The organism is Vibrio sp. 2033, assembly GCF_033339735.1.
This window is the reverse complement of sequence record NZ_JAWOVC010000007.1, coordinates 108,172-223,514: the sequence shown is the minus strand read 5'-3', so window position 1 is coordinate 223,514 and position 115,343 is coordinate 108,172. Positions and strand designations below refer to the sequence as shown.

Below are 115,343 nucleotides of genomic sequence, written 5' to 3'. Positions count from 1 at the left end.
GGTTGCGGATTTCATCAGTGGTTAGCTCTTGCTTCTTACAGCGAATCACACCACCTTCTTCAAGTACGGATTTTAGCTCAGCTTCGTCCATCATGCTGATACCTTGAGGTGTGTCACCGCTTTTCACCCACTCGGTTAGCGTAGTTTCAATCGCCACTTCTGGAATAGCAGGAACAACAGGTAAACTACCCATGGTTTTACGAAGCAATGCTAATACATCTTCTGCTTTTTTATAGCTGCTTGCATCAACAAGGATAAAACCTTCTTTTGGCATGATGAGCACGTGAGTGTGGCTGCTGCGGCTGAATGCGCGCGGCAGTAAATCCATTACGATGTCATCTTTCAGGTTGTCTTTCTCTTTCTTCTTCAGAGGACGACCTTCTTGCGCTTCCATTGCTTCTACTTTTGCATTCAATGATTCTTTGATCACAGAGGCAGGTAGCATTTTCTCTTCTTTCTTGGCGCAAATCAGAATGCGGTTTTCTGACACGTGAGTCATCATATCGCCATGTCTACCCATTGCACTGACCCAGCCAAATTTCTGTTTGTCTTGACTGCCACACGGGGTGAATCGGAATTCAGACAGCTGAGTTTCTAGTTGTTCGGCGTTAAAAGTAACCTCGCGGTTAACGCGGTATACCAGACAGTTTTTAAACCACATAAATCTTCTCTAGGCTTGATGACAAGGGACTAATCATAGGGAATTTTTGTGCTGATGTCTTAATAGAAATGAAAAATATCCGAATGAACCTCAAAAGAAAGTTATATGAAAATTTGTTTTCAAAGGTCACAAAAGTGTCATAATTGGTAGTGATAATGCTTATGCATAGAGAGGCGCTTTGTCTCTTAAATTCATTAGCTCAACGAACATAAGGTTACTCAATTATGTCTAGAAGGATTCTGGTTGTTGAAGACGAAGCTCCTATTCGCGAAATGCTGTGCTTCGTACTTGAGCAGAAAGGTTACCAAGCGGTAGAAGCGGAAGATTATGATACTGCAGTAACCAAACTGGCTGAACCCTTCCCTGATTTAGTTTTACTGGATTGGATGTTACCAGGCGGTAGTGGCATTAACTTCATCAAACATATGAAGCGAGAGGAATTAACGCGCAACATTCCAGTTGTGATGCTTACCGCTCGTGGTGAAGAAGAAGATAAAGTGCGCGGTTTAGAAGTCGGTGCGGATGACTACATTACTAAGCCATTCTCTCCTAAAGAGTTGGTTGCACGCCTAAAAGCGGTGATTCGTCGCGTTACCCCTACTGCACTAGAAGATGTAATTGATGTACAGGGATTGAAGCTTGACCCTGTATCGCACCGTGTTACGGCTAATGATGCGCCATTAGACATGGGTCCAACAGAATTTAAGATGCTTCATTTTTTCATGACGCATCAAGAACGCGTATACAGCCGTGAGCAGCTATTAAACAATGTTTGGGGCACTAACGTGTATGTCGAAGACCGTACGGTCGATGTTCACATTCGCCGCCTGCGTAAAGCATTGGAAGCTGCAGGGCATGATAAGCTGATCCAAACTGTTCGTGGTGCTGGATACCGCTTCTCGACGAAGGCATAAATTAACACGCAGCTTATCGGTACCATTTCTGGAGTTATGAGTGGTTGAAAGATTAACGTGGAAAAAGCTGGCTTGGGAGCTGGCTTTTTTTTACACCCCATGGGTGATAGTAGGTTGGATATTCGGTTATATGCCGTGGTTGCTTTTGGCTGCTACGGCATTGCAGCTTGTGTGGCATTTGCATAACCAAGTACGTTTATCTTCTTGGTTATGGGATGAAAAACGTCTCACGCCACCGTCAGGTAGCGGTAACTGGGAATCTTTGTTCAATGGGTTGTATCGCTTACAACAGCGCCAACGCCGCAAACGAAAAGAACTTACTAATCTTATTCGTCGATTCCGAAATGGTGCAGAATCGCTACCCGATGCGGTAGTGGTATTCCGTGCTGAAGGAAATATTGTTTGGTGCAACAAGCTGGCTCAGCACTTACTGGGCTTCCATTGGCCAGAAGATTCAGGTCAACCTATCTCCAATCTCATTCGTACACCTGATTTTATCAAGTACCTCAACAAGAAAGACTTCTCAGAGCCATTAGAAATGCGTTCACCACTCAACGCCGAACGCATGCTGGAATTGCGTATCGTACCGTATACCGAGGGTGAGCACTTGATGGTAGTGCGTGATGTGAGCCAATTAAAACAACTTGAGGGAATGCGTCGCAACTTCTTTGCCAACGTATCTCATGAACTGCGTACACCAATGACGGTGCTACAAGGTTATTTGGAGATGACTGAAGACCCTGATATGGTCGTGGGTCCAATGTGGAGCAAAGCTCATGGTGTCATGACGGAGCAGCTTAACCGCATGAACAGTTTGGTGAACCAACTACTGACACTATCTAAAATTGAAGCGGCACCTATGCATGAGCTTGAGGAAGTCGTGAATGTGCCCGCGATGCTTGAAGTGTTAGAAAAAGAGGCGGTTAGCCTTAGTGGGGACAACCAACATAAATTGAAATTTGATGTTGATGCTAGCCTACGCGTGCTGGGCGATGATGACCAGTTACGTAGTGCTATCTCTAACCTCGTTTATAATGCCGTCAAATACACACCGCCTGGTGCGAACATTAATGTTCGTTGGTTCCAGACCTCTCAAGGCGCATGCTTAGAGGTGGAAGATAGTGGTGATGGTATTGAACCTCAGCACCTCCATCGACTTACTGAGCGTTTTTATCGAGTGGATAAAGCAAGATCACGTGATACTGGAGGAAGTGGTTTAGGGCTAGCCATTGTAAAACACGCGCTGAGTCACCATGACTCTCATTTAGAAATTCACAGTGAAGTAGGTGTGGGCAGTAAGTTTTCTTTCGTATTGCCTGAGCGTTTGGTGGTGAAATAATGGCTTTACGATTGGCAAAAACATTCAGTTTATTCGCGCTTGTTTGTTCTTTTATGGCTGCCGCTCAAGATAAACCATTGCCGAGTTATCATAAAACGACGGGGATTGTCGGGAACTTGCTCTCTGTTGGCTCCGATACACTTGCGGGTATGACAACGCTTTGGGTTGAAGAGTTTAAATCCATTTACCCGAATATTAATGCGCAAGTCCAAGCGTCTGGCTCTTCTACTGCCCCTCCAGCATTGACCGAACAAACAGCTCAGTTTGGTCCCATGAGTCGCCCTATGCGTTTAAGAGAGATTGAAGCGTTTGAACGTGAACATGGCTACAAGCCAACGGCGCTTAGGGTAGCCATCGATGCAATCGGTATTTTTGTTCATCAAGATAATCCAATTCAAGGTCTTAACTTTAGTCAATTAGATGCTTTGTTTTCCGCCACGCTACGCTGTGGCGAAAGTCAATTTGTAACAAACTGGCAGCAACTCGGTCTTGAATCACAGTGGGCAAAGCGAAACGTACAGTTGTTTGGTCGTAACTCCGTTTCTGGAACTTATGGTTACTTCAAAAGTAATGCCTTGTGTGGCGGCGATTTCAAGACTCGAGTTAACGAGCAGCCAGGCTCCGCGTCAGTTGTGCAAGCTGTAGCGTCAACCATCAGTGGAATTGGTTATTCCGGTGTTGGTTATCGAGTGGCAGGCGTGCGCTTAGTCCCTGTGGCTAAAATGGGAAATGACTACGTGACTCCAACGCGAGAACATATTGTTAGTGGTAAGTACCCACTATCACGTTACTTATATGTTTACGTGAATAAGCACCCTGATTACCCATTAACACCAATTGAAGCTGAGTTTATTCGCTTTATCTTTTCTGCTCAGGGACAAGCGTTGGTTGAGAAAGATGGTTATGTGCCCATTACGGCAGACTTTGCAGAAGAAGAGTTAAAAAAAGTCGGCCTGTAAGCCGACTTTTTATTTAGGTATGGGCAGTACGAGATCAGAAAGTGAGTGTCCACTTCGCGCTGTCCCAACGTTCTTGTTCTTCCTGTAAATCCGCGTGAAGTAATTTATTGTTTTCTAGCCATGCTTCATCTGTGCATGTGAGAATCCATTCGCCATTTTTGATAGATAAGGTGATATCAGGCAATGGATCTTCATTACGCTGCCCATTTAATACGATAGAAAGTCGTAATATTTTGATGAGGCTTATAACGTCACTCTGTTTATAGAGGTTGAAATCTGGTAGTTCTTGCAATTTGAGCGCTTTACGCTGGAAGCGAGCTAATGTTGCAAGCACTAATTGCTGCTCACGGTTGAAACCTTGTAGGGTGGAGTGCAACAGAATATAAAAAGAGTGGCGATGGAAACTACGCAAGTTGATACTTAATCCGACTTCATGAAGCAACGCTGCCCATTCTAGTAAGTCAAATAACTCACTCTTTTTCTTAATGCCTAGTTCAGAGCGTACCTGACATAACATCTCACGTGCATGCCCCTTAACACGAGCGGCATGCTCTAAGTCGACTCGGTGCTTGTTGGCTAAATTTTCTGTGGTGCGCATGCGAATATCGGAGCGTGCGAAACGTTCTTCCATTTCGTACAACAGGCCTTCGCGTAGAGCACCATCGGAGAAAAACATTTGCTCAATGCGAAGCGCTTTGAAAATCGCGGACAAAATCGCTACGCCTGCTGCGAATACGGGTTTACGTTCTTCTGTTAGACCCGTCAGCTCAATATCTTCAATTGAATCAAATTTACACAGAGTTTCGATAAGTGTATCCAGTCGACTCGCTGTGATCAGGCCATCTTCAAAACCTAATCCTACTAGCACTTCTTGAATCGCTTTGATGGTTCCTGATGAGCCGAGAGCAATATCCCAGCCCTTTTTACGATATGTTGAAGCGATGGACTCGAGTTTTTGTTCGGCAGCTAACATCGCCTTGCTGAAGTTTTTTCCTGACAGTTTGCCGTTTTTAAAGTATTGCTCTGTAAAACTGACGCATCCCATCTGTTTACTGTTGAGAAGCTCAGGCTCAAATTCTTGTCCAATAATCATCTCGGTACTGCCGCCTCCGATATCGATGACTAGTTTGGAGTTGGATTCTACTTGAGTGTGCGCGACGCCTAAGTAAATCAGGCGGGCTTCTTCTTCTCCAGGGATAATTTCTATTGGGAAAGGCATCACTTCTTTCGCACGCTCGATGAAAAGGTGGGCATTTTTAGCGCGTCTTAGTGTGTGTGTGGCGGCGATACGTACATTTGACTCATCAAGCCCTTGCAGCCTCTCAGCGAACATGGCTAAGCATTCTAGCGCACGCTCCATTGCGGCGTGACTTAAGTTCAATTCACTGTCGAGTCCTGATGCTAAGCGAACACGTTGTTTATGACGACTAACCAGTTGTAGGTCACTGCCGACAACTTTGGCCACCACCATATGGAAACTGTTTGAGCCGAGGTCTATCGCGGCAATGTAGCGAGTATCTTGTTCAAGTATTTGAGGCATCTGAATTTTGTTTTCTAGTTTGCTTTTCTATATTTTTAAGATAGTCATAGATAGCGATTTGAGAGCGAACTTTTTTGCGATTACCTCGTGGTACGTAAGCGTTACTCATTTCTTTATCTATCAAACGAGCCTTTACTGTATCGGTAAAATGGATATTCGTTATATCAATAATTCTCTGTTTCAAACGTGGATCACGGACTGGTACTGCTACCTCGATACGGTGATCAATATTTCTTGTCATCCAGTCTGCGGAGGAGATATAAACTTGCGGATCGCCATCATTGTGGGTGATCACCACGCGAGGGTGCTCAAGAAAGCGGTCAACAATACTGATGATGCGAATATTGTCGCTGATCCCCTCAATGCCCGGTACTAATGAGCACATACCTCGAATGATCATGTTTATTTTTACACCGGAAGTACTTGCTCCATAAAGCTTATTGACGATGCCTTTATCGACTAGGTTATTGACCTTGATCGTAAGAGCGGCTTTTTTCCCTAGCTTGGCATTCGCAATTTCATTATCAATTAAGCGGTAGATTTGGGTTCGAGAATTACGAGGAGATACCATAAGGTGATTGAACTTCACTGGTCGGTATGGATTCTCAATGTAACCGAAGACATTACGGACTTCATTAGTGATTTCTTGATCTGCCGTAAGCAGGGAGAAGTCGGTATAAATTCGTGCCGTCTTCTCATGGAAGTTGCCTGTGCCGATGTGTGCGTAGCGAATAATTTCTTCACCTTCGCGGCGGCTAATCATCAGTAGCTTTGAGTGAATCTTAAGACCAGGCGCACCAAAGATGACGTGCACACCCGCTTCGGTTAATACTTTTGACCATTCGATATTGGCTTCTTCATCAAAGCGAGCTTGCAGTTCGACGACCACAGTGACATTTTTGCCGTTGTGCACCGCATCAATTAAAGAGTTCATCAAGCGAGAATCTTTCGCGACGCGATAAATGTTAATCTTGATACTAAGTACTTTGGGATCGAAGGAGGCTTGGCGCACTAACTCACTAATATGGTCAAAAGTGTGGTAGGGATAATAGAGCAGAATATCTTTCGCTTTAATCGCGTCAAAGCTGTTGGCATAACCTTCGAAATCGGCACATTTCATTGGCGGGAGAGGTTTATTTTCAAGATATTCTCGTCCAACATTTGGAAAGCCGATGAAGTCTTTAAAGTTGTGATAGCGTCCGCCGGGGATAAGGTTATCGTAGTTAGAGATATTAAGTTTGTTACACAGAAACTCTAACATTTGAGGCGGCATATCGCGTTCGTAGACGAAGCGAACGGGCTTTGCTGTCAGTCGCTGATTGACACCCTCTGACATTTGTTCAAGCAAGCTGTACTCGATTTCATTGCGTAAATCGTATTCAGCGTCACGCGTCATTTTCATCGCATAGCCGCTAAGCTCATCATAATCAAAAAAGCCTTTGAACAGCTCGTCCAAACAGTGGCGGATAATATTATCAAGTAAGATGATGGTTTTTCGACGCTTTCCTTTCTGTTCTGGTACCATCACAAAGCGGGGAAGGTGATCGGTCGGAATTTCGATCAGAGCGTACTGGTAATGTTCTTCTTTACGCAGTTCTACGGCGATGTAAGCGTACTCGTCTTTGAGAAATTGCAGAACATCGATCTCGTCTTTCATTAGGAGGGGAGTGATATGCGGCATTACCTCTCTACGGAAGTATTTTGCGATCCACTTTTGTTGCGATTCATCCAGTTGTTGTTCGTTGACCAAGAAAATGCGACGTCGTGCCATTTCTCGAATCAATTCGCTGTAAAGCTCATCAAATTGTTCGTTAAGCTTTAGTGCTTTCGACTGCATTTTGGTTAACAGTCGTTTAGGGCTATCACTGCCACCGCGCTCTTGGCTGATTAGGATTCTGCGCTTCACGTCCGCAAAGCGTACTTTGTAAAATTCATCTAAATTGTTGGAAAAGATCCCAAGAAAGCGAATACGTTCGATCAAAGGGACGGTTTTATCGGCAGCTTCTTGTAATACTCGTTCGTTGAAAGACAACCAACTCAGTTCTTTTTCTATATATAGTTTTTCTGCGCTCATAACCTTACCTAGCCAAAAGTGAAGTATTACGTACTCATCTTGGAAAAATGGATGAGTGAGAACATTATGAGATTTTCATTACAGATTTATTTCATACCACGCATTGCATAAGAGTTGTATTCTTTTCAGGTGTTTAATGTGATCTGTAATATAATTGTCATCTTAACGACATATTCTAGTACTAAGTCAAAAAAGGTAGAGATTTAAATGGCACAAGCCGAGTTTTCATTGCAGGAAAAAGATAAGAAACGACTGATAAAAGATCGTTTAGTTCGACTTGCAGTGACATCCGGTGGTGTCGGCGTACTCGCGGCGCTTATTTTGATCTTTGTCTACCTCGCCATGGTGATCATTCCGCTTTTTTCTGATGCGGAGATCAAAACCAACCAAGCCATTCGAGCCACTCATATTGAAACACCACTTGCGATTTCAGTGGATGATTACGCTCAGCTCGCGTTCGTTCTAACCCAAAGTGGTGAGATTCAATATTTGTCGATGGACGATCCTACGAAACCTGCGGTGTATAAACAGCAAATCGTCCAGAAACCCGTCGCTTTCTCTCAATCTGCTCCTGGGCTAGGTTGGTATGGATTTGTTGATGGGCAGGGTAAAGCGAACCTTTTCAAGCCAGAATTTAATGCCACATTGAGAGAAAATACACGTCCTCCGGAAGTGATTGAGCTAGACACCAGCATGGATCTGACACTAAGTACGCCTCAAGATCCTGTGACTCAGTTTGTATTTGCAGCTTCGACGCCCTTACCAACGGTTGTTTGGCAGACGCAAAGCGGTGAAGTGAAAGCTCGCTGGCAAGTGGCTTCGTCTTTGGGTACGTCTCCTACAACGGTCGATTTTACGTTCTCTTCAGGCTTTAATACGCCTCAGCAAATGTTGTTGACACCTGACGGTGAAACGCTTTATTTGCGCGATGGCTCTGAGTTGATCGTGTTAAAGAAAACCGCACGTAAATTTGCTGTGCGAGAGGTGGTCGATCTCACTCAAGGTGATAAGAAGCATTCCGTTCGTACGATAGACTTATTGGCTGGTGCTTACTCGCTTTTGGTGACGCACAACGATGGTCGGGTGTCGCAATGGTTTGATACGCTGCAAGAAGAAAAACGCACGTTAACGCATATTCGTGATTTTAAATTGGCATCAGAGCTTAAGTATTTGTTGCCGGATTCTCATCGAAAAGGATTTTATAGCTTTTACACCAACGGCACGTTGCAAAGCCATTATACAACCAGTGAAAAACTGGTGTTGTTTAAGCGTGCGTACAATCAAGCGCCCGCAATCGCAGCAATGTCTAACAATGAACGCTACTTAATCACTTGGCAAAATAATGCGTTAAATGTTGCGGAAGTGGACAATGCCTATCCGGAAATTTCATTGTCTTCATTATGGCAAGAAGTGTGGTACGAAGGGTATCCTGAGCCTGAATTTGTGTGGCAATCGACTTCGGCGAGCGATAACTTTGAGGCTAAGTTCAGCCTAGTACCTATTGCGTTTGGAACGATAAAAGCGGCGATGTTTGCGATGCTGTTTTCAGTACCGCTCGCAGTGCTAGGTGCTATTTATACGGCTTACTTTATGTCGCCACGCATGCGTCGTGTCGTAAAACCGTCGATTGAGCTAATGGAAGCACTGCCGACGGTGATCATTGGTTTCCTCGCGGGATTGTGGTTCGCGCCTATTGTCGAAGATCACCTGATTACGATCGTCGTTATGCTGTTTGTTTTGCCCTTGAGCACCATGATTATGGGCGGGCTATGGGCATTAATACCGCAACCTTTGCGGAATCGTCTGCCTAATGGTTGGCATGCTTTAGTGCTCATGCCTGTCATATTGGTACTGATTGGGCTTGGAGTGTGGATTTCGCCTACGATTGAGCAGACGTTCTTTGGTGGCGATATGCGCTTATTCTTAACCGAGCATGGTATTGGTTACGATCAACGCAATGCATTGGTGGTGGGGTTAGCGATGGGGTTTGCTGTTATCCCGACGATTTTTACCATTGCCGAAGATGCCATTTTCTCTGTACCGAAGCATTTATCGGATGGCTCTTTGGCATTAGGGGCCACGCCTTGGCAAACTTTAATCTATGTTGTCTTGCTTACTGCAAGCCCAGGTATTTTTTCTGCCATTATGATGGGCCTGGGACGCGCTGTTGGCGAAACCATGATTGTGTTAATGGCAACGGGCAATACGCCATTAATGGATTGGAATATTTTGGAAGGATTGCGCAGCCTGTCGGCGACCATCGCCGTTGAGTTGCCAGAGTCGGAAGTTGGAAGTTCGCATTATCGCCTGCTGTTCCTAGCTGCATTGATTTTATTTGTGTTTACGTTTGCAGTAAACGCGCTTGCGGAGTGGGTTCGTCAGAGACTGAGAGATAAGTACCGTGCGTTGTAATAATGGTTTGAATAAAGAGCGAGTAATAACGTGTTAAATTGGATTCGTTCTGGCGCACCGTGGATATGGCTAACAGGCGGTGCAGTCAGCATCAGTTTGTTGTCGGTATTAGGGTTGTTACTCCTTATCGGCTGGAAAGGCCTGACTTACTTTTGGCCAGCGCCTTTGTATCAGTGGAATGTTGCAGCGCTGACTCCTGTACAAGGCGAAGTGCTACATGAAAATACTATTCTGATTGGTCAAGTGTATGAGCGCAGCTTTGTACCGAAGAGTTATTTGCCTGAAAGCGCAGCACAACAGTTAGAAGACGATGAAGATTTTGCCACGCGACTCAGTATCAAAATCGCTAACCGAGAGTTGTATCCCGCCGATTTTATCTCCGTATTGCAAATGCAGTTGGATGAGCCCACGATGCCAAAAGAGTGGGCGGTGATAGAGCGCAGTAGCGGTGGTTATTTCTTTGGTAAGCTGGTGGCGTTTCAAGATGGTGATAATATATACACCAGTGATATTCAATCGGTACTAAATAAAAAGCTTGATGATGCAGAAACTCTGCGCCATGAGATTGATTCTTTGGTGGTCGATCAGCTTAAAGAGCTTGGTTGGAAGCTAGAGCAGTTGCGATTAGAAAAGCGCAAGCATGAATTGAATGACACGCTGACAGAAAGCTTCTTAAACGAAAACCAGACGAAAAAAGAGCAGATAGAAAAAGCGCTTGCGACGTTAGATTTGCAACTTGATGGTTTACGACTTCAGCTCTCTGACTATGCCTTGATTGTCGAGGATATGACGGGGTCACAAGTATCGATTCCGCTCGAAGACATTTTGGACTACTGGTATCCAAACCAAATGTCACTGCCTGATAAAGTCATGCATTGGGGAAAACAGGTTTGGAAGTTTTTATCTGAAGATCCAAGAGAGTCTAACTCCGAAGGAGGCGTGTTCCCTGCGATATTTGGTACGGTTTTCTTAGTACTCATTATGTCGATCATTGTGATGCCACTTGGGGTGATCGCCGCTATCTATCTACATGAATATGCTAAGAATAACGCTCTAACCAGAGTTATTCGTATTGCGGTTATAAACCTAGCGGGTGTTCCATCGATTGTTTATGGCGTGTTTGGTTTAGGTTTCTTCGTTTATACGATTGGTGCCTCTATCGACAACGTATTCTATGCGGAGAAGCTACCGGCACCAACCTTTGGTACGCCGGGTTTGTTATGGTCAGCACTAACTCTTGCCGTGCTGACGCTTCCAGTTGTGATTGTGACGACAGAAGAAGGTTTAACTCGAATTCCGAGCTCCGTACGACATGGCTCTCTGGCACTTGGTGCAACTCAGTTCGAAACGCTATGGCGCGTGGTTTTGCCTATGGCGACGCCAGCTATTATCACAGGTTTGATCCTTGCGATTGCGCGTGCAGCTGGCGAAGTAGCGCCACTGATGCTGGTGGGGGTCGTGAAATTGGCATCCAGTTTACCGGTTGACGGACAATTCCCTTATGTGCATTTGGATAGAAAGTTCATGCATTTAGGTTTTCACATTTACGATGTTGGCTTTCAGACCTCCAACATCGAAGCGGCGCGACCATTAGTTTATGCCACCTCTTTCTTACTCGTGACAGTGATTGTCGGGCTAAACTTAACAGCAATCAGTATTCGCAATAATTTACGAGAAAAATACAGAACGTTAGGACAAGATTAAGTATGTTTAATTTTGATAGTACATTAGGTTATGAGCCACCATTGGATGTTCATAATTTAACGGATGAACAAACAGCCATCTCAATCGAGAACCTTAATCTGTTCTATGGTCAAACTCAGGCGCTGCATGATATTTCGATGCGAATTCCCAAAGGGCGAGTCACCGCTTTTATCGGTCCTTCAGGGTGTGGAAAGTCGACGTTATTACGTTGCATCAATCGCATGAACGACTTAGTGGAAGGGTGTCGAGTCACAGGTAAAGTGCGTCTCCATGGCAAGAATGTTTATCATCCTAATGTCGATGTTGCGACACTTCGACGCCGAGTGGGGATGGTGTTTCAAAGACCTAATCCATTTCCTAAGTCTATTTATGAAAACGTAGTTTATGGCTTACGCTTACAAGGTGTAAAAAACAGCCGCAGTTTAGATGACGCAGTGGAGCGATCCTTGCGCTCGGCGGCGTTGTGGGATGAGGTAAAAGACCGCTTGCATGAGAACGCATTTGGCTTATCTGGGGGGCAGCAACAGCGCTTGGTCATTGCGCGCGCGGTGGCGATTGAGCCGGAAGTCCTGTTATTGGACGAGCCAACATCAGCGTTGGATCCAATCTCAACTTTAACTATTGAAGAGCTTATCAATGAGCTGAAGACTCAATATACTGTCGTTATCGTTACCCATAACATGCAACAAGCGGCGAGAGTGAGCGATCATACTGCATTCATTCATATGGGTAAGTTAATTGAATACTCTGACGCGGACTCGATCTTCACTTCGCCAATGAAGAAACAGACCGAAGATTACATTACGGGTCGCTACGGTTAAGTCGCGACTCTATACGGAATAAGGAACATCATGCACTTTGGACGTCATATTTCAGGACAATTTAACGTAGAGCTAGAATCGATTCGTACTCATGTATTAACCATGGGGGGCTTGGTAGAACAGCAGCTTTCGTATGCTATTCAAGCCTTGCATAAAGAAGACATCGAACTGGCGCGTAAGGTTGTGCGTGACGATCATAAAGTGAATGCGATGGAAGTCTCGATCGATGACGCTTGTACACGCATTATTGCTAAGCGTCAGCCAACGGCAAAAGACTTGCGCTTAATTATGGCTATCATCAAAACGATCACTGATTTAGAACGTATCGGTGACGTGGCGACACGCATTGCTTACGTTGCCATTGAAAGCCCATCATCAAAAGAACGACAATTCCAAGTGTCGTTAGAGCCTCTCTGCCGTCAGGCAATTAATATGCTGCATCAGGTTTTAGACGCGTTTGCCCGTATGGATGTAGAAGCGGCAGCAGAGGTGCACAAACAAGATGACAAACTAGACGCCGAGTATGAAGCGGTGATTCGTCAGTTGATGACTTACATGATGGAAGATCCAAAAAATATCCCTAATATTCTGCAAGTGATGTGGTCGGCACGCGCGATTGAACGCGTGGGGGACCGCTGCCAGAACATCTGTGAATACATTATTTACTTTGTGAAAGGGAAAGATGTACGCCACCTAGGTGATCAAAGTATTGATGACGTACTGAAGTAACTGACTTCAACAAATAGACCAGCTTTTAGGCTGGCCTATTTATTAGAGAGAAGGAAAGCACGTTAATACTTATCAGGAACGAAGGTCTGATCATCAATGGGCGCTCTGACGTAACCTTCTTTATTGAGTTCAGGTAATTCGATGGGTGAGTACTCAAGTGCTTTGTAATCAATCTGGCTTAGTAAATGACTGATACAGTTCAAGCGCGCTTTCTTTTTGTCATCAGAAGGGATGACCCACCAAGGGCAGTTTTTCGTGTCTGTATAGGCAAACATCTTATCTTTTGCTTCCGAATACTCCGCCCAGCGATGACGTGACTCCAAATCCATTGGGCTGAATTTCCAACGTTTGATCGGCGTATTAATTCGACCTAGAAAACGTTTTTCCTGCTCTTCGTCTGAAACCGAAAACCAATACTTAATCAGAATAATCCCAGAGCGTTGCAACATTCTTTCGAATTCAGGACAAGAGCGTAAAAACTCTTCGTATTCATCAGGCGTACAGAACCCCATGACTTTTTCGACACCCGCTCGGTTATACCAACTTCGGTCAAATAAAACGATTTCACCAGCAGATGGTAAATGAGCGACGTAACGTTGGAAGTACCATTGCGTTTTTTCTTTTTCTGTCGGTGCAGGCAGAGCGACCACGCGACAAACACGCGGGTTTAGCTTTTCTGTAATTCGCTTTATCACTCCGCCTTTGCCCGCAGCATCACGTCCTTCAAACAAAACCACTACCTTTAACCCTTTGTGTTTGACCCACTCTTGAAGTTTTACGAGCTCAACTTGAAGGTTTTTGAGCTCCTTTTCGTATTCCTTTTTCTTCAATTTAGACATACACCTTTCCTCACTCCTTGATAAACAATATGTTAGCACTCAAAAGCTATGCGCGTGAGGTTACGGTGGTCTATTTGAGAGCTGCTACGACATCGGTAATGGCTTGTGTACTTGTGATGGGGATTAAAAAATCATCGACATCGGATGCGCCCATTTTGCTTTGTTCAGCAACAAAGGTCATTTGGCTAGGGCGTGTGGTTTTGCCTGACAGATGGATTTCAGGAACTTGAGTGTCTTCTACTAACGCACGTACGTTACTCGCATTAACGCCAGCACCCGCCATGATTGCTATGCGTCCTTGGGCTTGCTTAACCAAAGCTTTAAGCACATCGATCCCTTGTGGTGCTGAAGGCGCAAGACCGGAGGTTAAAATACGTTCGCAACCTAAGCTGATCACTTCTTCCAAAGCTTTTTCAGCGTCACGACATTGGTCAAAGGAACGATGGAAGGTCACGCCTAAGCCAAGCGCTTGAGCAAATTCACACAGCGCAGCCGCGTAAGGCATATGAATATCACCGTCTTGAGTGAGCACGCCGAACACGACACCGCTCAAGCCTGATTGGTGAGCTGCTTCAATATCCCAACGCATCATTTCGATCTCTTCTTCATTGTAGAAGAAGTCACCTTGGCGTGGACGGATCATGGCATAAACTGGAACACTCGAAAGCTTAGCCGCTTGCTGCATAAAACCATAACTGGGTGTTAGTCCGCCTAAAGCCAAAGAGGAGCAAAGTTCAATCCGAGTGGCGCCGCCAGCAATGGCGTAGTGCAGAGATTCAATATTATCAATACAGACTTCTAGGTGAGTAACCACGTTCATTCATCCTGCTAACGTTACAAATAAGTGTTGTGGCTAAGATATTAACAGGGCCAGTAAGCAGAATCTGTATGGAGGAGATGATAAATAGAGGTAAAGTTTACGCTAAAGCGTTACCTCATTTTGGCGGTTTATCTGAAGGAAAAAGAAAGCCCAGAGCAGAGGCTCTGGGCTTTGATAGGACTTTACTTAGACTGATTGGCGTTTGCGGTTTTCCGCATTAGCTTATTGCTTTATATACATCCAACCATCACACCCGTTGAGCTAGGGTGAAGGTCTATTATTTTTTGCCTAGGTCAGCTGCGTGCTCAGATAGGAACGCTGCAACACCTTTTGGAGATGCGTCCATACCTGCTTTACCTTCTTCCCATTGTGCAGGACATACTTCGCCGTGCTTCTGGTGGAAGTTAAGAGCGTCAACCATGCGTAGCATTTCGTCGATGTTACGGCCTAGTGGTAGGTCGTTAACTACTTGGTGACGTACAACGCCTTCTTCGTCGATTAGGAAAGAACCACGGAAAGCAACGCCTGCTTCTGGGTGCTCAACGTCGTAAGCTTTACAGATTTCGTGCTTAACGTCAGCAACTAGTGGGTACTTAACTTGACCGATACCGCCATCTTCGATAGCAGTGTTACGCCATGCGTTGTGAGAGAACTGAGAATCGATAGAAACACCGATTACTTCAACACCTTTAGCTTGGAAGTCAGCTAGACGGTTGTCGAATGCGATTAGCTCAGATGGGCAAACGAAAGTGAAATCTAGTGGGTAGAAGAATACTACTGCTTTCTTACCTTTAGTGAACTCTGCAAAGTTGAAGTTTTCAACGATTTCACCGTTACCTAGAACAGCTGCTGCAGTAAAATCAGGGGCTTGACGACCTACTAGTACCATTTTTTTGCTCCTAAAAAGTATGATTAGCTCCAAACCGAATTCAGTTGTGTCGGTTTGGTTCGTGTTTGTACGAGACAAACTATAGTACAGATTGTAGTATTGAAAAAAGCGAAATAAATAGATTGAGTTAATCGAAAAAAACGATAATAACAAAACTCTTAACTCGATCACTGGAACGGCGGTAGATACAAATACAGTTATGAATAAATGGCCCAGTTTGAAGCAGTTACACTATTTAGTCACACTGCATGAAACAAGACATTTTAGTGACGCTGCAGAGCGTTGTTTTGTCAGTCAGTCGACTTTAAGTAAGGGTATTCAAAACTTAGAGGAATTGATTGGTTGTCCCTTATATGAAAAGAAAGATAAGAAAAGTCCACTGGTTTTTACCCAAACAGGAGAAATGGTAGTAAAGCAGGGGCGAGAGCTGTTAGCAAAAGGGCAAGATTTGGTCGAGCTTGGACGTATGTGCCAAGGCGACGATATGCAAGGCCAGCTAAAAGTAGGATGTATACCAACAATTGCTCCGTTTTTACTGTGTGATTTGGTACAAGAGGTGAACTACCGTTTTCCACAACTGAATCTTTTATTAAGAGAAGACACGACGACAAACTTACTTCAAGCGCTCAGACATGGTGAGCTGGATGTGCTTATTTTAGCGTTACCAGTCGAAATTGATGGGATGGAAAGCCGAGTAGTGGGTAAGGATCCGTTTCGAATGGTTATAAGCGCTAATCAAGCCCAATCGGTCCCTGTGCCGATTCGTTACGCGGATTTACCTGACGAATCCGTCTTTCTACTAGAGAAAGAACATTGCTTAACGGAACATGCGGTATCAGCGTGTAAATTAACAGACAAAGAAAAAATCAATCCGTTTACGGCAACCAGCCTCCATACACTGGTGCAAATGGTTGCGAATGGTTTGGGAACAACGTTCATTCCTCAAATGGCTATCGACCATGGCTTGCTGCATAACCAGAATTTAGTCGTGATCGATCCTCCTGGTAAACAAGCTTATCGCGAAATCGGCTTAGTTTGGCGTCCGAGCTCGTCAAGAACGAAAACATTTAATCAACTTGCAGAAGTCGTTTCAGAGCTGCTTTAGCTATTAGTATTAGCCCTTACTTCTCCATTATTTATCTAAAAGCGCACTGGAAACAGTGCGCTTTCTAGTATTTTATTCTGTTGGTAAACTTTGACTTGTAAAATTTTACAGCTCTTCTTTGATGAAGCTTTCATAAAATAGTGAAATTTCACAATGTTAATTTTACACAAAGCCCTGCATACCTTGTTTGACCCCTGTTTAAATACATCTCTTCAGCCCTTGTGAATACAAGGTGTTTGTTTACCAGTCTATATTCATACGCTTGTTTGAAATGATAAAACGACTTTAAATTTAATGTAATTTTATTACGTAATAACTTACAAAATAAGGCGCTTGATAGATGGTTTTTACCTTGCGGAATAAAACTTTGAATTTTCTGTTTTATTTATATTGGGGGTTTCACTAAACCCCTTGTTGATATAGCTTATTTAAAGGCCGATACGACTTATGTCTAGATTGAAAATACACGTAGCATTACGCAATCTATCGACATGGCTATACGAGTTGAACACAAAGTTAAAGGATGTAATTTGTTGTTCATAACTTACAAATGTAGCTTTACGCTGACTGCCCAAGATTGATAAAGCACGTTAAGGATGAATGATTATGCTTGCTCAGACAGAACAAAAAACACAACAACTAAAGCAAACCCAAGGCATGCTTGAGGTGAATGGAGTCGTTGCTCCAGAACATCAAGCAATTTTCCCTGTTGAAGCCCAAACCTTTTTATCTCTACTGTGTGAAAAATTTGCCGGACGTGTTGAACAGTTGCTGGAAGCAAGAGAAGAGAAGCAAGCACGTATTGATGCTGGTGAGCTACCAGATTTTCTACCAGAGACACAAGACATCCGTGAAGGAAGTTGGAAGATCCTAGGAATCCCACAAGATCTGCAAGATCGCCGTGTGGAGATTACCGGACCAACTGACCGCAAGATGGTGATTAACGCACTGAATGCGAATGTAAAAGTGTTCATGGCAGACTTCGAAGATTCAATGTCTCCTGCATGGAGTAAAGTGCTAGATGGTCAAATTAACTTGCGCGATGCTGTTAATGGCACCATCAGTTACACCAATCCTGGCAATGGCAAACATTATCAGCTGGAAGATGACCCAGCGGTGTTGATCTGCCGTGTTCGCGGCCTTCATTTAAAAGAAAAACACGTTACGTGGCACGGTCAGATCATTCCAGGTGCGCTATTCGATTTCGCTCTGTATTTCTATAACAACTACAAAGCGTTACTTCAAAAAGGCAGCGGCCCTTATTTCTACCTTCCAAAACTGCAATCGCATCACGAAGCGAAGTGGTGGAGCGAAGTGTTCCATTTCACGGAAGACTATTTCGGTTTGGATACAGGCACCATCAAAGCGACTGTGCTGATTGAAACCTTACCAGCGGTATTCGAAATGGACGAGATTCTGTTCTCGCTTAAAGAACACATCGTTGGTTTGAACTGTGGTCGCTGGGATTACATCTTTAGCTATATCAAAACATTGAAAAAACACTCAGACCGAGTACTGCCAGATCGTCAAGTGGTAACGATGGACAAGCCATTCTTAAACGCTTACTCGCGATTATTGGTACGTACTTGCCATAAACGAGGTGCTTTCGCGATGGGAGGAATGGCCGCATTTATCCCAGCTAAAGACCCGAAAGAGAATCAAAAAGTATTAGACAAGATCCAGACTGACAAATCGTTAGAAGCTCACAACGGCCACGACGGTACTTGGGTGGCTCATCCAGGTTTGGCTGACACTGCTATGGAAGTCTTTAGTGCTGTGCTGGGTGAACGCACCAACCAGTTGGATGTGAGCCGTGCAGAGGATGAGCCTATTACAGCAGCTGAACTGCTTGAGCCTTGTGAAGGCGAGCGCACTGAAGGCGGAATGCGCCACAATATTCGCGTTGCGCTGCAATACATCGAAGCTTGGATTTCTGGCAATGGTTGTGTGCCGATTTACGGACTGATGGAAGACGCAGCAACGGCAGAAATCTCACGCGCCTCTATCTGGCAATGGATTCAACACGGCAAGTCGCTAGACAACGGATTAAAGGTCACTAAAGAGCTGTTCGAGCTCTATCTCAAAGAGGAGATTGAAGTCGTGAAGCAAGAAATTGGCGAGCAGCGCTACCATGCGGGTCGATTTGAAGAAGCAGCAGACTTAATGGCAAGGCTCACGACGAGCGATGAACTGACCAACTTTTTGACAGTTCCTGGTTATGACTACCTGGATTAATAAAGAATAACTGTAACACCAATAACGTGAAGGATTTTCAAGGCAGATAGGGAAGTACTGCCTGAGAACGGAAACTCAACGCACACGCATAAAGTGCAAATTATAAAGAGGGATAGACCAATGACTAACTTAACTCGCCGCCAACAAATTGAAGCTCTTGAAAAAGACTGGGCAACTAATCCACGCTGGAAAAATGTGAAGCGTACTTACACTGCCGAGGAAGTGGTGGAACTGCGTGGCTCTATGGTGCCTGCAAACACAATTGCACAACGTGGTGCAGACAAACTTTGGTCACTGGTCAACGGTAGTGCGAAAAAAGGTTACGTAAACTGTCTTGGTGCGCTAACGGGTGGTCAAGCGGTTCAACAAGCTAAAGCAGGTATTGAAGCGATTTACTTGTCAGGCTGGCAGGTAGCGGCGGATAACAACACCGCCTCGACGATGTATCCAGACCAATCTCTTTACCCAGTAGATTCTGTACCGTCAGTAGTAAAACGCATCAACAACTCATTCCGTCGTGCAGACCAAATTCAGTGGGCTGCTGGTAAGACGCCTGAAGATGAAGGTGGTATTGATTACTTCCTACCTATCGTAGCGGATGCTGAAGCGGGCTTTGGTGGTGTGCTTAACGCTTACGAACTAATGAAATCGATGATCGAAGCCGGTGCCGCGGGCGTTCACTTTGAAGACCAGTTAGCATCGGTGAAAAAGTGTGGTCATATGGGTGGTAAGGTATTAGTTCCTACGCAAGAAGCGGTACAAAAGCTCGTTGCAGCTCGTTTGGCTGCTGACGTAGCGGGTACAACAACATTAGTTATTGCTCGTACTGATGCGAATGCGGCGGATCTCATTACTTCAGATTGCGACCCATATGATAAAGACTTTATTGAAGGTGAGCGTACTCAAGAAGGTTTCTACCGCGTTCGCGCGGGTATCGACCAAGCGATTTCTCGCGGTCTGGCTTACGCACCATATGCAGACTTGATTTGGTGTGAAACGGCTACGCCATGTTTGGAAGAAGCACGTAAGTTTGCAGAAGCAATTCACGCTGAATACCCAGATCAATTGTTGGCGTACAACTGCTCGCCTTCATTCAACTGGGAGAAAAACCTAGATGCAGAAACCATTGCTAAGTTCCAACAAGAGCTTGCAGACATGGGCTACAAGTACCAATTCATCACGCTAGCAGGCATTCACAACATGTGGTTCAACATGTTTGAACTGGCACACGCTTACGCTCAAGGTGAAGGTATGCGTCATTATGTTGAGAAAGTTCAGCGTCCTGAATTCCAAGCGGCTGAAAAAGGTTATACGTTTGTTGCGCACCAACAAGAAGTAGGTACAGGTTACTTCGATAGAATGACCAATACTATCCAAGGTGGTAACTCTTCAGTGACAGCATTGACAGGTTCGACCGAAGAAGACCAATTCTAATTGGCAGAGAAACACTTCCTTAATCAGCGTCAGTAATGGCATTTTGAGCGGCAACCCTGCCGCTCTTTTTTCGTTTAACCGGTGTAAAAACGAAACTTACAACAAAGAGAATACGCTTGCGTACTATTCTTCCTGCTCGATTTCTTCAGGTTCCACTTCTTCTTGTAGTTCCAATAAGTTAATCGCAATCGTCACGAAGTCACTATCAGTAATAATGCCGACCAATCGACCTTTGGTGACAACAGGTAGACAGCCAACTTTATGCTTTTGCATATAGATAGCGCTCTCTTTGAGCCCCGCGATCGGCTCTGCCGTCATGATGTTGGTGTGCATCATTTCGTAGAGCGGTGTGTCTAAAGTAAAAGATTGTTCAGCCTCATCTGGGTGCAAGCTCGATTCTTGAGCAGCAAGAATGTCGCGTTGAGTCACCAAGCCTTGTAAGTGGTTATTGGCATCAACAACCGGAATGTGTCGAATATCAAGCGCATCCATCATGCTTTTTGCATCACGCAAGGTGTGCGTGCGCAGTAAGGTATGAGGATTACGAGTCATCATGTCTTCAACCTTGATCATAGAGACCTCCAGCGGCATTGTCCTTCTCTTAAATATAGAGAATATTTTTCTGTATATCTGGGAGCTAACTCGTTTTTCATCAATTAAATAGCACAATGCTGATGGGCTGCGTAATCTGTGTTTTATTGGTGTTTTTATTAATTTGAATAAGTCGGTTTGTGTGCGAGTCAATTGGCATTTTTAGTTGATATTGAATGTGTTCCCAAGGTAATCCAATGAATTGAATCGCACATTTTTATTCGCTGGATTTTCCAAGATTCTTCTCTCGAAGAAGATACGTCCAGGCTTACCAAATTGAAGACAGCGACCTAGATGAAACGAACAACGTGTAACAAACTTATTGCGCTGGCAGTGGCGGCATTCAGTGTGCCATCAACACAGGCGATTGTGTTAGGAGATGAACAAACCGATCCTGTTGACCGCGTTACTTTGCGAGCAAGTAATATGGCAGAGTTTCCGCTGTGTGGTGGAACGATGCTGACAGAGCAATGGGTACTGACTGCGGCGCACTGTGTGGTGATGGGACAAGGAACCAATGAAGCAACCTACTATGTGACCCCGCCGGGTGAGCTGTCGGTGAATGCGAATGTGTATGAACTTAATTCTGCAGGGCTTGATAACTTCTATCCGGTGTCTCACATTGTGGTTCATCCGGATTACACCCGGATTTCAAAAGCTGAGACCGACAGTAATGGCAACGTGAAACCTATCCAAACCGGTTTAGATTCAGACATCGCGTTGCTGTATCTCACGCGCCCAGTGGCAAACGCGAGCTTTGCTGACCTAGCGAGTAAAGTTGACATGGAGAGTATCGAAGCACGTTTGGTGGCGGATTGGAACGATAATTACCTGACCAATCAACGTGTCGAAAATGTGCAAGTGTTTGGATGGGGGGCTACTCAGCCGGATGCTTCTGAACCTTCTAATACGCTCAAAACCACCATTAGCACATTTTTACCCATCGACAAATGTTATGAGCGTTTAGAAATTGGCAGCAGTTTTCCGGGGATCATTGATTCAAGAGACAACCAAACCAAAATTTGTACGCTACCAACACAAAACCATGTATTGGAGCCAGATAGCCATACTCAATATGGCAACTCTGCATGTAAAGGTGACAGTGGTGGCCCGTTGGTCGATGTGGCGACCGGCAAACAAATTGGTATTGTTAGTGGCGGCCCCCTTATTCTACCAACGTGTGGCTCTTTGACGATCCCAAGTTTCTACACCAAGGTGAGCCACTATTACGACTGGGTACAGTCTTACATCACTGCCGATGCGCCACCAAGTCGTTACATCGTTGCGCCGAATTTTATCAAAAGTGCTAACAATGAAAGTGGTGACAATAAAGAGTGTCACGATGGCATTGCGACCAATAACTGTGATTTCAAAGGCTCAGATGATGAAGGTGGCAGTCTAGGGTTTTGGTTATTGGGTTTATTCGTGCCGTTATTCTTGTGGCGAAAGCGTGAGGTTTGATAGGGCGATTGGAATGCCAAACTAATAAGCAGCGGTATACGCTGCTTTGCTTTTTTCATGTTTTCTCTTTTGGGCTCAAATTAAAAATAGTGCCAAGTAATCGAGGCTTTTCACGTTTTATTACACTCTTCACCATGGCTTTTACTGCTATATTCTGGTGATTTGCTTGCTATTGCAGCATGTAAACATATACTAGTCTGCTGCGAAAAACTCGTCGCAATTTTATCGTCGCCTAGACGTGATTTGACCAATAGATAAGACAAGTAACATGCAAGTATCAGATTTCCATTTCGACCTTCCAGATGAACTCATCGCTCGCTACCCTCAACCAGAGCGTACCGCTAGCCGACTGCTGCAAATGGACGGCAATACCGGAGAGCTCATTGATGGCACATTTACTGATGTATTGGGCCAAGTTCAACCCGGTGACTTAGTGGTGTTTAATAATACTCGTGTTATTCCTGCTCGTCTTTTTGGCCGCAAGGAGTCGGGCGGTAAATTAGAAGTGCTAGTGGAGCGCATGTTGGATGAGAAAAGCATCCTCGCGCACGTTCGTTGCTCTAAATCACCAAAACCAGGTACAACCATTATTGTTGGCGAGAATGATGAATATTCAGCAGAAATGGTTGCACGCCATGATGCTTTATTTGAACTGAAATTTAGTTCTGATAAGACGGTACTAGAAATTCTGGAAGAAATCGGCCATATGCCGCTTCCTCCTTACATCGACCGTCCAGACGAAGATGCAGATAAAGAGCGTTACCAAACGGTATATAATCAAAAGCCAGGTGCGGTTGCGGCACCGACAGCGGGCCTTCACTTTGATGATGTTCTCTTGGAGAAAATCAAAGCGAAAGGTGCAGAGTTTGCTTACGTTACTTTGCACGTTGGGGCGGGTACATTCCAGCCAGTAAAAGTGGAAAATATCAACGATCACCACATGCATGCCGAGTACGTAGAAGTACCACAAGAAGTCGTCGAAGCAATTAAAGCGACGAAAGCGCGTGGCGGACGAATTATTGCTGTTGGTACCACATCTGTGCGTTCACTTGAAAGTGCAGCGCAAGACGCATTGCAAAAAGGGACTGAGCTGGCCCCATTCTTTGGCGATACAGAAATCTTTATTTTCCCTGGTTACGAATATCAGCTGGTGGATTGCTTGATCACAAACTTCCACTTGCCTGAATCAACACTGATCATGTTGGTGAGTGCATTTGCTGGATACGAGAACACCATGAATGCTTACAAACATGCGGTGGAAAACAAATACCGTTTCTTCTCGTATGGCGATTCAATGTTCATCAAGAAGAAAACAGCGTAGTTAAAAGTAGATTTACGAGTGCTAGCAGTAAGCTAGGAAATAAAGCATCCATTGCTTTGTCTCTCGCAAGGAAAAGCGACCGCTCCTTAAAGTAGGGTAGAGCCCTAAACACTCAGTCAGACTGTTTCTCTGACACCCGGAGGCATCGTGAAATTAAAATTCGATCTTAAGAAGAAAAACGGCAATGCACGTCGTGGTCAACTGACTTTCGAACGCGGCACTGTTCAAACTCCTGCGTTCATGCCAGTAGGTACTTACGGTACCGTTAAAGGTATGACACCAGAAGAAGTAAAAGGTACTGGTGCAGAAATTCTGCTAGGTAATACGTTCCACCTGTGGCTACGTCCTGGTCAAGAAGTGATGAAAATGCACGGTGACCTGCACGATTTTATGAACTGGCACGGTCCTATTCTTACTGATTCAGGCGGCTTCCAAGTATTCAGCCTTGGTAAGATGCGTACGATCACTGAAGAGGGTGTTCACTTTCGTAACCCAGTAAACGGTGACAAGATTTTCATGGACGCAGAAAAGTCGATGGAAATTCAAAAAGACCTGGGCTCTGACATCGTTATGATTTTTGACGAGTGTACGCCTTACCCAGCGACACACGATGAAGCGAAGAAATCGATGGAAATGTCATTACGCTGGGCACAGCGTTCACGTGACCATTTCGAGAAGCTAGAAAACCCGAACAACCTATTTGGTATTGTTCAAGGTGGTGTTTACGAAGATTTACGTGATGTGTCGGTAAAAGGTCTAACGGAAATCGGTTTTGACGGTTATGCGGTTGGTGGTTTGGCAGTAGGTGAGCCTAAAGAAGACATGCACCGTATTCTTGAGCATACTTGTCCTCAACTTCCTGAAGACAAACCTCGCTACTTGATGGGCGTTGGTAAGCCAGAAGATTTGGTTGAAGGTGTTCGTCGTGGTATCGACATGTTTGACTGTGTAATGCCAACGCGTAACGCACGTAATGGTCACTTATTTGTGACTGGTGGTGTGATCAAGATCCGTAATGCGAAACATAAAACGGATACAACACCATTGGATCCGCATTGTGACTGTTACACTTGTCAAAACTACAGCAAGTCGTACCTTCACCATTTAGAGCGTTGTAATGAAATCTTAGGCGCTCGCTTGAATACAATCCATAACCTGCGTTACTACCAGCGTCTGATGGAAAGCATTCGTAAAGCAATTGATGAAGATCGCTTCGATGAATTTGTTACTGAGTTCTATGAGCGTCGTGGCCGTGAAGTGCCACCACTAGCAAAAGAGCAGTAATTGAAAAACTAAAAGAATTAAAGCCTTTGGCATGTCGCCAGAGGCTTTTGCTAATAAAGTAGGCTAACGCACGTTATTTTTGAGAGAGCGATCTCTATTAGTTACTCTCAGACTTGAATCTAAAATGCGAAAGCCCAATTTGTTTGATTATCAATAAAATATAATGAGGATGTTTTAATGTTTATTTCTCAGGCTCACGCAGCAGCAGAAGGCGCGCCAGCAGGCGGTGGTTTTGAAATGCTAATCATGCTTGGCATGTTCGCAGTGATCTTTTACTTCATGATTTACCGCCCACAAGCGAAACGCGTAAAAGAACACAAAAACCTAATGGCTTCTATGGGCAAAGGCGACGAAGTTTTAACTAGCGGTGGCCTAGTGGGTAAAATCACTAAGATTGCTGAAGACAATGACTACATTTCAATTGAGCTTAACGCGAACAATGAAGTAGTAATCAAGAAAGACTTCATCACTGCAGTGCTACCAAAAGGTACGCTTAAGTCTCTATAAAACAGCTAAAGGATCCTCGCTGTGCTAAACCGTTATCCATTATGGAAGTACTTGATGGTGCTTTTTGCCATCATCACCGCTGCGTTATACGCACTTCCAAATATCTACGGTGAAGATCCGGCTATTCAAGTTACAGGGGCGCGTGGCGCCTCTGTAGATATGTCAACGCTGGATGCTGTCACTACTGCTCTTAACAAAGAGCAACTTTCTCATAAATCCATTGCTCTCGAAGATGGATCAATTCTTGTTCGTTTTAACGACACTGACACACAAATCAGTGCTCGTGATGTCATCAGCGAAGCGCTAGGCAAAGACACAATTGTTGCACTTAACCTTGCACCTTCTACACCCGATTGGCTAGAAGCGATTGGCGCGTCACCATTGAAGCTAGGTCTTGACCTTCGCGGTGGTGTTCACTTCTTAATGGAAGTGGATATGGATGCAGCGATGGAAAAGCTTGTTGGTCAACAAGAAGAAGCTTTCCGTAGCGAACTTCGTGACGCCAAGATTCGTTACCGTGCAATCCGCCCTTCTGGAAAAGAAGCGGTAGAAGTGTTGTTGCGTAACGAAGAGCAATTAGCAGAAGCGAAAGCAACGCTAGAAAAGAATCACCCGGACATGATTTTTGTCGATTCTGATTCAAATGGCCGTTACGCTCTTACTGCAACCTTTACTGAGCAACGTTTACAAGAGATCCGTAACTATGCTGTTGAGCAAAACATTACGATTTTACGTAATCGTGTCAACGAACTAGGTGTTGCGGAACCATTGGTTCAACGTCAAGGTGCTAGTCGCATTGTAGTTGAACTGCCTGGTGTTCAAGATACTGCTCGTGCAAAAGAAATTCTCGGAGCTACGGCAACGCTTGAATTCCGCGAAGTTGATGATAAAGCTGACCTATCGGCAGCGGCAAATGGTCGTGCGCCAGCAGGTAGTGAAATCAAGATGGACCGTGATGGTCGCCCAGTTGTGCTTAAGAAGCGCGTTATTCTTGGCGGTCAAAGCATCACAGATGCAAGCTCAAGTGTTGATGAATATGGTCGTCCACAAGTTAACATCTCGCTAGACAGCGAAGGTGGTAATAAGATGTCTGCGTTCTCTAAGAAGAACATTGGTAAGCTAATGGCTACCGTGTTTGCAGAATACAAAGACAGTGGCCGTCGTACGCCTGAAGGCAAAGTTATTCTGGATAAGCATGAAGAAGTCATCAACCAAGCAACGATTCAATCGGCTCTTGGTCGTAACTTCCGTATCACAGGTATCGATTCTGCTGCAGAAGCACACAACCTAGCACTTCTACTACGTGCTGGTGCACTGATTGCACCTATCTCTATCGTTGAAGAACGTACCATTGGTCCATCAATGGGCCAGCAAAACATCGATATGGGTATCCAAGCATGTATCTGGGGTATGGTTGCCGTAATGCTATTTACGCTGCTTTACTACCGCGGCTTTGGTTTGATTGCAAACATCGCTCTAATGGCAAACTTAGTGCTTATCATTGGTGTTATGTCGATGATTCCAGGCGCTACCATGACGCTTCCGGGGATAGCCGGTATCGTGTTAACAGTCGGTATGGCGGTTGATGCGAACGTACTGATCTTCGAGCGTATCCGTGAAGAGATTCGTGATGGACGCAGTCCACAACAAGCGATTCACCAAGGTTACGCGAATGCATTCAGCACGATTGCTGATGCGAACATCACAACACTAATTACTGCAATCATTCTATTTGCGGTCGGTACAGGTGCGGTGAAAGGTTTCGCAGTTACTCTATCTATCGGTATCTTAACTTCAATGTTCACCGCCATTATTGGTACACGTTGTATCGTGAACCTGATCTACGGTGGCAAACGCGTTGATAAATTGTCGATCTAAGGCTGGGAATTAATATGTTTCAAATTCTAAAAGCAGAGAAGACGATCGGCTTTATGCGTTGGTCGAAAGTAGCATTCGTTTTTTCAATTATAATGATTGCTGCTTCTATCTTCACTTTGTCAACCAAGTGGCTTAATTGGGGTCTAGATTTCACTGGCGGTACGCTTATCGAGGTCGGTTTTGAACAGCCAGCAAACCTTGAAGAGATTCGTGCAGCACTAGATTCAAAAGGCTTTGGCGATGCGACAGTACAAAACTTCGGTAGTGCTCGTGAAGTCATGGTCCGTCTTCGTCCACGTGATGACGTTTCTGGTGAAACGCTAGGTAACCAAATCATTGGTGCTATCAAAGATGGTACTGGCGAAAGCGTAGAAATGCGTCGTATTGAGTTCGTAGGTCCCAACGTTGGTGATGAGCTAACAGAAGCTGGTGGTCTAGCGATCTTGGTATCGCTGATCTGTATCCTGCTTTATGTATCGATGCGATTTGAATGGCGTCTAGCGGCTGGTGCGGTAATGGCATTGGCTCACGATATAATTATCACGCTAGGTGTCTTTTCGTTTCTACAAATTGAAGTTGACCTGACTATCGTAGCTGCGCTACTGACGGTTGTGGGCTACTCACTCAACGATACCATCGTTGTATTTGACCGGATTCGTGAAAACTTCCGTAAGATGCGTAAGGGCGAACCTTCAGACATTATGGACGCTTCAATCACTCAAACATTGAGCCGTACATTGATTACATCTGGTACGACGTTGTTCGTGGTAATTGCACTGTTCATGCAGGGTGGTGCTATGATTCACGGCTTTGCAACCGCACTTTTACTCGGTATCACTGTAGGTACTTACTCTTCTATCTACGTAGCATCAGCACTGGCTCTAAAACTGGGTATCCAGAAAGAGCACTTGATGCCACCTCAAGTAGAAAAAGAAGGTGCAGAGTTCGACGAAATGCCATAAGGCAGATTGAGAACCGGAAACAAAAACCGCTGAACAATCAGCGGTTTTTTTGTATCTGAATAGAGTAGTGAGCTTGTAGAGCCTCTCTGTATGAAGAGCCTTCAGCTACAGCTAAGTCGATACGGAGCAGTAGATACAAAAAAGCCCAGCTCATTGAGCGGGGCTTTCTAAAGTCATCAGCGTGACGGGCTAGATATGACTTTCAAATCTTACTTAAGGATCGCGCTGTTACCGTTTTCGCGAATGTGCTTAAGGATAGATTTTACTCCACGAGCGCTTGAAGCAACGATGTTACCAGACTTCATGTAGTCAGTGCCGCCAGCAAAGTCAGTTAGGATTGCGCCAGCTTCACGAGCAATAAGCTCACCTGCTGCCATATCCCAAGGTTTTAGGCCTAGCTCGAAGTAACCATCAACACGGCCAGCAGCCACGTAACAAAGGTCAAGAGCAGCAGAGCCGCTACGACGGAAATCAGCACATTCAGTGAATAGCGCACCAACGATCTTGATGTAAGACTCAGCGTGTTGTTTCTGCTTGAATGGGAAGCCTGTTGCTAGAACAGTACCTTGAAGGTCTTTTAGTTGAGCAACACGAATACGTGCACTGTTTAGTTGAGCGCCGGCACCGCGTTGTGCAGTGAATAGCTCATTTTGCATTGGATCGTAAACACAAGCAACTTCAGTTTTGCCCTTAATACGAACAGCGATAGAAACCGCGAAAGTTGGGTAACCTTTTACAAAGTTAGTGGTGCCATCCAGTGGGTCGATGATCCATTGTACGTCTTTATCTTTACCTTCGATAAGACCTTGTTCTTCAGCAACGATACAGTGCTCAGGGTAAGACTGCTTGATAGTATCGATGATGATGTATTCTGCTTCTTTGTCTACGTTAGTGACAAAGTCATTAGTGCCTTTAAGAGTAGATTCTACTTTATCAGTGTTTTCTAATGATTTAGCAATATGATTGCCTGCCTTTCGCGCAGCGCGAATAGCAATGTTTAGCATTGGATGCATACGAATTTCCCAACGGATGTTAAAGAACAAATGAAAGCGGCGGCGAGTATACCAGAGATAATTAAAAAGGGAAGTGGTTATTTTTTGTTCTAAATGCGGCTGGTTGAGTGTACAGAGCATACTGCGGACGAGAACAATAACCAAGAATGAGAAGAGAGGTCTGCTTGCCTCTAGGGTGTCTTAAAAAACTATGATAACATTCTGCGGTTTTAATTTAGGTAGCAAACACAGATGTTGGATCAAGTAAAAATTGTACTCGTAGGTACCTCTCATTCAGGCAATATTGGCTCAGCAGCTCGAGCAATGAAAGTGATGGGTTTAAACCAACTAGTATTAGTCGATCCACAATGTGAAGTGGATGAACAAACTCTTGCTTTAGCTGCGGGTGCTGGTGATATTGCTCAAAATGCAAAGATTGTCGGCACATTAGAAGAAGCGGTTGAAGATTGTGGCCTTGTTGTGGGTTCTAGCGCCCGCTCTCGTACATTAGAATGGCCAATGCTCGAGCCACGTGAATGCGGTGAGAAATTTGCAGTTGAAGGCCGAAAACATCCTGTTGCGCTCGTGTTTGGCCGAGAAAGAACTGGTTTGACAAACGAAGAGCTACAAAAGTGCCACTACCATGTTTGTATTCCCGCTAATCCTGAGTACAGCTCGCTTAACCTAGCGATGGCTGTACAAACTCTCAGTTACGAAGTGCGAGTTGCACACTTGAACTTAGAGCAAAGCCAGTTTTCCCCAAATGAATCGGAAGAATACCCGCGTCATCGAGAACTTGAAATGTTCTTCGAGCATCTTGAAAAGGTGATGGTTGAGACCCAGTTTATTAACAAAGAGCAACCTGGACAGGTGATGAATAAGTTGCGCCGTTTGTTCTCTCGTGCTCGACCAGAAACCCAAGAACTTAATATTCTACGAGGCGTTTTGACTTCGATAGAAAAGAAGTTCTGAGTAAATAATAACCACTTTAGGTGTAAGGATGAATACCTGAGTAAAATGGTCAAATAAATACTTGACCAAATTACTCAGGTATGGAAAAATCTTAACCATTACAAACCATGTGGATACGGTGTGGTATGAAACTTACATCTAAAGGAAGATATGCGGTGACAGCCATGCTGGATGTGGCACTGCATTCGCAACAAAACCCTGTACCTCTGGCTGATATTTCAGAGCGTCAAGGGATCTCGCTCTCTTACTTAGAGCAGCTATTTTCAAAATTGCGTAAAGCAGGTCTCGTTGCCAGCGTTCGTGGTCCTGGTGGTGGTTACCGACTTGGTGCCGACGCTCACAGTATCGCTATTGGTACCGTGATTGCTGCCGTTGATGAGTCAGTAGATGCAACCAAATGCCAAGGTAAAGGAGATTGCCAAGGTGGAACACGTTGCCTTACTCACACGCTGTGGCGTGACCTAAGCTCTCGCATTAGTGACTTTTTGAATAACATCACTCTTGGTGAGTTGATGACAGACAATGAAGTACTCGAAATTTCTGATCGTCAGGACATTGATCTGGCGGTAACCCATGGGCTATCAAACAAAAATACAACCGCCGCGCCCATCGGTGTAAACGTCCGCTCTTAGCGGTCAGCTTTTTACATTGGAGTAGAGAATGAAACTGCCGATTTATCTTGATTATTCCGCTACATGTCCAGTTGATCCACGTGTTGCTGAAAAAATGGTTCAGTACATGACAATGGATGGCACATTTGGCAACCCAGCGTCACGTTCGCACCGTTACGGCTGGCAGGCAGAAGAAGCGGTCGATACTGCTCGTGAGCAAATTGCTGATCTTCTAAATGCAGATCCTCGCGAAATCGTATTTACATCTGGTGCGACAGAATCAGACAACCTTGCGATTAAAGGTGCAGCGCACTTTTACTCGAAGAAAGGCAAGCACGTAATCACTTGTAAAACAGAGCACAAAGCCGTTCTTGACCCATGTCGTCAACTTGAGCGTGAAGGCTTTGAAGTGACTTACCTTGAGCCAGAATCAAATGGCTTGATCGATCTAGAGAAGCTTAGAGCAGCCATGCGTGATGACACCGTGCTTGTGTCTATTATGCATGTAAACAACGAGATTGGTGTGGTTCAAGACATTACAGCGATCGGCGAACTGTGCCGTGAGCGTAAAATTGTTTTCCACGTGGATGCAGCGCAATCTGCAGGTAAATTACCAATCGACGTTCAAGAGATGAAAGTTGATCTAATTTCACTTTCTGCTCACAAAGTATACGGCCCTAAAGGTATCGGTGCACTTTACGTACGTCGTAAGCCTCGTATTCGTCTTGAAGCGCAAATGCACGGTGGCGGTCATGAGCGTGGTTTCCGCTCTGGTACACTTGCTACTCACCAAATCGTAGGTATGGGTGAAGCATTCCGCATTGCAAAAGAAGACATGCAAAAAGATTACGATCATGCTTTAGCGCTTCGTAACCGTCTTTTTGATGGCGTGAAAGACTTAGAAGCAGTGACGGTAAACGGTGACTTTGAGCAGCGTGTACCACACAACCTAAACATCAGTTTCGCATTCGTAGAAGGTGAATCACTACTAATGTCGCTTAAAGATCTAGCGGTATCTTCTGGTAGTGCTTGTACGTCTGCAAGCCTTGAGCCTTCTTACGTTCTTCGTGCCCTAGGCATGGATGACGAATTGGCTCACAGCTCGGTTCGTTTCTCGTTTGGTCGTTTCACGACTGAAGAAGAAATTGATTACGCAATTGAACAAATCCGCGTTGCAGTGACTAAGCTACGCGACATGTCTCCTCTATGGGATATGTACAAAGAAGGGATTGATTTGAGCACTGTTGAATGGGCTCACCATTAATCTCAGGGATTGAAATAGAGGATTCGAGGTAATTTATCATGGCATACAGCGAAAAAGTAATTGATCACTACGAAAACCCACGTAACGTTGGTTCATTCGATAAAGAAGATCCATCAGTAGGTAGCGGCATGGTTGGCGCTCCTGCGTGTGGTGACGTAATGAAGCTTCAAATCAAAGTGACACCTGAAGGTATCATCGAAGATGCGAAGTTCAAAACATACGGTTGTGGTAGTGCAATCGCATCAAGCTCACTAGTAACTGAGTGGGTAAAAGGTAAGTCAGTTGATGAAGCGGCAGCAATTAAAAACTCTGAGATTGCTGAAGAGCTAGAGCTTCCACCAGTGAAAGTTCACTGTTCTATTCTTGCTGAAGATGCAATCAAAGCAGCGGTTGCTGACTACAAGAAAAAACACCAAGAATAATTATTCCGTAATATAATGGGAGCTTTGACGCTCCCATTCCAATCGAAATTTAGACAGACTAAGGTGCAGTATGGCCATCACAATGACAGAATCAGCGGCAAGTCGCGTAAGAGCATTCCTAGATAACCGAGGCAAAGGTATCGGTTTACGTCTTGGAGTGAAGACGACTGGTTGTTCCGGCATGGCATACGTACTTGAGTTTGTTGATGAGCTCAATGAAGAAGACGAAGTATTTGAACTCTCTGGAGTGAAAATTATCATCGATCAAAAGAGCTTAGTGTACCTAGATGGTACTGAATTGGATTACGTGAAAGAAGGGTTGAATGAAGGTTTTGAATTCAACAACCCTAACGCGAAAAGTGAATGTGGTTGTGGTGAAAGCTTCAACGTCTAATTGATTGTCCTTCTGGGCAAACGAGTCCGGAAGGCTTTACTAGGACCCGAACTTAATGAATCACTTTGAATTATTTGGGCTACCAAGTCAGTTTAAGCTGGATGGTAGCCTTCTTTCTTCTCAGTTCCGAGAACTACAAAAACGCTTCCACCCGGATAACTTTGCAACGGGCTCAGAACGTGACCGTTTGATGGCGGTGCAAAAGGCGGCGCAAATCAACGATGCCTATCAAGTTCTGAAAAATCCTATTTCTCGCGCCGAGTATATCCTCGCAGAGCAAGGTGTTGAGATCCGAGGTGAACAGCAAACAATGCAAGATCCGATGTTCTTAATGGAGCAAATGGAACTGCGCGAAGAACTGGAAGAGATTGCTGACAAGTCCGATCCTGAATCGGCGCTTTTTGACTTCGACTCTAAGGTCAGCAAAATGTACAAACAGCATCTGGCAAGCGTCGAGCAAGAGCTTGATGATGGTCTATGGGCTGAAGCCGCAGACCGAGTTCGTAAGCTAAAATTCATTGCCAAACTAAAGAACGAAATTGAGCTAGTCGAAGACAAACTCCTCGGCTAGTAAGTGTGACAAGGACCTATCATGGCACTACTTCAAATCGCAGAACCGGGCCAAAGCTCGGCACCTCATGAGCATAAGTTAGCAGCGGGTATCGACTTAGGTACTACCAACTCTTTGGTTGCTTCTGTACGTAGCGGCGATGCAACTCCACTTGCGGACGAGCAGGGCCGTACTATTTTACCTTCAGTCGTTAATTACGCTGAGGAAACGTTAACGGTCGGCCACGAAGCCAAAGCCAAAGCAGAGTTTGAACCAGAGAACACGATTATCTCTGTAAAACGTTTGATCGGTCGTTCATTAAAGGACATTCAGTCCCGTTACTCTTCACTTCCTTATCGTTTTAAAGAGAGTGAAAACGGCCTGCCAATTCTGCAAACACCTCAAGGTGACAAAAACCCGATTGAAGTATCTGCGGACATCCTAAAAGTATTGGGTAAGCGAGCTGAAGATACGTTAGGTGGTGAGTTAGCTGGTGTCGTTATTACCGTTCCTGCTTACTTTGATGACGCGCAACGTGCAGGTACAAAAGATGCGGCGAAATTAGCTGGTCTTCATGTTCTCCGTCTACTTAACGAACCAACCGCTGCGGCAATTGCTTATGGCCTAGACTCTGGTCAAGAAGGTGTGATTGCGGTTTACGATCTAGGTGGCGGTACTTTTGATATCTCTATCCTACGTTTATCGAAAGGCGTATTTGAAGTATTAGCAACAGGTGGCGACTCTGCATTAGGCGGTGACGACTTCGACCATCTATTTGCCGATTATTTAATGGAGCAAGCGGGTCTAGAAGCGCCGCTTTCTGCAGAAAAGAACCGTACACTGTTGAACATTGCTACTGAAGCTAAGATTGCTTTCTCTGAGCAAGACAGTGTTGACGTTGACGTTTTTGGTTGGAAAAGCACCGTGACTCGCGAGCAGTTCGAAGATCTGATTCGTCCGCTAGTGAAGAAAACCCTGATGTCTTGCCGCCGCGCATTAAAAGATGCGGATGTCGACGCAGATGAAGTACTCGAGGTCGTCATGGTCGGTGGCTCAACACGCACATTGCTTGTACGAGAAATGGTTGGCGAATTCTTTGGCCGTACACCACTGACAAGCATTAACCCAGATGAAGTTGTTGCAATCGGTGCGGGTATTCAAGCTGATATCCTAGCGGGTAACAAACCTGACTCTGAGATGTTGCTTCTTGATGTGATTCCACTGTCGCTCGGTATTGAAACCATGGGTGGTTTGGTCGAGAAGATCATCCCCCGCAACACTACGATTCCCGTTGCGCGTGCGCAAGAATTTACCACATTCAAAGATGGCCAAACGGCGATGAGTGTTCATGTGGTACAAGGTGAACGTGAAATGGTTGATGACTGTCGTTCACTTGCTCGCTTCTCGTTAAAAGGTATTCCTCCGATGGCAGCGGGTGCGGCACATATTCGCGTGACTTACCAAGTTGACGCAGATGGCCTTCTTTCTGTTACGGCAATGGAGAAGAGCACTGGTGTTCAATCAGAGATTCAAGTAAAACCTTCTTACGGCTTAAGTGACAATGAAGTGGCGGATATGTTGCGTGATTCAATGACGCACGCAAAAGAAGACATGCAAGCTCGTGCCTTAGCTGAGCAGCGTGTTGAAGCCGACCGAGTGATAGAAGGTTTGATTGCAGCGATGCAAGCTGATGGTGATGACTTACTATCAGAACAAGAGAAACAAAACTTGATTAAAGCCATCGAAGCCTTGATTGAGCTGCGTAATGGTGATGATGCAGATGCGATAGAGCAGGGCATTAAAGATACCGATAAAGCGAGCCAAGATTTCGCATCACGCCGTATGGATAAATCGATTCGAGCTGCGTTGTCAGGTCAATCAGTAGACGATATATAAGAGATAAGTAGTTATGCCTAAGATTATTGTATTACCACACGACGATTTGTGCCCAGAAGGTGCAGTGTTGGAAGCAAACTCTGGTGACACCGTTCTAGACGTAGCGCTAAAAAACGGTATCGGTATTGAACATGCGTGTGAGAAGTCATGTGCGTGTACTACCTGCCACGTAATCATCCGTGAAGGTTTTGATTCACTCGAAGAAAGTGAAGAACTAGAAGACGACATGCTAGATAAAGCGTGGGGTCTAGAGCCTGAGTCACGCCTAGGGTGTCAGGCGAGAATTGCTGATGAAGACTTGGTGGTAGAAATTCCTAAATACACATTAAACCACGCTTCAGAAGATCACTAAAACTATCTTCCCAATATAGGGAAGAAGCAAAAGGAAGATGAGCAATGAAATGGACAGATTCTCGCGATATCGCGATTGAACTTTGTGACAAGTTTCCAGATGTCGATCCAAAAACAGTGCGTTTTACCGATCTTCATCAATGGATCATGGAGTTAGATGAGTTTGACGATGAGCCAAACCGTTCTAATGAAAAGATTCTAGAAGCCGTTATCATGTGCTGGATGGACGAAGCAGACTAAGTCTGTAAAACACAGCCTAGTTAACAATTCTTACTAAAAAAAGCGGACCTTTAGGTCCGTTTTTTTATCCAATTGACATTTTTGCCCTACATAATGCTAACATCCGTGAGTTATTTAAAAGAAGCAGCGTAGGCAACGCTGCTATAAGACAAGGAGAAACCATGTCTACACAGATGTCTGTATTTTTAAGTCAAGAGTCGGCAGCACCACATTGGGGTGAAAAAGCACTGCTTTCATTCGCTGAAAACGGCGCAACTATTCACTTAGGTGAAGGTCATGATCTCGGCGCAATTCAACGTGCAGCTCGTCAGCTAGATGGCCAAGGAATTCGTTCTATTTTTCTTTCTGGTGATAACTGGGATCTAGAGAGCGTATGGGCTTTCCACCAAGGGTTCCGTAACCCTAAAAAACATGGCTCAGTTGAGTGGGCAGCATTGTCTGATGAAGATCAAGCAGAGCTTCAAGCTCGTATTACTTCGACTGATTTTACCCGCGATATTATCAACAAAACGGCAGAAGAAGTTGCTCCTCGTCAGCTAGCGACAATGGCTGCTGAATTCATCAAATCTGTTGCGCCGAAAGGCACGGTGACAGCTCGTATCGTCAAAGACAAAGACTTGTTGGCAGAAGGTTGGGAAGGTATTTACGCAGTAGGCCGTGGTTCTGAGCGTACTTCTGCGATGCTTCAGTTAGACTACAACCCAACTGGTGACGAAAACGCACCTGTATTCGCATGTCTTGTGGGTAAAGGCATCACCTTTGATTCCGGTGGTTACAGCTTGAAGCCTTCTACCTTCATGAGTGCAATGAAAGCAGATATGGGTGGCTCGGGTACTATAACTGGTGGCCTAGGATTAGCTATCTTGCGCGGTTTAAACAAGCGCGTAAAACTGATCTTGTGTTGTGCTGAGAACATGGTTTCTGGCCGTGCCCTTAAGCTTGGCGACATCATCACTTACAAAAACGGCAAAACCGTTGAGATTATGAATACCGACGCGGAAGGTCGCTTGGTGCTTGCCGACGGTCTTATCTACGCCAGTGAGCAAAAGCCTGAGTTAATTATTGACTGCGCGACGCTAACAGGCGCAGCGAAGAATGCGTTAGGTAACGATTACCATGCGCTAATGAGCTTTGATGATGAGCTATCGCATCAAGCGCTTACGGCGGCAAACCAGGAAAAAGAAGGCTTGTGGCCGCTACCACTTGCTGACTTCCATCGAGAAATGCTGCCATCTAATTTTGCCGATTTATCTAATATCAGCTCTGGTGATTATTCTCCAGGTGCAAGCACTGCAGCTGCATTCTTGTCTTACTTCGTTGAGGACTACAAAAAAGGCTGGTTACATTTCGACTGTGCGGGTACGTATCGTAAAGCCGCTTCTGATAAATGGGCTGCGGGAGCAACGGGTATGGGTGTTCGTACACTTGCTCGTTTCCTCAATGAGCAAGCTGGAAAATAAGATTGATTGCAGCACTCTCTTGTTTGAGTGCTGCTCTTACCCAGTAAGTCACTTTAAAAGCACAACTATTATTACAAGTACAGAAAGGAAATTTTATGGCTCTAGAAAGAACATTTTCAATCATTAAGCCTGATGCTGTAGAGCGAAACCTAATTGGTGAAATCTACAATCGTATTGAAAAGGCTGGCCTACGTATCATCGCTGCCAAAATGGTTCACCTGACAGAAGATCAGGCAAGCGGCTTTTATGCAGAGCATGAAGGTAAAGAGTTTTTCCCTCCTCTAAAAGAGTTCATGACATCTGGTCCTATTATGGTTCAGGTATTGGAAGGTGAAAATGCGATTGCACGTTACCGCGAGCTAATGGGTAAAACCAACCCAGAGGAAGCGGCATGCGGCACTTTGCGTGCTGATTACGCACTCAGCATGCGTCACAATTCAGTTCATGGTTCCGATAGCCCTGAGTCTGCCGCTCGTGAAATTGAGTTTTTCTTCCCTGAATCAGAAGTTTTCTCTCGCTAACTCGTTCATGCATCACTTTTGCGTGATGATCTAGTTCGTAACAACCTCGGATTTGTCCGAGGTTTTTTATTCCGCGTTCTCCATTTCACCGGCGAGTTCATTCGTAATTATTCGCGAAGACGTTGGCTAATCTGAGCATCTTACAGGGGGGAAAGCTTAGTTAAGTGTGTTTGTTCTCACTGTTTTCTCTGTATCACTTCTACGCTTTTGCTGTCGGTTGTCTAATCATTATTCTCACCGCAAAGTCTGTTTAAAATTTAATCGTTTTTATTTTAATGCCTTAGCAAACTCAGGGTCTTACACCCCTTGTTGTAGCTGCATAAAGGCTGTACAATTCGCGCCCTTATTCTTGTTTCAGTCATTGAGAGGCAACATGACCACTGAAAAAATCAATCTACTCGACTTTGATCGCAAAGGCATGCGTCAGTTTTTCGCGGAAGAACTTGGCGAGAAAGCGTTTCGTGCCGATCAGGTTATGAAGTGGATCTACCATTTCGGTGTAGATGACTTCGAAAAAATGACAAACATCAACAAGAAGCTGCGCGAAAAGCTTTTACACAAGTGTGAAATTAAAGCACCAACTGTAGCAGAAGCCCAGCATTCTTCAGACGGCACGATCAAGTGGGCAATGAAGGTTGGTGATCAGGATGTAGAAACGGTTTACATTCCAGAAGATGATCGCGCAACGCTTTGTGTATCTTCTCAAGTAGGTTGTGCATTGGAATGTAAGTTCTGCTCAACAGCACAGCAGGGCTTTAACCGTAACTTGAAAGTTTCAGAGATCATCGGTCAGGTGTGGCGTGCTGCACGTGAAATTGGTCTTGAGAAAGAAACAGGCCGTCGCCCAATTACGAACGTCGTGATGATGGGCATGGGTGAGCCGCTTCTTAATATGAAGAACTTGATTCCTGCATTGGAGTTAATGCTGGATGACCTTGGCTTTGGTTTGTCGAAGCGTCGCGTAACCGTATCAACATCAGGTGTGGTTTCTGGTCTTGATCAGATGACGGGCAAAATCGACGTTGCGTTAGCGATCTCTCTTCATGCGCCAAACGATAAGCTGCGTAGTGAAATCATGCCAATTAACGATCGTTGGGATATTCAAGATTTCCTAGCATCCGTTCGTCGTTACATTGCTTCATCGAATGCAAACCGTGGCAAGGTAACAGTCGAGTACGTGTTGCTTGATCATGTGAACGATGACATGGACCATGCACGCGAGCTGGCTGAATTGATGAAAGACACACCATGTAAGATTAACTTGATTCCGTTTAACCCGTACCCAGGTTCACCTTACAAGAAACCAAGTAACTCACGTATTGATCGCTTCCAAAAAACATTGATGCAATACGAGCACACAGTTACGGTTCGTAAAACACGTGGTGATGACATTGATGCCGCATGTGGTCAGTTGGTCGGTGATGTAATTGACCGAACTAAACGTACGGCAATGCTGAAAGCGTCACGCGGTGCCGATACCATTGAAGTGAAAGCTGTATAAACGACCGGAATTCAAAAATAGCCAGAGCCATTCGCTCTGGCTATTTTGTTTATTGTTTAGGACATTTTCGCCAAGATTTGGGACTATCACTCTTCAACCTAAGGTTATTTGGGTATAATTTCGAATTCCTTTGTCAAAGTTTGGACAAAAGCTTGAGCTATCTGTTAGTTTGAGTGTAAAGAGTTTTTGTCTTCGTTGCGCATTCGCTTATCATGATATGTAACACTAACGATGACACCGATAATTCTCAGCACTTTCTCACATACGTTTTGCTGATTTTTGCAAAACGGGTATTCGCACTCAGATCGCTGAGAGTTTCTTAAAATTATTATTTTTGGTTAACGCGTTTTGGCTAGCTATCTTTAAAGAGGCTTAAGAACAATAACGAAAATACATGACCACGTTAGCCACTAAAACAGATTAAATACCGCCATTATGACAGAACACGAAAATACGAATGAAGTGCCACTCTCTATTGAAGCTGGCACATTACTGAAAAACAAACGTGAATCCTTGGGAATGAGCCAAAAGCAAGTTGCCGACCGCCTGAGGCTTCGCATTTCTGTGATTGAAGATATTGAAAATAACCGATTTGAATCTCAACAAGTCGCGACATTTACGCGTGGTTACTTACGCTCTTACGCTAAATTCGTAGGTCTTGATGAGAAGGTGGTTTTGACGGCGTTAGAGCAGACTGCCGATGCTCAGCCTCAAGAGCAAGAAATTGAAATGCAAAGCTTCTCTCGTAAAACAAAAGACGAGAAGCACAATAGCCGTATTATGCTCCTTACTTGGGTTATCGGGCTAGTCATTATTGGCATTTCAGCTGCATGGTGGTGGCAAAACCAACAAGAGAATAGCCTAACTAAGGAAGTAACGGATTCAAGTGTTGAAGCGCCGCAGCCCACAGCTCAAGAATTAGCTGATATCGATTTGATGACGGCTGAAGAGTTAATCGCAAGCACTCCTGAAGAAGTGGCTTCAACTAATGAAGGTGTTGCTGAATTGACTGAAGCACCCGTTGAGCAAGGGGCGGATCCTTTGCTGACTGAAACTGAAAATACAACAAGCGTAGATTCTGAAGAACCTGTTGCCGTGATTGAAGCGGCGGAAGAGGAACAGCCTGCGCCAGTAGTACCTGAAGGCATGACACTTCTTACTATGAAGTTTAAAGCGGACTGTTGGATTCAAGTAAAAGACACCAATGGTAAAACGCTGGTAAGTGGTACTCATAAGCCAGGACAAGATGTAGAACTTACCGGAAAAGCGCCATTTAAAGTGATATTAGGCGCACCGGAAGGGGTTACAATGACATTTGCAAGTGAACCTGTCGACCTTTCTGGGTATACTTCAGGCAAAGTAGCTAGATTCACTCTACCGTTATAAAAAATTATGCAACACGAATCTCCAATTATTCGTCGTAAATCGACGCGTATTTATGTGGGTGATGTGCCAATTGGTGATGGTGCGCCAATTGCAGTACAGTCAATGACTAACACTCGCACGACTGACGTAGAAGCGACAGTCGCTCAAATCCGAGCACTAGAAAAAGTCGGCGCAGATATCGTTCGAGTTTCTGTACCTACGATGGACGCAGCAGAAGCTTTCAAACTGATTAAACAGCAAGTTTCTGTACCATTAGTGGCTGATATTCATTTCGACTATCGTATCGCGCTGAAAGTGGCGGAGTACGGAGTTGACTGTTTACGTATCAACCCAGGTAACATCGGCAATGAAGAGCGCATTCGCGCTGTTGTTGATTGCGCTCGCGATAAAAATATCCCGATCCGTATTGGTGTCAATGGTGGATCTTTGGAAAAAGATCTACAGATGAAATACGGTGAGCCTACGCCAGAAGCCTTGGTTGAATCGGCGATGCGTCACGTAGATCATCTCGATCGTCTTAACTTTGACCAATTTAAAGTTAGCGTGAAAGCTTCAGACGTTTTTCTTGCGGTGGATTCATATCGTCTGCTGGCGAAGAAAATCGATCAGCCTCTTCATTTAGGTATCACAGAGGCGGGTGGTGCTCGAGCTGGCGCTGTTAAGTCATCTGTTGGCTTAGGTATGCTGTTATCTGAAGGGATAGGCGATACGCTGCGTATCTCTTTGGCTGCCGATCCAGTTGAAGAAATCAAAGTCGGTTTTGACATCCTTAAATCTCTGCGCATTCGCTCTCGAGGCATCAACTTTATTGCGTGCCCAAGCTGCTCACGCCAAGAATTCGATGTGATTGGTACGGTGAATGCACTGGAGCAACGTTTAGAAGACATCATCACGCCAATGGATGTGTCTATCATCGGTTGTGTGGTAAACGGCCCTGGTGAAGCAGAAGTTTCTCACTTAGGCCTAGCAGGTAGTAACAAGAAGAGCGCATTCTACGAAGATGGTAAACGCCAGAAAGAGCGCTTTGATAACGATGACCTTGTGAATAAGCTAGAAGCTAAGATCCGTGCGAAAGCAGCTATGATGAATGGCGAAAACCGCATCGAAGTTAAAGTACAAGATTAATCTCAACGAGAATTACGGTAAGTATTGTGGCAAAAACAATTCAAGCAATTCGAGGCATGAACGATTGCCTCCCAACTCAGTCGCCACTGTGGCAAAAATTAGAAAACACAGTGAAAAATGTAATTAGCGCATACGGTTATAACGAAGTGCGCATGCCAATCGTTGAAGAAACAAACCTATTCAGCCGCGCTGTTGGTGAAGAAACAGACGTCGTTTCAAAAGAAATGTACACTTTTGATGACCGTAACGGCGACAGCCTAACACTTCGCCCAGAAGGTACGGCGGGTTGTGTACGTTCATGTATCCAAAACAGCCTGATCAACCGTGATGAACAGCGTCTGTGGTACATGGGGCCTATGTTCCGCCATGAACGTCCGCAGAAAGGTCGTTACCGTCAATTCCACCAGTGTGGTGTTGAGGTGTTTGGTCTAAATGGTCCAGATGTTGATGCAGAGCTTATCATGATGACGGCGCGTCTATGGCGTGAGCTAGGTATCAATGAGCATGTCCGTCTTGAGCTGAACTCTATCGGTTCTCAAGAAGACCGCGCAGACTACCGTACTGCACTGGTTGCATTCCTTGAGCAACATATTGATGTGCTAGACGAAGATTGTAAGCGTCGCATGCACACGAATCCACTGCGTGTTCTGGATACGAAGAACCCAGACGTTCAAGCTATTTTAGGTGATGCACCTCGCCTTTCAGATTACTTGGGTGAAGAGTCTAAAGCACACTTCGCAGGTCTATGTGAACTTTTAGACGCCGCAGGTATCAAATACACAGTTAACGAACGTCTAGTTCGTGGTCTGGATTACTACAATCGCACGGTATTTGAGTGGATCACTGAGAGCCTAGGTGCTCAAGGCACTGTATGTGGCGGTGGTCGTTACGATGGCCTTGTAGAGCAATTAGGTGGTAAACCAACACCAGCGGTTGGCTTTGCAATGGGCCTAGAGCGTCTAGTACTGATGCTAGAAACGTTGGAACTGACAGACGTTCGTCGCAGTGTTGACGTGTACGTAGTCACAGCGGGTGAAGGCACCATGATGGCAGGAATGAAGCTAGCAGAACAGCTTCGCGAGTCTGTTCCAGGCGTTCGTGTGATGAATCACTTCGGTGGCGGTAACTTCAAGAAACAGTTTAAACGCGCAGACAAAGTTGGTGCTGTTGTAGCATTGGTTCTGGGCGAAAACGAAGTTGCGGATAATACCGTAGTACTGAAAGACTTAGCTGGTGGTGAGCAAGAGACTTACAACCAAGCAGAAGTTGCAGAAAAGATCGCAGCACTGATTTAAGTCTTTTAGTAATCTAACAAAATTACATCCTAGTTCGTAAGCTAAGGCTCCCAAATGTGGAGCCTTTAAACGAAATAGGAACAATGGCAGCTAAGCTGCCATTTACATGTTTTAAGAGGACAGGAAGTGGAACTTTACGATACTGAAGAACAACAAGTTGAAGCCATTAAAGACTGGTGGAAGGAAAACGGCAAAGCCGTCATCATCGGTGCGGTTGTTGGTTTAGGTGGTCTATTCGGCTGGCGTTACTACCAGGATTCTGTGATTCAGGCGAGTGAAGCAGCTTCTCAAAGCTACACGACAGCAATGAATGCTTTGCAAGACAAAGGCACTGATGCTCAAGCTGACGTGAAAGCTTTCATTGAGTCAAATGAAGTAAAAGAATATTCAGTATTGGCTGCGCTACAACTTGCCAAAGCACAAGTTGAAGCTCAAGACCTTTCTGCTGCATTGGAGCAACTGAAGTGGGCGCAAAGCAACACTCAAGATGCTGCGTTGTTACCATTGATTAGTTACCGCATTGCGCGTATTGAGACGGAAATGGGTAACTTCGACGCTGCAACGGCAGAGCTAAGTAACGTCACTGATACAGCATGGACAGGTCGTATTGCTGAACTTCGTGGCGATATTGCGATTCGCCAAGGTGACAAAGATGCTGCGTACGCTGCGTATACTGAAGCTCAGCAAGCGGCAGATGCAAGCCCGACACTACAAATGAAATTGGACGATCTGGCGAAATAAGGACCGCATTGGATGAAAAGAGTCTTTAAGAAAGCCTTGCTAGGGGCGTTAACAATGGGAGTACTTGCCGGTTGTGCAGGTGAGAAAGACACCATTGTAATGGCGCCACTACCTCAGGTAGACAGTCAGTTTACAACCAGTAGTGAGTGGAGCACATCGGTTGGCGATGGTGTTGGTCATTACTTTTCAAAACTATCCCCTGTATTTGCGAATGATACATTGTTCGTGGCAAGTCGTGATGGCTTAGTAAAAGCGCTGGATCCTGAAAACGGTAAACAACGTTGGCAAACGGACCTAGAAGAAGATGTCATTGCTCGTCTCTCTGGTGGTATCACAGCGGCATACGGAAACCTTTACATTGGCTCTGAGAATGGTGAAGTCATCTCTCTTGACCAAGAAACAGGTGAAATTGTTTGGCGTGTAAAAGTTGGAGGTGAGGTACTGGCGAAGCCAGTTGCAGATTCAGGCCTTATTATCATCAATACTAGCCGAGGCATGTTGATAGCCCTTAATGAGAGTACAGGTGAGCAACGCTGGGCATTGAGTACAGAAGTGCCGAACTTAACTTTACGTGGCGATAGTACTCCGACTGCAATTGGTGGCGGTGTATTTTGGGGAACGGCAAATGGCCGACTCGCAGCTGCTATTGTTGAGCGTGGCCAGTTGATTTGGCAACAGCCTGTTGGTACGCCAAAAGGCGCGACAGAAATTGATCGTTTGGTTGACGTTGATTCATCGCCAATTGTGCTAGGCGGTACTCTTTTCACCATTGGATACAATGGTCAACTTATCGCCATTGACTTGCGTTCAGCGAACCCGATTTGGAAGCGTAATTACTCATCTGCGACAGACATTTCTACAGATGGTAGTCGCATCTTTGTGATAACGGAAAAAGATCATGTTGTTGCCGTTGATTCACGAAGCGGGACTGAGTTGTGGGAAAACAGCTTGCTTGAGCACCGACAACTTACAGCGCCAGTTATTGTTGGCAATTATCTCGTTGTCGGTGACACGCTTGGTTACCTTCACTGGATGGATCGTTCAACGGGCGAATTTGTTGCGCAGCAGTTTGTCGATGATAGCGGCTTGGCTGTTGGCCCGACGTTATTGTCGGATGGTTATGTGATTACAACTCGCAACGGCGATGTAAAGAAACTAACCATTAACGAATAATATCGTGATATAATTCACATTCGGCTCCTGGCTGGTGACAGCTAGGAGCCGTTTTGTTGTTTGAATTTATTAACCCTGACGTGGTTATAGGTAAAAAGCTGGTTTGATTTGGCATCGAGCAAGTCGTTACCTATAACTACAGAAGAAAGATTATTGTAGAGGTTGTTATGGTACCTGTTGTAGCTCTAGTAGGGCGTCCGAACGTAGGTAAATCTACACTATTTAACCGATTGACTCGCACTCGTGACGCGTTGGTTGCGGACTTTCCAGGCCTAACGCGAGACCGTAAATATGGCCAGGCGAGACTTGGTGAAGAGCACGAATTCATTGTGATTGATACTGGTGGTATCGATGGCACAGAAGAAGGCGTGGAAACAAAGATGGCAGAACAGTCATTAGCCGCGATTGATGAGGCTGATGTTGTGTTGTTCCTTGTTGACGGTCGTGCTGGTCTGACACCTTCAGATGAAGCAATTGCTGCTCATCTGCGTAAAATTGAAAAGCCAGCGATGCTGGTAGTAAACAAAATCGATGGTATTGATGCCGATGCGGCGTGTGCTGATTTTTGGCAGCTCGGCGTGGATGATATGTACCAGATTGCGGCCGCTCATGGCCGTGGTGTGACCGCTTTGCTTGAGCGTGCTTTATCTCCATTCTTTGATGATCTATTAACAAGTGAATCTGAAGAAGGTGAGATTGAAGACCTGACTGGATTCGAAGACGAAGAGCCTCTTGTTGAAGATTACACTGAAGAAGACGCAGAAGCTGAATTCAAGCGCCTTCAAGAGCAGCCGATTAAGTTGGCGATCATCGGTCGTCCGAATGTAGGTAAATCGACACTGACTAACCGTATTCTGGGTGAAGAACGTGTAGTTGTATACGATATGCCAGGTACAACGCGCGACTCTATCTACATCCCGATGGAACGTGATGGACGCGAATACGTACTGATTGACACTGCAGGTGTTCGTCGTCGTGGTCGTATCAATGAAACGGTTGAAAAGTTCTCTGTTGTTAAGACGCTGAAAGCGGTAGAAGATGCAAACGTCGTTCTACTGGTGATTGATGCTCGTGAAAATATTTCAGACCAAGACCTAAGCTTGCTTGGTTTTGCACTGAATGCTGGCCGCTCAATTGTCATCGCCGTTAACAAGTGGGATGGTCTAGACAGTGACGTGAAAGAAAGCGTGAAGAAAGAACTGGACCGCCGTCTAGGATTCGTCGATTTCGCGCGTATCCACTTTATCTCTGCGCTGCACGGTACTGGCGTTGGTCACTTATTTGAATCTATTCAAGAAGCATATAACTCGGCGACAACGCGTGTGGGTACGTCAGTACTGACGCGTATCATGAAGATGGCAGTGGATGATCACCAGCCGCCAATGGTTCGTGGTCGTCGTATCAAACTCAAATACGCACACGCAGGTGGTTACAACCCACCGATCGTTGTTATCCACGGTAACATGGTTCGTGAATTACCAGATTCGTATAAACGTTATCTGATGAACTACTTCCGTAAGTCTCTGGAAATTATGGGAACACCGATTCGCATTAACTTCCACAACAGTGATAACCCATACGAGAACCGTACGAATAAGCTTACGCTATCACAAGAGCGTAAACGTAAGCGTATGATGTCGATGGTGAAAAACCGCAATAAATAATGAAATTCGAATACCCAAGTTTCTACTTGGGTATTTTTTTATCAAAAGTAATCGTAAAAATGACTATCACAGCAACAAAGACTCGTTTTTGTCATCAAACATGGCAATTAGAAGCACAAATACAGCTCGTTCAATCTACGGAAGAAGTGACTTACGTTATTACAGATGTCACGCCGTTCCATCCCGTTAGTCACATATGGCCGGATCACCCTGCAGACAAAGGAACGTTGAAGGTGAATGGGGCTGAGCATGACGTAGTAGATTGCCAAGTTGGAGCAGTGGAGCAGGAGAGTGGTGCTTTGTATGTGGGTAGTGACATCCCTGTAAAGCGTGATGCTGAAGGTTGGGTGTTTGTCGTCGTGCATGTTTTATCACGTACGGAATCATTTGCAATTAATGACTTGGTAACATTAGCGGTAGATAAAGACTATCAAAATGCTTTGAGTCGAGGCCACACAGCAGGACACTTAGCGTATTTGGCGTTGAATAAAGTACTAGCGGAAGACTATTGGCGAAAAGACGCAGACCGCAAAGACCCACATGGTTATTATGACTTTAATAGCTATGCGCAAGTCACGAGTTATGTCACTCCAGACAAGTGCCTCGATACGTACCGTTTAGGCAAAACACTCCGTAAAAGAGGATTAAACAGTGCAGATATGCTGAATGACCTCCAGGCGATTGCAGAAAAAGTGAATGGCCAACTGGTTGAATGGCTTCAAAGAGATGCGATGATCACCATGGAATGCCACGGCGATAGATTAACGGATTCTCGCTATTGGAAGTGCGATTTAGGGGAAGGTCAATTAGCGGTAATCCCTTGTGGTGGAACGCATGCGAGCCATTTAAATGAGTTTGCTTTTATCCAAGTTAAACTCGTTGAGCTCGACGCTCAAACTATCGAAATGCACACCAATGTAAACACTGCTTTTTGAATAAGATCTTTTTATTAAATTCTGATTTTTCGTTTAATTAAATCTCTCTAAGGTTTTTTATTCTGTCTTAAATTGGAATGCAGAATATGTAACTTATGCTTTCGGTGTGTGGTTATATAAATATTCTTTTAAGGGGTGATCGCTGATCAAGGAGTAAATATCAGACGATCAGTATAAGATCCTACGTATCAAGTATGGTTAACGCCTCGTGAAACTTGTTGGGGCGGTGATGAAGATCAACATACTTGTTCGTTATTTTGAGTAGCATGCGTTACTCGAAATTGCTTAGTTTAGAGAGAGGAACGGGATATGCAGCAGAACATTTGCCCGACTTGCAATGTCGAACTGGAATGGACAGGACAATACCATTGTGCACAGTGTGAATCGGATTTTAAAAAAGTAGGTTTTTGCCCTGATTGTGAGGCGGAGCTGGAGAAGCTGCAAGCATGCGGTGCTGCGAGTTACTTTTGCAATGTGTGTAATGAACTCAAGTCAAAATCACGTGTCCGATTTGAGTTCCAGAAAATCAGTTAACCAGAGTTTGTATTCAGTTAACGGTAGAGCGAACGTCGCCTTCGGCTAATCGAGTAATCAATACATCTCCCGATTTTACATCTGAAGATTGCGTAATTACTTTTCCTTGCTCAGTTTGAGTAATTGAGTAACCTCGTTTCAATGTCGCTAGTGGGCTGACGGTGTCTAACTTCTCTGCAGCAATCGCGAGTTGATGGCGCATAGTCAGTAACTTGCGATCCATTGCATCCATGAGCTTTTGCTCAACACGTTCTAGCTTCGACTTCTGCTCGGCAAGGCGTGTTACAGGAGAATTTAATTGCAGCCGATAATGTTGACGCTCGATTCGCTGTTGACGCAAGGCAATAAAACGACTCATCGCTCGCTGTAAGCGCATGTCCAACTCATCTAACTGTTGCGTCTGACGTTGCAAGCGATAGCTTGGGTGCTGTCTCTCTAGACGGTGCACTAATTGAGCAGATTGCTGCTTTTGTTGTGCTAGGTAGTAACGCATCGCGCTCGCTAACTTATGCTGGCGGGTAACTAAAGCTTGATCTTTGTGGCTGTTATCACGGCTTACTAGCTCAGCGGCTGCTGATGGAGTAGGCGCGCGTACGTCGGCGACAAAATCAGCTATTGTCACGTCAACTTCATGTCCAACGGCGCTAATAATAGGAATTTGGCTTGCTGCAATCGTGCGAGCTAATATCTCGTTGTTAAAGCACCATAAGTCTTCTAATGAACCACCACCTCGGCCCACAATTAGCACATCACATTCATCACGGCTGTTAGCGCGACCAATGGCTTGTGCAATTTGAATGGCTGCGTCCTCACCTTGTACCACTGTCGGATAAATCACAACAGGTAGGGAAGGATCACGACGTTTCAATACGTCTAAGATATCGTAAAGCGCGGCACCAGTTTTCGATGTGATGACGCCAACACGTTTAGGGTGCTCAGGCAAAGATTGCTTATTGATTTGCGCGAACAACCCTTCTGCTGCAAGCTTCATTTTCAGCTCTTCAAACTCTTGTTGAAGACGGCCATCACCTTCCGGTTGCATGCTTTCGATGATCAATTGGTAGTCACCGCGAGGCTCATAAAGAGAAAGACGAGCTTTTACTAGGACTTGATTACCGTTAGCGGGCTTGAAAGTAACGCGGCGATTGTTACCACGAAACATGGCACATTTAACTTGAGCGCGAGAGTCTTTAAGAGTGAGGTACCAGTGACCAGAGACAGGAGCTGAAAAGTTGGATATCTCTCCGACGAGCCAAACGATCCCCATTTCGTTTTCAAGGAGTAAGCGAACTTCTGCGTTGAGACGAGAAACAGTAAAGATGTTTTGATTGGTCTTGGAGAGCACAGCTAATCTCTTAGACGTGAGTATGGAAATTAGCGGCAATATAATACATAGCAAGGGGGTAATTGCAAGAAAAAAATTAAAAAATTTGTGGTCAAGCGATTGCGTTAACCGTATAATCCCTCCGCAATATCTAATCCAAATGTAGCCAACAACCTAAAACTGGTTACCCTCATTATGCGAAACGATGAGATTGGATTGTCTTTTTACTCCTCTAATTGTGAGATATTGCAAATGCTAAGAATTGCCAAAGAAGCGCTGACATTCGATGACGTACTACTTGTGCCAGCACACTCCACCGTTCTCCCAAACACAGCTGATCTTCGCACTCAGCTAACTAAGAACATCACCCTAAACATCCCAATGATTTCAGCGTCTATGGACACTGTTACTGAAGCTCGTCTAGCAATTGCGCTAGCGCAAGAGGGTGGCATTGGCTTTATCCACAAGAACATGTCTATTGAGCAGCAGGCAGCCGAAGTTCGTAAAGTTAAGAAGTTCGAAGCTGGTATGGTAACTGACGCGGTTACTGTAAACCCTGACGCGACCATCGCTGATGTTGTTGCACTCACTGAAAAGCATGGTTTTGCAGGTTTCCCTGTTGTCACTGAGAGCAATGAGCTTGTTGGTATTATCACTGGTCGTGACGTTCGTTTTGTGACGGACCTTTCTAAGAAAGTATCTTCAGTAATGACGCCAAAAGAGAAGTTGGCAGCAGTTAAAGAAGGTGCAACACGAGAAGAAGTGCAAGAGAAAATGCACGAAGCTCGTGTAGAGAAAGTATTGGTTGTGAATGATGAGTTCCAACTAACCGGTATGATTACTGCGAAAGACTTCCACAAAGCAGAACGTAAACCAAACGCATGTAAAGATGAGCGTGGTCGCCTACGTGTTGGCGCAGCAGTTGGTGCTGGTGCGGGTAACGAAGAGCGTGTTGCTGCTCTAGTTGAAGCAGGCGTTGACATTCTACTTATCGACTCTTCACACGGACATTCTGAAGGTGTACTAAACCGCATCCGCGAAACTCGCGCTGCTTACCCAGATCTAGACATCATCGGTGGTAACGTAGCAACAGGTGCTGGTGCTAAAGCACTAATCGAAGCTGGCGTAAGCGCAGTGAAAGTTGGTATCGGCCCTGGTTCTATCTGTACAACTCGTATTGTAACGGGTGTGGGAGTTCCACAAATCACTGCAATCGCAGATGCGGCAGAAGTGGCTAATGATTATGGTATTCCGGTTATTGCTGACGGTGGTATCCGTTTCTCAGGTGATATCTGTAAAGCAATCGTAGCTGGCGCATCATGTGTGATGGTTGGTTCTATGTTTGCTGGTACTGAAGAAGCGCCGGGTGAAGTGATTCTATACAATGGCCGTTCTTACAAGTCTTACCGCGGCATGGGTTCTCTTGGTGCTATGTCTCAAGGTTCTTCTGACCGTTACTTCCAGTCTGACAACGCAGCGGACAAGCTAGTACCAGAAGGTATCGAAGGTCGTATCGCATACAAAGGCCGTCTAAAAGAGATCGTACACCAACAAATGGGTGGTCTACGTTCAAGCATGGGTCTAACTGGTTCTGCAACTATCGAAGATATGCGTACGAAAGCTGAATTTGTACGTATCTCTGGTGCAGGTATGCAAGAGTCTCATGTACACGATGTTCAAATTACTAAGGAAGCGCCGAACTACCGTCTAGGGAACTAATTACCCAGCGGAAACGTTTGCTTTTTCCTTGAAGCATTAAGAAGAGGCGAGTACACTCGCCTCGGTTTTAATCACTTAGCCTTAAAAAGACTGCTCAAAATGACTAAAAATATCCATGACCAACGTATTCTGATCTTGGACTTCGGTTCTCAGTACACTCAATTAGTAGCTCGCCGCGTACGTGAAATCGGCGTTTACTGTGAACTATGGAGCTGGGATGTAGAAGAAGCGGATATTCGCGAATTCAACCCAGATGGCATTATCCTATCTGGCGGTCCAGAAAGCGTAACGGAAGAGAACTCTCCACGCGCGCCTCAATATGTGTTTGATTCTGGTGTTCCTTTGCTTGGCGTATGTTACGGCATGCAAACCATGGCGGAACAGCTAGGAGGCAAAGTAGCGGGCTCTAACGAACGTGAGTTTGGCTACGCTCAGGTTAAAGTTTCTGGTGAATGTGCTCTATTTAAAGATCTTGAAGCAACTCAAGACGTTTGGATGAGCCATGGCGACAAAGTAGTAGAGATCCCAGCCGATTTCGTAAAAGTTGGTGAGACAGACACTTGTCCTTACGCTGCGATGGCGAATGAAGAGAAGAAATACTACGGCGTTCAGTTCCACCCAGAAGTGACACACACAAAAGGTGGCCTACAAATGCTTGAGAACTTTGTTCTTGGCGTATGTGGCTGTGAACGTCTATGGACTTCTGAATCTATCATCGAAGACGCGGTTGCTCGTATTAAAGAGCAAGTGGGTGACGACGAAGTTATCCTAGGTCTATCTGGTGGTGTTGATTCATCGGTAGTCGCGATGCTAGTTCACCGTGCAATCGGCGACAAGCTAACGTGTGTATTTGTTGATAACGGTTTACTTCGTCTAAACGAAGGTCAACAAGTAATGGATATGTTCGGCGACCAATTTGGTTTGAACATCATCAAAGTTGACGCTGAAGAACGCTTCCTAAAAGCACTTGAAGGCAAGTCTGACCCAGAAGAGAAGCGTAAGACTATCGGTCACGTATTCGTAGATGTATTTGATGAAGAGTCTAAGAAGCTGAAAAACGCGAAATGGCTAGCTCAAGGTACGATTTACCCTGATGTAATCGAGTCAGCTGCATCTAAGACTGGTAAAGCGCACGTGATCAAATCGCACCACAACGTGGGCGGTCTTCCAGATGACATGGAAATGGGTCTTGTTGAGCCACTACGTGAGCTGTTCAAAGATGAAGTTCGTAAGATTGGTCTAGAATTAGGCCTGCCTTACAACATGCTTTACCGCCACCCATTCCCAGGTCCTGGTCTAGGTGTTCGTGTTCTTGGTGAAATCAAGAAAGAGTACTGTGACTTGCTACGCCGTGCTGATGCTATCTTTATTGAAGAGCTTCACGCAGCTGATCTATACAACAAAGTATCTCAAGCGTTCACGGTATTCCTACCAGTACGTTCTGTTGGTGTAATGGGCGATGGCCGTAAGTACGATTGGGTTGTGTCTCTACGTGCGGTAGAAACTATCGACTTCATGACTGCTCATTGGGCACACCTACCATATGACTTCCTAGGTAAGGTTTCTAACCGTATTATCAACGAAGTTGATGGCATTTCTCGTGTTGTTTACGACATTTCAGGTAAGCCACCAGCGACTATCGAGTGGGAATAATTTTCCTCTAGACAGTTGAGTTTATAAGAACCAGCCTTCGGGCTGGTTTTTTTGTACTTCAAGTTTGTGAAGAGGTGGCTCAACTTTTTTGTGAGAGATATATACATGCGGTTAAATTAAATATATATTCATTTTAATTGTTTAATTATCATAAATGGTATTGCTATGGAACAGGCTGACGTTACCTCTCTCATTCCCATCCTTATTACTCTTTTCCTCGCGCTGACCACAAGAAATGTCGTTGTTGGTTTATTCGCCGGTGTGGTGAGTGGTGTCGCTATGCTTGAAGGGACATTTGTCGAAAAAGGGCCACTAGACTCGTTTAGTGCATTGATGAAAAGCTATCTACTGCCGCAATTAACTGACAGCTACAATGCGGGCGTCATTTTGCTCTTGGTCTTTATTGGTGGCTTTGTTGCCTTGATGGAGAAATCTGGCGGTGGTGTGGCGTTTGCTAAAAAGGTCACTCAATGGGTGGCGAGTAAGTGCCAAGCTCAACTGTCCGCATGGTTCGGTGGTGTGGTTATTTTCTTCTCTGACCTTGGTACACCGTTGATTGTTGGTCCTGTTTTTCGCCCTTTATTTGATAAGTTAAAAGTATCACGCCAAAAATTAGCTTTTATTATCGACTCTACTTCCTCTCCCGTCGCAATCTTGATCCCTTTTATCGGATGGGGCGTTTACATCATGGGATTGATTCAAAAAGAGTTTACTGCCCTGAATGTCAGTATGAGTGATTGGGATGCTTTCATTGGCGCGATCCCGTATCAGTTTTACGCCTTTCTTGCGATCGCGATTGTGCCGATTGTCTCTTTCTTCAAATTAGATTTCGGACCGATGGCGAAGGCTGGGCAGTTAGCAGAACAGGGCTCCGACTTTGGGAAAGTACAGGAGTCTATGAATGTGTTTACGCATAAAAATGCAAAATCCAGTTTTGTATGGGCGCCTTTGCTCGTTATGCTGGTGGTTCTATGTACCATCCTCGTGCCACACGGTTTTCCATTTCAAAAAGTGGCAGGATCAACGTTTAGGGCTGCACTTTCTTCTGCATATTTCTTCGCGGCCTTCACTTTAATTGCGCTGATGGCGTTTTATGGCGTAAGAAAGCTTTCGGATGGTATTCAGGTTTATCTGAAAGGGATGTCAAACATGATGTCAGTGGCGGTGATTCTGGTATTGGCTTGGGCGCTTAGCTCGGTTGGGAAAGAATTAGGTGCAGCTGCATACATTGCTGAACAAGCTCAAGCCGGTTTCCCTTACTGGTTATTGCCAGCGGTTGCGTTTTTACTGGCCGGTATTATCTCGTTCGCTACGGGATCATCTTGGGGGACGTTTGCCATCATGATGCCATTAGTGATCCCAACTGCCGTCGCGATTGATGCACCACTGTTGGTTTGTATTGGTGCGGTATTATCTGGTGGCTTGTTTGGCGATCACTGTTCTCCCATCTCTGAAACTACGATTTTGTCGTCGACAGGAGGGGGGTGTGAACAGTATGAGCACTTCCGTACACAATTACCTTACGCATTACTCAATGGAATGATCGCATTGGGGTGTTTTCTTTTAGCTGGAATCAACGCCTCACCAGTGATTGTGCTTGCCGCAATTATTTCTCAGTGTGTGGTTTATTTTGTGCTGTCTAAACAAAAGTCAACCGCGAAGCTAGAGGTGGTTTCGGCAGAACAATAAAGAGAGAAACATCACAAAGCGGAGGCTCACAGGGTCTCCGCTTTTCTTTTGAGTCAAGGTAACATTTTTCTTGTGACAAAATGTGTGTGAGGACCTATTTATTCATTTTGTCTCGCAGAATCAACGTACTTGGCTCGGTGTTTCGTATATATGATCCACTATATGTCTAGTTATTCCTCGTATATTGTATTGTTGAAATCCGGAGACTAGACATGTTTGCACTCAAACATCTTCCTCTTGCATTGAGTTGTGTCTTAGCAGCACAAGTGAATGCGAGTATGAATATTCAGCCCGATCCGCAAAATCCGAATGGTTATGTTATTGCTCGTGGTGACGTTCAAGCCGTAGAGCAAAGCAAAACTTCTGATCCTATGTATGCCATTTGGTCACAAGCATTAGAGACACGCCCGAACTCAGTGGTTGAAGCGATTGTTCCAGGGGCGACAACCAACCCAGAAAACGTGAAGCGTGTAGAGCGTGTATTCCCCGAAAGTGAGTGGGACTTCCTGACTCAAATGGCGGCACCTGAATACACTTACACGCGTTTCCTACGTGCAATTGGCAAGTTCCCAGCATTCTGTGGTGAGTACACAGACGGTCGTGATTCGGATGCGATTTGTAAAAAATCGATCGTGACAGCGTTTGCTCACTTTGCACAGGAAACCGGTGGCCATATTTCGATCGATAACGTATCGGATAATCCGCTAGGGTTGGAAGAGTGGCAGCAAGCTTTGGTTCATGTGCGAGAAATGGGATGGTCTGAAGGGCAAGAAGGTTACACAACAGGTTGTGGTCAAAATGACTGGCAAAACAAACGCTGGCCATGTGAACCAGGACAAGGTTATTTTGGACGTGGTGCTAAACAGCTTTCTTACCATTTTAACTATGGCGCGTTCTCTGAAGTGATGTTTGATGGTGATGCATCTGTATTGCTAAAAAATCCAGGCTTGGTTGCGGATTCATGGCTGAACTTGGCATCGGCTATCTGGTTCTTCCTAACCCCACAAGCACCGAAACCTGCAATGCTACATGTGATTGACCGTACTTGGGTGCCTTCACAGCGTGAGCTTGATGCTGGCATTGGTTACGGCTTTGGTACCACCATCAACGTGATCAATGGTGGTATTGAGTGTGGGGAGCAAAACAAAGATAAAGGTCAACCTGTTAACCGTATTCGCTATTGGGAAGGACTTGCCGCTCATTATCAAATTCCAATTGAAGCCGATGAGACCAATACCTGTTGGCAGCAGACGCCTTACGGTAGCTTAAATCTGAATGGTGCGACAGACGTGTTGTACACCAACTGGGATGGAAACTGGAAATACTACTCAGATCGTCCGGGAGGCCACTCTTTTGAATGTGAACTTGTTGGTTTCCAAACGGCTTACTCTGCGCTAGTTGCAGGTGATTATGAGAAATGTGTAACTAACTTCTACCAATCTCATGCGGGTTGGCCAGAAGTTCGTGTAGTTGACAAGTTAGATCCAGTGGATCCGGTCGATCCGCCTGTAGGTGGTGTGGCAGCTTGGGATTCTGGCAAAGTATATAACACGGGGGAACAAGTCTCTTACCAAGGTGCTGTTTACGAAGCGAAATGGTGGTCACAAGGTAATGAGCCAACGAAAGGAGACCCGTGGAAGCTGGTTTCAGGCACTCCTACGGAGCCGCCTACAACGGAACCTGAACCACCGGTGACTGAGCCAGAGCCGCCCGTCACAGAACCTGAGCCGCCAGTAACCGAGCCAGAACCACCAGTGACAGGCAATTTTGTTCAGTGGGAGCCGGGTGTAACGCAAGTCGCTAACGGCGATAAAGTGACGTACCAAAACAAATGTTTTGTCGCAAAAAATGGCCCTGGAGTATGGGAAAGCCCAACGCAAAGCAACTGGTTCTGGGACGAGATTTCTTGTCAGTGATCGAGTAAAAAACAACCTAACCATCTATAAAGACTCTGCTTTTTTGCAGGGTCTTTTTTTATATATGTAGTGGTTTATTTATGGAATCTAAGTTTTCAATAACAGCTTTTCTCTTTTGTTCTGCAGCCCATTAAAATTCGCGCGCATTTTTTATCAACATTTTTGAAAAAAGGTATTTGTACATGTCGACAAAACTGGCTAACCCAGCACCGCTAGGTCTAATGGGTTTCGGTATGACCACTATTCTGCTCAATATTCATAATGCAGGATTTTTCCCAATTGACTCTATGATTCTAGCGATGGGCATCTTTTACGGTGGCCTTAGCCAAGTAATCGTTGGCATCATGTGCTTTAAACGCGGTGATACATTCGGCACAACTGCGTTTACTTCTTACGGTCTATTTTGGCTAACATTGGTTGGTCTAATCGTAATGCCTCACATGGGTCTTCCTGCAAGCCCTGCAAGCTTTATGGGTTGGTACCTAGCGCTTTGGGGCATCTTCACTGGTTTCATGTTCATTGGTTCTCTATGTTACCCAACAGCGAAGCAAGTGGTATTTGGTTCTCTAACTATCCTGTTCTTCTTGCTTGCTGCTCGTGATTTCACTGGTAGCGAAGTGATCGGTGCTATCGCTGGCTTCGAGGGTATCTTCTGTGGCGCAAGTGCAATTTACTTCGCAATGGCGCAAGTACTGAACAACGAATTTGGTCGTGAAGTGTTACCTGTCGGTAAAGCAAAAATCGCTCGTAAAGTTGAAGCGGTTATCGCCTAAGCTGTTACTCATAATGAAGAAAGGGGGATTAACCATTGGTTAATCCCCCTTTTTTATGTCCTCAATCGGACCACTGCTTTTTCTTATTTATGTGATAACGCTATGTTGATGGTTGCTCAACAGTTTCTGCGCTATTGCTGTCTGCCGTTGGAGCTTTACCCGTTTTACGTCGGTACTTATCTTCCCAGTAATCTGCGCCTTTAATGCCCAGTGCAACAGGGTTAAATGTAAAATCGGTCACACCACGTTTTTGTTGCTCTTCGTAGTCGTTCAGTGCTTTGAGTGCAGGCTTCGACATAAAGAAAATGATCAAAATACCGATGATGTTTAGCCACGCCATCAGTCCTACGCCTACATCACCCATCGCCCATGCTAAGTTGGCGGTTTTCACGGTTCCGTAGAACACGGATGAAATAATGATGACTTTCAGAATAAACATCAGTCCATTTACTTTGAACGTACGACGAATGTAAGCAATGTTCGTTTCTGCAATGTAGTAGTAAGCCAGAATGGTCGTAAACGCGAAGAAGAATAGAGCGATTGCGATGAATGGCTTACCCACGCCAGGTAGTGCGCTTTCGATCGCCATCTGTGTAAACACAGGGCCATTTGCACCAATATCCGCTGGTAGGTTTTGAACCAGGAATGTACCTTCAATCGCACCATTTACGTTGTACGCGCCAGTGATAAGAATCATGAACGCGGTTGCTGAACACACAAGTAGTGTATCGATGTAAATAGAGAAAGATTGAACAAGACCTTGCTGAGCAGGGTGATCAACACTCGCTGCTGCTGCTGCGTGAGGACCAGTACCTTGACCTGCTTCGTTGGAGTAGACACCACGTTTTACACCCCAGCCGATTGCTGCACCAACGCCTGCCATTGGTGTGAACGCGTCACCAATGATCATGCCGAAAATGCGTGGAACCTCACCAATGTTTAGAAGGATGATGACAAACGCAGTAATGATGTAAGCTAACGCCATAAATGGCACAACGACTTGGGTAAAGTTCGCGATACGCTTTACGCCACCAAAAATGATGAAAGCCAAAATGACACAAACAACCGTACCAGTGAAAATTTTAGCAAAACTGAAGGTACCAATAGCGGTTTCAATCATGTCACCTGAGCCAAATGCGGCTTCTACTGCGTTACCGATACTGTTCGATTGAACGCCAGGAAGTAGAACACCACAAGCAAAGATGGTCGCGATAGCAAAGATCCAAGCGTACCATTTTTGTCCCATTGCTTTCTCAATATAGTAAGCAGGGCCACCACGGAACTCGCCTTCGTCTTCTTCTTTATAAATTTGTGCAAGTGTTGATTCTGCGTATGCGGTTGCAGCGCCAAAGAAGGCTACGACCCACATCCAGAATACGGCGCCTGGGCCACCGAAACCGATAGCAGCAGCAACACCAGCAATGTTACCTGTACCTACACGGCCAGACAGTGAAACGGCAAGTGCCTGAAATGATGATATCCCTTTTGTTGAACTCTTCCCTGAAAGTAATAAGCGCCACATCTCAAAGAAGTGACGAATTTGTACAAAACGCGTCATGATTGAATAGAACAAACCTGCGCCAAGGCACAAATAGATCAGTACCGGGCTCCAAATAATTCCATTCAGAAAATCAACTAATGACTGCATGAGTATTTTCCCTGTTAGTTGTGTTTGTGGTTGTTTTTCACACAATACATTACCCTTTATGTAATGCAATTGTTAACTTTTTTAGCTACAAATCCTTTGTAGCGTGATGATGAACACAGAATGGAGAGCAGTTGTTAAAATTTGGTTCTTATTGCTTATTTGCTCCTTTTAGGTAGAAGATTTGTCTGATGATTAATTATGCAGCACATTGTCATTTAAATGTGCTGCGATTTTGATGAGTTAAAAATACCAGTGGTTATGCATTTTGTGGAGTAAGTGTCTGCCTGTTTTTTGTTCAGTCATGTCCTCAGGAGTAACGACAAAGGTTAAGCTCCGCATTATCCATCACTTTTGCTTTTTCACCTTTCATTACGCTTGCTAGCAATTGACCTGAACCACAAGCCATCGTCCAGCCCAGAGTTCCGTGTCCGGTGTTAGTAAAAAGGTTATCGTATTTAGTCGCGCCGATAATTGGTGTGCCATCAGGCGTCATTGGCCTAAAGCCGCTCCAAAACTCAGCTTGGCTGAAGTCACCACAACGAGGAAAAAGATCACGGATGACCATTTCGATGGTGTTTTTGCGCTTTTGTGGAAGGGAAGTATCAAACCCTGCTAATTCTGCGGTGCCAGCTACGCGAATTCTGTCATCAAATCGAGTCATAGCGACTTTATAGGTTTCATCCATCACAGTAGATCGAGGAGAGAAGTGTTCATCTTCCATCGGGATGGTGAGTGAATAGCCTTTGACAGGGTAGACCGGAATATCAATATCGAGTTGCTTGAGTAGCGCTGTAGAGTAGCTGCCAGAGGCCACCACATATTGGTCTGCTTTAAATTGTCCTCGGTTCGTTTGGACACCTATGATCTTTTTGCCTACTGTAACCCAATTGCTTACTTCAGTATCGAACTCAAATCGGACACCGTGTGCCTTAGCAAGCTCCGTTAGTTGTTGGCAAAATTGATGGCAATCGCCCGTTTCGTCATCAGGTAGATGCAAGCCACCAACCAGTTTGTCTTTCACAAGTGCAAGCCCTGGCTCTTGTTCAATACATTGTTCGACGTCCATTAGCTTAAATCGGGTTCCGCTTTGTTCAAGGAGCTGCATGTCCTTTTCAATGGCTTGCAGCTGTTGATGTGTTCGGAATACTTGCAAGGTCCCAAACTGACGTCCTTGATACTCAATGGCGTGTTCTTGGCGTAACTGTTCTAAGCAAATACGGCTGTGGTTGGCGATCGAAAGCATGCGAGCCTTGTTAACTTGATAGCGAGGTAGGGTGCAGTTCGCGACCATTTTACTTGCCCAGCGGATCATGTCGGCATTCAGAGTGGGTTTGATTTTAAGTGGAGCATGCTCCTCCATTAACCACTTAATGGCTTTAACAGGAACACCAGGCGCAGCCCAAGGCGAAGAATAGCCATATGAGATCTGCCCGGCATTGGCGAAGCTCGTTTCCATGGCACTGCTTGCTTGGCGGTCAATGACGGTAACTTGATAGCCTGCTTGAGATAAATACCAAGCAGAGGTTAAGCCGATAACGCCGCTGCCTAATACGATGACTTCCATTGATGCACTCCACACATTTATCAGAGTGCTCAGTTTCTTTTCTTTACCTTTTGTTAACAATCGATATAAATTACACACAGCGTTTAGAAAAACTATAGGCTCAAGGATGAAAAGTAATCTGATAAGTGGTTTGTGTTTATTTAGCCAAGTCGCGGAGTACAACAGCTTTACTGGTGCTGCAAGACATTTACACCTCACCACTGGTGCCATAAGCCAACAAATTATTCATTTGGAAGCGTTATTAGGTTTTACTTTATTTGAACGCCATTCTCGCGGTATTCGTTTAACCGTAAAAGGCACTCAGTTACACCAAGCGACGCAGTTTCACTTTTCGGAACTGAGCAAATTGCTTGATGAGCTCAAAGTAGAAAAGCAAACCAATGAAATTCGTTTGAAGTTGACGCCTTCTTTTGCTTTCAAATGGTTAGTCCCAAAGCTCGAAAGCTTCCATCATGATAATCCGGATATCCAAGTACAAATCTTTGCGGAAGGTGCGCTGGTAAACAGTGAGATAAAAGACTATGACGTCGCAATTGACTATGGTCTTCATCCTTATAGAAATGCTAACGCGGAGCTGATTTTGGATGAGCATCTGCTGCCGGTGATGAGTCCAAAATACCTTGAGGATCATGGCTGGCTAAAAACGTTGTTTGGTGAGCAAAAAAACTCAATGCCAGTGAAGCAATGGCAAGAGGCGACGCTACTACACGATGCGATGCCATGGGAAAAAGCGACGCGTGACTATGAGTGGCTATATTGGGCGTCAGCGATGGGGTTGGATTTTAAAACCGATATCGGACACTTTTTTAATCGAACGGATATGGCAATGTCTGCAGCCGAAGCAGGCGTTGGGATTGCGATGGCACGAATGGCACTGATTGAGGATGAATTGACGACAGAGCGTTTGGTTTCTCCATTCAAACCGATTCCTGCTAATGCAGGGTATTACTTGATCATGAACACACGTACGAATGCGACAGAAACGTTTCGTCACTGGTTACTTGGACAGTTGAAATAGCGTTTTATCTCTGTGATTCATCCCTACGTTATTTGTTGAAAAATTGGGCAATATAAGTTTTAAGCAAGGTAAGTGCTTTTCTTGCCGCTATTTGAGTGATGAAAGACAGGGAAGAACATGAAAGACGAAACGCTATCCATCCATTTTGGTTACGAAACTGACCCGACCACCAAATCTGTCGCGACACCGATTTATCAAACGGTCGCGTACGAGTTTGATAACGCGCAGCATGGTGCTGATCTGTTTAACTTGGAAGTGCCGGGGAATATCTACACTCGCATCATGAATCCGACTAATGACGTGCTGGAAAAACGCATGGCAGCGTTAGAAGGCGGCATTGCTGGATTGGTCGTGAGTGCGGGGAGTGCAGCGATTAACTATGCGATTCTGACGTTAGCGCAAGCGGGCGATAACATCGTTTCTACGCCGCAACTTTATGGCGGTACTTATACCTTGTTTGCGCACATGCTCCCAAATCAAGGTATTCAGGTGAAGTTTGCTAAAGATGACAAGCCAGAAAGTTTGGCCGAATTAATTGATGAAAATACCAAAGCGGTGTACTGCGAGAGCATTGGGAACCCTGCGGGCAATATCATCGATTTAGAACGTGTGGCGGAGCTTGCTCATGCACAAGGCGTACCTGTGATTGTGGATAACACCGTTGCGACGCCAGTGCTTTGCAAACCCATCGAATTTGGTGCGGATATCGTAGTTCACTCTCTCACTAAATACGTTGGTGGGCATGGCACCACATTAGGTGGCGTGATTGTGGATTCCGGTAAATTCCCTTGGGCACAGCACAAAGACCGCTTTCCTGTTTTCAACCAACCAGAACCTTCTTACCACGGCGTGGTGTATACCGAAGCGTTTGGTGAGGCGGCATTTATCGGGCGTGCGCGTACCGTACCACTGCGTAATACCGGAGCAGCATTATCACCGATGAATGCATTTATGCTTATGCAAGGGTTAGAAACGTTACCGCTGCGTATGGAGCGCCATACCGAGAACACACTCAAAGTAGCTGAATTCTTGGAACAGAATGACAAAGTCAGTTGGGTAAGTTATGCCGGATTGCCAAGTTCTGAACACTTCCATCTCGCCGAAAAATACATGAAAGGTAAGCCTTCTGCGATTTTGTCGTTTGGTTTAAAAGATGGTTATGACGCTGGTGTGCGTTTTTATGATGCTTTGAAAATCTTTAAGCGTTTGGTGAACATTGGCGATGCAAAATCATTGGCTTGCCATCCAGCATCGACGACTCATCGTCAATTGAGCGAAGCAGAACAAAAACAAGCTGGTGTGTCTCCAGAGATGATTCGTTTATCGGTGGGTATTGAACATATTGACGATATTCTAGCCGATTTAGAACAGGCACTAAACTCGTAAAACGATTCTGTTTTTAGCTTTGGGTTACCCATAGGCCAGCCTTTAAAAAAGCTGGCCTATTTTTATTTTATTGTTTAAATATCAAGGGTTTTGGTGTTTTTGGTTTGTGGTATTCCAAAAGCTCATAGAGGGTGAGATTTATTCTCTTGTCACGTTTGGGTTTGTTCCTGATTATGTGTGCAAGTATTACACATTGGAAGGGACTCAAATGTCTTACGTATTTCACCGTCATTGCCATGCCACGCTACCAATCATCGATAGAGGTGAAGGTGTTTATCTATTCGATAAGCATGGAAAGCAGTATCTCGATGCTTGTGGTGGTGCTGCGGTATCAAACCTTGGCCACAGTCATCACGCCGTTAAAAAAGCCATGTTGGAACAGATCGAGCGAGTGCCATTTGCTCATACTGGATTTTTTACTAGTGACAACAGTGAGCGCCTAGCAGAATTGATTTGTCAGCACATGCCTGAACAGTTCAACCATGTGTACTTAGTCAGTGGAGGATCAGAAGCGGTGGAGTCGGCACTAAAAATGGCGCGGCAGTATTTCGTGGAATCAGGTAAGCCAGAGAAAAAGCAATTCATCGCGCGTCAGCAAAGTTATCACGGCAATACCTTGGGGGCTTTGGCTGTCGGAGGTAATGAATGGCGACGTGAACCGTTCAAACCCATCTTACACCCGAGCCATCATATCGCCCCTTGCTATGCTTATCGTTATCAGCAGAGTCATGAGTCGGAATTGGATTACTCATTGCGAGCGGCGAATGAGCTAGAGGCAAAAATTCTTGAGTTGGGGGCTGATAATGTCATGGCTTTTGTCGCCGAGCCCATTGTGGGTGCCACCGCTGGAGCTGTGCCTGCAACGCAAGGCTATTTCAAGCGTATTCGCGAAATATGCGACCAATACGATGTGTTATTGATCTTGGATGAAGTCATGTGTGGCGTTGGACGCAGTGGCAGTTTTTTTGCGTTTGAGCAAGAAGAGGCAGAACCCGATCTGGTGTGTATGGCTAAAGGGCTTGGTGCGGGTTATCAACCTATTGGCGCGGTGGTTGCGAATGATCGAGTCTATCAAGCTATTGCTGATGGAAGCGGTTTTTTCCAACATGGTCATACTTTTATGGCGCACCCTGTGGCGTGCGCTGCTGCCGTGGCGACCATTCAAACCATCTTCCAAGATAATTTGTTAACGGCGGTGAATCGGCAAAGTGCTTTGCTGCGTAATGAGCTTACTTCTGCATTGGCCCATTTACCGTACATTGGCGACATTCGTGGTAAAGGTTTGTTTTTTGGCATTGAGCTGGTGGCGGATCAAGAAAGCAAGGCGCCTCTGAGTAAAGCCACATTGGCAGACAAACGCATCAAACAGCGAGCAATGGAAAATGGCTTAATGTGCTATCCAATGGGCGGAACGATTGATGGCGTTAATGGGCACCATATCTTGCTTGCGCCGCCATTCATTATTCAGCCTCACCATATTGATGAGCTAGTTGGCAAACTCTCATTAACGCTAAAAGAGGTAGCGAAGGAATGGAATTAGAAAATCGATGTATACGAGAGCCTATCGCTATTATCGTGGCCCCAAACGGTGCAAGAAAAACTAAGCACGATCACGCCAGCTTACCCATGACAACAGACGAACTGGTTGCAGAGGCTATCGCTTGTCAAACGGCAGGGGCTGCCATGATCCATTTGCATGCTAGAGACGCCAACGGATGTCATTCATTAGACATCGACGACAACATGGCAATTTACCATGCCGTGAAAGAAGCGGTGGGAGAAACCTTGATGGTTCAGCTCACCACAGAAGCGGTGGGTTTATATTCTCCGCCACAACAGAGGGCGTTAGTCAAAGCTGTGAAACCTGAAGCGGCTTCTTTCGCATTGAGGGAGTTAATCCCCGATCGCGCAAGTGAGAAAGAAGGGCATGTCTTTTTCCATTGGTTGGCAGAGCACAACATCGTGAGCCAAATTATTCTCTACGATACAACCGACATTGAACGTTATTTCCAACTACGCGATGCGGGCGTGTTACCTAAAACGTATCAGCATGCATTAGTGGTGTTAGGGCGTTATCACCAAACTCAACAGTCTTCGCCATGGGATTTACGAGGTTTGAATTTGGCGCGTTTTGACGAGGAAGAAATTCGATGTGCCATTTGTGCTTTTGGTGCGCGAGAGCAAGACTGTTTAGCGAGTGCGATGTTACTTGGATTCGATGTGAGAGTGGGGTTTGAGAATAACCACTTCGATGTGGCAGGCGAATTAGCAATCAGTAACGCGGCTCAGGTGGAAGCTCTACGCGATGTGGCGCATTGCTTCGCGATTCCTTTACACAGTGCGCAAAGTTTGCGTTCAGTTTTAAAGTGAATCTGTTTGAAGCAAGGAAAATAAAGAAGAACGGAAAGCAAAAAGGCTCCATCGGAGCCTTTTTGGTATTTGTCGTTAGTTTTCGGTTTGCACTGCAGGTTGGCGTGCTGGGTGTTTGATAAACACCGCCACAATGGCTGCAATTGCCAGCGCGAAACAGTAGTAAGAGTTGGCAACCACTTCTAATGGAGAAAGGTTAAATACTGAGCCTAGCAACAATACTTGCGCGCCGTAAGGCAAAATGCCTTGTACCACGCACGAGAAAATATCCAACAAGCTTGCTGAGCGACGAGGAGAGACATTGTTCTCTTCCGCCAACTGACGCGCCACGCTACCCGATACGATGATGGCGACCGTATTATTTGCCGTGCAACCATTCACCATAGAAACCAAGCCCGCGATACCTAGCTCACTTGCGCGGCTGTTCGCGTGTTTTGAATGGCTAGAGCCAAACGCGTGGATAAGGCTACTAACGAAATTTGTTAGAAAAGCAAGACCACCTTGGCGACGCATCAGTTCACTCAAGCCACCAATCAGCATGGATAACAAGAAGATCTCTTGCATGTTACCAAAGCCTTTGTATACGTCTTGGGCTAGATTAGTTAGTCCGTAATTGTCAATCGATGCCAAGCTCACGCCGCCAGCCAAAAGAATGCCAATCGACAGAACCACAAACACATTCACACCAGATACCGCTAGGATCAAAATAGTGATGTACGGCAAGACTTTTAGCCACTCAATATCGCCAGTTGCAGGCACTTGAGTCGCAGTACTGTTGAAAGCGAACACTGCAATCGCGATCAACGCCGCAGGTAAAGCAATACGAATGTTCTCTTTAAACTTGTCTTTCATCTCACAACCTTGAGAGCGTGTCGCCGCGATGGTGGTGTCAGAGATGATAGAAAGGTTATCACCAAACATAGCGCCGCTCAGTACAACGCCTGCGGTTAACGGTAAGCTCATTCCTGCTGATTCAGCAATACCCAACGCTACGGGGGCAACGGCTGCGATGGTACCCATCGAAGTCCCCATTGCTGTTGCGATAAAAGCAGAAATCAGAAAAATGCCCGGTAAAATCATGCTGGTTGGAATAGCGGATAAACCAAGGTTCACTGTTGCATCAACACCGCCAGAGGCTTTTGCTACCGCAGCAAAGGCACCTGCAAGCAGATAGATCATACACATTGCGATGATGTCTGGGTGGCCAACACCACGCATGAAGTGTTCGATTGAGCGGTTAAGTTTCTCTTTACTTAAAAGAAACGCAATGATGATGGCTGGTAACACCGCTATGGGTGCAGGCAGCTGGTAGAAGGCAAATTCCACGCCTTGCAAAGATAAGTAAGTGCCTACGCCAATAAATAGCGCAAGGAATACAATTAATGGGATCAGTGCGACCGCAGACGGTGCAACTGTTTTAGTAGTTTGTTGGGAACCGGACATGTAAACGACAATGTTAATGATAAGAGAGAAGAGCAGACTAATATCACACTTCTACATTGTCAACGTCTAGACGTCTAAATGGCTGTTTAAATTTTACACGTAAAGAAAAAGATAAAAGCTCGTGTTGCGTATCTCACTGATACCACGAGCTTTAGTTATGCGTTAATGAAGAGACTGTTGTTATTGCATTGATTTGGCTTTTTTGCGTTTAACAATACCTAAAACCATCCACGTAAATAAGACAGCAGCAAATGCCCATACCAGATATTTGTATTCGGTGTACAGGTTGCTCAACACGCTTAAATGCTCAAATGCAAAGTGAGTTAACAAGCTGAATACCAATACCCAAACCGTCGCCGCGAGGGCGTTACCGAGCAAAAACTCTCTACGTGGCATTTTCGCGATACCGCATGCAAGAGGCATAAATTGCTTCATTCCTTCAATAAAGCGGCTGACGACCAAGCACGTAGGGCCGTATTTCTGGATAGTCAATTGAAGCGTTTGCATCTTCGGGCCGGAAATGTAGCCTTTTTTATCCAACCAGCCTTCAAAGTAATAGCCGATTAGGTAACCACAGGTATTACCCAAAAAGCAGCTCAGCCACGATACCATCATTACCATACTTAGGTTCATGACTTGTTCTGACGAGAGCAAAGATGCCGCGATCATCAGTGATTGACCAGGCATCGGGATACCTATCCCTTCTAGAAATATACTGACAATCAGCGCAACGTAGCCGTATTGCTCAAGCAAAGGCTTCATTGACACGAGAAGTTCGTTAATATGTTCCAAAAGCTTTCCCCTAATAAAAGCGGAACGAAGTTGGAGTGATACTCCGAATGTCCTATTGGGTCAATTCTTGTTTCTCACCATTGAGAAAAACTGACATGCCTCTGATAATTGCGCAGAATCAACCTGCAGCAGGCTTTATTCGCCGCCACGCTCTTTGGTAGCGGCGAATTAGGGAGATCCTTATGACTCTTTGGCTTTGGTGAATGCACCATACAAATCAAGGCGGCGATGACGTAAGTTGGTGACAGAGCCTTCGGTATTAAGCTGTTTCAACTTAGTCAAATCAACATCAGCGAAGATTATCATTTCGGTGTTGGCGCTTGCTTCTGTCAAGGTCGCATCGTGTGGAAAATAGATATCCGACGGTGAAAATACGGCAGATTGTGCGTACTGGATATCGACATTATCAACACGAGGTAAGTTGCCGACACTGCCCCCAATTGCAACGTAGCATTCGTTTTCGATGGCTCGTGATTGGGAACAGATTCGTACTCGTTGGTAGCCATTTTTTGTGTCTGTCCAGAAAGGAACGAACACAATTTGTGCGCCTTGCTCGGCGAGCATTCTTCCCAACTCTGGGAACTCGCTGTCATAACAAATCAGTATGCCGACTTTGCCTGCATCGGTTTCGAACACTTGAACATTGTCACCACCGTCGATCACCCAGTCTTTTTGCTCATGGGGCGTGATGTGGATCTTATATTGAGCGTTTATTTCACCATCTCGTTGCAGCAAGTAGGCCACATTATACAACTTGCCATCCTCGATGACGGGCATACTGCCTGCAATAATGTTGATGTTGTAGGTGACGGCCATCTGCGAGAAGCGGTTTTTGATCTCTTCTGTAAAGCTAGCCAAAAAGCGAATTGCTTCGACGGAATTTTGGTCGTTTTGCAATCCCATCAGCGGCGCGTTAAAGAATTCAGGGAATAGGGCGAAATCGGCTTTGTAGTTCGCAAGAGAAGAAATGAAGAACTCAGCCTGATCGAGCAAGTCCTCTAAGTCATTCATGGCGCGCATTTGCCACTGCACAACACCAATCCGAATCAGCGTTTTTTCTACATCATGGACGGATTGAATATCCTCTTCGTAGAAGAAGTTATCCCACTCCAGTAGAGTTGCGTAGCCTTTAGAAGCACTATCCTCTGGCAAGTAACCACGCATAATACGCTTTACATCGAAGTCATTTGCAAGCTGAAAAGACAAAATAGGATCGTGAAGCTCACGGCGTTTTATCTTGTCGATGTATTCAGCCACGCTCAATTCGTCAGCATATTTGTGGTAATTCGGGATGCGGCCACCGGCTAAAATTGCTTTGAAATTCTTACTCCGGCAAAGTTCTTTACGCGCATCATACAGACGGCGACCTAAACGCAGCCCACGGTAGTCCGGGTGAACAAATACATCGAGACCATACATGGCGTCACCGGTCACTTGGTTTTGGATGACGTTGTTCTCGGTGATGATGTCGGTGTACAGGTGAGGAAGTGAAAATCGGTTGTAGTCCACTTTGATTGTTAGCGCTGCGCCGACAATTTTTCCGTTATCCTCAATACAGATTTGTCCATCAGGAAACTGATGAATGAGATCCATGATGGTCAGGCGTGGCCATGAGCCACCAACATCAGGAAAAACAAGGTCCATTAATTCCGCGAGCTCTGGGTAATCGGTCGGCTCAATGGTGCGTAAAGAGAGTCTTGGCGTGTTGCTGTCCATATCCTACTATCCATTTATCCTTTTTAAATAGTATGGATGAGAATGCCATAAATTTGAGCAGACAGATACCGAAGTCTTTGAGTTGTTTTGGTTTACCTAAACGAGTTTAAAGAAACAACATTAACTTAGCTTGCTCTTCAACCATTCGTAAAACGCCGCCACTTTCTTAGCCGATAGGCGATAATTCGGGATCATCACGTAATAACCATAATCACTCTGTAAAGTTAGGTTGAGAATATGTTGGATATCCCCTCTTAAAATAGAATTCTGCGCCATAAAATCAGGAAGTAAGGCGAGTCCTTTTCCCATTTTGACGGCTTCGTAAGCTAGGTAAAAATGTTCAAAGCCTACAGAGTGATAGGTAACGGTTGATTCTACTGCATGTGCCGCCTTAAATTGCTCCCACAACTGAGGACGAGTGATTTGAGGTATCAGCGGATAGTCGCTAACAGCGTGCACATTCTTGAGTGCAGGAGCGTTAGTACCGACCAATAGTAGTATTTCTTCGCATAGTAAGTGGCTGTATTCATAATGCGTGGATAATGGAAGGCAGCGAATATGTAAGTCACTTTCGTTGCTCGAATCTTTGACGTTCCCATCCCCAGTACAGACTCTTACTCGGATGTTAGGATGTTGCTGGTGGAAGTCATCAATATTAGGTATCAACCAAAGACTGGCAAAAGAAGGGGTTACGTCCACGGTGAGTAATTCTTGCTTTGAATCTGACTGGATTAAGTTGGCAGTTGCATGCTGAATAAGCTCCAAAGCTTCTGTGACTTGCGGCAGATAACGCTTGCCTTCTTCGGTTAACTCAATACCACTCGCCCATCTTTGTATTAAAGGTAAACCCACCAATTGCTCCAGCGATGCGATTTGTTTGCTTACTGCGCTTTGCGTAATACATAGGGCATCCGCTGCTTTAGAGAAACTGAGGTAATTAGAGACCGCGACAAACGTCCTTAATGCTCGAATAGAAGGGTATTCACTGCCTTTTAACATACTTCAGTTCCATTAAACTCTGCTTAGGCAAAGAGTAGAATATTCACGGCTTGAAGCAAAGTAAGATGCAACGTATGTGTGATTAGCTTCCTTTCTTATAAAAACTAGCTAAGCATTTTTTTGACTGATTAATCTACAAGAGTATTTTAGATGTTTATTTAATTTCTTTGAAAAATCTACAAATTAACAAGAATCTTTTTCACATCAGCGATTAACCTCAATTTAGTATTGTTTATATAAAGTAAACAGACAGCTCTTTTTTTCTATTTTTGTTCGGCGATCTTTAGAGTATTGTCAGTATTCTATAAAATTAAATATATTTTTCATTAATTTAAAGTTGGCATTGCATTTGCTCTTTACTATTCGAACCTTCAATGGAACTTATATTAGGAGAACGAAATGAAAAGCAATGTTGTTACTTTGATTAGCCTTTTTTCTTTAGCAACGTTTAGTACTTTATCACATGCTGCGGACTCCAACGATCATGGTGTATATGTTGGCGCCAACTACGGTTACTTAAAAGTTGATGGACAAGATGACTTTGATGATGACAGCGATGTTATTCAAGGTTTAGTTGGTTACCGTTTTAATCCTTACTTAGCGTTGGAAGGTGGTTACATTGATTTCGGTAGCTATGGTAATAACCTAGCAAATGCCAAAACGGACGGCTATACAGCGGCTCTAAAAGTTACCGCTCCCATTGCTGATCGTGTCGACCTTTACGCAAAAGGCGGTCAAATGTGGTACTCGACGGATTACAACGTTGCGGGCTTCCAAGGCAACAAAGATGATGAAGGTGTATTCGCTGGTGCCGGTGTGGGTTTTAAAGTTACTGATAACTTCTTAGTTAACGCAGAATATATGTGGTACGACGTAGAACTCAATGCGGAGAATGTCGCGAACGGTGCAAACACGGAAACAGACTTTAACCAAGCATCACTAGGTGTAGAGTATCGCTTCTAATATAGTTAGCCGTGCTGGACTCAATAAAAGTGCGAAGCAAAATAGCTTCGCACTTTTATTATTTATCATTCAAATAATTTAAGACCGATGAAGCGTATATATAAAACGATGGCTAATTTATTTTATTGTTACTCCAGGGTATTTAATACGTTACTAGCATGACTGTCTAGCCTTTTTACTAACCTTGAAAAACAAAGCTTTATTGCTCTACAAGTAATATTAGATAGGTTAATTTCCGCATTGCCTGACATTACATTTATGTGGCCTATAATACCGCGCACGTGTTCGTTACATTCATTTTTTAGCTCTGAAATTAGCTAATTGAGCCCAAGTAGCAAGGCCTACGGTCGCATCTGTTGTATTATATGACCCAGACCTGAAATTCTTAGTAAAGTCAAAGTTGAAGAGACTATTTTACTTACCCAACCATCAGTCATCCGAGCGTTATATCTATTGTTGAAGTCAAGAAATACGTTGCGTTCTAGATAAGTTTAAGGCTTAGATTGTAGTGCCGATCACTCATTACTTGTAGCGTTATTGACATAACCCGGAACAGATTTTTTCCCAGTCCATGAGCGTGGAAGTCGATACCAGAACCTCCTTCTAACCGATACTCAATATCCCCCATAAATGGACAAAGAGGAGACATAGGAACTGGAGTTGTATCATGAGTGCATTGTTTAATTTCCATATAAGTCAGAGTCTATATAACCAAATAAATTACATTGGCTGTTTACGTAGTAGTCATCGTTTTCTTCATCATCAATTGAAAAAGCAAAGTACTTAAGAGGGTTCTCAGTGTCACAAGAAAGGTTAGCCATGTTATTTTTTACGTAATCCTCTATTTTATAACCATCAAAGCTTCCTTCCCAAATAATAGTACTTTCATCATTACTGAGTTCTGCGACTAAAACAATAGTTACATAGTGCTCAATAAGAGGAGTGCTTATGATGTTTTTATTTTCATAGACTGGAGAAAATTCAAAGCGACCAGTACTGTCTGTGAATGTTGATAAGTCTATTGATTTCCCTGACGTGCTTAAACCAATACTAAGGCTAACCTTCAGGCTACTAAGTGGTTTTCCTTTCTTTGTTAACACACCATTGATTTTCGGTGTGTATTGATTAACGTGTTCGTCATTCAATTTACTTTCTTCAAAATTCATTACAATGCTCACTAATATGACTGTAATAATTCCAGCAACTTAATTTTTCACAACAATACTTTCATTTTGAAATTTAAAAATCTATATATGTTGTGTTTCTGTTCAATATCTAAGGTTAACTTTGTGATTAGAGTTACATTATTTTTTGTAACTACTATTTGTAGTCATTACATCTATAGAGTTGTAATGAAACAAGCGAGTAGGGACTAACAATAAATGCATCAATCAATTCATCGAGGGAGATGAGTATAGGCTTTAGACTTAGATCTAGTTATCTCTTAGAAAGGATAGGTAAGCAGAAAACTTTTAAGTTGCAGGGCTTTTAGTACCATGCTCTCTGCCTTTTTGATTAGTACTTATGAACTTCTTGTTTACTGATTAATACTCAACGAGTTTGTAAACCTACATGGGCCAAAGGTATGCGGTAATTTATGTAGTAAGATTTCAGAAAGCATGAATGTTTGAAAAAAGAGACTATTTTAGTTGATACAAAAAAGGCCACCCGAAGGTGGCCTTTTCCAAACGTTTGGTGGAGCTGGCGGGAGTTGAACCCGCGTCCGAAAACCGTTCATCATTGGTACTACATGCTTAGTCGATCTTTAATTTCGCCACCCACCTGCGAACCGACACGCTAATGAATGACTAGCCTGAATTAAAATTCGCCGTTCATCTCTCAGGCGGGAGAATCCGGGCTAGCGCGTTTGGGTTTGATCCCTCGTTGTTCCCCGTCTTACGTGCGGAAGCTAGGGCGAGAGAGCTCTTAGCAGGTTATTAAGCTGCTAGTGCGTAGTTTTCGTCGTTTGCGACTATTTTTTTGCGGTTTGTTAACGAGGCCTACCGCACCTCGGCATGCACCTCAGACTTCTGAATTCCCGTCGAATCCTAAATCAGCCCCAGGTAATATTCGCATAGTAACAGAAAAGCATTGGCTGTCCAGTACTATGCGTTTAAGTGGTCAAGATTAACGCAGCGCGCTCTTCATTACGCGTGCTTTTTCTCTTGCCCAGTCTTTTTCTTTTAGATCCGTACGTTTATCGTGCAGCTTTTTACCTTTTGCTACGCCAATTTTTAGTTTCACCCAAGAGCGAGACCAGTACAGTGAGAGGGCCGTTAATGTCATACCTTCACGGTTTACACGTCCGAATAGATTATCCAGCTCACGACGACTCATTAGTAGTTTACGCACACGTGTAGGATTCGCCACAACGTGTGTCGATGCCTGATTTAAAGGAGTGATTGTCATGCCACTCACAAAGGCTTCACCGTCACGCATAAATACGTAACTTTCAGAAATATTGGCTTTACCTTGGCGAAGGGCTTTCACTTCCCAACCTTGGAGCTCCAAGCCAGCTTCGATTTCATCATCGATGAAATACTCGTGGCGAGCTTTTTTATTCAGCGCGATAGTATTGCTACCCGCTTTTTGTTTCGTTTTTTTCTTTGCCATAATAGCGTCATTATACGGGTTGGATATCGGATAGGAAATCCTTTTATTTGCGCAATCGTGGAATAAAAGTAAAATTGGCGAGTAGCTTTAAATCTGTACATGTATCGATAGGAGTATGTATGAAGCAAGTCAGCCGTTCTGCGCTTGTGTCTTTTAGCGCCGAACAGATGTTCAATCTGGTTAATGATGTTGCTAAATACCCTGAATTTCTGCCTGGTTGCTCGGGCTCTAGAATCATTGAGTCTTCGGGGAATGGTATGGTGGCTTCTGTCGATGTGGCGAAGGCTGGAATCAGCAAAACGTTTACGACTTCAAATGAGTTGATCCCCGGTCAGGCAATTATGATGAACTTGGTGGATGGCCCGTTTAAGACGTTGCGTGGTGGTTGGATTTTTACCGCGCTAGATGAGCAAGCTTGCAAGGTTGAACTAAAGCTTGAGTTTGAATTCTCAAGTAAAATGATTGAGATGGCCTTCGGTAAGATTTTTAACGAGCTTACTAGTAATATGGTAAATGCATTTACTAAACGCGCAAAACAGGTCTACGAGTGTTATGAGTATTGAGTCAGATATGATTCACGTTGAGGTTGTCTATGCTCTTCCTCATGAACAGCGTGTATTTAACTTAGTGGTAAATAATCACGCAACGGTAGAAGAGATCATTCGACAATCCGGTGTATTGGAGTTGTACCCTGAAATTGATTTGTCCAAGAACAAAGTGGGTGTGTTTAGTCGTAACGTGAAGTTGGATGCGACCGTTCGAGATCGAGACCGAATAGAGATTTATCGTCCGTTACTCGCCGATCCGAAAGAGATTCGCCGTAAAAGGGCGGAGCAGGCTAAAGCCGAGGGAAGTGCAGACCCAGTCACCGGTGGCAAGCCTAGTTCTGTACGTAAAAATAAGCAGGATTAATATAAACCCAATAGCTCATGTGAGTTACTCAAAGTTTGACTAACGTGATTTCTATATAATAAAAAACCTCCCAAACGGGAGGTTTTTTTGCAAAAGTCAGTTTACTGAATTTGCTCGTAAAATGCGTCACTTTTTGGAAAGTCACCACTGATGTCTGCGAGTGTGCCTTGGTCATTAAAGTTTACAATCAGATCTTTCTGTACTGGTTCGCCATGGCCAGGAGTATGATGATAGATGTAATACCAAGTGTTTGGATAGCCGTTTTCAATAAGCATTGGCGACCCTAATACGAAGCGAACCTGTGCTTTAGTCATCCCAAACTTTAATTTATCAACCGCACTTTGTTCTACATAGTTGCCTTGGTTGATATCAATACGATAAACCAGTCTTTCCAATACCGAACATCCTGTCAGCAATGTCATTGCTAATGGTACGGCAACTAACCACTTCTTTAATTGCATAATAATTTCTTAGTAACCTTTAAAATACTGCGCTGATAATAAACAAGCTCGACGCAGATGTAAAAAGCTATGCGTCGTATGGTAGACAATCTGACAACGAATTTTGAGTTGAGTTGCATTTATTCACCGATATTAGGCGGTAAATGTCACCACATGACGTATTAGTTAGGTGACGAAGAGCACATTTCAATCGGAGATAGGGTGATGGACGCTTTCAGCGGTGAGCCAAGCCTAGTGACTCGTTAGTCGGTTTTGGCGAATTCGCGTAATGCATCACCTGAAAAACGATAATACTCTTTTTCATGAATTAGTGTTGCACCAATTGAGCGGTAAAACTGACCTGCGGTAGGGTTACTACTTTCAGCTGTCCAGTCCAACCTTTGGCATCCACACTTGATCGCCAAAGATGCCAGATACTTCATTAACTTGAGACCAACCCCTTTTCCTCGAACCTTCGAAGATACGAACAGATCTTTTAAGTACATCTGCCCTGAGAGTTTTGGGGCAGGGAACATGACGGTATAAGATGCAAAGCCTACGACGTCATCATTATCGTAAACCGCAATGATATTAACACCAGAATGTTCAGAGAAGACTTGGCTCTTTAGATAATGGACCAGATCGTGTTTTGATGAAGCTTTTTCTTTGAAGTAGTAATGTTCTAACTCAATAAAAATAGGGATGAGATCTAAGCAGTTGGTTTTGTGTATTGCTCTGATATCCATATCTCATCCCTTGTCGATTTATTAAGCGGCGATAAGCAGTTCTTTTGCGTTTGCCAACGTTGAGTCGGTTATTTGACTACCACCAAGTAAGCGAGCTAATTCTGCCACACGTTGTTGTTCATCTAATGCGTGCATTTGGGTTTCGGTTTGGCCTGCTTTGGTTTGCTTAGCAACAAACATTTGTTGATGGCCGCATCCGGCAACTTGAGGGAGGTGAGTGACACACAATACTTGAGTAGATTCGCCAAGCTTGCGTAGCATTTTGCCCACTACGGCAGCTGTTGGGCCACTAATACCTACGTCCACTTCATCGAAGATTAAACTTGGTGTATCTACTTTCTGAGCGGTGATCACTTGGATAGCTAGAGAGATACGTGATAGCTCACCGCCTGACGCAACTTTTGCTATAGGTTGCAATGGTTGTCCCGGGTTGGTCGATACTAAGAAGCACACGCTGTCCATGCCAAGCGGCGATGGGTGCGTGTTGTCATTGCTAACTTCGATACTGAATACTGCTTTCTCCATGCTCAATTCGTGCATGCTTTGTGTGATCAGTTTGTTCAGTTCTTTTGCGTAACGGCTGCGTGATTTGTGCAGTTTTTCTGCTTGTGTTAGAAAGCTTTGGTACTTGTGTTCTACTTCTTGAGCAAGTTCATCTAAACGTTCATCGGAGCAATCTAACGCTTCTACTTGGGCCAGAAGATCTTGATGATGCTGGTAGAGTTCTTCTGGCATTACGTGGTGTTTACGAGCTACAGACATCACTTTAGAAAAACGTTCTTCTACATAAGCCATACGAGCTGGATCAACATCGATGCCATCTAAGTAGCTGCGTAATTCATTCTTCGTTTCTTCAAGTTGAATCATCGCTTCTGACAGCATGTTAGGTAGCTCAGATAGCTTTTCATCTAATTCGGCTAATTGAATTAGGGAGTGATTGGCCGATTGCAAAATACCAAGCGCATTGACTTCTTCACCTTCGTAAATAAGTTCGATGGCTTGCTGACAGGTAGTGGCGAGTTCACCACTGTTGGATAGTCGTTTGTGCTCTTGCTCGAGCTCTGCAAATTCTTCTTCACCTAGCGATAACTCATTTAGTTCTTTGATTTGGTATTCAAGCAATTGTTTTTGCGCCTGGTTTTGCTGGCTATTTTCTTTTAGTTGCTTGAGGTTATTGTCTGCCTGACGCCAATGCTGGTAAGCACTTCGTGTGCTTTTTAGTAGGTTTAAATGCCCAGCATATTGGTCGAGCATGGCCATTTGGTGCTCACTTTTCATCAATTGATGATGAGCGTGCTGCCCATGGATATTGATAAGTAGCTGCCCTAGAGATTTGAGTTGTGATAGTGGAACAGGGCTGCCATTAATGAAGGCTCTTGAGCGGCCTTCTTTTGTGATAATACGACGCAAAATACACTCACTGCCATCTAGCAGATCGTTATCTTCTAACCAACGTGTTGCATGTAAGTTGTTGTCCAATAAAAAAGCGGCGCTAACTTCGGTTTTCTCTTCACCTTGTCGCACCATGCCGGCATCGGCTCGTCCGCCTAAGCAGAGCCCTAAAGCATCGATAGCAATGGATTTACCCGCGCCTGTTTCACCTGTAATGGTGGTCATGCCCTTAGAAAGCTCGAGTTGTAAAGACTTAACAATCGCAAAATTATTAACACTTAGATGAGCCAGCATTTTATTTACCTGTATAACTGAACAATACTGTATAAGAGAACAGTATATACTGTTTCTTTATACAGTAAAGTCAGGTGAGGAAAATTTTCTTTGTAGGCTGTTTTTTGTGATGAAGTGGGAAAAATGAGCCGATGTGATTACAACGACTCATTAAAATTGAACAGGTTACGGACGAGTTGGGTTAATCGTTAGTGGTTCTAGCGTGACGACTGCATTCACACCCGCACCTGGGTGATCCACGTATGAAGTGTCTTGCATTAGAGTGTAGTATACGTCGACGAAGTCATCATCATTCGTGAGTACACCATCGGGGATAGTGTCGATGATCTTGTTCGTGATTTGCGGAATAATCGCGTAAGCCTGAACTTCTGGATCTGGAATCGCTTTCAATACTTCTTCGGCAACTTGAACAAGGAGTTTTGCCAATTGTTTATAGTCTGTGCCGTCATCTTGCTCCATGAGCACAATGTCTGCCGCACCCCAGCGGTAACGAGACCAGTGAATAATGATCTGATTTGGATAGTAATCTTGGTTATCGTAGTCTAAGTATGGAAGCTCCACCAAATCGAGAGTAGGTTCATCACGACTTGGATTGACGCCCGTTACGATAGCGTAGATTTCTGCCTTGCCAGAGATCCAAGGTTCTTTGTCATCGGCTAGACGGATCTTTTTCAACTGCGTGGTTTGAATTGGAGCCGCTTCGCCCACTGCGCTACTTGACAATAACGGTGTATTTTGGCGTTGTTCATCAGCAATATATGGTTGAACTAAAGCTGGTTGACCGAGTTTTTTCATCTCAGCTTGCATAGCTTGCAAGCCTGCTTTTAGCTCTGCAGAGCTATTGTTATCAACGACAAGTACAGGTACCTCAGGGAGCTGGTAAACATCGAGTTGATGGATGTTGCCATAAACATCAAATGCTTCGATGTATTGCCAATTCTCATCATCACCACTTGGTTCAAACGCAAATAATGGCTCGACCTCGCCACTTTGCCATGCTGTTATCATGGCTTCATTTGCCAAGCGAACTTCTAACAACTGATCTGAGTATTCAGAAATACCTTTCCAGCTACGAATTTGAGTGTCAGCTTGTACAAGCTGGCGGCTGAACTCTGAGTTAGGGTTTTGCTTAACAAATGCTGATACAGACACGTTAGTCTGTTGTGGAGTAATATCTCTTCTCAACATGGGTTCAATGGCAGCATAGTTCTCACTCAATTGTTGAGCGAGGGCACGCTTCGTCTTAGTGATATCTTCCGCTTTTGCGTTGGATACACTGTTGACTTGCGTTTCCTCTGATTGGCAGCCAATAAGTGCTAATGTACTGAGAACAGACAGAATGATGGTTTTCTTCATAATATGTCCTTTATTGATTTTATGAAATAGAGTTAATACTCTATTCATGGTGAGAATATCACCGGACATAGATCATTGAATTTGCTTTTCTATCTTTTGTGTAAAGTTTGCCCACAGGATCAAAATTTATAAGCTTCTCTTTAATGATGACAAATATCGTGTCGCCTCACTACTTTGTGTCTATTTCTTGTCTAAGAAAGCCAAAAGCCAGTAGCAATTGAGCTGCTGGCTTTTTTATTGAAGTTATTGCCCTGAGTAACAAGTGTTAGAACAATTTACTAGACCAGCCAAGCTTATTCCGTAAGACGTGATAGTAGCTGTAGTCTTTTGGATGGATGAGCTTTAGTACATTTGGACTTTGATAGATGTGAATTTCGTCGCCAGGGGTAACTGGAAGCGAGACTTGTCCATCACAGCTAACTTCTTGTGTTCCACGGTTTTCTGGTGATACCACCAATTTAATTCGACGTTTTCCATCAACCACCAAAGGTCGACTCGACAATGTATGAGGGAACATTGGCACGAGTGAAATGGCATTCAAGCTAGGAGAAAGAATTGGGCCGCCGCCAGAAAGTGAATATGCCGTCGAGCCAGTCGGAGTGGAGACAATCAAACCGTCGGCCCGTAAAGAGAAGGCGAAGCTTTCATCTATGTACACTTCAAATTCAATCATATGAGCAATTTGCCCTGGGTGAAGTACGGCTTCGTTTAGCGCAGCGTTATGGCTCTTTATTTGTCCGTGGCGGTGTACTTCCGCCTCTAAAAGAAAACGTTCCTCTTCAATATACTCACCGTCGAGTACCGCTTGCAGAGACGCTTGGAAGTCGTCTGGGTTCAAGTCAGTTAAGAAGCCCAAATTTCCACGGTTCACGCCTATAACTGGCACATCAAATCGGGATAAAATTCTTGCCGCACCTAACATGTTGCCATCGCCACCAACCACAATGGCTAGATCGGCATTTTTTCCTAGTTCAACTAAGCTAGCAAACTGACTCTGTGGGATATCATCCAGTATTGCGGCAAGGCGATCGTCAATGAATACTTTATAGCCCTCAGAGGTCAACCATTGGTACAACTCTTTATGAGTTTGAATTGCTTGTTGATCTCTTGGTTTTCCGATAATCGCGATCACGTTACATGGATTTTTCATAGCATTTCCGCATTAAAGAGGCTTGAATCAGGAATCTTCATCCCCATAATAATGGCAAGTCACCTAAATATGCGAATTTTTATGTGGTTAAAGCCCGCAAAAACGCGCATGGCTTTAAGGGCATTATGTTGAATTCTGGAGATATCATGAGCAACGAAGAAAACAAAGTTACAGAAGAAGAGCTTGATCAAATCATCGAAGAGGCTGAAAAAGTAGAAGCTGAAGCACAAGAAGTTGAAGCTGAGCTTGAAGAGCTTGGTGATGAGACAGACGCTAAGATTGCTCAACTAGAAGCGGCACTATTGTCTAGCGAGGCAAAAGTAAAAGAGCAACAAGATGCGGTGTTGCGTTCTAAAGCTGAAGTAGAAAACATGCGTCGTCGCACTGAGCAAGAGATCGATAAAGCACGTAAGTTTGCGTTGAACAAGTTTGCAGAAGAGCTGCTTCCTGTTATTGATAACCTAGAGCGTGCAATTCAAGCGGCAGATACAGAGAATGAAACTGTGAAGCCGTTCCTAGAAGGCGTTGAACTAACACATAAAACGTTTGTAGACGTTGTCGCGAAATTTGGCTTGAAAGCAATCAACCCTGAAGGTGAAGCATTCAATCCAGAGTTCCATCAAGCGATGTCGATTCAGGAGAGCCCTGATCATGAATCAAACACTGTTATGTTTGTTATGCAAAAAGGTTACGAACTAAACGGCCGTGTGATTCGTCCGGCAATGGTAATGGTTGCTAAGTAACTTTAACTACCTGTTTTTTTTAAATATAAAAGCGCCCATCATTTTTGATGGGCGCTTTTTTGTTTTAAACATAAATGACTGCATCGAACTTCGTTGTATATCGATAAATGAAAATTTGATCCCCTTCATATTTTTTCCTATTGGTTAATTATTTTCCTATAGGAGATTTTCTCTCATCTCGCTGCGTGTTTATTAACGGAAAGGACTATAAGTGATTGTAATCATTCGCTGTGTGAATGTTTATTCTGCATAGGAATGTAAATATAGTCATTTTTTCTAAAATAATTTCGTTAACAAAAATGTAAATTATCACTTTATTTTGTAACTTCGGTGTGTATGATTTGCGACTAATGCTTTAAAAGTAAGCATATATAACTACAAAAATGTAAATAGCAAACACAACATATCGGAGATTTATAATGGATAAATCGCTTTCTAGTAAGATTTTTATAGGCTTGTTTGCCGGCCTTGTGCTGGGGACAGCAATTCAGTACTTATTTAGCGGTATTGCGATTTTTGATACATACCTACTTGGAGCAGCAGAAGGTGTTGGCGGCATGTTCGTCTCACTGATCAAATTGCTTGTTGTTCCTTTAGTTTACGTTTCAATCGTATGCGGCATTGTTGACTTGAAAGACATCAGTGCATTTGGTCGTCTTGGTGGAAAAACTTTTACCCTTTACATTCTTAACACCATCATTGCGATTACGGCGGCTTTGACTGTCGGCTTGATCTTCCAGCCAGGAGCGGGCGCTAATCTAGCAGGAACGGTATCTGAGGCTGTACAGCTGACAACGACAGAGACGCCGGACATTTTCTCTTTAGTTGTTAACATTGTTCCTAGCAACCCTGTACAAGCGTTTGCTAGCGGCGACATGTTGCAAATCATCTTTATGGCAATTTTGACGGGGCTTGCAATTCAAGCTTTGGATTCTCGTGGTGGCCCAGCTATTCGCACATTCAAAATGGCAAATGAAATCATGATGAAATTGGTTGGATTAGTGATGAGTCTTGCACCATATGGTGTGTTCGCACTAATGATTCAACTAGGTGCAACGCTAAACGCCAATACATTAATGTCCGTTGCCGGTTACGTGGCTTTGGTGGTTGCGATGTTGGTGTTCTGGATCTTCTTCTTCTACCCAATGGCAGTGAGTATTGCGACAGGAACCTCTCCAAAGACTTTCCTACGTGCAACTCGTGAGCAGATTCTTTTCTCTCTATCTACCGCGAGCTCAAACGCGACTATCCCGGTAACGATGCGCACACTGACAGAAAAGCTTCAGGTCTCTAAATCGGTTGCTGGCTTCGGTGTACCACTGGGCGCAACGATGAATATGTCTGGTGTGTCTATCTATATTGCTCTAGCAACGATGTTTGTTGCGAACGCTTTTGGCCAGCCAATTAACACCGCAGACATCTTCACACTTGGCTTAACTATTCTTCTGTTATCTATTGGTGCGGGCGGCGTTCCTGGGGGTGGCGTGGTAATGGTAGGCGTTTTGCTTCACCAGCTAGGTTTACCACCTGAAGGTTTAGCAATCATTGCAGCGGTCGACCGTATCAATGATATGTTCTGTACATCATCTAACGTTGTCGGCGATACGGCAGTGAACACCATTGTTGCAAAAACAGAAGGTGAGATAGGTAAAGAAGAAGGTGTTGATGCTGAGCCTGCTCAAGCGAACGCCTAATACCTTGAATAATTTATTTTAACCCTAATATTGAAGCGAGCTCTTATGAGCTCGTTTTTTATTTAGGAAGAGTCGGACATTCATAAATTTATCTGGGAAATGACGTTTTGTTGCGCTACAGCAGTGTGACGAGTTCCCAACTAATCAGAAAGAAACACATAAATTTCGAAAAAAGACGCTTTTTTTTAATTCTGCCCTTGAAAAGCATTTTGCCGCCCTTATCTATGTGGCATAGAGAAGCAAACATTGATTATTTTTGTTTGTGAGCAAGGGTTGAAACCCGATTCTCCTCCCCCCACATTGGGGTTATAACCAAACGAAAATAGAATTTATTCGGAGATAGCCAGATGGGTAAAATCATTGGTATTGACTTAGGTACTACTAACTCATGTGTTGCTGTATTAGACGGCGACAAACCACGTGTAATTGAAAACGCAGAGGGCGAACGTACTACTGCATCGGTTATTGCTTACACTGACGGTGAGACGCTAGTAGGTCAACCAGCGAAACGTCAAGCAGTAACTAACCCAGAAAACACGCTATTTGCAATTAAGCGTCTAATCGGTCGTCGTTTTGAAGACGAAGAAGTTCAGCGTGACATCGAAATCATGCCTTACAAAATCGTTAAGGCTGACAACGGTGATGCTTGGGTAGAAGCGAAAGGCCAAAAAATGGCAGCTCCTCAGGTTTCTGCTGAAGTTCTTAAGAAAATGAAGAAAACTGCTGAAGACTTCCTTGGTGAGGAAGTAACTGGCGCAGTTATCACAGTACCTGCTTACTTTAACGATGCTCAGCGTCAAGCGACAAAAGATGCTGGCCGTATCGCAGGTCTAGAAGTTAAACGTATCATCAACGAACCAACAGCAGCTGCGCTAGCTTACGGTCTTGATAAGAAAGGCGGCGATCGCACTATCGCGGTATACGACCTTGGTGGTGGTACATTCGATATTTCAATCATCGAAATCGATGAAGTTGAAGGCGAGAAAACATTCGAAGTTCTAGCAACTAACGGTGATACTCACCTAGGTGGTGAAGACTTTGATAACCGTCTAATCAACTACTTGGTTGATGAGTTCAACAAAGAGCAAGGCATCAACCTTAAAAACGACCCACTAGCAATGCAGCGTGTTAAAGAAGCAGCAGAGAAAGCGAAAATCGAACTTTCTTCTACTTCTCAAACAGACGTAAACCTACCTTACGTTACTGCAGATGCAACTGGTCCTAAGCACATGAACATTAAAGTGACTCGTGCAAAACTAGAATCTCTAGTTGAAGACCTGGTACAACGCTCTCTTGAGCCATTAAAAGTAGCTCTAGCTGACGCTGACCTATCAGTAAACGACATCACTGACGTAATCCTAGTTGGTGGTCAGACTCGTATGCCGATGGTTCAAGCGAAAGTTGCTGAGTTCTTTGGTAAAGAAGCGCGCCGTGACGTAAACCCTGACGAAGCAGTAGCAATGGGTGCTGCAGTTCAAGGTGGTGTACTTGCTGGTGACGTTAAAGACGTACTACTACTAGACGTAACTCCACTGTCTCTAGGTATCGAGACAATGGGTGGCGTGATGACTAAGTTAGTTGAGAAGAACACAACTATCCCAACTAAAGCGAACCAAGTTTTCTCTACAGCGGAAGACAACCAGAGCGCGGTAACTATCCACGTTCTACAAGGTGAGCGTAAGCAAGCGATGTACAACAAGTCTCTAGGCCAATTTAACCTAGAAGGCATCCAGCCTGCACCACGTGGTATGCCACAAATCGAGGTTACGTTTGACCTTGATGCGGATGGTATCCTACACGTGTCTGCGAAAGACAAGCAGACTGGTAAAGAGCAGAAGATCACTATCCAAGCTTCTGGCGGTCTAAGCGATGAAGACATCGAGAAAATGGTTCAAGAAGCAGAAGCTAACAAAGAAGCGGACAAGAAGTTCGAAGAGCTAGCGACTGCACGTAACCAAGCTGACCAAATGATTCACGGTACTCGTAAGCAAGTAGAAGAAGCTGGTGAAGCGCTACCTGCAGAAGAGAAAGAGAAGATTGAAGCAGCAATTTCTGAGCTAGAAACAGCACGTAAAGGCGAAGACAAAGAAGCTATCGATGCTAAAGTTCAAGCACTAATGACTGCTTCTCAAAAGCTGATGGAAATCGCTCAACAACAAGCTCAAGCGCAGCAAGCACAAGGTGCTGACGCAGGTGCACAGTCTAAAGAAGACGACGTTGTAGATGCTGAGTTCGAAGAAGTTAAAGACGACAAGAAATAATATTTCTTAACCAGATGGCTGCATAGCCATCTGGGGTCGATAAGACTTCGTGTGCGGGCGTTTGGGGCAACTCTTACGCCCGTCTGTTTGTAAACGCTGTCTTTCTAGTTAAGTATGTTGCAGACAAGTGCACTTACCTAGAACGATACAAACACCAAGCGGTGAATCGATGCCGTTTGTAGTAATTAACTGGTGACGAAGAACATGTCAAAACGTGATTTTTACGAAGTATTAGGCGTAAGCCGTGATGCCTCAGAGCGCGATATCAAAAAGGCGTATAAGCGTCTAGCGATGAAATTCCACCCAGACCGAAACCAGGGTGATGATTCTGCGGCGGACAAGTTTAAAGAAGTAAAAGAAGCGTACGAAGTTCTGACCGACCCTCAAAAGAAAGCGGCGTACGACCAATACGGTCATGCAGCTTTTGAACAAGGCGGCGGTGGTTTCGGTGGCGGCGGCTTTGGCGGCGGCGGTGCTGATTTCGGCGACATCTTTGGCGATGTATTCGGTGACATCTTTGGTGGTGGTCGTCGTGGCGGTGGTGGCCACCGTGCCCAGCGAGGTGCTGACCTACGTTACAACATGGAATTGACGCTAGAAGAAGCGGTTCGTGGTGTAACGAAAGAGATCGAAGTACCGACACTAGTACACTGTGATACCTGTGATGGTAGTGGCGCGAAGAAAGGTTCATCTGCTGAAACATGTGGTACCTGTCATGGTCATGGTCAAGTACAGATGCGCCAGGGCTTCTTCGCAGTGCAACAAACCTGTCCTACCTGTCACGGCAAAGGTAAAATCATTAAAGACCCTTGTAATGAGTGTCATGGTCAAGGTCGTAAGCAGAAAACAAAAACACTTAACGTTAAGATCCCAGCAGGTGTTGATACTGGCGACCGTATTCGTCTATCTGGCGAAGGTGAAGCGGGAGAAATGGGAGCACCAGCGGGTGACTTGTATGTACAAGTGCACGTGAAAGAGCACCATATCTTCGAGCGTGATGGCAACAACCTATACTGTGAAGTGCCAGTAAGCTTTGCGATGGCAGCTCTAGGTGGTGAAGTTGAAGTACCAACCCTAGATGGTCGCGTAAGCCTAAAAGTGCCTTCAGAAACGCAAACAGGTCGTATGTTCCGTATGCGTGGTAAAGGTGTGAAAGGCGTTCGCGGTGGCGGTGTTGGTGATCTTATTGTTAAGTTGGTTGTTGAAACACCAGTAAACCTAAGCTCACGCCAAAAAGAACTGCTCAAAGAGTTTGAAGAGTCTTGTGGTGGTGAAGCGGCGACAAAGCACAAGCCTAAATCAGAAGGCTTTTTCAACGGTGTGAAAAAGTTCTTTGATGATTTAACCAGCTAAGACGTTAGTGAAAAGCACAAATACAAAGGCCTGCTAAAATGCAGGCCTTTTTGCATCTCGGTGTTCTTCCTAATTCCAGCAATCACTTGGTTCTTCGACATTTGTTGACGTTAAAGTAATCGTTTTAGAACCAGTCAAGCACTCGTCGTCGTCTTGTCCCAGAGCCGATTTTGCTGTTGCTGTAATGGTATAGGCCGTACTTGCAGAGCTCGCAATATCGAAAGAAAATCTATTTGTGTCTGAGTCACATAGAGTGCATGTGCCTCCAGAGAGAATATGACTCCAGTCGTACCCACCATCATAAGATGTCTCTAGCTCTAGCTGAATTCGACTAAGATCGCTCAAGGCAACCGTCCTATGAGACTTGATTACATGATTAGTGTAAGAGGGGTATGCGACTGCAGCAATGATCCCGACAATCACTACAGCTACCAGTAATTCGATCAATGTCATCCCTCTCAATCCTTTTTTGTAGCCGTTACAACGAGAAATTCGAATCATCACGAGTAGTTTCCTTTTCACTTTTCCGCCTATTTTTGGCAGGTGATAGCATCTGTGCAAGATGAATTACGGCCCTTTTGCCGTTTACATAGGAATTTGGGAAATGCCTCGCGGGTTTACGTTGTTGGAGCTTCTTATTACTGTTGCTGTACTGAGTATTATATTGGCGTTTGCAGCTCCAAGCTTTAGCCGTGTTTCACAAACTGTGCAAATGCAGCGATTGGCAACTGAATTAGCTGGTTTTCTAAGCCAAAGTAAGTCCGAGGCGGTAATGAGAAATCAAAAGTTATATATACATTTCTCCATGGCTAAAAACGTTGTTGTCAGTCAAGGGGCATGGTCTCTACAGTTAACTGACTCATCTAGCGGCTCAGGGGGAGTAATCTTAAACCTTTCCGGCTCCGCATACTCTGAATTATCTTTGAAGCACAGTTACGATAATCAAAAAATAAGCTTCGATGAGGTCCGTGGACGGCCCCAAGGAGGAAATATAGAGTTTTTCCCAACCAATGCTCAAAACATAAAACTACAAGCAAAGATCTCAAACCCTCCTGGGAGGATTAAGATTTGTAGTAATTCTGGAGCGAAGTTATATGATTACCGTCAGTGCTAACAAACGCTATCAAATAGGTAGCTCTTTAATTGAATTAATGATTAGTTCTTTAATTGGGTTAATTGTTCTTAGTGTAGTGGGCTCTATATTCTTGAGTTTACAAAAAACAGCAAAAGAAAAAAGCTTAGAGCTAAATTTATTGCAAAGTCTTAATATCACTTTATCTGTTATGAAAGAAGATATTCAAAGGGCTGGTTATGATGGTGGTCATGGTATGTCTCTTAAATTATCCGGAGCCTTGGAAACAATTACAATCAGTGGTGCATCTTCTATTGGTTTTGTTTATTTTAGAGATGACTCTCCGCTAAATAAAAACTATAGAAATATTAAGTATGAGAAGCGAGATAGCAAACTTGTAATCTGTGAAAATGGCGTAGTATCCCAAGCCAAAATACTGTCTTTTGATGGTGTGGATTTTTGTCGTTCTTTATTTGATGAAGATATTTTTCAAGTGACGAGTTTTACAGTAAATTCTGATGTCGTAACGAATGGCACAAATATTAGCGCTGTAACGGATGTTACTTTGGCTTTACAAACTGTAGATGGCGTAATTAATCAAGTTGCAGAGTTTTCAATTAAGCAAAGGAATTGGCAATGAGATCTAAATTTGGATGTTCTGGGTACACGACGTTGTTAGTAACATCCATACTATTATTGTTTGCTTTGATTACATCTCTCGCATCATCAAAGGGAGTATTTTTTCAATTAAAAGTGGCTCAGAATGAACTAAAAGCTCGACAAGAACATTGGAAGGCTGAAGGAGGACTGGAATGTGCTTTTGCACAAATAAAGGAGAAGATGTTAGTTCTTCCTCCTTCCGGAACAATTACTTTACTAGGCTGTACAGTATCTACTACGATAAAAAAACTCAGCGATTATGAATATTTGGTTACATCTAAAGAGGGAAATACAAATTTAAGTAAAGTGATAATTTCGACAGGGAACGGCCTTGGTGCTGTACTAAAAACGAGTGCGTCGGTAGAGCTTACTGGCTCAATGCACTTTGTCCCTAAAGCAAAAGGTTTGTCGTCTGACAGTGAGTGTACATCTATTATTGCTGGTGGAACCGTGAGTTATGTAGCAAGTGTAAGTGGTTCTGATGAGCACTTTCTGACGGTGGACAGTTCAGTCAGTAGTCATGCTACTGGGATTTTAGGGGCTCCTAACTTTACTTGTAAGAATTCGCACAAATCCAATTTATTTGAAGAAACCAAACGTCCAACCTACCTAGCTACTACTAGCACTTCGAATAAAAATGAAGATATCAAAGAAAATGTTGCAAATATTTCGGTTTTCAAAGACTTATTCACTATGGATTTCAACGCAGTTAATGTAGCAAAACTCAAAAACGAGATTAAAGCGGATCCTGTTGGCGTTGTAATTGCTAGCGGTAAGACACCTAAAGGTTGGGTTAAGTCATGCCATACTAAGTTAGCTAATGCTTACGCTGCTGGAAAACGAAGGTTTTGGGTCGATGGCAGTTGCGCAATATCAGGAAACATTTTTGGTTCTACTACTCAGCCTGTAGATAATGCTATTCAGCTTATTATTTATGATGGTGTTCTCTACAGTCAAAGTATGAGTTATTTTGATGGACTTCTTTACCAATACCTTTCAAAGCCAACTGTGTTGGATGTTAAAGAAATATGGATTGATCTTTTTGATTCTAAAAATGATATAGGTGTAATCCCTACTTCTTTTCACAAGCATGATATTAATAATGACTTTAATAAATATGCTTTTTTGCTAGATGGTTCATTGAAGCTTGATGGCGGGATAGGGTTAGATGCAGAAGATAGAACTATAAAATTAAATGGATCTTTGATACCTGCCTACAATGGTGGAAAGAGCGGCAAGTACATTGAGAAACTAAAGTGGCAGCGAGGCTCCTGGAATGATCTCTAAACAAAAAGGTTTTAACCTTCTTGAAGTTCTAATTTCTTTTCTACTTATCGGTGTTGGGGCTCTAGGTTTAACTAAGCTAAACGTGTATCTAGAACGCGAATCCGAATATGCCATAAAAAGTATTGAAGCACTGCGTCTAACAGAGAACCAGCTTGAATGGTTCCGAACGCGTGGTGCTTCGGATGCGCTTTCTACGATTTCTACTGCCAGTTTTGCCTCTATCGTGACAGGATCTTCCGCCACTGGAGCGTACACGGTGGAGTGGGATGTGCCACCTGCTACTGTATCAGGTTCACTAAAGACGATCATCATCACAACAAGTTGGGAAGATAGAATGGGGCAGACGCAATCCGTTCAGCTGAAAACTATGATTTCACAGTACAGTGAATTCGAAAACTAAGTTCAATTGCATACATGGGCTGAGACAAATGCGGGTGTAATTCCTGTTTGATACCGGATTTGTCACGGTTAATAAATGGTTTTTGAACTGTTAATCGAGTTGATGTGCTACTGTTTTTATTATGTTTAATTGAAGTGGTGTTTTTGCAAAATATGTCTCCAATTATGAAAAAAAATCTAGAACCTTGTGCTTTCTCCATTAGTGTTTACTAGAATACTCGTTGGATAGTAGGTCGTTATAATTATTCAAATAGGCCTTGGCACCAACATCATTCACTATGGAGTTACCATGAGTAACCAAGCTGTAAATAAGGCACCATCATCGAAGCCGAGCGGGATGGAGCGCTTTTTAAACTTTATCGAGAGGACAGGTAACAAAATTCCTGATCCTGCGATTTTGTTCTTCTGGGCATTGATCATTACTTGGGCGGCGTCAGCACTTTTGTCGAATGTATCATTCGATCTTCCAAACCCTCGAACGGGCGAAGCTCTTACTATCACCAACTTACTTACGGGCGAAGCGCTAGCAAGTTTCCTTGCTAATATGGTGACGACGTTTACTGGCTTTGCGCCACTGGGTATCGTACTTGTCGCAATGCTAGGTGTGGGTGTTGCAGATTCTTCGGGTTTTATTACGACGGGTCTTAAGAAGATGCTGAACTTCACGCCAGCTAAGCTTCTTACTCCAATGCTTATTTTGGTTGCCATTGTATCGCATACTGCGGCAGATGCAGGCTATGTTCTGGTTATTCCTCTTGGCGGTATTATTTTCCATGCGGCAGGTCGTCACCCTCTAGCAGGTATTGCGGCAGCATTTGCAGGTGTATCTGGTGGCTTCTCTGCAAACTTTATCCCTTCAGGTATAGATCCACTACTAGCAGGCTTTACGCAAACTGCGGCGCAGGTTCTTGATCCTGAATACGTGGTTAACCCATTAGCGAACATCTTCTTTACTGGCCTATCTTCCATCATTATTGTAGCGATTGGTTGGTACGTGACAGAAAAAATCATTGAGCCTCGTTTGTCAAAAATGCCAATTGATGACGATGCGGAAACTGCGCCAAACCTAGGTTCATTTACTGAACTGGAATCAAAAGCATTCCGTTATGCAGGTTGGGCAATGATGGCGGGTATTGCTTTACTTGTTGCAGCGTTAATTCCAGAAACATCAGCACTACGCTCGCCTGAAGGTGAAATTACGGCCTTCTCAGCACCGATCATGAAGTCTATCGTTCCGCTGATCTTTATTCTGTTTATCATTCCTGGTTACGTTTACGGTAAAGTGTCTGGAACGTTCAAGACCAGCAACGACATTATCAAAGCGATGGCTGACACCATGTCAACCATGGGCGCATACATTGTAATGTCGTTCTTCTGTGCTCAGTTCTTATCTGCATTTGCTCAGTCAAACATCGGTACGATGCTAGCGTTGTATGGCGCAGAAGGCTTAAAAGCGATGAACCTACCAGGTGAAGTGACCATCATCGGTATGATCCTTCTAACCGCGTCTGTAAACCTACTTATTGGTTCGGCATCGGCAAAATGGGCTTTAATTGGTCCAATCTTAGTGCCAATGCTAATGGCGGTTGGTATCTCGCCTGAGCTGTCTCAAGCGGCTTACCGTGTGGGTGACTCTGTATCGAACATCATTTCGCCTCTAATGGTATTTTTCCCTCTTGTAGTGGTTTACTGTCAGCGTTATGTGAAGTCGGCTGGTATCGGTACGCTTGCGTCACTAATGATGCCATTCTCGATCGCAATGCTGATCGGTTGGTCTATCTTCCTAGTTGCTTATTGGATGGTAGGTATCCCACTAGGCATTCAAGCTCCTTACACTTACACCATGTAAAAACGTGTAGGGTGTGAAAGCCACTAATTGGCAGCCGAAAAGCGCAGGTCTTCGATCTGCGCTTTTTTTGTTCTCGCACAACGAACATCGATAGGTCTTGTAACTAGTTTTTTGGAGTTGCAAACTTTGTCCCGTGATGTGTCGCTGTAGTGAAACCGAAGTTGGTGATAAAATTCCCGACTTCAATCATTTTTGTTTCTTTGGAGCCTCCTTTGTCTAACCATCCGTTTACCCCTCAAGATGAATTGTTTATGCGCAGAGCGATGGAGCTTGCTGAGCAAGCAGAAGCTGAGGGGGAAGTACCTGTCGGTGCAGTGCTTGTCAAAGATGGTGAAATTATCGCTGAGGGCTGGAACCGCTCTATTGGCACCCATGACGCTACCGCACATGCTGAGATCCAAACACTGCGTAAAGCAGGCCAAAAGCTAGAAAATTACCGCCTTCTGGATACGACGTTATATGTAACACTTGAGCCATGCCCAATGTGTGCCGGAGCCTTATTGCATAGCCGCGTTAAGCGGGTTGTTTTTGGAGCGCCAGATTTAAAAGCTGGAGCAGCAGGAACAGTGCTTAATTTGTTTGAAAGTCAAGCCGCTTACCATTACGCCTTAATTGAAAAGGGGCTGCTAGAAGATGAGTGCCGTACTCAGCTACAAGCGTTTTTTAAGCGCCGCCGAAAGGAAATTAAAGCGAAGAAGCAAGCACAAAAAGCATTAGAAAATGGAGAGAGCGAACAAGGTAGTAGGAGTAGTGAGGGCTAGCAAACACCTACAACGTGGTAGATGTTTGCTTGGACGCACTAGTGATTGACTAAATGTACAAAAACACGATTACGTGAACTTACTTTCTTTTTCATACATGTCAGTTTACGTTTACGTCGGATAGCAGCTACTGTGTTATTTAAACGCTTTGACTGCACTCTACGTCTTCTCATATTCAAAACCTCCTGCAGACAAGACTTATACCAGTAAAGTGCGGCTCATCGATGCTTGGCAATAGGCTCGATAATCGCACTAAACATTGTATGGTTTAAACGTTCTTCATTTGACTTCTGCATTGCACAGAGCCAGCAAACAATTTCAATACGATGCTTAATAATAGGAGTGACGTTATTTCGGCAGAGTGTAGCCGAAAGCGCCGCTTCATCAAGTGAGCTAAACCATGTGGTTGTAAAGTAATCTGTTACAAAGCAATCAGTTTTACTAACGATGAAGAAAAGGCGACCAACCAAAGGAATGGTTGAGTGTGGTTGGTGTCACTCAGAATATTGGAGTCTAGATAAGTTTTCGTTAGGACTCAACAAAAATGACGAGCTTCATAGGCTCGTCATTTTTTAGTTTACCGCGGGTTTATTCTTCAATGCTTTCTTGTTCGGTGTCTTCTTCAACCGTGACGTCAGAAGCGCCAGAGACTTGTTCTACGACGGTCTCTACTGCGCCCGATATCAAAATGTCGGGGTTGAGCGGCGGAATCACTTGCAAGTCATCGCTATTCTCATCAATCGCTGGCTGTTGGCTGACATGACCAATGATGGATTGGTAGTAACGTCGAATATTTTCTACGTAATTACGCGCTTCATCGCCTCTGGCGTACCCATAGCGAGTTTGGCTGTAATAGCGCTTCTGACGCAGTAAAGGCAGCCTATCTTTTACATCGGCCCAAGCGTTCGGATCGCCACCTTGTGCTTTGGTGAGTCGTCGTGCGTCCATCATGTGGCCGTAACCAATATTGTATGAAGCTAACGCAAACCATATTTTTTCATGCTCGTTGATGCTATCAGGCACGCGACCTACAATGCGACGTAAGTACTCGACACCACCACGAACAGATTGCTCAGGGTCTAAACGGTTTGTTACCCCGACGCTTTTCGCTGTTGGCAGAGTAAGCATCATCATCCCCCTAACACCCGTTGGCGATTTTGCTGTTGGTTTCCAATGTGACTCTTGATAAGCCAATGCTGCAATTAAGCGCCAGTCGAACTCTTCGCTGTATTTTTGGAATAAAGGTGCCCATTTAGGCAATTTGTCATCCAGAGCTCGAATGAATGCGCGAGTATCAACGTAGTCAAATGCTTCAATATGACCAATGTACTTTTCTTCGAGGGTGGACAGTTCTCCTGATTGTTTGATGTTACCGAAAAACTCTATCAGCATCGCATACAAACTTTCGTCTTCAGAACGTCGAGTAAACCAAGATACTGGTTGATCTTCTGTAAGTTCAAACGCGAGCGCAAGATCGGGGTAAAGGCGTTGAGCAAGGGAAAGTTCCACCGAATCAGTCACAGTAAAACGTAACTCACCCGTCGATACGTATTTGAGTAAGTCTCTCGTGTCAGCATCACCAACAATTTCAAACTGAAGTTCTGGATACTGCTTCTTTAACGCTGTTAGGGTCGGAACATATTGCGATTGTTCAACGATCTTTAATGTTTGAGCGCCTGCATTTGTATCTTCGTCGGACTCGTCGTCTTTCGAGGCTTGGTATTCAATGAGTTGTTCGATATCACGTGGTCGAAGTTGCCCTTTTTTATATACCACTTGTTGGCTTACATAATAATAGGCAGGGCCTGGTCTAAATCGTTTGACTGCTTGTGACGTTTGATTTAAACCCGTAGCGATGATATCGATATCTCCTTTCTTAAGAGCAGGAAAAAGCTCAGCCTGGCGAAAGGCTGGTTTAATCTCGAGTTTGACGCCGAGCTGTTCCGCAAACTGACGCGCCAATTCGTAATCCAACCCTGCGGGACCATCGGGACCTATGTAGTAGGAAAGCTGATTGTTTAGCGTGCCAACACGAAGCACACCACGTTCTTGAATTTTTTCAAATTCACTTTTGGGCTCCGACTCAATCTGGCAAGCTGAGAGCAAAAGAACAGAAACTAAAATTAGAGCACTGCGCTTGAGCCGGTTGAAGTGACTTATTTGCATTAATAGGTACATCTTGGAAAATTTCTATTTGCCTTTATATCAAAGCGAGCTCATGGGGCAAAGTGAATCACACACTTATAACGTGACATTGTGTGTTTTATCGACATTTTAGTTGTAATTCAAATTTGACAAAAAAAATGACGCAAACGGTTGCTTTTGGTGTTACATCACAAAAACAATTACTATATAATGCGCTCGCAATGACGAGGTGGAATCGGCATAGGTTCGACAGGGCTTATTTTAAGTGTCTGAATTTATTCCAATATCACCTTAATCAATTGCATAAGAGACCTAAGCACATGAGAATTTTGCGTGGCTCCCCAGCTCTTTCTGAGTTTCGTGTTAATAAACTACTGGAACTTTGTCGTGAACAAGATCTGCCTGTAACTGGCATTTATGCCGAGTTTATGCACTTTGCCGATCTAAAGTCAGACCTTGATGACCAAGAGTTAGAAAAACTTGAAAAGTTACTAACTTACGGTCCAACCATCGAAGAGCATGAGCCTGAAGGTCTTCTACTTCTTGTCACGCCTCGTCCTGGCACTATCTCGCCTTGGTCTTCTAAATCTACCGATATCGCTGTTAACTGTGGCTTGGATAAAGTAAAACGTCTAGAGCGTGGTACGGCTTATTATGTCGAATCTTCAGTTGTTCTCTCAGAAGCTCAAGCTGACGCTGTTAAAGCGTTAATTCACGACCGCATGATGGAAACAGTATTCACAGAATTTGAAGCCGCATCAGCATTGTTTACTGTTGCAGAGCCTAAGCCTGTCGCACATGTTGATATCTTAGCTGGCGGTCGTCTTGCGCTTGAAGAGGCAAACGTTTCCCTTGGCTTGGCACTCGCAGAAGATGAAATTGATTACTTGGTAGAGAACTTTACTAAGCTTGGGCGTAACCCAAACGACATTGAATTGATGATGTTTGCTCAGGCGAACTCAGAGCATTGTCGCCACAAAATTTTTAACGCAGATTGGACTATCGACGGGGTAGATCAACCTAAGTCTTTGTTCAAAATGATCAAAAACACTTTTGAAACGACACCTGACTATGTACTGTCTGCATACAAAGACAACGCAGCCGTTATGACAGGTTCTAAAGCGGGGCGTTTCTTCCCTGACCCTAAATCTCGTCAATACACGTACCACCATGAAGATACGCACATCTTGATGAAGGTAGAAACGCACAACCACCCAACGGCAATCTCTCCATGGCCGGGCGCATCGACTGGCTCAGGCGGTGAAATCCGTGACGAAGGCGCGACGGGTATCGGCGGTAAGCCAAAAGCGGGTCTGGTTGGTTTTACAACCTCTAACTTACGTATTCCTGGTTTTGAACAGCCATGGGAAACCGACTTCGGCAAGCCGGGTCGTATTGTAAATGCGTTAGACATCATGCTTGAAGGCCCTCTAGGAGGCGCGGCATTCAACAACGAATTTGGTCGTCCAAATCTATTGGGTTACTTCCGTACTTACGAAGAAAAAGTCACTTCTCATGCGGGTGAAGAAATTCGTGGTTACCACAAACCAATCATGATTGCTGGTGGTATGGGTAACATCCGCGATGAACACGTACAGAAGAAAGAGATCCCTGTGGGTGCGAGCCTAATCGTACTTGGTGGTCCGGCAATGAACATCGGTCTTGGTGGTGGTGCGGCATCTTCCATGGCATCTGGTCAGTCAGCAGAAGATCTGGACTTCGCTTCAGTACAGCGTGAAAACCCAGAGATGGAACGTCGCTGTCAGGAAGTGATCGACCGTTGTTGGCAGTTAGGCGACGACAACCCAATCGCATTTATCCACGATGTGGGTGCAGGCGGTATCTCTAACGCATTGCCTGAACTTGTCGACGACGGTGAGCGTGGCGGTAAGTTCCAATTACGCGATGTACCAAACGATGAGCCGGGCATGAGCCCACTGGAAATCTGGTGTAACGAATCACAGGAACGTTACGTTCTAGCGGTAGCGCCAGAAAACATGGAAGCATTCGACGCCATCTGTAAGCGTGAACGCGCACCGTATGCAGTGGTGGGTGTGGCGACAGAAGAGCGTCATCTAACGCTAGAAGATTCTCACTTCGACAATACGCCAATCGATATGCCAATGGATATCCTGCTTGGTAAGCCACCGAAGATGCACCGTGACGCAACCACACTAAAAGTGGAAAGCCCTGCCATTGTTCGTGATGGTATTGAGCTTAATGAAGCGGTGGATCGCGTACTTCGTCTTCCTGCTGTTGCAGAAAAAACATTCCTAATTACTATCGGTGACCGAACAGTAACGGGTCTGGTTGCTCGTGATCAAATGGTTGGCCCTTGGCAGGTACCAGTAGCAAACTGCGCAGTAACAGCGGCAAGCTACGACACTTACCATGGCGAAGCAATGTCGATGGGTGAGCGCACGCCAGTGGCATTACTAGACTTTGGAGCATCGGCTCGCCTAGCCGTTGGTGAGTCACTAACTAACATTGCGGCAACAGACATCGGTGATATTAAACACATTAAACTGTCTGCGAACTGGATGTCTCCAGCGGGTCACCCAGGTGAAGATGCGGGTCTTTACGAAGCAGTGAAAGCGGTTGGTGAAGAATTGTGTCCTGCTTTAGGTTTGACTATCCCAGTTGGTAAAGACTCCATGTCGATGAAAACCAAGTGGGAAGAAAACGGCGAGAGCAAAGAAGTCACATCTCCACTGTCGCTAGTTATCACGGCATTTGGTCGTGTGGAAGACGTACGTAAGACCGTGACTCCACAACTACGCACTGACAAAGGAAATACTTCTCTAGTTCTTGTTGACTTGGGTAACGGCAAAAACCGCTTAGGTGCGACAGCATTGGCACAAGTATACAAACAGCTGGGTGACAAACCTGCTGACGTAGATAATGCAGAGCAGCTAAAAGGCTTCTTTGATGCAATGCAAGCGTTAGTACGTGATGACAAGTTAGTGGCCTACCACGATAAAGGCGACGGCGGTCTGTTTGTTACACTGGCTGAGATGGCGTTCGCGGGTCACTGTGGCGTAAAAGCGAACATCGCAGAGCTGGGTGACGATGCGCTAGCCGTTCTATTTAACGAAGAGCTAGGTGCGGTTGTTCAAGTTAAGAATGATGATCTAGATTCAGTTCTATCTACTCTGGCGGCAAACGGCTTAGAGGCATGCTCACATGTGATTGGTTCTGTTGAAGCTTCAGACGACTTTGTTATCACTTCTGGTGATGCAGTTGTGCTTGAACGTTCACGTACCGAACTACGCGTTATCTGGGCTGAAACAACGCATAAGATGCAAGGTCTACGTGATAACCCAGCGTGTGCAGACCAAGAGCACGAAGCTAAGAAAGACAACTCTGACCCTGGTCTAAACGTTAAGCTCAGCTTCGACGTAAATGAAGACGTAGCAGCACCGTACATTGCGAAAGGTGCTAAACCTAAGATGGCAATTCTACGTGAGCAGGGCGTTAACTCCCACGTCGAAATGGCAGCAGCGTTTGACCGAGCTGGTTTTGAAGCAACCGACATCCATATGAGCGATATCCTAACAGGCCAAGCGGTACTGGATGAATACCATGGCCTAGTAGCTTGTGGTGGCTTCTCTTACGGCGACGTACTAGGTGCGGGTGAAGGTTGGGCTAAGTCTATCCTGTTTAACGCACAAGCTCGTGAACAGTTCCAAGCCTTCTTCAACCGTGAAGAGACGTTCTCTTTAGGTGTATGTAACGGTTGTCAGATGCTATCAAACCTGAAAGAGCTGATCCCAGGTGCAGACTTGTGGCCACGTTTTGTGCGCAACGAATCTGAGCGTTTTGAAGCGCGCTTTAGTCTAGTTGAAGTTCAGAAATCTGATTCTGTATTCTTCGACGGCATGGTTGGTTCGCGTATGCCAATCGCGGTTTCCCACGGAGAAGGGCGTGTAGAAGTACGTGATGCAGAGCACCTAGCAGCGATTGAAGCATCAGGTACGGTTGCGGTTCGTTACGTGGATAACCTCGGTAACCCAACACAACAATACCCGAACAACCCGAATGGTTCGCCAAACGCGATTACCGGTTTAACAACAGCAGATGGTCGCGTAACTATCATGATGCCTCACCCAGAGCGCGTATTCCGCACAGTTGCAAATTCTTGGGCTCCGGAAGGTTGGGGTGAAAATGGCTCTTGGATGCGTATGTTCCAAAATGCTCGTAAGAATATCGGTTAATTAACCAAAGGTTAATCTAGCTTAAGTAAAGCGTTGGTTGAGAGATCAGCGCTTTCTTTTTTCTTATCACTCTTTTTTCTTCGTCACTCTTTCTAGTGACTTGGCGAAACGTTGCTTTGTTCTGCCTCTTCTTTGTCATCTATTATCTAGCGTAAAAAACTTGCAGCGTTTAGATTACTTTTATGCTCTAATACCGCGCTTACCAAGGGATGGTGTTAAACAGCTCAGCTTAGATGGAGTTATCAAGTTGACCGAATCCCTGATTGATCCCTAAATCCCTTAGGAAATGAAAGAAATGTCTAAGAATCCAAAATTTGCTATCCGAGTCACTGAAAAACGTAACGGCTGGAGCGCAGAAATCACTCGCCAAGTGACATCTCGTAAGACTGTAGTATCAAAGCGTGAAACAGGCTTTGACAGCGAAGAGAAAGCACAAGCTTGGGCTGAACAAGAACTGGCTGGGTTTATCCAAAACCAAGTGGTTCGTAACGAGCGTAAAGCAGCGCAACGTCAAGAGCGTGAAGCAGAACAACTAGCGGCAAAAGTTCGTAAAGAAGAAGCCCGCAAAGCACGTGAAACCGAAGTAGACACTGACGAAGAATAAGTTTAAATCGGTGAGATGGTGACGTTACCCATCAAACAAATAGTGAAAATGCCCTGAGTTTTGTCTCAGGGCATTTTTTATTTATATCGGCTAAAAACAATCCGATGATACGGACAGGCTAAACGTGCCGTCTTCAGGGGCTGCAAATTGTTTATTGCCAGGAAGAAGGTGAGGGTTATTAGCATAAGTGCGATGTGTCGATTTGACCTTTGCAGAATGTCTTTCCGGTAAATCAAAGTGTTGTAAGCCGTCAGATAGATCGTTTGCTTCACCGTAGTCGAAATGTGTTGCGACGTCTTTGGGCTGCTTGGCGTAACGACAGTGATCCGGCTTACCATCTTCGTGCCAAGTTAAAGAGTTAGTTTTTGCATCTAGATTCAGGTTATTTGCTGTTGGCTGTGCGTAAAAATCTTCTGAAACTTGGTGCTTGCTTTGTTCTTGTAAGTAGTCTGCAATGTTCTCAGAAGCTTGCGCTAGGCTACCTACAGGGAAGAAGCAAATCAGAAGAAGCCGTGTTTTTAGATTGTTCATAATGTGTATGCAAGCAAAAGGAAATGATAATACTGATAAATAAAACGGCGTGCAATTATGGCCATTGGATACGATATAACAGGGCAGTTAATGTCTGCCCTGCATCTTTTAGGTATGGTTAGTATTGATAAGTGAGGTGCAGTTTGACTTCGCGACCAGGCGAAGGCACGCCATTAGATAGGTATGCTTCGTAGTAACGATCGGTTAAGTTTTTCACAACCGCGCCAACGCTCAAGCCTTCGACTTGTTGTATTTCCCAAACCACGTAAGCGTTTTGTAGCGTGTATTGCTCACTTGGCGATTTCACTTTTAAATTGTTACCGCTTGCCTTGGTTTTGGTTTGCGCATCATACCAACGGACTTCCCAGCCCGTACGTAAACCAGGAATCCATTCGTAACCTAAACCCAGATTAATGTTTAATGGCGGTACATCAGGATGATCATCATCTGAACCTGTAGAGTCAGATAGGCTACCTTTGTTTTTGCCGCGAATGTAACTTGCTGAGAAATTACTGTAGAAATCTTCAATCCGGTATTGTGAAATTAGCTCAAAGCCATAGTTTTTAAAGCCATCTAGGTTTGTATTCCAGCTTTGTAACTCAGTAGTATTTTTGTCGAGGTTTTCGCCCGTTCGTATATCAACTGTGTCGCTAACATCGTTATAGAACATAGTTAACTCTGTTGCGAGGTTATCGCGAGAGTTCACCAGCCCTTCCGTTAAGTTGATAACGCTTGCTTGATAAGCATGGATACGAGACACGTCCAGATTCAAAGCAGTAGCCGTAGCGGTAGCTCGCGCATATTGCACTGAGTAGATGTTATCAACGGTTGGTGCTTTTAAAGCGTAGGCGTAGGAGGCGTTTAAACGCGTATTATTGCTCGCATCAAAGTCGATATCCAAACGTGGGCTAAAGCCTTTATGCGTCGTTTCACCGTAGTTATGTCCGGCAGCTGGATCATTATAATCCGGCGCAGCGTTCCCTTTTCCTTCACTCTTGATGTATTCGTAACGCAGAGAAGGTGTGATTGTTAGGCGGTCTGTTGCTTGATAGTGATCAGCAATGTAAGCGGCATAAATTGACTGCGTGCCAGATGGTTCGTAGTAAGGGGTGTACCAACCGTAGTTTTTCGCTTCATTACTGTCGTATGATGCGTTGAATACTAACGAGTCTCTATCGGTTTTTTGATATTGAAGCCCAGTGACTAGAGTGTGATCTCCGAATTGCGCTTGGTTAAACACATCAACGTAATCACGCTCGTAACTCAGCCATGACTCATGACCGTAACTGCCAACAGAAACGAACATTTTCTCGAATGCTACGTCAGGGCGAACCCAATGACGATCGTTTTCGGAACGTGCCATTTTGATATTGAAATCAATATACGGGTTAGTCGGCATGTAGTGGTAAGAGATGGTCGTGGTGTTGTCCGTGTATTTGTTATCGACGGTGTAAGCGTATTGGGCTTTTTCTAATGAGCCGTATTTCTTGATATTGTATTCGGTGATGTTAGGCATTTTTCCGCGGCGGTTAGCCCAAGGTTTACGACCTTCATCTTTGTAGCGAGTGTGGCTAATTTCAAACTCGTGATCGTTGTTTTCATAACCGACCTTTACGAGCATGTTTTCTTGCTCATAACCTGAGTAATCCAGCGTTTCACCACCTCCGACTTTAATGTCATCAGAATCTTTTACCGAGCCATTCGCTAGAAAATAAAAACCAGTATCGTTTTTACCATAGAGTGTTAGCGTGTAGGCGTTCTCATCGCCGTTGGTGTTGTATGCACTTGAGATGCGAGCACCAAAGTTTCTTTCGCCGTACAGGAGATCATCGACACTTTTGGTTTTAATGCGAATGGAGCCACCAAACTTCCCGTTGAGTGCTCGATAGTCGTGCGCGCCCTTGATAATTTCTGCTTCGCCAATTAAGAACGGATCAAAAAAGAAGGTACCGTAGCGGTATTGTTGAAAGCCGATTGGAGCGCCATCGACAAAGACGGCGATATCGCTTGGATCATCAAAACCACGAATGTTAATACGTTCGCCACCAGAACGACCGCCACCATCTATTGATGCACCGGGAACGGCATCGATCATTGAGGCAAAATTAGAGTACTGTTGCTCTTCAATCTCTGACCAATTAATGGTGGTTTGCGCAGGCTCAGCAATGGTAATAGGTTTGGCATAACGAACGCCTATGACTTCAAGCTCTTCATTTGGCGCTGTCTCGGCATATGAATAAAGAGGGAAGAGCAAAGCCAGTGAAATGAGATTTACTTTGAATGGATGACTTTTTAATCGTTTCATATTGATGATTTATAGTGTTTTTATGAAGCTCGGATTATAAGAACATTATTACGATTAATAAATGATAATGAGATTAATTATCAAATGTGTTTTTGCGATGGATTGTAAAGTTTTTTATCCATTCGTGGAAACTACGATAAGTATCGTTAGCTTACATAAAACAAAAAGCCCAGCATCATGGATGCTGAGCTTATTGGCTTTTAAACAAGATAGTGCGAGCACTGTTGCTCCTTTTGAGCTAATCAGGCGCCTACTTGGTAGGAATTACTGAGTTTCTAACGGTATCTGTCCGGTGGTCAGCGGCTCGGCATCGAATTCAGTGAGGCCTTCAATATAGCTTTCGACTGCTTGCTCTAAAGCATTATCACCTTGGTTAAAATAGGCAAGGTGGAAAATTGCATCGCCTTCGTTCACCAATGGTAATGTTTGTTGACCGATAACCAAACCACGCTTCGGGGCTTTTAGTTCTATCTCATCATGACCAAGAGGAGAGCTAATATAAGCGAGCGTTTCCCCCTGTTCTACTTTGTCTCCCAGATTAACGACAGTACGCAAAATGCCGTTACCTGACGCGCGAACCCAGCTGGTGGACTTCGCTATGATAGGCTCAGGCAGCTTTTTCCTGCTCGCACGCAACATACCAATGGCTTGCATTACGCGCCGAACCCCGAGTACACCAGCGCTTATCGAAAGTGGATCAAAGCGCAATGCTTCGCCAGCCTCGTAGGTGAGCACTGGAATATCACATTTTTCTGCTTCACTGCGTAAAGAGCCATCACGCAATGCTGAATCAACAATCACTGGCGTTGCAAATGCTTGAGCAATACGCAGAGTTTCTGGGTTGCTTAAGTTTGCGCGGATCTGTGGTAAGTTCGTGCGATGAATTGCCCCTGTGTGTAGATCCAAAATGTAGTCACAACGCTTGGCAATGTTGTTAAAGAACCCGTGTGCCATACGAGATGCAAGTGCGCCTTTTTCACTGCCAGGAAAGCAACGGTTGAGATCTCGTCGGTCGGGCAAGTAACGAGATTTATGGATGAAACCAAAAACGTTAACGATAGGTACTGCAATGACAGTGCCTTTCAGTTTTTGTGGTTCCAGTTGGTTAATGATCTGACGAACGATTTCTACGCCATTAAGCTCATCACCATGGATAGCGGCATTCACCATTAACACTGGTCCTTCTTGTTTCCCATGGATGATTTCCACAGGAATAGATAAAGGCGAATGTGTATATAGCTTCGCTGCTTCAAATTCGATCTCTAATCGTTGTCCTGGTTGTATTTGATGTCCTAAGAGCTCAAACACTTTGCTTTTTTTACTTCTGGCCATAAACCATCTCTGTCAAATGCGTCATCAGCAATGTAACAATTGCTGCAAAATCGCACTAATCATTCTCATTAAGGACACGACAAATTACTTTAATCGTCATGCGTGAAATTTTGGTATGTGTGAAGTTTTTGTTTTCAATATGATCTTTTCTATCAGTTTAATACATAACAAGCCATAGAGAAGAGAGCGCAATAATAGCCTTAAAAAATGTGACTGTATTAAAAATAATACTGTTCATGGAGGACAAAAAAACGGACTTTTAACCCTACTTTTTATCCGATAATATCCGCGCCGAATTTGAGGTTTCACACTTTCTAACTAGAGGTTTTGATGAAAAAGGCAATTGCTAAAATTGGTGCATTGACTGCGGTAGCAGTTTCACTTTCAGGTTGCGTAGGTAGTAATGCCGTGACAGGTTATGTCATGGGGTTTAACTTGAAAGCTGTTGACAACCGTTACGCTCGAGGTGGCCTAAATATGCTTTTAGCGCCTGTTTATGGTGTCGCGATCGCAGCGGATTATATCGTGTTTAACTCTCTAGAATTTTGGACGGGTAAGAACCCGTTAAATGGTAAGCCACATATCTTCGATACAAAGGTAGATACTTACATTGATGTCAATCACCAGTTAGATAAGTCGTTAACGACGGCACCAATCGCACCATTAGCGGATAACCGTGTCATTGAGCAGGGGCGAATGCAGCAAATCGATGAGAACACTGTTCAAATGGATATTACTTACAGTAACGGTGAAAAGGCGACACTCATGGGTGTACGCGATGGTGAGTTTGTTACTTACTACATTGATGGTGAAGTTGCTGCACAAACCTCAATGGATGAATTAGCCGCTTACGCGCAAAACCGTGTGTAGTTGGGTTCAACTAAACCAAAAAAAGGGTGCCGTATGGCACCCTTTGTCATTTTTCGTGATTGAATTATGCTTTCTCTGGAATCGCTTCTAAAAGCGCGACCATCTGATCCCAGTACAACTGAACAGTATCAATCTTCACTTTCTCATCTGGAGAGTGAGGGAATTTTATTGTTGGACCGAAAGAAACCATATCCATGTGTGGGTATGGTTCTTTAAATAGGCCACACTCAAGACCAGCATGGATGACCATGATGTTCGGCTTATGACCGTAAATGCCTTCATACATATCACGGAAAATTGCCATGATCTCGGAATCTGCATCTGGCTTCCAGCCAGGGTAAGCGCCTGAGAACTGAATTTGTGCGCCTGCTAGCTCAGTAATCGAGCGCAGCATGCTTTCCACTTGGCTACGGCCAGAGTCAATGAGAGAACGAATCAAGCAAAGCACGGTGACTTTATTTTCTTCTGTGCTGATCACACCAACGTTTAGAGAAGTTTCAACAACGCCTTCCACCTCATCACTCATACGGATTACGCCGTTTGGACAAGCGTTAAGTGCCGCAATGAATCGTTGCTGATCGGCGATTGAAAATACTTGCGCGTCAGTCGTGATCGCTTCATTAAAGGTTACGATACCTGTTTCGATTTTACCCAATTCAGTTTTAAGCAGCTCAGTGTAGTGGTTGAACAGCTCAGCAAGTTTGTCTTGGTTTTCGACAGGAAGCGCGACAGTAACAAACGCTTCGCGAGGGATTGCATTACGTAAGCTACCACCACGGAATTCGACTAAACGTAAATCAAGCTCTTGAGCATGACCGGCAAGGAAACGACCAAGTAATTTGTTGGCATTACCGCGACCTGTGTGAATGTCACAACCTGAGTGACCACCTTTTAGGCCTTTCAGCGTCAGTTGGCGTGTTACAAAACCTGCAGGCGTTGATTCTCGAGAAATATCGAAAGTCATGGTGCCATCAACGCCACCTGCACAACCCATGTAGACTTCGCCTTCTTGCTCAGAGTCTGTATTTAGAAGAATCTCACCCTCTAACCAACCAGCTTCAAGGCCAAATGCGCCAGTCATGCCTGCTTCTTCATCAATCGTCAGCAGAACTTCGAGTGGACCGTGCTTAATATCTTTAGATGCCAATACAGCAAGGCAAGAAGCCATACCAATACCGTTATCTGCACCAAGCGTCGTGCCTTTCGCAGTTACCCATTCGCCATCGATGTAAGGTTGGATTGGATCTTTGGTGAAGTCGTGTTCAGTGTCTTCGTTTTTCTGCGGCACCATGTCGATGTGTGCTTGAAGTACAACAGCCTTCTTATTTTCCATTCCTGGTGTCGCGGGCTTTTTGATGAACACGTTACCGGTTGGATCACGGCGAACGTCAAAGCCTTGCTCTGTTGCCCAGTTGATAATGTACTGTGCTAATGCTTCTTCATGTTTCGATGGATGAGGGATAGAACAAATCTTATCGAAAAACTGCCAAAGTGGAGCAGGTGATAAGGTACTGATCTCAGAATGGAACTCAGACACGGAGGACTCCTTTTGATGTGCTTTGCCAAATATATACCGTAAAAATATTGTCAAGGTAGCATTAAATGCTAGACGATTTGGCCTTCAAATTGCCGTTAGCATACCACCAGATAAGGAGTACGAGTAGTCGCGATCACAAGGATTTCTCTCAGAACTGTCACAGTTTGTGAATACAATAACAAGCACTATGTGTTCTCTATCATATATTCTGAAAGTGGCTTTATTTTTTAATTCATAAAATTGTAATTTAATTACACATAAACTTTGATAAAGGTCAATTTGTGCATTTTTTGTGATTCCAATCACTAAAATGCTTGTAATTAAATTTCTTGGTGGTATATTTGTAACCAGCTTCTGAGAGAAGAATGAAATGCTCAAAGGATGAGTCCGTTTTATCGCCTCCAAGGAACCGAGAAATCAACGAATGTTTAATTGATTTAAAAGGTGATAGTTATGAAAGGTTTACCAAGTACAATGTTCTGGAATAGCAAGTCTGTTTACACCGGTAACTTTGTATACCCAACAAGCTTTGGCTACTAAGTGAAGTCAACGCATGTGACTCGAACAGTTTGTTCACCCCTATAAATTGGAATTTTTTTTCAGTGATAGTGCTGACATGATTCACCGCCACCCAAATTGGGTGGCGTTTTTTTATCTCTATTTTCTCTTCCTGACTCACTTATTGCCATCAAAGTCTTCTTCTATTCCCCATTCTTCGGTTTTATCGACTTTTCCATCAAATCTGTTAGATACCATGTTTAAAATGGGCCTTTTTCATCTGAAAGTTTAGTACATTGCTCAGTTTTTATTCTCTTTTAGAGAACTGTGTTATCTGGGTTACCTATTGTTTTGTAAGAATATATTTCTTTACTTGCTTTGATGGGTTAGAGAATGTGTTTCATATCCAAAGAAAAAAAACGCATTAGAGTGAAGATTCTATCTAGAATTTGCTATTTGATAACTTTATAATTCCCGCCAATCGATTACGCAACCGTTTACTTTTTACCTTTACAGGATTCGATCATGCTCGAGAGGCTTTTTAAACTCAGTGAAAATGGCACAAATGTGCGCACTGAGATCATTGCAGGTGTTACGACCTTCCTAACTATGGCTTACATTATTTTTGTAAACCCAGCGATCCTGTCGGATACCGGTATGGACCGTGGCGCCATTTTTGTCGCGACTTGTCTTGCTGCCGCAATCGGCTGTTTTATCATGGGATTTGTTGCCAATTACCCAATCGCACAGGCACCAGGAATGGGCCTGAACGCATTTTTTACTTACTCTGTTGTATTGGGAATGGGTTATACGTGGCAAGTTGCGTTGGCGGCTGTATTTGTTTCTGGCCTTCTGTTCATTCTTTTAAGCGTATTTAAGATCCGTGAGTGGATTATTAACTCGATCCCGCATTCTCTACGAACAGGTATTTCAGCTGGTATTGGTCTTTTCTTAGCGTTTATCGCATTAAAAAATGCAGGTATCGTCGTTGATAATACAGCGACATTAGTTTCTATGGGAGAGATCACATCATTGCCATCTGTATTGGCCGCGATTGGCTTCTTTCTTACGATTGCACTGGTTCACCGTGGTGTGAAAGGTGCGGTGATGATCGCCATTCTTGGCGTTACAGCGCTTGGTCTTCTATTTGGTGATGTGCAGTGGAGCGGTATTATGTCAACGCCACCAAGCATTGCGCCAACTTTCATGCAACTGGATTTCTCTGGTTTGTTTGAAGTAGGCATGATTTCCGTCGTATTTGCTTTCCTATTTGTCGATTTATTTGACACCGCAGGTACGCTCGTTGGCGTTTCTCAAAAAGCTGGTCTAACTGATGAGAATGGCAACATCCCTCGTTTAAACAAAGCGTTACTTGCAGACTCAACAGCAACGTCAGTAGGTGCATTACTTGGTACCTCCAACACGACATCTTATATTGAAAGCGTTTCTGGTGTAGCTGCGGGTGGGCGTACTGGTCTAACAGCCGTGGTTGTTGGTGTACTCTTCCTACTTGCTCTATTGTTCTCACCACTTGCGGGTATGATCCCTGCTTATGCAACGTCAGGTGCGCTATTCTATGTGGCGATCTTGATGCTGTCTGGGCTAGTAAGCATTGATTGGCGTGACCTAACTGAAGCGTCCCCAGTTGTTGTGACTTGTTTAGTTATGCCGCTAACATTCTCGATTGCAGAAGGTATCACGTTAGGCTTTATCGCATACGCGGCGATCAAGTTATTCAGCGGTAAGGGCCGTGAAGTGTCGATGAGTGTATGGGTGATGTCAGCCATCTTCATCGTTAAATACCTCGTCGGTTAATTTCTCGAGCAAAAAGCCAGTGTGGATTTATTCACGCTGGCTTTTTCTTTTTTACGTTGTTCACAGAAGACGGTTTTTCTGCGGAATAGGCAGAGAATTTTGATATCACCGTTGGTATTAGCGGTGTGTTTCGGTAGAATAATCGTTTGCGCAGCTTGAAATCCTCGTCTCCAAACATTTTGGAGAAGTTAGTGAGCATTCCGCTTTTGAGTGACTTCGCTAGATTTTGAGGATGCATATTTTCAAATTATTAGGTTATTACAATGAGTAAAAAATTCATTATCACTTGGGATGCAATGCAGACTTACTGCCGTGAACTGGCTGAAAAACAAATGCCAGCTGAGCAATGGAAAGGAATTTGGGCGGTAAGCCGCGGCGGTTTGGTTCCTGGCGCTATTTTGGCTCGTGAACTGGGTATTCGTTACGTTGATACAATCTGTATTTCAAGCTACGACCATGATCATCAGCGCGATATGACGGTACTAAAAGCACCTGAAGGTGATGGCGAAGGTTACCTAATCGTTGAAGACCTAGTAGACAGTGGTGATACAGCGCGCAAACTACGTGAGATGTATCCAAAAGCGAAAATGATCGCTGTGTGTGCGAAACCATCAGGCAAAGAGCTGCTGGATGATTACGTTGTAGATATTGCTCAAGACACTTGGATCGAGCAGCCTTGGGATATGTCAATCCAGTATGCTGAGCCAGTAAACCGCAAGCAAAAATAAACGCGGTTAAAGAATATTGAGAAATGCCCCTTTATAGGGGCATTTTTTTTATTATGATATTAAATCATGCTAATAGCCTAGGGTTCTTCCTATGTCTGAAGACGTCAGTAAAAATCTTTCCGAAACTTTGTTCGTGAAACATAAGCAAGCAAAAGAAACCTCCGCGCTTACCCAGTACATGCCGACCAGTAAAAAAATACTTGATGAACGAGAAGCGCAGGGTGATCGTGCTTGGTATCGTCATTTGCGTCGCTTGCAATGGGCTTGGCAAGGATTGTCTCCGATCGAAATGGAAGGCGTACTGTCCAAAATTGCTTCATCTTCTCACTCGCGAACCAATGATGATTGGTTAGACACTGTAATGGGTTATCACAGTGGTAACTGGACATTTGAGTGGATCAAGCTTGGTATGGATCATCAGAAGCGAGCAAATGAAATGCAAGGAGAAGAGGCAGCGGATGAACTCTTCACTGCTTCTTTGTGTTTTAGTATTGCAGGCTACCCACATTTAAAAAATGACAACTTGGCATCGCAAGCTCAAGTTCTGGCAAACAAAGCGTATTCTGACGGCGCAGAAAAAACTAAGTACACCATCAAGCAAATTGAAGTGCCTTACCAAAATCGCAAAATCATCGCGAACCTCCATTTACCAAGAACGGATAAACAGTTGCCTGTGGTAATGGTGAGCGCTGGTTTGGATACCCTACAAACCGACATGTGGCGTTTGTTCCGTAATCGTCTTGCACCGCGAGATATTGCGATGTTAACCGTGGACATGCCTTCGGTAGGGCATAGCTCTCATTGGCCCTTGACCGAGAATTCAAGTTGCCTACATCAAGCGGTATTGAATGAGCTTTACTCGCTACCTTGGGTTGATCATCACAAAGTGGGGTTAGTTGGGTTTCGTTTTGGTGGTAATGCCATGATCAGACTCTCTTTTGTCGAGCAAGAAAAGATCAAAGCTTGTGTCGCTCTAGGCGCACCCGTACATGATATTTTTACTTCCCCTCAGAAGTTGCAAAAAATGCCGAAGATGTACTTAGATCTTTTGGCTTCCCGTTTGGGGAAAAATGCGGTTGATATTAATAGCATGGCTGGTCAGATGATGGCGTGGTCATTGAAGGTTCAGGGCTTCCTGAGCAGTCGAAAAACCAAAGTGCCTATTTTGGCTTTGAGTCTTGAAGGCGATCCAGTGTCGCCACACAGTGATAATCAACTTGTTGCTCTATTTAGCCAGTATGGTAGAGCGAAAAAAATCAGTTCCAAAACAATTACAAAAGGATATGAGCAATCCCTCGATTTAGCCATAAAGTGGCTAGAAGATGAATTATTAGGGTGACAATTCTCCTAAATTAGTTAAGAGTGATATATCTGAGCAAAAAATAAGCTCATGATAATTAAAAATAATAATCATTCTTGGGTGTTTACTTTTAACTATGAAAACGGAGATTCATATGTCAGAGACGACTCAGGGCCCGACTCACTTTCGCTTGATGTCAAAGTTGAAGGCGATAGGACCTTACCTGCGCGAACCACAATCGCAAGAAGGGCGCTATTATTTTGATTGTTTATCTGTATGTGTAGACGACAAAAAATCGCCTGAGAAGCGTGAATTTTGGGGCTGGTGGATGGATTTGGAATCCATCGAGGGAGGCTTTACTGCTAAATATCATATTGGCAAGTACAACAAAGAAGGGCAATGGGTATCTGAAGCCCTTCCCAAAAAAGTGGTAGAGGAAGTGTATCTCACGCAGAGCACATTCCATCAAAAGCTGGTTGATACTTTAGAAGAACACTTCAAATTAGAAGTCGAATATCACACGGAGTCTTTCGATTTCGCTTAATTTGGTTGTTTTCATTTAATACCAAACAAAAAGGTGCGAAAACGCACCTTTTCTCTTGTTAATTCCCTATTTGATTGTTAAAACATCTTCTCTTTATTTGTTTTTCACTTCAGAAGACATCATGACAACGAATCAACAAAATGCAGTTGTTTCACAACCACAAACTGTCGTTGTGAAACTGGGTACAAGTGTGCTGACAGGCGGCACTCTGGCACTCGACCGTGCACACATGGTTGAGTTAGCACGCCAGTGTGCTGAGCTTAAAAAACAAGGCCATTCAATCGTAATGGTTTCGTCTGGTGCGATTGCAGCAGGCCGTGAGCATCTTGGTTACCCCGCATTGCCCAACGAGATGGCGAGTAAGCAGTTACTTGCCGCGGTGGGGCAGAGCCGCTTGATTCAAACATGGGAGTCTTTGTTTGGTATTTATGGTATCAAGATCGGCCAAATGTTACTAACCCGTGCCGATTTAGAAGATCGTGAGCGATTCCTTAACGCGCGTGACACTATTAATGCGCTCGTCGCGAACGATATTGTTCCTATCGTAAACGAAAATGATGCCGTTGCGACTAGCGAGATTAAAGTTGGCGATAACGACAACCTTTCCGCTTTGGTAGGCATTTTATGTGGTGCAGATAAGCTCTTGCTTTTAACGGACCAAAAAGGTCTGTTTACTGCTGACCCTCGTAAAGATCCGAACGCAGAGCTTATCAAGGAAGTAAAAACCATCGACGACACGCTGCGTAAAATCGCAGGTGGAAGCGGTACAACATTGGGTACTGGTGGTATGGCAACGAAGCTGCAAGCCGCAGACATCGCTCGCCGCGCAGGTATCGAGGTTATTATTGCTGCTGGTAGTGCGCCGAATGTTATCTTTGACTCTTTAAGTGCTGAACCTCAGGGTACGCGCTTCCTACCTTGCGCTGAAGCCTTAGAGAACCGTAAACGCTGGATTCTAGCGGGACCTGCGGCATCGGGCGACATCGTTATTGATGATGGTGCAGTCAATGCTGTGGTCGGCAAGGGCAGTAGCCTACTTGCTAAAGGGGTCATCAAAGTTAGTGGTGACTTCGCACGAGGCGAAGTGGCGCGTGTAACAAACGCTCACGGTAAGTTGGTGGCTCGTGGCATCAGCGCCTACTCAAGTGATGACCTAACTAAAATTACGGGCAAACACAGTAAAGATATCATCTCTATTTTGGGTCATGATTATGGCTCTGAGGTGATTCACCGCGATGATTTGGTCGTCATTCAGGAATAGAATTAGAGGGAAGCAAAGTGGATTTAACGAATATGGGTAAAGCTGCTAAAGATGCAGCTTTCGAATTAGCGACAGCGTCAACTGCGCAAAAGAACCAAGCATTAGCCATCATCGCTGATGAGCTAGAAGCAAACTCTGCTGCTATTTTGGCGGCAAACGCTAAAGACATCGAACTTGGCCTTGAAGCGGGTTTAACCGATGCGCTGCTCGATCGCCTTTTGCTTAATGAAGAACGACTGACTGCAATTGCGAATGATGTTCGCAACGTCATTAGCTTGAACGATCCTGTAGGCAGCGAAATAGACAGTAAGGTACTGGAAAATGGGATGTCACTGTCTCGTCGTCGTGTGCCGCTTGGTGTCGTGGGCGTAATTTATGAAGCGCGTCCAAACGTAACCATTGATATCGCAGCGTTGTGCTTGAAAACCGGCAACGCAAGCATTTTACGTGGTGGCAAAGAGACCTTTTTCTCGAATATGGAATTAGTGAAGGTTATTCAGTCTGCGCTCGCAAAGGCGAACCTTCCAGCCGCTTCTGTGCAGTACATTGAAAAACCAGATCGTGAGCTTGTTTCTCAATTGCTTAAGTTGGACGATTACGTCGACATGATCATTCCACGCGGTGGTGCTGGCCTACACAAAATGTGTAAAGAAAACAGCACGATTCCGGTGATTATTGGTGGCTTTGGTATCAGCCATATCTTTGTCGACGAATCCGCTGATCTAAAGAAATCCCTGAATGTGGTTGAGAACTCTAAAGTTCAACGTCCATCTGCGTGTAACTCATTAGATACGCTGCTCGTGCATGAAAAAATTGCAGCGCAATTCCTACCAATGATCGTAGAGCGCATGAACGATAAAGTGACCTTCGTGACAGAGCCTAAGGTAAAAGCACTGATGGCTCAAGCAACACAAATTCGCGATGCTGTTGAAGGTGACTTTGATACGGAATGGTTGAGCTACACTCTTGGTGTAAAAGTTGTGTCTGATGTGAAAGATGCCATTGATCATATGCGTGTCCATAACGCGAGCCACTCAGATGCGATCATGACCAATAGCTTGGAAAACTCAGAGCTGTTCATCAATTCTGTCGGTTCGGCGGCGGTTTATGTGAATGCTTCAACGCGCTTTACAGACGGTGCGCAATTTGGCCTTGGCGCAGAAGTCGCAGTATCTACGCAAAAGCTACATGCACGCGGTCCGATGGGCTTAGAAGAGCTAACTAGCTACAAGTGGGTTGGTAAAGCGAACTACTTAGCACGCAGTTAACACATTCGACGAGATCTTGAGTGAAAAAGGGGCCTTTGCGCCCCTTTTTGTTTTGTCTAACATACCAATTCCGCTACACTACATGAGCTTTTATTTCGGTTTGAAAGCGTTATACCCAAATAGCTTTAATAGAGTCCGTATAACCATGAACGCGTGGTTATCCGTGATTGCTCATGAGGTTATTTTGGTATAGATATGGAGGTGATATGCATTGTCCTTTTTGTTCCGAGAACGATACCAAAGTTATTGATTCCCGCTTAGTGGCTGATGGCCATCAAGTTCGACGTCGCCGTCAGTGCTTGGCGTGTAGCGAGCGTTTCACTACGTTTGAAAGCGCAGAGTTAGTGATGCCTAAAGTGATCAAATCGAATGGCAACCGTGAACCATTTGATGAAGATAAAATGGTTGGAGGTATTCAACGCGCTTTAGAGAAACGCCCAGTGAGTGCCGATTCTATAGAGTTAGCGATCAGTATGATCAAATCACAACTGCGTGCGACGGGTGAGCGAGAGGTTCCGAGTGAAATGATTGGTAATTTAGTCATGGACCAGCTCAAAGAGCTCGATAAGGTGGCTTACATTCGTTTCGCTTCCGTTTACCGCAGCTTTGAAGATATTCGCGAGTTTGGCGAAGAGATTGCCCGCCTAGAAGACTGAGTAGCTCATGACTCAACACACTCCTGAAAGAGCGTTTTCTGATTTAGATTTCGCCATGATGTCACGAGCTATTAAGTTAGCGAAACGTGGCATTTATACCACCGCCCCTAATCCAAATGTAGGGTGTGTCATCGTTCGTGATGAAGAAATTGTCGGTGAAGGCTATCACCATCGTGCTGGTGAGCCGCATGCCGAAGTGCACGCGATGCGCATGGCGGGTGAAAAAGCAGTTGGTGCAACCGCTTATGTGACGCTAGAACCTTGCTCTCATTACGGCCGTACACCGCCATGTGCCGAAGGGCTGATTAAAGCCAAAGTGGCACGTGTGGTTTGCGCCATGGTAGACCCAAACCCGAAAGTTGCAGGTCGCGGCATCCAGATGTTACGTGATGCCGGAATTGAAGTACAAATCGGCTTGTTAGAGCAAGATGCCCTTGCCCTTAACCCTGGTTTTATAAAGTACATGCGTACAGGCATGCCGTTTGTTCAATTAAAAATGGCAGCCAGTTTGGATGGGCAAAGCGCACTCAGTAATGGTCAGAGCCAATGGATCACCTCCCCAGCGGCCCGCCAAGATGTGCAGCGTTATCGAGCGATAAGTGGTGGCATTCTTTCTACTAGCAAAACGGTGATTGATGATAATGCATCACTCAATGTGCGCTGGGATGACTTACCTAATAGTGTTCAAGCGCAGTATTTACAAGAAGAGCTTCGTCAACCAGTACGTGTAATCTTAGACCGTCAGAACCATTTAACGGATGCGCTCAAGCTGTTCCATACCGATGGAGAACGAGTTATTGTTCGCTCTGATGGAGACTGTATCCCTCTATTGGACAGCGCTGACCAAATTGACTTATCAACGACATTAAAACGTATCTCGGATGAGCACCACATCAATCACTTATGGGTTGAAGCTGGAGCTACGCTAGCGAGTGCGATGATAAAGGCTAATCTTGTAGATGAGCTCATTGTTTACCTTGCGCCAAAACTCATGGGCAGCGATGGTCGGGGGCTTATCGGTGCTTTAGGGTTAAGCGCTATGGCTGACGTCATAGATTTAAACATTACAGACGTTCGTATGGTTGGGGTAGACATTCGCATCACCGCCACCATAAAACGTAATGAAATTAGATAAGAAATAGTATGTTTACAGGAATAGTAGAAGCAGTTGGCAAGTTAGCTGCGATTACGCCGAATGGCGAAGACATCACCGTCACGGTTGAAACGGGTACGCTTGATATGTCAGACGTTAAGTTAGGCGATAGCATTGCGAC

At 44.5% G+C, this 115,343-nt stretch carries 97 protein-coding genes, 1 other RNA gene and 2 pseudogenes (2 of these 100 only partly in view); 71 read left to right on the top strand and 29 right to left on the bottom strand.

Annotated features, from left to right (window positions below; all coding sequences use genetic code 11):
• Positions 1 to 661, bottom strand: partial view of a recombination-associated protein RdgC gene (rdgC, locus tag R7P74_RS12300; RefSeq protein ID WP_225474213.1) — the 5' portion only. The gene continues 254 nt to the left of window position 1, outside the view; 661 of the gene's 915 nt are visible here — the first part of the coding sequence; the start codon lies at positions 659 to 661; the stop codon falls past the left edge of the window.
• A gap of 224 nt (positions 662 to 885) precedes the next feature.
• Here rdgC and phoB point away from each other — a divergent pair, with 224 nt between their 5' ends.
• Genes phoB through R7P74_RS12285 form a run of 3 tightly spaced genes read left to right on the top strand, consistent with a single transcriptional unit; the run spans position 886 to position 3,873 of the window.
• Positions 886 to 1,575 carry a phosphate regulon transcriptional regulator PhoB gene (phoB, locus tag R7P74_RS12295; RefSeq protein WP_005381752.1) on the top strand — a complete coding sequence of 230 codons (690 nt, stop codon included), beginning with the start codon at positions 886 to 888 and terminating at the stop codon, positions 1,573 to 1,575.
• A 40-nt stretch (positions 1,576 to 1,615) separates the two neighbouring features.
• Entirely contained in the window at positions 1,616 to 2,914 is a 1,299-nt protein-coding gene (gene phoR, locus R7P74_RS12290; RefSeq protein ID WP_225474212.1) for a phosphate regulon sensor histidine kinase PhoR, read from the top strand.
• Positions 2,914 to 3,873: a PstS family phosphate ABC transporter substrate-binding protein gene (locus R7P74_RS12285; protein WP_085569938.1), complete on the top strand. Its 960-nt coding sequence runs from the start codon at positions 2,914 to 2,916 to the stop codon at positions 3,871 to 3,873. Before phoR ends, R7P74_RS12285 begins: the two co-directional genes overlap by 1 nt.
• A gap of 34 nt (positions 3,874 to 3,907) precedes the next feature.
• Here the strand turns inward: R7P74_RS12285 and ppx are convergent, their stop codons facing one another.
• Both ppx and ppk1 read right to left on the bottom strand, forming a co-directional pair.
• Positions 3,908 to 5,413 (bottom strand): exopolyphosphatase, encoded by a 1,506-nt coding sequence (gene ppx, locus R7P74_RS12280; RefSeq protein ID WP_318122877.1) that lies wholly within the window; start codon positions 5,411 to 5,413, stop codon positions 3,908 to 3,910.
• Positions 5,397 to 7,487 carry a polyphosphate kinase 1 gene (gene ppk1, locus R7P74_RS12275; RefSeq protein ID WP_005381748.1) on the bottom strand — a complete coding sequence of 697 codons (2,091 nt, stop codon included), beginning with the start codon at positions 7,485 to 7,487 and terminating at the stop codon, positions 5,397 to 5,399. The genes ppx and ppk1 overlap by 17 nt, the downstream gene beginning before the upstream one ends.
• 207 nt (positions 7,488 to 7,694) lie before the next feature.
• On the opposite strand from ppk1, the gene R7P74_RS12270 reads away from it, so the two are divergent.
• The 5 genes and pseudogenes from R7P74_RS12270 (at position 7,695) to phoU (ending at position 13,153) form a co-directional block, all read left to right on the top strand.
• A complete protein-coding gene (locus tag R7P74_RS12270; protein WP_318122876.1) occupies positions 7,695 to 9,899 on the top strand; it encodes an ABC transporter permease subunit in 2,205 nt (734 codons plus the stop codon).
• Between the two features lie 30 nt (positions 9,900 to 9,929).
• A pseudogene (locus R7P74_RS29925) lies at positions 9,930 to 10,161 on the top strand (phosphate ABC transporter permease PstA); the annotation flags it as partial.
• Positions 10,162 to 10,226: 65 nt separating this feature from the next.
• A pseudogene (gene pstA / locus R7P74_RS12265) lies at positions 10,227 to 11,603 on the top strand (phosphate ABC transporter permease PstA); the annotation flags it as partial.
• Between the two features lie 2 nt (positions 11,604 to 11,605).
• Complete coding sequence (gene pstB / locus R7P74_RS12260; protein ID WP_005381745.1) at positions 11,606 to 12,424, top strand: phosphate ABC transporter ATP-binding protein PstB; 819 nt, start codon at positions 11,606 to 11,608, stop codon at positions 12,422 to 12,424.
• Between the two features lie 30 nt (positions 12,425 to 12,454).
• Positions 12,455 to 13,153: a phosphate signaling complex protein PhoU gene (gene phoU, locus R7P74_RS12255; protein WP_005381744.1), complete on the top strand. Its 699-nt coding sequence runs from the start codon at positions 12,455 to 12,457 to the stop codon at positions 13,151 to 13,153.
• A gap of 62 nt (positions 13,154 to 13,215) precedes the next feature.
• On the opposite strand, the gene ppk2 is transcribed toward phoU, so the two are convergent.
• The 3 genes from ppk2 to R7P74_RS12240 form a co-directional block, all read right to left on the bottom strand.
• Positions 13,216 to 13,992, bottom strand: a complete 777-nt coding sequence (ppk2, locus tag R7P74_RS12250; RefSeq protein ID WP_318122874.1) for a polyphosphate kinase 2 — start codon at positions 13,990 to 13,992, stop codon at positions 13,216 to 13,218.
• Positions 13,993 to 14,062: 70 nt separating this feature from the next.
• Complete coding sequence (locus R7P74_RS12245) at positions 14,063 to 14,806, bottom strand: copper homeostasis protein CutC (protein ID WP_443292734.1); 744 nt, start codon at positions 14,804 to 14,806, stop codon at positions 14,063 to 14,065.
• A gap of 283 nt (positions 14,807 to 15,089) precedes the next feature.
• A complete protein-coding gene (locus tag R7P74_RS12240) occupies positions 15,090 to 15,701 on the bottom strand; it encodes a peroxiredoxin C (protein WP_005381738.1) in 612 nt (203 codons plus the stop codon).
• Positions 15,702 to 15,900: 199 nt separating this feature from the next.
• Between R7P74_RS12240 and R7P74_RS12235 the strand changes: the two genes are divergently transcribed.
• The 3 genes from R7P74_RS12235 to aceA all read left to right on the top strand — a co-directional run bounded on the left by R7P74_RS12235 (position 15,901) and on the right by aceA (position 20,475).
• Positions 15,901 to 16,806, top strand: coding sequence for a hydrogen peroxide-inducible genes activator (locus tag R7P74_RS12235; RefSeq protein WP_005383681.1), 906 nt, complete (start codon positions 15,901 to 15,903; stop codon positions 16,804 to 16,806).
• 606 nt (positions 16,807 to 17,412) lie between these two features.
• The gene (gene aceB / locus R7P74_RS12230) at positions 17,413 to 19,041 is read left to right on the top strand and encodes a malate synthase A (protein ID WP_318122871.1); all 1,629 of its coding nucleotides are present in this window, start codon (positions 17,413 to 17,415) and stop codon (positions 19,039 to 19,041) included.
• Between the two features lie 120 nt (positions 19,042 to 19,161).
• A complete protein-coding gene (aceA, locus tag R7P74_RS12225; RefSeq protein ID WP_005381733.1) occupies positions 19,162 to 20,475 on the top strand; it encodes an isocitrate lyase in 1,314 nt (437 codons plus the stop codon).
• 123 nt (positions 20,476 to 20,598) lie between these two features.
• Here the strand turns inward: aceA and R7P74_RS12220 are convergent, their stop codons facing one another.
• A complete protein-coding gene (locus R7P74_RS12220) occupies positions 20,599 to 21,048 on the bottom strand; it encodes a CBS domain-containing protein (RefSeq protein ID WP_017820562.1) in 450 nt (149 codons plus the stop codon).
• Positions 21,049 to 21,360: 312 nt separating this feature from the next.
• Here R7P74_RS12220 and R7P74_RS12215 point away from each other — a divergent pair, with 312 nt between their 5' ends.
• The 6 genes from R7P74_RS12215 (at position 21,361) to secF (ending at position 28,479) form a co-directional block, all read left to right on the top strand.
• Entirely contained in the window at positions 21,361 to 22,527 is a 1,167-nt protein-coding gene (locus R7P74_RS12215) for a trypsin-like serine protease (RefSeq protein ID WP_318122870.1), read from the top strand.
• 268 nt (positions 22,528 to 22,795) lie between these two features.
• Positions 22,796 to 23,848: a tRNA preQ1(34) S-adenosylmethionine ribosyltransferase-isomerase QueA gene (gene queA, locus R7P74_RS12210; RefSeq protein ID WP_005381728.1), complete on the top strand. Its 1,053-nt coding sequence runs from the start codon at positions 22,796 to 22,798 to the stop codon at positions 23,846 to 23,848.
• Positions 23,849 to 23,995: 147 nt separating this feature from the next.
• Entirely contained in the window at positions 23,996 to 25,132 is a 1,137-nt protein-coding gene (gene tgt, locus R7P74_RS12205; RefSeq protein WP_005381727.1) for a tRNA guanosine(34) transglycosylase Tgt, read from the top strand.
• Positions 25,133 to 25,309: 177 nt separating this feature from the next.
• On the top strand, positions 25,310 to 25,639 hold the full coding sequence (gene yajC, locus R7P74_RS12200; protein WP_005381725.1) for a preprotein translocase subunit YajC: 330 nt from the start codon (positions 25,310 to 25,312) through the stop codon (positions 25,637 to 25,639).
• 21 nt (positions 25,640 to 25,660) lie between these two features.
• A complete protein-coding gene (gene secD / locus R7P74_RS12195) occupies positions 25,661 to 27,517 on the top strand; it encodes a protein translocase subunit SecD (RefSeq protein WP_005381724.1) in 1,857 nt (618 codons plus the stop codon).
• Between the two features lie 14 nt (positions 27,518 to 27,531).
• Positions 27,532 to 28,479, top strand: a complete 948-nt coding sequence (secF, locus tag R7P74_RS12190) for a protein translocase subunit SecF (protein WP_005383689.1) — start codon at positions 27,532 to 27,534, stop codon at positions 28,477 to 28,479.
• A gap of 209 nt (positions 28,480 to 28,688) precedes the next feature.
• On the opposite strand, the gene suhB is transcribed toward secF, so the two are convergent.
• Entirely contained in the window at positions 28,689 to 29,492 is an 804-nt protein-coding gene (gene suhB, locus R7P74_RS12185; protein WP_005381722.1) for an inositol-1-monophosphatase, read from the bottom strand.
• A 231-nt stretch (positions 29,493 to 29,723) separates the two neighbouring features.
• On the opposite strand from suhB, the gene trmJ reads away from it, so the two are divergent.
• The 20 genes from trmJ to R7P74_RS12085 all read left to right on the top strand — a co-directional run bounded on the left by trmJ (position 29,724) and on the right by R7P74_RS12085 (position 48,506).
• Positions 29,724 to 30,443 (top strand): tRNA (cytosine(32)/uridine(32)-2'-O)-methyltransferase TrmJ, encoded by a 720-nt coding sequence (trmJ, locus tag R7P74_RS12180; RefSeq protein ID WP_005383693.1) that lies wholly within the window; start codon positions 29,724 to 29,726, stop codon positions 30,441 to 30,443.
• 125 nt (positions 30,444 to 30,568) lie between these two features.
• Positions 30,569 to 31,075 (top strand): Fe-S cluster assembly transcriptional regulator IscR, encoded by a 507-nt coding sequence (iscR, locus tag R7P74_RS12175; protein ID WP_005381720.1) that lies wholly within the window; start codon positions 30,569 to 30,571, stop codon positions 31,073 to 31,075.
• 28 nt (positions 31,076 to 31,103) lie between these two features.
• Positions 31,104 to 32,318 carry an IscS subfamily cysteine desulfurase gene (locus R7P74_RS12170; RefSeq protein ID WP_225474205.1) on the top strand — a complete coding sequence of 405 codons (1,215 nt, stop codon included), beginning with the start codon at positions 31,104 to 31,106 and terminating at the stop codon, positions 32,316 to 32,318.
• A 38-nt stretch (positions 32,319 to 32,356) separates the two neighbouring features.
• The gene (gene iscU / locus R7P74_RS12165; RefSeq protein ID WP_005381718.1) at positions 32,357 to 32,740 is read left to right on the top strand and encodes a Fe-S cluster assembly scaffold IscU; all 384 of its coding nucleotides are present in this window, start codon (positions 32,357 to 32,359) and stop codon (positions 32,738 to 32,740) included.
• A 70-nt stretch (positions 32,741 to 32,810) separates the two neighbouring features.
• Positions 32,811 to 33,134 carry an iron-sulfur cluster assembly protein IscA gene (gene iscA / locus R7P74_RS12160; RefSeq protein ID WP_005381717.1) on the top strand — a complete coding sequence of 108 codons (324 nt, stop codon included), beginning with the start codon at positions 32,811 to 32,813 and terminating at the stop codon, positions 33,132 to 33,134.
• A gap of 55 nt (positions 33,135 to 33,189) precedes the next feature.
• Positions 33,190 to 33,705 carry a co-chaperone HscB gene (gene hscB, locus R7P74_RS12155; protein WP_033905803.1) on the top strand — a complete coding sequence of 172 codons (516 nt, stop codon included), beginning with the start codon at positions 33,190 to 33,192 and terminating at the stop codon, positions 33,703 to 33,705.
• 21 nt (positions 33,706 to 33,726) lie between these two features.
• Entirely contained in the window at positions 33,727 to 35,580 is a 1,854-nt protein-coding gene (hscA, locus tag R7P74_RS12150; protein WP_318122869.1) for a Fe-S protein assembly chaperone HscA, read from the top strand.
• A 13-nt stretch (positions 35,581 to 35,593) separates the two neighbouring features.
• A complete protein-coding gene (gene fdx / locus R7P74_RS12145; protein WP_005381713.1) occupies positions 35,594 to 35,932 on the top strand; it encodes an ISC system 2Fe-2S type ferredoxin in 339 nt (112 codons plus the stop codon).
• A 44-nt stretch (positions 35,933 to 35,976) separates the two neighbouring features.
• Positions 35,977 to 36,171, top strand: coding sequence for a Fe-S cluster assembly protein IscX (gene iscX, locus R7P74_RS12140; RefSeq protein WP_005381711.1), 195 nt, complete (start codon positions 35,977 to 35,979; stop codon positions 36,169 to 36,171).
• A gap of 161 nt (positions 36,172 to 36,332) precedes the next feature.
• Entirely contained in the window at positions 36,333 to 37,631 is a 1,299-nt protein-coding gene (gene pepB / locus R7P74_RS12135; RefSeq protein ID WP_005381709.1) for an aminopeptidase PepB, read from the top strand.
• A 95-nt stretch (positions 37,632 to 37,726) separates the two neighbouring features.
• Positions 37,727 to 38,152 carry a nucleoside-diphosphate kinase gene (gene ndk, locus R7P74_RS12130; RefSeq protein ID WP_042521171.1) on the top strand — a complete coding sequence of 142 codons (426 nt, stop codon included), beginning with the start codon at positions 37,727 to 37,729 and terminating at the stop codon, positions 38,150 to 38,152.
• A gap of 373 nt (positions 38,153 to 38,525) precedes the next feature.
• A complete protein-coding gene (locus R7P74_RS12125; protein ID WP_017633913.1) occupies positions 38,526 to 39,653 on the top strand; it encodes a bifunctional tRNA (adenosine(37)-C2)-methyltransferase TrmG/ribosomal RNA large subunit methyltransferase RlmN in 1,128 nt (375 codons plus the stop codon).
• A gap of 435 nt (positions 39,654 to 40,088) precedes the next feature.
• Complete coding sequence (gene rodZ / locus R7P74_RS12120) at positions 40,089 to 41,039, top strand: cytoskeleton protein RodZ (protein ID WP_005383707.1); 951 nt, start codon at positions 40,089 to 40,091, stop codon at positions 41,037 to 41,039.
• Positions 41,040 to 41,045: 6 nt separating this feature from the next.
• Positions 41,046 to 42,164 (top strand): flavodoxin-dependent (E)-4-hydroxy-3-methylbut-2-enyl-diphosphate synthase, encoded by a 1,119-nt coding sequence (ispG, locus tag R7P74_RS12115; protein WP_005381699.1) that lies wholly within the window; start codon positions 41,046 to 41,048, stop codon positions 42,162 to 42,164.
• A gap of 26 nt (positions 42,165 to 42,190) precedes the next feature.
• A complete protein-coding gene (gene hisS / locus R7P74_RS12110; RefSeq protein ID WP_005381698.1) occupies positions 42,191 to 43,459 on the top strand; it encodes a histidine--tRNA ligase in 1,269 nt (422 codons plus the stop codon).
• A gap of 126 nt (positions 43,460 to 43,585) precedes the next feature.
• The gene (locus R7P74_RS12105) at positions 43,586 to 44,200 is read left to right on the top strand and encodes a YfgM family protein (protein WP_005381697.1); all 615 of its coding nucleotides are present in this window, start codon (positions 43,586 to 43,588) and stop codon (positions 44,198 to 44,200) included.
• Positions 44,201 to 44,212: 12 nt separating this feature from the next.
• A complete protein-coding gene (gene bamB, locus R7P74_RS12100; RefSeq protein WP_005381696.1) occupies positions 44,213 to 45,373 on the top strand; it encodes an outer membrane protein assembly factor BamB in 1,161 nt (386 codons plus the stop codon).
• 167 nt (positions 45,374 to 45,540) lie between these two features.
• Positions 45,541 to 47,037 (top strand): ribosome biogenesis GTPase Der, encoded by a 1,497-nt coding sequence (der, locus tag R7P74_RS12095; RefSeq protein WP_017820569.1) that lies wholly within the window; start codon positions 45,541 to 45,543, stop codon positions 47,035 to 47,037.
• Between the two features lie 59 nt (positions 47,038 to 47,096).
• A complete protein-coding gene (locus R7P74_RS12090) occupies positions 47,097 to 47,972 on the top strand; it encodes an alanyl-tRNA editing protein (protein ID WP_115386389.1) in 876 nt (291 codons plus the stop codon).
• Between the two features lie 309 nt (positions 47,973 to 48,281).
• Positions 48,282 to 48,506: a zinc ribbon domain-containing protein gene (locus R7P74_RS12085; protein ID WP_012842112.1), complete on the top strand. Its 225-nt coding sequence runs from the start codon at positions 48,282 to 48,284 to the stop codon at positions 48,504 to 48,506.
• 13 nt (positions 48,507 to 48,519) lie between these two features.
• Here the strand turns inward: R7P74_RS12085 and xseA are convergent, their stop codons facing one another.
• Positions 48,520 to 49,851, bottom strand: coding sequence for an exodeoxyribonuclease VII large subunit (xseA, locus tag R7P74_RS12080; protein ID WP_017633909.1), 1,332 nt, complete (start codon positions 49,849 to 49,851; stop codon positions 48,520 to 48,522).
• A 231-nt stretch (positions 49,852 to 50,082) separates the two neighbouring features.
• Here xseA and guaB point away from each other — a divergent pair, with 231 nt between their 5' ends.
• The 5 genes from guaB (at position 50,083) to R7P74_RS12055 (ending at position 57,580) form a co-directional block, all read left to right on the top strand.
• A complete protein-coding gene (gene guaB / locus R7P74_RS12075; protein WP_017633908.1) occupies positions 50,083 to 51,549 on the top strand; it encodes an IMP dehydrogenase in 1,467 nt (488 codons plus the stop codon).
• A 99-nt stretch (positions 51,550 to 51,648) separates the two neighbouring features.
• Complete coding sequence (gene guaA / locus R7P74_RS12070; protein ID WP_005381685.1) at positions 51,649 to 53,202, top strand: glutamine-hydrolyzing GMP synthase; 1,554 nt, start codon at positions 51,649 to 51,651, stop codon at positions 53,200 to 53,202.
• A 165-nt stretch (positions 53,203 to 53,367) separates the two neighbouring features.
• Positions 53,368 to 54,891 carry a Na+/H+ antiporter NhaC family protein gene (locus R7P74_RS12065; RefSeq protein WP_318122868.1) on the top strand — a complete coding sequence of 508 codons (1,524 nt, stop codon included), beginning with the start codon at positions 53,368 to 53,370 and terminating at the stop codon, positions 54,889 to 54,891.
• Positions 54,892 to 55,103: 212 nt separating this feature from the next.
• Positions 55,104 to 56,807 carry a chitinase gene (locus R7P74_RS12060; protein ID WP_318122867.1) on the top strand — a complete coding sequence of 568 codons (1,704 nt, stop codon included), beginning with the start codon at positions 55,104 to 55,106 and terminating at the stop codon, positions 56,805 to 56,807.
• A gap of 182 nt (positions 56,808 to 56,989) precedes the next feature.
• Positions 56,990 to 57,580: an acetate uptake transporter gene (locus tag R7P74_RS12055; RefSeq protein ID WP_005381682.1), complete on the top strand. Its 591-nt coding sequence runs from the start codon at positions 56,990 to 56,992 to the stop codon at positions 57,578 to 57,580.
• A gap of 100 nt (positions 57,581 to 57,680) precedes the next feature.
• Here the strand turns inward: R7P74_RS12055 and R7P74_RS12050 are convergent, their stop codons facing one another.
• The gene (locus tag R7P74_RS12050; RefSeq protein WP_005381681.1) at positions 57,681 to 59,228 is read right to left on the bottom strand and encodes an alanine/glycine:cation symporter family protein; all 1,548 of its coding nucleotides are present in this window, start codon (positions 59,226 to 59,228) and stop codon (positions 57,681 to 57,683) included.
• 307 nt (positions 59,229 to 59,535) lie between these two features.
• Complete coding sequence (locus tag R7P74_RS12045) at positions 59,536 to 60,792, bottom strand: D-amino acid dehydrogenase (protein WP_225455720.1); 1,257 nt, start codon at positions 60,790 to 60,792, stop codon at positions 59,536 to 59,538.
• A gap of 106 nt (positions 60,793 to 60,898) precedes the next feature.
• On the opposite strand from R7P74_RS12045, the gene R7P74_RS12040 reads away from it, so the two are divergent.
• The 4 genes from R7P74_RS12040 (at position 60,899) to R7P74_RS12025 (ending at position 65,566) form a co-directional block, all read left to right on the top strand.
• Complete coding sequence (locus R7P74_RS12040) at positions 60,899 to 61,810, top strand: LysR substrate-binding domain-containing protein (protein ID WP_053302974.1); 912 nt, start codon at positions 60,899 to 60,901, stop codon at positions 61,808 to 61,810.
• A 117-nt stretch (positions 61,811 to 61,927) separates the two neighbouring features.
• Positions 61,928 to 63,196, top strand: a complete 1,269-nt coding sequence (locus tag R7P74_RS12035) for an O-acetylhomoserine aminocarboxypropyltransferase/cysteine synthase family protein (RefSeq protein ID WP_205460833.1) — start codon at positions 61,928 to 61,930, stop codon at positions 63,194 to 63,196.
• Positions 63,197 to 63,404: 208 nt separating this feature from the next.
• Positions 63,405 to 64,736, top strand: coding sequence for an aspartate aminotransferase family protein (locus R7P74_RS12030; RefSeq protein ID WP_137281745.1), 1,332 nt, complete (start codon positions 63,405 to 63,407; stop codon positions 64,734 to 64,736).
• Positions 64,727 to 65,566 carry a 3-keto-5-aminohexanoate cleavage protein gene (locus R7P74_RS12025; protein WP_318122866.1) on the top strand — a complete coding sequence of 280 codons (840 nt, stop codon included), beginning with the start codon at positions 64,727 to 64,729 and terminating at the stop codon, positions 65,564 to 65,566. Before R7P74_RS12030 ends, R7P74_RS12025 begins: the two co-directional genes overlap by 10 nt.
• A 75-nt stretch (positions 65,567 to 65,641) precedes the next feature.
• On the opposite strand, the gene R7P74_RS12020 is transcribed toward R7P74_RS12025, so the two are convergent.
• The 4 genes from R7P74_RS12020 to R7P74_RS12005 all read right to left on the bottom strand — a co-directional run bounded on the left by R7P74_RS12020 (position 65,642) and on the right by R7P74_RS12005 (position 70,516).
• A complete protein-coding gene (locus R7P74_RS12020) occupies positions 65,642 to 67,009 on the bottom strand; it encodes a Na+/H+ antiporter NhaC family protein (RefSeq protein ID WP_167426846.1) in 1,368 nt (455 codons plus the stop codon).
• 180 nt (positions 67,010 to 67,189) lie between these two features.
• Complete coding sequence (locus tag R7P74_RS12015) at positions 67,190 to 67,777, bottom strand: DedA family protein (RefSeq protein WP_005381671.1); 588 nt, start codon at positions 67,775 to 67,777, stop codon at positions 67,190 to 67,192.
• Positions 67,778 to 67,981: 204 nt separating this feature from the next.
• Positions 67,982 to 69,517, bottom strand: a complete 1,536-nt coding sequence (locus R7P74_RS12010) for a bifunctional GNAT family N-acetyltransferase/carbon-nitrogen hydrolase family protein (RefSeq protein WP_005381670.1) — start codon at positions 69,515 to 69,517, stop codon at positions 67,982 to 67,984.
• A gap of 120 nt (positions 69,518 to 69,637) precedes the next feature.
• Positions 69,638 to 70,516: a LysR family transcriptional regulator gene (locus R7P74_RS12005; protein WP_213894157.1), complete on the bottom strand. Its 879-nt coding sequence runs from the start codon at positions 70,514 to 70,516 to the stop codon at positions 69,638 to 69,640.
• A gap of 399 nt (positions 70,517 to 70,915) precedes the next feature.
• Here R7P74_RS12005 and R7P74_RS12000 point away from each other — a divergent pair, with 399 nt between their 5' ends.
• The gene (locus R7P74_RS12000) at positions 70,916 to 71,479 is read left to right on the top strand and encodes a porin family protein (RefSeq protein WP_213894156.1); all 564 of its coding nucleotides are present in this window, start codon (positions 70,916 to 70,918) and stop codon (positions 71,477 to 71,479) included.
• A 680-nt stretch (positions 71,480 to 72,159) separates the two neighbouring features.
• Here R7P74_RS12000 and R7P74_RS11995 read toward each other — a convergent pair.
• The 3 genes from R7P74_RS11995 to smpB form a co-directional block, all read right to left on the bottom strand.
• Positions 72,160 to 72,645 (bottom strand): DUF6795 domain-containing protein, encoded by a 486-nt coding sequence (locus R7P74_RS11995; protein ID WP_047102125.1) that lies wholly within the window; start codon positions 72,643 to 72,645, stop codon positions 72,160 to 72,162.
• Positions 72,646 to 73,172: 527 nt separating this feature from the next.
• Positions 73,173 to 73,540, bottom strand: a transfer-messenger RNA (tmRNA) gene (gene ssrA / locus R7P74_RS11990).
• 66 nt (positions 73,541 to 73,606) lie between these two features.
• Entirely contained in the window at positions 73,607 to 74,092 is a 486-nt protein-coding gene (gene smpB, locus R7P74_RS11985; RefSeq protein ID WP_005381642.1) for an SsrA-binding protein SmpB, read from the bottom strand.
• Positions 74,093 to 74,211: 119 nt separating this feature from the next.
• Between smpB and R7P74_RS11980 the strand changes: the two genes are divergently transcribed.
• Positions 74,212 to 74,655, top strand: a complete 444-nt coding sequence (locus R7P74_RS11980; protein WP_005381641.1) for an SRPBCC family protein — start codon at positions 74,212 to 74,214, stop codon at positions 74,653 to 74,655.
• Complete coding sequence (locus tag R7P74_RS11975; protein ID WP_005381640.1) at positions 74,645 to 75,004, top strand: RnfH family protein; 360 nt, start codon at positions 74,645 to 74,647, stop codon at positions 75,002 to 75,004. Before R7P74_RS11980 ends, R7P74_RS11975 begins: the two co-directional genes overlap by 11 nt.
• Before the next feature lie 101 nt (positions 75,005 to 75,105).
• On the opposite strand, the gene bamE is transcribed toward R7P74_RS11975, so the two are convergent.
• The 5 genes from bamE to nadK all read right to left on the bottom strand — a co-directional run bounded on the left by bamE (position 75,106) and on the right by nadK (position 80,382).
• Entirely contained in the window at positions 75,106 to 75,465 is a 360-nt protein-coding gene (gene bamE / locus R7P74_RS11970; protein WP_017820585.1) for an outer membrane protein assembly factor BamE, read from the bottom strand.
• A gap of 242 nt (positions 75,466 to 75,707) precedes the next feature.
• A complete protein-coding gene (locus R7P74_RS11965; RefSeq protein WP_005381636.1) occupies positions 75,708 to 76,190 on the bottom strand; it encodes a GNAT family N-acetyltransferase in 483 nt (160 codons plus the stop codon).
• A gap of 21 nt (positions 76,191 to 76,211) precedes the next feature.
• Positions 76,212 to 77,876 (bottom strand): DNA repair protein RecN, encoded by a 1,665-nt coding sequence (recN, locus tag R7P74_RS11960; RefSeq protein WP_005383750.1) that lies wholly within the window; start codon positions 77,874 to 77,876, stop codon positions 76,212 to 76,214.
• A 165-nt stretch (positions 77,877 to 78,041) separates the two neighbouring features.
• Positions 78,042 to 79,232, bottom strand: coding sequence for a DUF3103 domain-containing protein (locus R7P74_RS11955; protein ID WP_005383752.1), 1,191 nt, complete (start codon positions 79,230 to 79,232; stop codon positions 78,042 to 78,044).
• A gap of 265 nt (positions 79,233 to 79,497) precedes the next feature.
• Complete coding sequence (gene nadK / locus R7P74_RS11950; protein WP_005381631.1) at positions 79,498 to 80,382, bottom strand: NAD(+) kinase; 885 nt, start codon at positions 80,380 to 80,382, stop codon at positions 79,498 to 79,500.
• 146 nt (positions 80,383 to 80,528) lie between these two features.
• Between nadK and grpE the strand changes: the two genes are divergently transcribed.
• From grpE to dnaJ, 4 genes are all read left to right on the top strand, one after another.
• Positions 80,529 to 81,125 carry a nucleotide exchange factor GrpE gene (gene grpE / locus R7P74_RS11945; protein ID WP_021034134.1) on the top strand — a complete coding sequence of 199 codons (597 nt, stop codon included), beginning with the start codon at positions 80,529 to 80,531 and terminating at the stop codon, positions 81,123 to 81,125.
• A gap of 419 nt (positions 81,126 to 81,544) precedes the next feature.
• Complete coding sequence (locus R7P74_RS11940; protein WP_005381625.1) at positions 81,545 to 82,819, top strand: dicarboxylate/amino acid:cation symporter; 1,275 nt, start codon at positions 81,545 to 81,547, stop codon at positions 82,817 to 82,819.
• A 347-nt stretch (positions 82,820 to 83,166) separates the two neighbouring features.
• Positions 83,167 to 85,080 (top strand): molecular chaperone DnaK, encoded by a 1,914-nt coding sequence (gene dnaK, locus R7P74_RS11935; protein WP_005381623.1) that lies wholly within the window; start codon positions 83,167 to 83,169, stop codon positions 85,078 to 85,080.
• A 204-nt stretch (positions 85,081 to 85,284) separates the two neighbouring features.
• Positions 85,285 to 86,433 carry a molecular chaperone DnaJ gene (dnaJ, locus tag R7P74_RS11930; RefSeq protein WP_005381620.1) on the top strand — a complete coding sequence of 383 codons (1,149 nt, stop codon included), beginning with the start codon at positions 85,285 to 85,287 and terminating at the stop codon, positions 86,431 to 86,433.
• A 69-nt stretch (positions 86,434 to 86,502) separates the two neighbouring features.
• Here the strand turns inward: dnaJ and R7P74_RS11925 are convergent, their stop codons facing one another.
• Positions 86,503 to 86,934 (bottom strand): type IV pilin protein, encoded by a 432-nt coding sequence (locus R7P74_RS11925; RefSeq protein WP_017820588.1) that lies wholly within the window; start codon positions 86,932 to 86,934, stop codon positions 86,503 to 86,505.
• Between the two features lie 103 nt (positions 86,935 to 87,037).
• Here R7P74_RS11925 and R7P74_RS11920 point away from each other — a divergent pair, with 103 nt between their 5' ends.
• From R7P74_RS11920 to tadA, 6 genes are all read left to right on the top strand, one after another.
• Positions 87,038 to 87,547, top strand: coding sequence for a GspH/FimT family pseudopilin (locus R7P74_RS11920; protein ID WP_031780847.1), 510 nt, complete (start codon positions 87,038 to 87,040; stop codon positions 87,545 to 87,547).
• Positions 87,528 to 88,145, top strand: coding sequence for a PilW family protein (locus tag R7P74_RS11915; RefSeq protein WP_005383755.1), 618 nt, complete (start codon positions 87,528 to 87,530; stop codon positions 88,143 to 88,145). Before R7P74_RS11920 ends, R7P74_RS11915 begins: the two co-directional genes overlap by 20 nt.
• Positions 88,142 to 89,452 (top strand): hypothetical protein, encoded by a 1,311-nt coding sequence (locus R7P74_RS11910; RefSeq protein WP_262634293.1) that lies wholly within the window; start codon positions 88,142 to 88,144, stop codon positions 89,450 to 89,452. Before R7P74_RS11915 ends, R7P74_RS11910 begins: the two co-directional genes overlap by 4 nt.
• Positions 89,442 to 89,852 carry a type IV pilus modification PilV family protein gene (locus R7P74_RS11905; RefSeq protein ID WP_031780848.1) on the top strand — a complete coding sequence of 137 codons (411 nt, stop codon included), beginning with the start codon at positions 89,442 to 89,444 and terminating at the stop codon, positions 89,850 to 89,852. Before R7P74_RS11910 ends, R7P74_RS11905 begins: the two co-directional genes overlap by 11 nt.
• 288 nt (positions 89,853 to 90,140) lie before the next feature.
• A complete protein-coding gene (locus R7P74_RS11900; protein WP_005383758.1) occupies positions 90,141 to 91,700 on the top strand; it encodes an AbgT family transporter in 1,560 nt (519 codons plus the stop codon).
• 251 nt (positions 91,701 to 91,951) lie between these two features.
• Positions 91,952 to 92,461, top strand: coding sequence for a tRNA adenosine(34) deaminase TadA (gene tadA, locus R7P74_RS11895; protein WP_416153106.1), 510 nt, complete (start codon positions 91,952 to 91,954; stop codon positions 92,459 to 92,461).
• Positions 92,462 to 93,049: 588 nt separating this feature from the next.
• Here tadA and mltF read toward each other — a convergent pair.
• Positions 93,050 to 94,627, bottom strand: coding sequence for a membrane-bound lytic murein transglycosylase MltF (gene mltF / locus R7P74_RS11890; protein WP_031777268.1), 1,578 nt, complete (start codon positions 94,625 to 94,627; stop codon positions 93,050 to 93,052).
• 299 nt (positions 94,628 to 94,926) lie between these two features.
• Here mltF and purL point away from each other — a divergent pair, with 299 nt between their 5' ends.
• Together purL and R7P74_RS11880 are read left to right on the top strand one after the other, a co-directional pair.
• On the top strand, positions 94,927 to 98,820 hold the full coding sequence (gene purL, locus R7P74_RS11885; RefSeq protein ID WP_318122865.1) for a phosphoribosylformylglycinamidine synthase: 3,894 nt from the start codon (positions 94,927 to 94,929) through the stop codon (positions 98,818 to 98,820).
• Positions 98,821 to 99,115: 295 nt separating this feature from the next.
• Entirely contained in the window at positions 99,116 to 99,424 is a 309-nt protein-coding gene (locus R7P74_RS11880) for a DUF3622 domain-containing protein (protein ID WP_025998700.1), read from the top strand.
• Between the two features lie 90 nt (positions 99,425 to 99,514).
• Here the strand turns inward: R7P74_RS11880 and R7P74_RS11875 are convergent, their stop codons facing one another.
• From R7P74_RS11875 to R7P74_RS11865, 3 genes are all read right to left on the bottom strand, one after another.
• Positions 99,515 to 99,955: a hypothetical protein gene (locus tag R7P74_RS11875; protein WP_005381599.1), complete on the bottom strand. Its 441-nt coding sequence runs from the start codon at positions 99,953 to 99,955 to the stop codon at positions 99,515 to 99,517.
• A gap of 118 nt (positions 99,956 to 100,073) precedes the next feature.
• Positions 100,074 to 102,260, bottom strand: coding sequence for a TonB-dependent receptor domain-containing protein (locus R7P74_RS11870; RefSeq protein WP_053306531.1), 2,187 nt, complete (start codon positions 102,258 to 102,260; stop codon positions 100,074 to 100,076).
• A gap of 264 nt (positions 102,261 to 102,524) precedes the next feature.
• Entirely contained in the window at positions 102,525 to 103,592 is a 1,068-nt protein-coding gene (locus R7P74_RS11865; RefSeq protein WP_222712424.1) for a succinylglutamate desuccinylase/aspartoacylase family protein, read from the bottom strand.
• A 330-nt stretch (positions 103,593 to 103,922) separates the two neighbouring features.
• On the opposite strand from R7P74_RS11865, the gene R7P74_RS11860 reads away from it, so the two are divergent.
• Positions 103,923 to 104,462 carry a DUF3332 domain-containing protein gene (locus R7P74_RS11860; RefSeq protein WP_005381596.1) on the top strand — a complete coding sequence of 180 codons (540 nt, stop codon included), beginning with the start codon at positions 103,923 to 103,925 and terminating at the stop codon, positions 104,460 to 104,462.
• 64 nt (positions 104,463 to 104,526) lie between these two features.
• On the opposite strand, the gene R7P74_RS11855 is transcribed toward R7P74_RS11860, so the two are convergent.
• Positions 104,527 to 105,999, bottom strand: a complete 1,473-nt coding sequence (locus R7P74_RS11855; RefSeq protein ID WP_005381594.1) for an aminoacyl-histidine dipeptidase — start codon at positions 105,997 to 105,999, stop codon at positions 104,527 to 104,529.
• 1,023 nt (positions 106,000 to 107,022) lie between these two features.
• Between R7P74_RS11855 and R7P74_RS11850 the strand changes: the two genes are divergently transcribed.
• From R7P74_RS11850 to R7P74_RS11810, 9 genes are all read left to right on the top strand, one after another.
• Positions 107,023 to 108,312 carry an NCS2 family permease gene (locus R7P74_RS11850; protein WP_262634291.1) on the top strand — a complete coding sequence of 430 codons (1,290 nt, stop codon included), beginning with the start codon at positions 107,023 to 107,025 and terminating at the stop codon, positions 108,310 to 108,312.
• A 263-nt stretch (positions 108,313 to 108,575) separates the two neighbouring features.
• A complete protein-coding gene (gene tet(34), locus R7P74_RS11845) occupies positions 108,576 to 109,040 on the top strand; it encodes an oxytetracycline resistance phosphoribosyltransferase domain-containing protein Tet(34) (RefSeq protein ID WP_005381590.1) in 465 nt (154 codons plus the stop codon).
• Between the two features lie 91 nt (positions 109,041 to 109,131).
• Positions 109,132 to 110,379, top strand: a complete 1,248-nt coding sequence (frsA, locus tag R7P74_RS11840; RefSeq protein ID WP_005381586.1) for an esterase FrsA — start codon at positions 109,132 to 109,134, stop codon at positions 110,377 to 110,379.
• A gap of 115 nt (positions 110,380 to 110,494) precedes the next feature.
• Positions 110,495 to 110,884 carry a sigma factor-binding protein Crl gene (crl, locus tag R7P74_RS11835; RefSeq protein WP_005381584.1) on the top strand — a complete coding sequence of 130 codons (390 nt, stop codon included), beginning with the start codon at positions 110,495 to 110,497 and terminating at the stop codon, positions 110,882 to 110,884.
• A gap of 121 nt (positions 110,885 to 111,005) precedes the next feature.
• Positions 111,006 to 112,145, top strand: coding sequence for a glutamate 5-kinase (gene proB / locus R7P74_RS11830; protein ID WP_005383771.1), 1,140 nt, complete (start codon positions 111,006 to 111,008; stop codon positions 112,143 to 112,145).
• Positions 112,146 to 112,162: 17 nt separating this feature from the next.
• Positions 112,163 to 113,413 carry a glutamate-5-semialdehyde dehydrogenase gene (locus R7P74_RS11825; protein WP_225473455.1) on the top strand — a complete coding sequence of 417 codons (1,251 nt, stop codon included), beginning with the start codon at positions 112,163 to 112,165 and terminating at the stop codon, positions 113,411 to 113,413.
• Positions 113,414 to 113,619: 206 nt separating this feature from the next.
• A complete protein-coding gene (gene nrdR / locus R7P74_RS11820) occupies positions 113,620 to 114,069 on the top strand; it encodes a transcriptional regulator NrdR (protein WP_005381578.1) in 450 nt (149 codons plus the stop codon).
• A 7-nt stretch (positions 114,070 to 114,076) separates the two neighbouring features.
• Positions 114,077 to 115,204, top strand: a complete 1,128-nt coding sequence (gene ribD, locus R7P74_RS11815; RefSeq protein WP_130545217.1) for a bifunctional diaminohydroxyphosphoribosylaminopyrimidine deaminase/5-amino-6-(5-phosphoribosylamino)uracil reductase RibD — start codon at positions 114,077 to 114,079, stop codon at positions 115,202 to 115,204.
• An 8-nt stretch (positions 115,205 to 115,212) separates the two neighbouring features.
• A protein-coding gene (locus R7P74_RS11810) for a riboflavin synthase (protein WP_225473456.1) crosses the window boundary here: on the top strand, positions 115,213 to 115,343 show its beginning. Its footprint extends 523 nt past the window's final position; only the first 131 of its 654 coding nucleotides appear in the window; the start codon lies at positions 115,213 to 115,215; its stop codon lies beyond the right edge, outside the window.

What these genes read in the sequence shown, in the direction of transcription:
- phoB (WP_005381752.1), top strand. Translation starts at nt 886, where the DNA reads ATGTCTAGAAGGATTCTGGTTGTTGAAGACGAAGCTCCTATTCGCGAA.
- R7P74_RS12285 (WP_085569938.1), top strand. Translation starts at nt 2,914, where the DNA reads ATGGCTTTACGATTGGCAAAAACATTCAGTTTATTCGCGCTTGTTTGT.
- ppx (WP_318122877.1), bottom strand. Translation starts at nt 5,413, where the DNA reads ATGCCTCAAATACTTGAACAAGATACTCGCTACATTGCCGCGATAGAC.
- ppk1 (WP_005381748.1), bottom strand. Translation starts at nt 7,487, where the DNA reads ATGAGCGCAGAAAAACTATATATAGAAAAAGAACTGAGTTGGTTGTCT.
- R7P74_RS12270 (WP_318122876.1), top strand. Translation starts at nt 7,695, where the DNA reads ATGGCACAAGCCGAGTTTTCATTGCAGGAAAAAGATAAGAAACGACTG.
- pstB (WP_005381745.1), top strand. Translation starts at nt 11,606, where the DNA reads ATGTTTAATTTTGATAGTACATTAGGTTATGAGCCACCATTGGATGTT.
- phoU (WP_005381744.1), top strand. Translation starts at nt 12,455, where the DNA reads ATGCACTTTGGACGTCATATTTCAGGACAATTTAACGTAGAGCTAGAA.
- ppk2 (WP_318122874.1), bottom strand. Translation starts at nt 13,992, where the DNA reads ATGTCTAAATTGAAGAAAAAGGAATACGAAAAGGAGCTCAAAAACCTT.
- R7P74_RS12240 (WP_005381738.1), bottom strand. Translation starts at nt 15,701, where the DNA reads ATGGTACTAGTAGGTCGTCAAGCCCCTGATTTTACTGCAGCAGCTGTT.
- R7P74_RS12235 (WP_005383681.1), top strand. Translation starts at nt 15,901, where the DNA reads ATGAATAAATGGCCCAGTTTGAAGCAGTTACACTATTTAGTCACACTG.
- aceB (WP_318122871.1), top strand. Translation starts at nt 17,413, where the DNA reads ATGCTTGCTCAGACAGAACAAAAAACACAACAACTAAAGCAAACCCAA.
- aceA (WP_005381733.1), top strand. Translation starts at nt 19,162, where the DNA reads ATGACTAACTTAACTCGCCGCCAACAAATTGAAGCTCTTGAAAAAGAC.
- R7P74_RS12220 (WP_017820562.1), bottom strand. Translation starts at nt 21,048, where the DNA reads ATGATCAAGGTTGAAGACATGATGACTCGTAATCCTCATACCTTACTG.
- R7P74_RS12215 (WP_318122870.1), top strand. Translation starts at nt 21,361, where the DNA reads ATGAAACGAACAACGTGTAACAAACTTATTGCGCTGGCAGTGGCGGCA.
- queA (WP_005381728.1), top strand. Translation starts at nt 22,796, where the DNA reads ATGCAAGTATCAGATTTCCATTTCGACCTTCCAGATGAACTCATCGCT.
- yajC (WP_005381725.1), top strand. Translation starts at nt 25,310, where the DNA reads ATGTTTATTTCTCAGGCTCACGCAGCAGCAGAAGGCGCGCCAGCAGGC.
- secF (WP_005383689.1), top strand. Translation starts at nt 27,532, where the DNA reads ATGTTTCAAATTCTAAAAGCAGAGAAGACGATCGGCTTTATGCGTTGG.
- suhB (WP_005381722.1), bottom strand. Translation starts at nt 29,492, where the DNA reads ATGCATCCAATGCTAAACATTGCTATTCGCGCTGCGCGAAAGGCAGGC.
- trmJ (WP_005383693.1), top strand. Translation starts at nt 29,724, where the DNA reads ATGTTGGATCAAGTAAAAATTGTACTCGTAGGTACCTCTCATTCAGGC.
- iscR (WP_005381720.1), top strand. Translation starts at nt 30,569, where the DNA reads ATGAAACTTACATCTAAAGGAAGATATGCGGTGACAGCCATGCTGGAT.
- R7P74_RS12170 (WP_225474205.1), top strand. Translation starts at nt 31,104, where the DNA reads ATGAAACTGCCGATTTATCTTGATTATTCCGCTACATGTCCAGTTGAT.
- iscU (WP_005381718.1), top strand. Translation starts at nt 32,357, where the DNA reads ATGGCATACAGCGAAAAAGTAATTGATCACTACGAAAACCCACGTAAC.
- iscA (WP_005381717.1), top strand. Translation starts at nt 32,811, where the DNA reads ATGGCCATCACAATGACAGAATCAGCGGCAAGTCGCGTAAGAGCATTC.
- hscB (WP_033905803.1), top strand. Translation starts at nt 33,190, where the DNA reads ATGAATCACTTTGAATTATTTGGGCTACCAAGTCAGTTTAAGCTGGAT.
- hscA (WP_318122869.1), top strand. Translation starts at nt 33,727, where the DNA reads ATGGCACTACTTCAAATCGCAGAACCGGGCCAAAGCTCGGCACCTCAT.
- fdx (WP_005381713.1), top strand. Translation starts at nt 35,594, where the DNA reads ATGCCTAAGATTATTGTATTACCACACGACGATTTGTGCCCAGAAGGT.
- iscX (WP_005381711.1), top strand. Translation starts at nt 35,977, where the DNA reads ATGAAATGGACAGATTCTCGCGATATCGCGATTGAACTTTGTGACAAG.
- pepB (WP_005381709.1), top strand. Translation starts at nt 36,333, where the DNA reads ATGTCTACACAGATGTCTGTATTTTTAAGTCAAGAGTCGGCAGCACCA.
- ndk (WP_042521171.1), top strand. Translation starts at nt 37,727, where the DNA reads ATGGCTCTAGAAAGAACATTTTCAATCATTAAGCCTGATGCTGTAGAG.
- R7P74_RS12125 (WP_017633913.1), top strand. Translation starts at nt 38,526, where the DNA reads ATGACCACTGAAAAAATCAATCTACTCGACTTTGATCGCAAAGGCATG.
- rodZ (WP_005383707.1), top strand. Translation starts at nt 40,089, where the DNA reads ATGACAGAACACGAAAATACGAATGAAGTGCCACTCTCTATTGAAGCT.
- ispG (WP_005381699.1), top strand. Translation starts at nt 41,046, where the DNA reads ATGCAACACGAATCTCCAATTATTCGTCGTAAATCGACGCGTATTTAT.
- bamB (WP_005381696.1), top strand. Translation starts at nt 44,213, where the DNA reads ATGAAAAGAGTCTTTAAGAAAGCCTTGCTAGGGGCGTTAACAATGGGA.
- der (WP_017820569.1), top strand. Translation starts at nt 45,541, where the DNA reads ATGGTACCTGTTGTAGCTCTAGTAGGGCGTCCGAACGTAGGTAAATCT.
- R7P74_RS12090 (WP_115386389.1), top strand. Translation starts at nt 47,097, where the DNA reads ATGACTATCACAGCAACAAAGACTCGTTTTTGTCATCAAACATGGCAA.
- R7P74_RS12085 (WP_012842112.1), top strand. Translation starts at nt 48,282, where the DNA reads ATGCAGCAGAACATTTGCCCGACTTGCAATGTCGAACTGGAATGGACA.
- guaB (WP_017633908.1), top strand. Translation starts at nt 50,083, where the DNA reads ATGCTAAGAATTGCCAAAGAAGCGCTGACATTCGATGACGTACTACTT.
- guaA (WP_005381685.1), top strand. Translation starts at nt 51,649, where the DNA reads ATGACTAAAAATATCCATGACCAACGTATTCTGATCTTGGACTTCGGT.
- R7P74_RS12065 (WP_318122868.1), top strand. Translation starts at nt 53,368, where the DNA reads ATGGAACAGGCTGACGTTACCTCTCTCATTCCCATCCTTATTACTCTT.
- R7P74_RS12060 (WP_318122867.1), top strand. Translation starts at nt 55,104, where the DNA reads ATGTTTGCACTCAAACATCTTCCTCTTGCATTGAGTTGTGTCTTAGCA.
- R7P74_RS12055 (WP_005381682.1), top strand. Translation starts at nt 56,990, where the DNA reads ATGTCGACAAAACTGGCTAACCCAGCACCGCTAGGTCTAATGGGTTTC.
- R7P74_RS12050 (WP_005381681.1), bottom strand. Translation starts at nt 59,228, where the DNA reads ATGCAGTCATTAGTTGATTTTCTGAATGGAATTATTTGGAGCCCGGTA.
- R7P74_RS12045 (WP_225455720.1), bottom strand. Translation starts at nt 60,792, where the DNA reads ATGGAAGTCATCGTATTAGGCAGCGGCGTTATCGGCTTAACCTCTGCT.
- R7P74_RS12040 (WP_053302974.1), top strand. Translation starts at nt 60,899, where the DNA reads ATGAAAAGTAATCTGATAAGTGGTTTGTGTTTATTTAGCCAAGTCGCG.
- R7P74_RS12035 (WP_205460833.1), top strand. Translation starts at nt 61,928, where the DNA reads ATGAAAGACGAAACGCTATCCATCCATTTTGGTTACGAAACTGACCCG.
- R7P74_RS12030 (WP_137281745.1), top strand. Translation starts at nt 63,405, where the DNA reads ATGTCTTACGTATTTCACCGTCATTGCCATGCCACGCTACCAATCATC.
- R7P74_RS12025 (WP_318122866.1), top strand. Translation starts at nt 64,727, where the DNA reads ATGGAATTAGAAAATCGATGTATACGAGAGCCTATCGCTATTATCGTG.
- R7P74_RS12020 (WP_167426846.1), bottom strand. Translation starts at nt 67,009, where the DNA reads ATGTCCGGTTCCCAACAAACTACTAAAACAGTTGCACCGTCTGCGGTC.
- R7P74_RS12010 (WP_005381670.1), bottom strand. Translation starts at nt 69,517, where the DNA reads ATGGACAGCAACACGCCAAGACTCTCTTTACGCACCATTGAGCCGACC.
- R7P74_RS12005 (WP_213894157.1), bottom strand. Translation starts at nt 70,516, where the DNA reads ATGTTAAAAGGCAGTGAATACCCTTCTATTCGAGCATTAAGGACGTTT.
- R7P74_RS12000 (WP_213894156.1), top strand. Translation starts at nt 70,916, where the DNA reads ATGAAAAGCAATGTTGTTACTTTGATTAGCCTTTTTTCTTTAGCAACG.
- R7P74_RS11995 (WP_047102125.1), bottom strand. Translation starts at nt 72,645, where the DNA reads ATGAATTTTGAAGAAAGTAAATTGAATGACGAACACGTTAATCAATAC.
- smpB (WP_005381642.1), bottom strand. Translation starts at nt 74,092, where the DNA reads ATGGCAAAGAAAAAAACGAAACAAAAAGCGGGTAGCAATACTATCGCG.
- R7P74_RS11980 (WP_005381641.1), top strand. Translation starts at nt 74,212, where the DNA reads ATGAAGCAAGTCAGCCGTTCTGCGCTTGTGTCTTTTAGCGCCGAACAG.
- R7P74_RS11975 (WP_005381640.1), top strand. Translation starts at nt 74,645, where the DNA reads ATGAGTATTGAGTCAGATATGATTCACGTTGAGGTTGTCTATGCTCTT.
- bamE (WP_017820585.1), bottom strand. Translation starts at nt 75,465, where the DNA reads ATGCAATTAAAGAAGTGGTTAGTTGCCGTACCATTAGCAATGACATTG.
- R7P74_RS11965 (WP_005381636.1), bottom strand. Translation starts at nt 76,190, where the DNA reads ATGGATATCAGAGCAATACACAAAACCAACTGCTTAGATCTCATCCCT.
- recN (WP_005383750.1), bottom strand. Translation starts at nt 77,876, where the DNA reads ATGCTGGCTCATCTAAGTGTTAATAATTTTGCGATTGTTAAGTCTTTA.
- R7P74_RS11955 (WP_005383752.1), bottom strand. Translation starts at nt 79,232, where the DNA reads ATGAAGAAAACCATCATTCTGTCTGTTCTCAGTACATTAGCACTTATT.
- nadK (WP_005381631.1), bottom strand. Translation starts at nt 80,382, where the DNA reads ATGAAAAATCCATGTAACGTGATCGCGATTATCGGAAAACCAAGAGAT.
- grpE (WP_021034134.1), top strand. Translation starts at nt 80,529, where the DNA reads ATGAGCAACGAAGAAAACAAAGTTACAGAAGAAGAGCTTGATCAAATC.
- R7P74_RS11940 (WP_005381625.1), top strand. Translation starts at nt 81,545, where the DNA reads ATGGATAAATCGCTTTCTAGTAAGATTTTTATAGGCTTGTTTGCCGGC.
- dnaK (WP_005381623.1), top strand. Translation starts at nt 83,167, where the DNA reads ATGGGTAAAATCATTGGTATTGACTTAGGTACTACTAACTCATGTGTT.
- dnaJ (WP_005381620.1), top strand. Translation starts at nt 85,285, where the DNA reads ATGTCAAAACGTGATTTTTACGAAGTATTAGGCGTAAGCCGTGATGCC.
- R7P74_RS11925 (WP_017820588.1), bottom strand. Translation starts at nt 86,934, where the DNA reads ATGATTCGAATTTCTCGTTGTAACGGCTACAAAAAAGGATTGAGAGGG.
- R7P74_RS11920 (WP_031780847.1), top strand. Translation starts at nt 87,038, where the DNA reads ATGCCTCGCGGGTTTACGTTGTTGGAGCTTCTTATTACTGTTGCTGTA.
- R7P74_RS11915 (WP_005383755.1), top strand. Translation starts at nt 87,528, where the DNA reads ATGATTACCGTCAGTGCTAACAAACGCTATCAAATAGGTAGCTCTTTA.
- R7P74_RS11910 (WP_262634293.1), top strand. Translation starts at nt 88,142, where the DNA reads ATGAGATCTAAATTTGGATGTTCTGGGTACACGACGTTGTTAGTAACA.
- R7P74_RS11905 (WP_031780848.1), top strand. Translation starts at nt 89,442, where the DNA reads ATGATCTCTAAACAAAAAGGTTTTAACCTTCTTGAAGTTCTAATTTCT.
- R7P74_RS11900 (WP_005383758.1), top strand. Translation starts at nt 90,141, where the DNA reads ATGAGTAACCAAGCTGTAAATAAGGCACCATCATCGAAGCCGAGCGGG.
- tadA (WP_416153106.1), top strand. Translation starts at nt 91,952, where the DNA reads ATGCGCAGAGCGATGGAGCTTGCTGAGCAAGCAGAAGCTGAGGGGGAA.
- mltF (WP_031777268.1), bottom strand. Translation starts at nt 94,627, where the DNA reads ATGCAAATAAGTCACTTCAACCGGCTCAAGCGCAGTGCTCTAATTTTA.
- purL (WP_318122865.1), top strand. Translation starts at nt 94,927, where the DNA reads ATGAGAATTTTGCGTGGCTCCCCAGCTCTTTCTGAGTTTCGTGTTAAT.
- R7P74_RS11880 (WP_025998700.1), top strand. Translation starts at nt 99,116, where the DNA reads ATGTCTAAGAATCCAAAATTTGCTATCCGAGTCACTGAAAAACGTAAC.
- R7P74_RS11875 (WP_005381599.1), bottom strand. Translation starts at nt 99,955, where the DNA reads ATGAACAATCTAAAAACACGGCTTCTTCTGATTTGCTTCTTCCCTGTA.
- R7P74_RS11870 (WP_053306531.1), bottom strand. Translation starts at nt 102,260, where the DNA reads ATGAAACGATTAAAAAGTCATCCATTCAAAGTAAATCTCATTTCACTG.
- R7P74_RS11865 (WP_222712424.1), bottom strand. Translation starts at nt 103,592, where the DNA reads ATGGCCAGAAGTAAAAAAAGCAAAGTGTTTGAGCTCTTAGGACATCAA.
- R7P74_RS11860 (WP_005381596.1), top strand. Translation starts at nt 103,923, where the DNA reads ATGAAAAAGGCAATTGCTAAAATTGGTGCATTGACTGCGGTAGCAGTT.
- R7P74_RS11850 (WP_262634291.1), top strand. Translation starts at nt 107,023, where the DNA reads ATGCTCGAGAGGCTTTTTAAACTCAGTGAAAATGGCACAAATGTGCGC.
- frsA (WP_005381586.1), top strand. Translation starts at nt 109,132, where the DNA reads ATGTCTGAAGACGTCAGTAAAAATCTTTCCGAAACTTTGTTCGTGAAA.
- crl (WP_005381584.1), top strand. Translation starts at nt 110,495, where the DNA reads ATGTCAGAGACGACTCAGGGCCCGACTCACTTTCGCTTGATGTCAAAG.
- proB (WP_005383771.1), top strand. Translation starts at nt 111,006, where the DNA reads ATGACAACGAATCAACAAAATGCAGTTGTTTCACAACCACAAACTGTC.
- nrdR (WP_005381578.1), top strand. Translation starts at nt 113,620, where the DNA reads ATGCATTGTCCTTTTTGTTCCGAGAACGATACCAAAGTTATTGATTCC.
- ribD (WP_130545217.1), top strand. Translation starts at nt 114,077, where the DNA reads ATGACTCAACACACTCCTGAAAGAGCGTTTTCTGATTTAGATTTCGCC.